Annotated in this window: 96 protein-coding genes, 40 tRNA genes, 4 rRNA genes, 1 riboswitch and 1 other annotated feature (2 of these 142 only partly in view); of the genes, 35 read left to right on the top strand and 105 right to left on the bottom strand. The window is 38.8% G+C overall.

What is annotated here, in order from left to right; genetic code table 11:
- Positions 1-540, top strand: the end of a protein-coding gene (locus MKY76_RS17280; RefSeq protein ID WP_048393507.1) for an acetoin utilization protein AcuC. The gene continues 621 nt to the left of window position 1, outside the view; only the last 540 of its 1,161 coding nucleotides appear in the window; its start codon lies beyond the left edge, outside the window; it ends in the stop codon at positions 538-540.
- Between the two features lie 178 nt (positions 541-718).
- Here the strand turns inward: MKY76_RS17280 and ccpA are convergent, their stop codons facing one another.
- Complete coding sequence (gene ccpA / locus MKY76_RS17285) at positions 719-1,723, bottom strand: catabolite control protein A (RefSeq protein WP_048393506.1); 1,005 nt, start codon at positions 1,721-1,723, stop codon at positions 719-721.
- Between the two features lie 174 nt (positions 1,724-1,897).
- Entirely contained in the window at positions 1,898-2,983 is a 1,086-nt protein-coding gene (locus tag MKY76_RS17290; protein ID WP_004226108.1) for a bifunctional 3-deoxy-7-phosphoheptulonate synthase/chorismate mutase, read from the bottom strand.
- Between the two features lie 173 nt (positions 2,984-3,156).
- Here MKY76_RS17290 and pilM point away from each other — a divergent pair, with 173 nt between their 5' ends.
- Entirely contained in the window at positions 3,157-5,310 is a 2,154-nt protein-coding gene (gene pilM / locus MKY76_RS17295) for a pilus assembly protein PilM (RefSeq protein ID WP_328024172.1), read from the top strand.
- Positions 5,311-5,363: 53 nt separating this feature from the next.
- On the opposite strand, the gene MKY76_RS17300 is transcribed toward pilM, so the two are convergent.
- From MKY76_RS17300 to MKY76_RS17340, 9 genes are all read right to left on the bottom strand, one after another.
- On the bottom strand, positions 5,364-5,864 hold the full coding sequence (locus MKY76_RS17300) for a YtxH domain-containing protein (RefSeq protein ID WP_004226105.1): 501 nt from the start codon (positions 5,862-5,864) through the stop codon (positions 5,364-5,366).
- Positions 5,865-5,999: 135 nt separating this feature from the next.
- Entirely contained in the window at positions 6,000-6,503 is a 504-nt protein-coding gene (locus tag MKY76_RS17305; RefSeq protein ID WP_115674508.1) for a DUF948 domain-containing protein, read from the bottom strand.
- Positions 6,504-6,612: 109 nt separating this feature from the next.
- Positions 6,613-7,926, bottom strand: a complete 1,314-nt coding sequence (gene murC, locus MKY76_RS17310) for a UDP-N-acetylmuramate--L-alanine ligase (RefSeq protein ID WP_004226102.1) — start codon at positions 7,924-7,926, stop codon at positions 6,613-6,615.
- Between the two features lie 229 nt (positions 7,927-8,155).
- Positions 8,156-11,299, bottom strand: a complete 3,144-nt coding sequence (locus tag MKY76_RS17315) for a DNA translocase FtsK (RefSeq protein ID WP_342556898.1) — start codon at positions 11,297-11,299, stop codon at positions 8,156-8,158.
- A gap of 262 nt (positions 11,300-11,561) precedes the next feature.
- Positions 11,562-12,176, bottom strand: coding sequence for a YtpR family tRNA-binding protein (ytpR, locus tag MKY76_RS17320; RefSeq protein WP_048393499.1), 615 nt, complete (start codon positions 12,174-12,176; stop codon positions 11,562-11,564).
- Between the two features lie 2 nt (positions 12,177-12,178).
- Complete coding sequence (locus MKY76_RS17325; protein ID WP_081011002.1) at positions 12,179-12,997, bottom strand: DUF1444 domain-containing protein; 819 nt, start codon at positions 12,995-12,997, stop codon at positions 12,179-12,181.
- Positions 12,998-13,067: 70 nt separating this feature from the next.
- Positions 13,068-13,586 (bottom strand): hypothetical protein, encoded by a 519-nt coding sequence (locus MKY76_RS17330; RefSeq protein ID WP_342556899.1) that lies wholly within the window; start codon positions 13,584-13,586, stop codon positions 13,068-13,070.
- Positions 13,587-13,680: 94 nt separating this feature from the next.
- Positions 13,681-14,202 (bottom strand): DUF84 family protein, encoded by a 522-nt coding sequence (locus MKY76_RS17335; RefSeq protein ID WP_342556900.1) that lies wholly within the window; start codon positions 14,200-14,202, stop codon positions 13,681-13,683.
- Between the two features lie 59 nt (positions 14,203-14,261).
- Positions 14,262-15,338: a M42 family metallopeptidase gene (locus tag MKY76_RS17340; RefSeq protein WP_054549933.1), complete on the bottom strand. Its 1,077-nt coding sequence runs from the start codon at positions 15,336-15,338 to the stop codon at positions 14,262-14,264.
- 165 nt (positions 15,339-15,503) lie between these two features.
- On the opposite strand from MKY76_RS17340, the gene MKY76_RS17345 reads away from it, so the two are divergent.
- The gene (locus MKY76_RS17345; RefSeq protein WP_004226089.1) at positions 15,504-15,818 is read left to right on the top strand and encodes a hypothetical protein; all 315 of its coding nucleotides are present in this window, start codon (positions 15,504-15,506) and stop codon (positions 15,816-15,818) included.
- A gap of 216 nt (positions 15,819-16,034) precedes the next feature.
- Here MKY76_RS17345 and MKY76_RS17350 read toward each other — a convergent pair whose 3' ends face one another.
- The 7 genes from MKY76_RS17350 to pepV form a co-directional block, all read right to left on the bottom strand.
- Positions 16,035-17,261, bottom strand: a complete 1,227-nt coding sequence (locus MKY76_RS17350) for an ATP-grasp domain-containing protein (RefSeq protein WP_066037570.1) — start codon at positions 17,259-17,261, stop codon at positions 16,035-16,037.
- Positions 17,262-17,388: 127 nt separating this feature from the next.
- On the bottom strand, positions 17,389-18,252 hold the full coding sequence (locus MKY76_RS17355; protein ID WP_048393489.1) for an MBL fold metallo-hydrolase: 864 nt from the start codon (positions 18,250-18,252) through the stop codon (positions 17,389-17,391).
- Between the two features lie 11 nt (positions 18,253-18,263).
- Entirely contained in the window at positions 18,264-18,914 is a 651-nt protein-coding gene (gene trmB, locus MKY76_RS17360) for a tRNA (guanosine(46)-N7)-methyltransferase TrmB (protein WP_016991781.1), read from the bottom strand.
- A gap of 96 nt (positions 18,915-19,010) precedes the next feature.
- Positions 19,011-19,940 (bottom strand): diacylglycerol kinase family protein, encoded by a 930-nt coding sequence (locus MKY76_RS17365; RefSeq protein ID WP_257960547.1) that lies wholly within the window; start codon positions 19,938-19,940, stop codon positions 19,011-19,013.
- 3 nt (positions 19,941-19,943) lie between these two features.
- Entirely contained in the window at positions 19,944-20,948 is a 1,005-nt protein-coding gene (locus MKY76_RS17370) for a nuclease-related domain-containing protein (protein ID WP_054549930.1), read from the bottom strand.
- A 223-nt stretch (positions 20,949-21,171) separates the two neighbouring features.
- Positions 21,172-22,026 carry a D-amino-acid transaminase gene (gene dat / locus MKY76_RS17375; RefSeq protein ID WP_048393484.1) on the bottom strand — a complete coding sequence of 285 codons (855 nt, stop codon included), beginning with the start codon at positions 22,024-22,026 and terminating at the stop codon, positions 21,172-21,174.
- A 27-nt stretch (positions 22,027-22,053) separates the two neighbouring features.
- Positions 22,054-23,460, bottom strand: coding sequence for a dipeptidase PepV (pepV, locus tag MKY76_RS17380; protein WP_342556901.1), 1,407 nt, complete (start codon positions 23,458-23,460; stop codon positions 22,054-22,056).
- 357 nt (positions 23,461-23,817) lie between these two features.
- On the opposite strand from pepV, the gene MKY76_RS17385 reads away from it, so the two are divergent.
- Positions 23,818-24,039: a DeoR family transcriptional regulator gene (locus tag MKY76_RS17385; RefSeq protein WP_004226074.1), complete on the top strand. Its 222-nt coding sequence runs from the start codon at positions 23,818-23,820 to the stop codon at positions 24,037-24,039.
- A 354-nt stretch (positions 24,040-24,393) separates the two neighbouring features.
- Positions 24,394-25,563, top strand: a complete 1,170-nt coding sequence (locus tag MKY76_RS17390) for an MFS transporter (RefSeq protein WP_004226066.1) — start codon at positions 24,394-24,396, stop codon at positions 25,561-25,563.
- A 58-nt stretch (positions 25,564-25,621) separates the two neighbouring features.
- Here MKY76_RS17390 and MKY76_RS17395 read toward each other — a convergent pair whose 3' ends face one another.
- The 4 genes from MKY76_RS17395 to asnB form a co-directional block, all read right to left on the bottom strand.
- Positions 25,622-27,139 carry a GGDEF domain-containing protein gene (locus tag MKY76_RS17395; protein WP_342556902.1) on the bottom strand — a complete coding sequence of 506 codons (1,518 nt, stop codon included), beginning with the start codon at positions 27,137-27,139 and terminating at the stop codon, positions 25,622-25,624.
- 167 nt (positions 27,140-27,306) lie between these two features.
- Complete coding sequence (locus tag MKY76_RS17400) at positions 27,307-28,020, bottom strand: pseudouridine synthase (protein ID WP_048393477.1); 714 nt, start codon at positions 28,018-28,020, stop codon at positions 27,307-27,309.
- A 10-nt stretch (positions 28,021-28,030) separates the two neighbouring features.
- Positions 28,031-29,644, bottom strand: coding sequence for a polysaccharide biosynthesis protein (locus tag MKY76_RS17405; protein ID WP_081011001.1), 1,614 nt, complete (start codon positions 29,642-29,644; stop codon positions 28,031-28,033).
- 262 nt (positions 29,645-29,906) lie between these two features.
- Positions 29,907-31,757, bottom strand: a complete 1,851-nt coding sequence (gene asnB / locus MKY76_RS17410) for an asparagine synthase (glutamine-hydrolyzing) (protein WP_048393475.1) — start codon at positions 31,755-31,757, stop codon at positions 29,907-29,909.
- A 287-nt stretch (positions 31,758-32,044) separates the two neighbouring features.
- Here asnB and MKY76_RS17415 point away from each other — a divergent pair, with 287 nt between their 5' ends.
- A complete protein-coding gene (locus MKY76_RS17415) occupies positions 32,045-33,295 on the top strand; it encodes an NAD(P)/FAD-dependent oxidoreductase (protein ID WP_342556903.1) in 1,251 nt (416 codons plus the stop codon).
- Between the two features lie 41 nt (positions 33,296-33,336).
- Here MKY76_RS17415 and MKY76_RS17420 read toward each other — a convergent pair whose 3' ends face one another.
- The 6 genes from MKY76_RS17420 to MKY76_RS17445 all read right to left on the bottom strand — a co-directional run bounded on the left by MKY76_RS17420 (position 33,337) and on the right by MKY76_RS17445 (position 41,461).
- Positions 33,337-34,029, bottom strand: coding sequence for an AIM24 family protein (locus tag MKY76_RS17420; RefSeq protein ID WP_054549925.1), 693 nt, complete (start codon positions 34,027-34,029; stop codon positions 33,337-33,339).
- Between the two features lie 270 nt (positions 34,030-34,299).
- Complete coding sequence (locus tag MKY76_RS17425; RefSeq protein ID WP_004226054.1) at positions 34,300-35,568, bottom strand: OFA family MFS transporter; 1,269 nt, start codon at positions 35,566-35,568, stop codon at positions 34,300-34,302.
- 767 nt (positions 35,569-36,335) lie between these two features.
- Positions 36,336-37,241, bottom strand: coding sequence for a DMT family transporter (locus tag MKY76_RS17430; protein ID WP_313870347.1), 906 nt, complete (start codon positions 37,239-37,241; stop codon positions 36,336-36,338).
- Positions 37,242-37,398: 157 nt separating this feature from the next.
- Positions 37,399-38,610 (bottom strand): amidohydrolase, encoded by a 1,212-nt coding sequence (locus tag MKY76_RS17435; protein ID WP_048391128.1) that lies wholly within the window; start codon positions 38,608-38,610, stop codon positions 37,399-37,401.
- Positions 38,607-39,857 (bottom strand): amidohydrolase family protein, encoded by a 1,251-nt coding sequence (locus tag MKY76_RS17440; protein ID WP_066038087.1) that lies wholly within the window; start codon positions 39,855-39,857, stop codon positions 38,607-38,609. The genes MKY76_RS17435 and MKY76_RS17440 overlap by 4 nt, the downstream gene beginning before the upstream one ends.
- A 44-nt stretch (positions 39,858-39,901) precedes the next feature.
- Positions 39,902-41,461, bottom strand: coding sequence for a glutathione ABC transporter substrate-binding protein (locus tag MKY76_RS17445; RefSeq protein ID WP_048391124.1), 1,560 nt, complete (start codon positions 41,459-41,461; stop codon positions 39,902-39,904).
- A gap of 182 nt (positions 41,462-41,643) precedes the next feature.
- Here MKY76_RS17445 and MKY76_RS17450 point away from each other — a divergent pair, with 182 nt between their 5' ends.
- From MKY76_RS17450 to MKY76_RS17480, 7 genes are read left to right on the top strand one after another with little or no spacing between them, the layout of a single operon-like run.
- Positions 41,644-42,546 carry an ABC transporter permease gene (locus tag MKY76_RS17450; RefSeq protein WP_048391122.1) on the top strand — a complete coding sequence of 301 codons (903 nt, stop codon included), beginning with the start codon at positions 41,644-41,646 and terminating at the stop codon, positions 42,544-42,546.
- Positions 42,547-42,560: 14 nt separating this feature from the next.
- Positions 42,561-43,481, top strand: a complete 921-nt coding sequence (gene nikB / locus MKY76_RS17455) for a nickel ABC transporter permease (protein ID WP_048391119.1) — start codon at positions 42,561-42,563, stop codon at positions 43,479-43,481.
- 15 nt (positions 43,482-43,496) lie between these two features.
- Entirely contained in the window at positions 43,497-44,510 is a 1,014-nt protein-coding gene (locus tag MKY76_RS17460) for an ABC transporter ATP-binding protein (protein ID WP_342556904.1), read from the top strand.
- Positions 44,507-45,499, top strand: a complete 993-nt coding sequence (locus MKY76_RS17465) for a dipeptide ABC transporter ATP-binding protein (RefSeq protein WP_342556905.1) — start codon at positions 44,507-44,509, stop codon at positions 45,497-45,499. The genes MKY76_RS17460 and MKY76_RS17465 overlap by 4 nt, the downstream gene beginning before the upstream one ends.
- Positions 45,500-45,536: 37 nt before the next feature.
- A complete protein-coding gene (locus tag MKY76_RS17470) occupies positions 45,537-46,289 on the top strand; it encodes a histidine kinase (RefSeq protein WP_048391114.1) in 753 nt (250 codons plus the stop codon).
- Positions 46,290-46,327: 38 nt separating this feature from the next.
- Positions 46,328-47,026 carry a response regulator gene (locus tag MKY76_RS17475; protein ID WP_004226027.1) on the top strand — a complete coding sequence of 233 codons (699 nt, stop codon included), beginning with the start codon at positions 46,328-46,330 and terminating at the stop codon, positions 47,024-47,026.
- Between the two features lie 22 nt (positions 47,027-47,048).
- A complete protein-coding gene (locus MKY76_RS17480) occupies positions 47,049-48,287 on the top strand; it encodes a permease (protein ID WP_259948538.1) in 1,239 nt (412 codons plus the stop codon).
- Positions 48,288-48,322: 35 nt separating this feature from the next.
- Here MKY76_RS17480 and MKY76_RS17485 read toward each other — a convergent pair whose 3' ends face one another.
- Together MKY76_RS17485 and MKY76_RS17490 are read right to left on the bottom strand one after the other, a co-directional pair.
- The gene (locus MKY76_RS17485; RefSeq protein ID WP_342556906.1) at positions 48,323-49,258 is read right to left on the bottom strand and encodes a hypothetical protein; all 936 of its coding nucleotides are present in this window, start codon (positions 49,256-49,258) and stop codon (positions 48,323-48,325) included.
- On the bottom strand, positions 49,245-49,766 hold the full coding sequence (locus tag MKY76_RS17490) for a sigma-70 family RNA polymerase sigma factor (RefSeq protein WP_342556907.1): 522 nt from the start codon (positions 49,764-49,766) through the stop codon (positions 49,245-49,247). The genes MKY76_RS17485 and MKY76_RS17490 overlap by 14 nt, the downstream gene beginning before the upstream one ends.
- Before the next feature lie 350 nt (positions 49,767-50,116).
- Between MKY76_RS17490 and MKY76_RS17495 the strand changes: the two genes are divergently transcribed.
- The gene (locus MKY76_RS17495) at positions 50,117-51,298 is read left to right on the top strand and encodes a nucleoside transporter C-terminal domain-containing protein (protein WP_048391105.1); all 1,182 of its coding nucleotides are present in this window, start codon (positions 50,117-50,119) and stop codon (positions 51,296-51,298) included.
- A gap of 135 nt (positions 51,299-51,433) precedes the next feature.
- Here the strand turns inward: MKY76_RS17495 and leuS are convergent, their stop codons facing one another.
- From leuS to MKY76_RS17515, 4 genes are all read right to left on the bottom strand, one after another.
- Complete coding sequence (gene leuS, locus MKY76_RS17500; protein ID WP_342556908.1) at positions 51,434-53,851, bottom strand: leucine--tRNA ligase; 2,418 nt, start codon at positions 53,849-53,851, stop codon at positions 51,434-51,436.
- An 86-nt stretch (positions 53,852-53,937) separates the two neighbouring features.
- Positions 53,938-54,148: a binding site (T-box leader), on the bottom strand.
- 65 nt (positions 54,149-54,213) lie between these two features.
- Positions 54,214-55,956, bottom strand: coding sequence for a sulfate permease (gene sulP / locus MKY76_RS17505; RefSeq protein WP_115674331.1), 1,743 nt, complete (start codon positions 55,954-55,956; stop codon positions 54,214-54,216).
- A gap of 56 nt (positions 55,957-56,012) precedes the next feature.
- On the bottom strand, positions 56,013-56,360 hold the full coding sequence (locus MKY76_RS17510) for a metalloregulator ArsR/SmtB family transcription factor (RefSeq protein ID WP_048391099.1): 348 nt from the start codon (positions 56,358-56,360) through the stop codon (positions 56,013-56,015).
- A gap of 147 nt (positions 56,361-56,507) precedes the next feature.
- The gene (locus MKY76_RS17515) at positions 56,508-57,686 is read right to left on the bottom strand and encodes an MFS transporter (protein ID WP_048391096.1); all 1,179 of its coding nucleotides are present in this window, start codon (positions 57,684-57,686) and stop codon (positions 56,508-56,510) included.
- 225 nt (positions 57,687-57,911) lie between these two features.
- On the opposite strand from MKY76_RS17515, the gene MKY76_RS17520 reads away from it, so the two are divergent.
- Positions 57,912-58,868 carry a TIGR01212 family radical SAM protein gene (locus tag MKY76_RS17520; protein WP_048391094.1) on the top strand — a complete coding sequence of 319 codons (957 nt, stop codon included), beginning with the start codon at positions 57,912-57,914 and terminating at the stop codon, positions 58,866-58,868.
- The gene (locus MKY76_RS17525) at positions 58,865-59,443 is read left to right on the top strand and encodes a class I SAM-dependent methyltransferase (protein WP_131521270.1); all 579 of its coding nucleotides are present in this window, start codon (positions 58,865-58,867) and stop codon (positions 59,441-59,443) included. Before MKY76_RS17520 ends, MKY76_RS17525 begins: the two co-directional genes overlap by 4 nt.
- Before the next feature lie 60 nt (positions 59,444-59,503).
- Here MKY76_RS17525 and MKY76_RS17530 read toward each other — a convergent pair whose 3' ends face one another.
- Both MKY76_RS17530 and MKY76_RS17535 read right to left on the bottom strand, forming a co-directional pair.
- Positions 59,504-61,012, bottom strand: coding sequence for an alanine/glycine:cation symporter family protein (locus MKY76_RS17530; RefSeq protein ID WP_048391090.1), 1,509 nt, complete (start codon positions 61,010-61,012; stop codon positions 59,504-59,506).
- Positions 61,013-61,138: 126 nt separating this feature from the next.
- Positions 61,139-61,945, bottom strand: coding sequence for an alpha/beta hydrolase (locus tag MKY76_RS17535; RefSeq protein WP_054549914.1), 807 nt, complete (start codon positions 61,943-61,945; stop codon positions 61,139-61,141).
- A gap of 133 nt (positions 61,946-62,078) precedes the next feature.
- On the opposite strand from MKY76_RS17535, the gene MKY76_RS17540 reads away from it, so the two are divergent.
- Positions 62,079-62,591 (top strand): gamma carbonic anhydrase family protein, encoded by a 513-nt coding sequence (locus MKY76_RS17540; RefSeq protein WP_066038095.1) that lies wholly within the window; start codon positions 62,079-62,081, stop codon positions 62,589-62,591.
- Positions 62,592-62,770: 179 nt separating this feature from the next.
- On the opposite strand, the gene metK is transcribed toward MKY76_RS17540, so the two are convergent.
- Positions 62,771-63,967 carry a methionine adenosyltransferase gene (metK, locus tag MKY76_RS17545; protein ID WP_004225981.1) on the bottom strand — a complete coding sequence of 399 codons (1,197 nt, stop codon included), beginning with the start codon at positions 63,965-63,967 and terminating at the stop codon, positions 62,771-62,773.
- 258 nt (positions 63,968-64,225) lie between these two features.
- Positions 64,226-64,344, bottom strand: a riboswitch (SAM riboswitch).
- Positions 64,345-64,733: 389 nt separating this feature from the next.
- Here metK and pckA point away from each other — a divergent pair.
- Entirely contained in the window at positions 64,734-66,320 is a 1,587-nt protein-coding gene (gene pckA, locus MKY76_RS17550; protein ID WP_066038097.1) for a phosphoenolpyruvate carboxykinase (ATP), read from the top strand.
- Between the two features lie 65 nt (positions 66,321-66,385).
- Here the strand turns inward: pckA and MKY76_RS17555 are convergent, their stop codons facing one another.
- The 10 genes from MKY76_RS17555 to MKY76_RS17600 form a co-directional block, all read right to left on the bottom strand.
- The gene (locus MKY76_RS17555; RefSeq protein ID WP_048391082.1) at positions 66,386-67,162 is read right to left on the bottom strand and encodes a prolyl oligopeptidase family serine peptidase; all 777 of its coding nucleotides are present in this window, start codon (positions 67,160-67,162) and stop codon (positions 66,386-66,388) included.
- Positions 67,146-67,613 carry an NUDIX domain-containing protein gene (locus MKY76_RS17560; RefSeq protein ID WP_054549912.1) on the bottom strand — a complete coding sequence of 156 codons (468 nt, stop codon included), beginning with the start codon at positions 67,611-67,613 and terminating at the stop codon, positions 67,146-67,148. The genes MKY76_RS17555 and MKY76_RS17560 overlap by 17 nt, the downstream gene beginning before the upstream one ends.
- A gap of 202 nt (positions 67,614-67,815) precedes the next feature.
- Positions 67,816-68,739 carry an aminopeptidase gene (locus tag MKY76_RS17565; RefSeq protein ID WP_048391078.1) on the bottom strand — a complete coding sequence of 308 codons (924 nt, stop codon included), beginning with the start codon at positions 68,737-68,739 and terminating at the stop codon, positions 67,816-67,818.
- 11 nt (positions 68,740-68,750) lie between these two features.
- Positions 68,751-69,512, bottom strand: a complete 762-nt coding sequence (locus MKY76_RS17570) for an IclR family transcriptional regulator (RefSeq protein ID WP_004225962.1) — start codon at positions 69,510-69,512, stop codon at positions 68,751-68,753.
- A 134-nt stretch (positions 69,513-69,646) separates the two neighbouring features.
- The gene (locus tag MKY76_RS17575) at positions 69,647-70,915 is read right to left on the bottom strand and encodes an ArgE/DapE family deacylase (protein WP_048391075.1); all 1,269 of its coding nucleotides are present in this window, start codon (positions 70,913-70,915) and stop codon (positions 69,647-69,649) included.
- Positions 70,908-71,861 (bottom strand): DUF1177 domain-containing protein, encoded by a 954-nt coding sequence (locus MKY76_RS17580; protein WP_103118683.1) that lies wholly within the window; start codon positions 71,859-71,861, stop codon positions 70,908-70,910. Before MKY76_RS17580 ends, MKY76_RS17575 begins: the two co-directional genes overlap by 8 nt.
- 44 nt (positions 71,862-71,905) lie before the next feature.
- The gene (locus tag MKY76_RS17585; protein WP_237898511.1) at positions 71,906-72,913 is read right to left on the bottom strand and encodes a dipeptide ABC transporter ATP-binding protein; all 1,008 of its coding nucleotides are present in this window, start codon (positions 72,911-72,913) and stop codon (positions 71,906-71,908) included.
- Positions 72,897-73,919, bottom strand: coding sequence for an ABC transporter ATP-binding protein (locus MKY76_RS17590; protein WP_313870366.1), 1,023 nt, complete (start codon positions 73,917-73,919; stop codon positions 72,897-72,899). The genes MKY76_RS17585 and MKY76_RS17590 overlap by 17 nt, the downstream gene beginning before the upstream one ends.
- A gap of 17 nt (positions 73,920-73,936) precedes the next feature.
- Complete coding sequence (locus MKY76_RS17595) at positions 73,937-74,803, bottom strand: ABC transporter permease (protein WP_004225950.1); 867 nt, start codon at positions 74,801-74,803, stop codon at positions 73,937-73,939.
- A 2-nt stretch (positions 74,804-74,805) separates the two neighbouring features.
- Positions 74,806-75,768 carry an ABC transporter permease gene (locus tag MKY76_RS17600; RefSeq protein ID WP_004225947.1) on the bottom strand — a complete coding sequence of 321 codons (963 nt, stop codon included), beginning with the start codon at positions 75,766-75,768 and terminating at the stop codon, positions 74,806-74,808.
- A gap of 219 nt (positions 75,769-75,987) precedes the next feature.
- Between MKY76_RS17600 and MKY76_RS17605 the strand changes: the two genes are divergently transcribed.
- The 4 genes from MKY76_RS17605 (at position 75,988) to MKY76_RS17620 (ending at position 80,539) form a co-directional block, all read left to right on the top strand.
- Positions 75,988-77,589 carry an ABC transporter substrate-binding protein gene (locus MKY76_RS17605; RefSeq protein ID WP_313870367.1) on the top strand — a complete coding sequence of 534 codons (1,602 nt, stop codon included), beginning with the start codon at positions 75,988-75,990 and terminating at the stop codon, positions 77,587-77,589.
- 63 nt (positions 77,590-77,652) lie between these two features.
- Positions 77,653-78,723 carry an amidohydrolase family protein gene (locus MKY76_RS17610; RefSeq protein WP_313870368.1) on the top strand — a complete coding sequence of 357 codons (1,071 nt, stop codon included), beginning with the start codon at positions 77,653-77,655 and terminating at the stop codon, positions 78,721-78,723.
- Complete coding sequence (locus MKY76_RS17615) at positions 78,720-79,862, top strand: amidohydrolase (protein ID WP_257960534.1); 1,143 nt, start codon at positions 78,720-78,722, stop codon at positions 79,860-79,862. The genes MKY76_RS17610 and MKY76_RS17615 overlap by 4 nt, the downstream gene beginning before the upstream one ends.
- Before the next feature lie 5 nt (positions 79,863-79,867).
- Positions 79,868-80,539 carry an AroM family protein gene (locus MKY76_RS17620; protein ID WP_112116405.1) on the top strand — a complete coding sequence of 224 codons (672 nt, stop codon included), beginning with the start codon at positions 79,868-79,870 and terminating at the stop codon, positions 80,537-80,539.
- Between the two features lie 46 nt (positions 80,540-80,585).
- On the opposite strand, the gene MKY76_RS17625 is transcribed toward MKY76_RS17620, so the two are convergent.
- Entirely contained in the window at positions 80,586-80,903 is a 318-nt protein-coding gene (locus tag MKY76_RS17625; RefSeq protein WP_009371464.1) for a hypothetical protein, read from the bottom strand.
- Positions 80,904-81,040: 137 nt separating this feature from the next.
- Between MKY76_RS17625 and ytzI the strand changes: the two genes are divergently transcribed.
- The 4 genes from ytzI to MKY76_RS17645 all read left to right on the top strand — a co-directional run bounded on the left by ytzI (position 81,041) and on the right by MKY76_RS17645 (position 82,758).
- A complete protein-coding gene (gene ytzI / locus MKY76_RS17630; protein ID WP_004225932.1) occupies positions 81,041-81,187 on the top strand; it encodes a YtzI protein in 147 nt (48 codons plus the stop codon).
- Between the two features lie 29 nt (positions 81,188-81,216).
- A complete protein-coding gene (locus MKY76_RS17635) occupies positions 81,217-81,378 on the top strand; it encodes a hypothetical protein (protein ID WP_004225927.1) in 162 nt (53 codons plus the stop codon).
- Positions 81,375-81,608, top strand: coding sequence for a membrane protein insertion efficiency factor YidD (gene yidD / locus MKY76_RS17640; protein WP_016992521.1), 234 nt, complete (start codon positions 81,375-81,377; stop codon positions 81,606-81,608). Before MKY76_RS17635 ends, yidD begins: the two co-directional genes overlap by 4 nt.
- 109 nt (positions 81,609-81,717) lie before the next feature.
- Positions 81,718-82,758: a zinc ABC transporter substrate-binding protein gene (locus MKY76_RS17645; RefSeq protein WP_342556909.1), complete on the top strand. Its 1,041-nt coding sequence runs from the start codon at positions 81,718-81,720 to the stop codon at positions 82,756-82,758.
- Between the two features lie 21 nt (positions 82,759-82,779).
- On the opposite strand, the gene MKY76_RS17650 is transcribed toward MKY76_RS17645, so the two are convergent.
- The 6 genes from MKY76_RS17650 to MKY76_RS17675 form a co-directional block, all read right to left on the bottom strand.
- On the bottom strand, positions 82,780-83,931 hold the full coding sequence (locus MKY76_RS17650; protein ID WP_342556910.1) for a transglutaminase domain-containing protein: 1,152 nt from the start codon (positions 83,929-83,931) through the stop codon (positions 82,780-82,782).
- A 131-nt stretch (positions 83,932-84,062) separates the two neighbouring features.
- Positions 84,063-85,487, bottom strand: coding sequence for an o-succinylbenzoate--CoA ligase (locus MKY76_RS17655; RefSeq protein ID WP_259948583.1), 1,425 nt, complete (start codon positions 85,485-85,487; stop codon positions 84,063-84,065).
- Between the two features lie 237 nt (positions 85,488-85,724).
- Positions 85,725-86,543 (bottom strand): 1,4-dihydroxy-2-naphthoyl-CoA synthase, encoded by an 819-nt coding sequence (gene menB / locus MKY76_RS17660; RefSeq protein WP_004225917.1) that lies wholly within the window; start codon positions 86,541-86,543, stop codon positions 85,725-85,727.
- A gap of 63 nt (positions 86,544-86,606) precedes the next feature.
- Positions 86,607-87,416 carry a 2-succinyl-6-hydroxy-2,4-cyclohexadiene-1-carboxylate synthase gene (gene menH, locus MKY76_RS17665; RefSeq protein ID WP_342556911.1) on the bottom strand — a complete coding sequence of 270 codons (810 nt, stop codon included), beginning with the start codon at positions 87,414-87,416 and terminating at the stop codon, positions 86,607-86,609.
- A complete protein-coding gene (gene menD / locus MKY76_RS17670; RefSeq protein WP_342556912.1) occupies positions 87,413-89,128 on the bottom strand; it encodes a 2-succinyl-5-enolpyruvyl-6-hydroxy-3-cyclohexene-1-carboxylic-acid synthase in 1,716 nt (571 codons plus the stop codon). The genes menH and menD overlap by 4 nt, the downstream gene beginning before the upstream one ends.
- Complete coding sequence (locus MKY76_RS17675; protein WP_066038112.1) at positions 89,121-90,506, bottom strand: isochorismate synthase; 1,386 nt, start codon at positions 90,504-90,506, stop codon at positions 89,121-89,123. The genes menD and MKY76_RS17675 overlap by 8 nt, the downstream gene beginning before the upstream one ends.
- Positions 90,507-90,753: 247 nt before the next feature.
- On the opposite strand from MKY76_RS17675, the gene MKY76_RS17680 reads away from it, so the two are divergent.
- Positions 90,754-91,674, top strand: a complete 921-nt coding sequence (locus tag MKY76_RS17680) for a 1,4-dihydroxy-2-naphthoate polyprenyltransferase (protein ID WP_054549900.1) — start codon at positions 90,754-90,756, stop codon at positions 91,672-91,674.
- Between the two features lie 12 nt (positions 91,675-91,686).
- Here MKY76_RS17680 and MKY76_RS17685 read toward each other — a convergent pair whose 3' ends face one another.
- The 5 genes from MKY76_RS17685 to MKY76_RS17705 form a co-directional block, all read right to left on the bottom strand.
- A complete protein-coding gene (locus tag MKY76_RS17685; RefSeq protein ID WP_066038114.1) occupies positions 91,687-92,613 on the bottom strand; it encodes a dipeptidase in 927 nt (308 codons plus the stop codon).
- A 47-nt stretch (positions 92,614-92,660) separates the two neighbouring features.
- The gene (locus MKY76_RS17690; RefSeq protein ID WP_054549898.1) at positions 92,661-93,110 is read right to left on the bottom strand and encodes a TraR/DksA C4-type zinc finger protein; all 450 of its coding nucleotides are present in this window, start codon (positions 93,108-93,110) and stop codon (positions 92,661-92,663) included.
- A 75-nt stretch (positions 93,111-93,185) separates the two neighbouring features.
- Positions 93,186-93,947, bottom strand: a complete 762-nt coding sequence (locus tag MKY76_RS17695; protein WP_342556913.1) for a MerR family transcriptional regulator — start codon at positions 93,945-93,947, stop codon at positions 93,186-93,188.
- Positions 93,948-94,089: 142 nt separating this feature from the next.
- Positions 94,090-95,304 (bottom strand): diaminopropionate ammonia-lyase, encoded by a 1,215-nt coding sequence (locus MKY76_RS17700; RefSeq protein WP_342556914.1) that lies wholly within the window; start codon positions 95,302-95,304, stop codon positions 94,090-94,092.
- A 135-nt stretch (positions 95,305-95,439) separates the two neighbouring features.
- On the bottom strand, positions 95,440-96,435 hold the full coding sequence (locus tag MKY76_RS17705; protein ID WP_048391036.1) for an iron-siderophore ABC transporter substrate-binding protein: 996 nt from the start codon (positions 96,433-96,435) through the stop codon (positions 95,440-95,442).
- Positions 96,436-96,579: 144 nt separating this feature from the next.
- Between MKY76_RS17705 and MKY76_RS17710 the strand changes: the two genes are divergently transcribed.
- Genes MKY76_RS17710 through MKY76_RS17720 form a run of 3 tightly spaced genes read left to right on the top strand, consistent with a single transcriptional unit; the run spans position 96,580 to position 99,446 of the window.
- Complete coding sequence (locus tag MKY76_RS17710) at positions 96,580-97,581, top strand: iron ABC transporter permease (RefSeq protein WP_048391034.1); 1,002 nt, start codon at positions 96,580-96,582, stop codon at positions 97,579-97,581.
- Positions 97,581-98,636, top strand: a complete 1,056-nt coding sequence (locus tag MKY76_RS17715) for an iron ABC transporter permease (RefSeq protein ID WP_342556915.1) — start codon at positions 97,581-97,583, stop codon at positions 98,634-98,636. Before MKY76_RS17710 ends, MKY76_RS17715 begins: the two co-directional genes overlap by 1 nt.
- Before the next feature lie 15 nt (positions 98,637-98,651).
- Positions 98,652-99,446: an ABC transporter ATP-binding protein gene (locus MKY76_RS17720; protein ID WP_054549894.1), complete on the top strand. Its 795-nt coding sequence runs from the start codon at positions 98,652-98,654 to the stop codon at positions 99,444-99,446.
- Between the two features lie 143 nt (positions 99,447-99,589).
- Here MKY76_RS17720 and MKY76_RS17725 read toward each other — a convergent pair.
- The 22 genes from MKY76_RS17725 to MKY76_RS17830 all read right to left on the bottom strand — a co-directional run bounded on the left by MKY76_RS17725 (position 99,590) and on the right by MKY76_RS17830 (position 102,920).
- Positions 99,590-99,661: transfer RNA gene (locus tag MKY76_RS17725), tRNA-Glu, on the bottom strand.
- Between the two features lie 2 nt (positions 99,662-99,663).
- A tRNA-Ser gene (locus MKY76_RS17730) sits at positions 99,664-99,754 on the bottom strand.
- A gap of 10 nt (positions 99,755-99,764) precedes the next feature.
- Positions 99,765-99,841, bottom strand: a tRNA-Asn gene (locus MKY76_RS17735).
- Positions 99,842-99,845: 4 nt separating this feature from the next.
- Positions 99,846-99,922 (bottom strand) — tRNA-Ile (locus MKY76_RS17740).
- Between the two features lies 1 nt (position 99,923).
- Positions 99,924-99,997, bottom strand: a tRNA-Gly gene (locus tag MKY76_RS17745).
- A 5-nt stretch (positions 99,998-100,002) separates the two neighbouring features.
- Positions 100,003-100,078 (bottom strand) — tRNA-Phe (locus tag MKY76_RS17750).
- A gap of 58 nt (positions 100,079-100,136) precedes the next feature.
- Positions 100,137-100,212: transfer RNA gene (locus tag MKY76_RS17755), tRNA-Asp, on the bottom strand.
- Positions 100,213-100,215: 3 nt separating this feature from the next.
- A tRNA-Met gene (locus tag MKY76_RS17760) sits at positions 100,216-100,290 on the bottom strand.
- 53 nt (positions 100,291-100,343) lie between these two features.
- Positions 100,344-100,436, bottom strand: a tRNA-Ser gene (locus tag MKY76_RS17765).
- Between the two features lie 15 nt (positions 100,437-100,451).
- Positions 100,452-100,528 (bottom strand) — tRNA-Ile (locus tag MKY76_RS17770).
- A gap of 7 nt (positions 100,529-100,535) precedes the next feature.
- A tRNA-Met gene (locus MKY76_RS17775) sits at positions 100,536-100,609 on the bottom strand.
- A 28-nt stretch (positions 100,610-100,637) separates the two neighbouring features.
- A tRNA-Ala gene (locus MKY76_RS17780) sits at positions 100,638-100,713 on the bottom strand.
- 16 nt (positions 100,714-100,729) lie between these two features.
- Positions 100,730-100,806, bottom strand: a tRNA-Pro gene (locus tag MKY76_RS17785).
- A 9-nt stretch (positions 100,807-100,815) separates the two neighbouring features.
- A tRNA-Arg gene (locus MKY76_RS17790) sits at positions 100,816-100,892 on the bottom strand.
- An 8-nt stretch (positions 100,893-100,900) separates the two neighbouring features.
- Positions 100,901-100,989, bottom strand: a tRNA-Leu gene (locus MKY76_RS17795).
- Between the two features lie 5 nt (positions 100,990-100,994).
- Positions 100,995-101,069: transfer RNA gene (locus MKY76_RS17800), tRNA-Gly, on the bottom strand.
- A 36-nt stretch (positions 101,070-101,105) separates the two neighbouring features.
- Positions 101,106-101,190, bottom strand: a tRNA-Leu gene (locus tag MKY76_RS17805).
- Positions 101,191-101,207: 17 nt separating this feature from the next.
- Positions 101,208-101,283 (bottom strand) — tRNA-Lys (locus MKY76_RS17810).
- A 7-nt stretch (positions 101,284-101,290) separates the two neighbouring features.
- Positions 101,291-101,366: transfer RNA gene (locus MKY76_RS17815), tRNA-Thr, on the bottom strand.
- A 3-nt stretch (positions 101,367-101,369) separates the two neighbouring features.
- Positions 101,370-101,445: transfer RNA gene (locus tag MKY76_RS17820), tRNA-Val, on the bottom strand.
- Between the two features lie 10 nt (positions 101,446-101,455).
- Positions 101,456-101,571, bottom strand: a 5S ribosomal RNA gene (gene rrf, locus MKY76_RS17825).
- Positions 101,572-101,849: 278 nt separating this feature from the next.
- Positions 101,850-102,920, bottom strand: a complete 1,071-nt coding sequence (locus MKY76_RS17830; protein WP_342557918.1) for a cysteine desulfurase family protein — start codon at positions 102,918-102,920, stop codon at positions 101,850-101,852.
- Positions 102,921-103,020: 100 nt separating this feature from the next.
- Here MKY76_RS17830 and nadB point away from each other — a divergent pair, with 100 nt between their 5' ends.
- The 4 genes from nadB to MKY76_RS17850 all read left to right on the top strand — a co-directional run bounded on the left by nadB (position 103,021) and on the right by MKY76_RS17850 (position 107,096).
- Positions 103,021-104,583: an L-aspartate oxidase gene (gene nadB, locus MKY76_RS17835; protein ID WP_048395908.1), complete on the top strand. Its 1,563-nt coding sequence runs from the start codon at positions 103,021-103,023 to the stop codon at positions 104,581-104,583.
- On the top strand, positions 104,564-105,424 hold the full coding sequence (gene nadC / locus MKY76_RS17840; RefSeq protein WP_048395910.1) for a carboxylating nicotinate-nucleotide diphosphorylase: 861 nt from the start codon (positions 104,564-104,566) through the stop codon (positions 105,422-105,424). The genes nadB and nadC overlap by 20 nt, the downstream gene beginning before the upstream one ends.
- The gene (gene nadA / locus MKY76_RS17845; RefSeq protein ID WP_259951314.1) at positions 105,411-106,514 is read left to right on the top strand and encodes a quinolinate synthase NadA; all 1,104 of its coding nucleotides are present in this window, start codon (positions 105,411-105,413) and stop codon (positions 106,512-106,514) included. The genes nadC and nadA overlap by 14 nt, the downstream gene beginning before the upstream one ends.
- 165 nt (positions 106,515-106,679) lie before the next feature.
- Complete coding sequence (locus MKY76_RS17850) at positions 106,680-107,096, top strand: VOC family protein (RefSeq protein WP_048395913.1); 417 nt, start codon at positions 106,680-106,682, stop codon at positions 107,094-107,096.
- Between the two features lie 59 nt (positions 107,097-107,155).
- Here the strand turns inward: MKY76_RS17850 and MKY76_RS17855 are convergent.
- From MKY76_RS17855 to MKY76_RS17970, 24 genes are all read right to left on the bottom strand, one after another.
- Positions 107,156-107,227, bottom strand: a tRNA-Glu gene (locus tag MKY76_RS17855).
- Positions 107,228-107,229: 2 nt separating this feature from the next.
- Positions 107,230-107,320 (bottom strand) — tRNA-Ser (locus MKY76_RS17860).
- Positions 107,321-107,330: 10 nt separating this feature from the next.
- Positions 107,331-107,407: transfer RNA gene (locus tag MKY76_RS17865), tRNA-Asn, on the bottom strand.
- A gap of 4 nt (positions 107,408-107,411) precedes the next feature.
- Positions 107,412-107,488, bottom strand: a tRNA-Ile gene (locus tag MKY76_RS17870).
- Position 107,489: 1 nt separating this feature from the next.
- Positions 107,490-107,563 (bottom strand) — tRNA-Gly (locus MKY76_RS17875).
- 5 nt (positions 107,564-107,568) lie between these two features.
- Positions 107,569-107,644 (bottom strand) — tRNA-Phe (locus tag MKY76_RS17880).
- 58 nt (positions 107,645-107,702) lie between these two features.
- Positions 107,703-107,778: transfer RNA gene (locus tag MKY76_RS17885), tRNA-Asp, on the bottom strand.
- 3 nt (positions 107,779-107,781) lie between these two features.
- Positions 107,782-107,856 (bottom strand) — tRNA-Met (locus MKY76_RS17890).
- A gap of 53 nt (positions 107,857-107,909) precedes the next feature.
- Positions 107,910-108,002, bottom strand: a tRNA-Ser gene (locus MKY76_RS17895).
- A gap of 15 nt (positions 108,003-108,017) precedes the next feature.
- A tRNA-Ile gene (locus MKY76_RS17900) sits at positions 108,018-108,094 on the bottom strand.
- Between the two features lie 7 nt (positions 108,095-108,101).
- Positions 108,102-108,175: transfer RNA gene (locus MKY76_RS17905), tRNA-Met, on the bottom strand.
- A 28-nt stretch (positions 108,176-108,203) separates the two neighbouring features.
- Positions 108,204-108,279: transfer RNA gene (locus MKY76_RS17910), tRNA-Ala, on the bottom strand.
- 16 nt (positions 108,280-108,295) lie between these two features.
- Positions 108,296-108,372 (bottom strand) — tRNA-Pro (locus MKY76_RS17915).
- Between the two features lie 9 nt (positions 108,373-108,381).
- Positions 108,382-108,458: transfer RNA gene (locus MKY76_RS17920), tRNA-Arg, on the bottom strand.
- A gap of 8 nt (positions 108,459-108,466) precedes the next feature.
- Positions 108,467-108,555, bottom strand: a tRNA-Leu gene (locus MKY76_RS17925).
- 5 nt (positions 108,556-108,560) lie between these two features.
- Positions 108,561-108,635, bottom strand: a tRNA-Gly gene (locus MKY76_RS17930).
- Positions 108,636-108,671: 36 nt separating this feature from the next.
- Positions 108,672-108,756: transfer RNA gene (locus MKY76_RS17935), tRNA-Leu, on the bottom strand.
- A 17-nt stretch (positions 108,757-108,773) separates the two neighbouring features.
- Positions 108,774-108,849, bottom strand: a tRNA-Lys gene (locus tag MKY76_RS17940).
- Between the two features lie 7 nt (positions 108,850-108,856).
- A tRNA-Thr gene (locus tag MKY76_RS17945) sits at positions 108,857-108,932 on the bottom strand.
- A gap of 3 nt (positions 108,933-108,935) precedes the next feature.
- Positions 108,936-109,011, bottom strand: a tRNA-Val gene (locus MKY76_RS17950).
- 10 nt (positions 109,012-109,021) lie between these two features.
- Positions 109,022-109,137 (bottom strand): 5S ribosomal RNA (gene rrf, locus MKY76_RS17955).
- Positions 109,138-109,300: 163 nt separating this feature from the next.
- Positions 109,301-112,228: ribosomal RNA gene (locus MKY76_RS17960) — 23S ribosomal RNA — on the bottom strand.
- A 181-nt stretch (positions 112,229-112,409) separates the two neighbouring features.
- Positions 112,410-113,961, bottom strand: a 16S ribosomal RNA gene (locus MKY76_RS17965).
- Together the 16S, 23S and 5S rRNA genes with 20 tRNA genes alongside form the textbook arrangement of a ribosomal RNA operon.
- A gap of 269 nt (positions 113,962-114,230) precedes the next feature.
- On the bottom strand, positions 114,231-115,130 hold the full coding sequence (locus MKY76_RS17970; protein ID WP_131522567.1) for a DMT family transporter: 900 nt from the start codon (positions 115,128-115,130) through the stop codon (positions 114,231-114,233).
- 132 nt (positions 115,131-115,262) lie between these two features.
- On the opposite strand from MKY76_RS17970, the gene MKY76_RS17975 reads away from it, so the two are divergent.
- On the top strand, positions 115,263-115,343 hold the start of the coding sequence (locus tag MKY76_RS17975) for an MgtC/SapB family protein (protein WP_004233792.1). Its footprint extends 642 nt past the window's final position; only the first 81 of its 723 coding nucleotides appear in the window; its start codon is at positions 115,263-115,265; its stop codon lies off the right edge, out of view.

The following is a 115,343-nucleotide window of genomic DNA, read 5'->3' on the forward strand; positions in this document are numbered from 1 at the left end:
CGCGGCAATGGGCAAGGCTATGGAACCTCCTTTAATTTTCCAATGGATGCGTTTACTGAGGATGAAAGTTTCCTAGAGATCTATGAACAGTCAATGCGAGAGATTTTTGAATTTTTCAAGCCAGATGTTGTATTAACACAAAATGGTGCAGATGCACATTATTTTGATCCATTAACACATTTACATGGAACAATGAATATTTATCGCGAAATTCCTAAGCTAGCTCATCAATTAGCACATGAGTATTGTGATGGTCGATGGATTGCAGTGGGGGGCGGTGGCTACGATATTTGGCGAGTGGTGCCCCGTGCCTGGTCCATGTTATGGTTGGAAATGACTGACCAAGCGTTACCAATGGGGCCACTCCCTCAAGCATGGCTGGATCGCTGGCAACCAGAAGCACCTGTTCCTTTTATTCCAACATGGGAGGATCCGATTCCTTTATATGAGCCAATTCCTCGTAAAGCGGAAATAGAGGAAAAGAATGCTCAAATGTTAGCCAAATCGCTACATATTATTCGGAATGAAAGACGGGATTAATTTCTTGGCCTCACGATATTCGTGGGGCTTTTTAAATTAGATGAATGCTTTTGGTGGTATATCCATCAATTCTTTTGTTCTATCCCTCACATTTGAAACGCTATCCTCTATTTTTGACGTTCCATCCAGCAAATAAAAACACGCAAATCCTTCATAAGCGATTTACGTGTTAGTATCATTATTTACTTTTGACAGATTGTCGATGCTCAATACGGTGTGGTAAAATAACCGCTTCGTCCTCGACAGTTTCCTTGCTCATTAATTTTGTCAGCAGGCGCATTGCAACAGCTCCAATATCGTAAAGCGGTAGCGCTACACTTGTTAACTGTGGGCGAACCATTCGTGCTAACTTTGAGTTCTCAAAGCTGATAACTTCAATATCTTCTGGAACATTTTTGCCCGCATCTTGTGCGCCATGAATTAAACCGATGGCCAATTCATCACTTCCTGCAAAATAAGCTGTTGGTGGCTGTTCAAGAGCAGATAAAATCTCCCAAGCCTCTAAGCCCATATCATAGCTGGACTCTTCTGCAGCAATTAATGCTTCATCTATTGGTAAACCAGCATCCTGCAATGCTTTCTTATAGGCTGCTAGCTTGAATTTTCCGTTAATTGTATACGAAAGTGGGCCAGTTACAAAACCAATCCGTGTATGGCCATTTTGAATAAGTAATGAAATAGCTTCATAAGCCGCCTGGAAATAATCGATATTCACAGTTGCAATTGTTTGGGATTCATCCACAGAGCCTGCAAGCACAATTGGTACTGGCGAATGATCCATCGTTTGCTGCATCTTTTCTGTAACCTCATCACTCATCATGACAATACCATCAACCTGTTTTCCAAGCATTGTATCCAGTAGCTGTAACTCTTTATCTTCATGTTGATCTGAGTTGGCTAAAATAATATTGTAACGATACATTGTGGCAATATCCTCTACACCACGAGCCAGCTCCGCATAAACATTGTTTGCAATATCTGGGATAATCACGCCAACTGTTGTTGTTTTCTTACTTGCTAAACCTCGCGCTACTGCGTTTGGACGGTATTCTAATCGTTCAATTACTTCTAGTACTTTTTTTCGTGTTGCTGGTTTTACGTTTTGATTACCATTGACTACACGAGAGACCGTTGCCATGGAAACATTTGCTTCTCTTGCAACATCATAAATTGTAACAGTCATCGTACGTGCCTCCCTTTTTTCCTATTATAGCCTTATCATACGATAATTTTCATATTATTTTCAAGAAGAACTACGTAAAAACCAAGTACTAATAGTCCTATTCTAGACATTATTTTGTCACGATATAATAAACACCGCCTGCCGAAGTAAGCAAGCGGTGTTCGCTGTTAACAATTAAGCATGAATTTCATGGTTTTTCATGAATTTTTGTAGCGTTTCATAGAATGCGTCAAATGTTGGGATGTCCATTTGTTGTTGTGAGTCAGACAATGCCACAGATGGATCTGGATGCACCTCTGCCATGACGCCATCAGCACCAATTGCAATAGCTGCTTTTGCACAAGGTAATAATAAATCACGACGCCCTGTTGAATGTGTAACATCTACGAATACTGGCAAATGCGTTTCTTGTTTTAAAACTGGTACGGCTGAAATATCTAATGTATTACGAGTTGCTTTTTCATAAGTACGAATACCACGTTCACAAAGGATAATGTTTTCATTTCCTTTAGACATAATGTATTCTGCAGCATGAATGAATTCATCAATTGTTGCAGCTAAACCTCGTTTTAATAAGACAGGTTTATTTGTTGCACCTGCTGCTTTTAATAATTCAAAGTTCTGCATATTACGTGCACCAATTTGGATGACATCAATATAATCCAATGCTTCCTCTAAATGACCTGGTGTCACGATTTCTGTAATAACACCTAAACCATATTCCTCGGACACACGTTTTAAGATTTTCAGACCTTCTAATCCAAGACCTTGGAAGTCATAAGGAGAAGTACGTGGCTTATAAGCACCACCACGAATTAACTTTTCGCCTTTTGCTTTAATAGAAGCAGCAACTGCTGCTACTTGCTCATAAGACTCAACCGCACAAGGACCGAATACGAAAGATGGTTTTCCTTGCCCAATTAATTCACCATTGATATTAATAATTGTATCTTCTGACTTCTTCTTACGAGATACAAGCAACTCTTTCTTTTTATCAGCTTCAAGTTGTTTTAAAGCTGTTTTAAAGATTTGCTTAAATATATAATCAACCGTCATTTGGTTTAATGGACCTTGATTGTGTTCTTTAATAAGATCAAGCATGTGTCTTTCACGCAGCGGATCATAGCGATTCACACCTTGTTTTTCTTTAATTTTACCGATTTCATCAACTACAGCTGCACGTTCATTAATTAGACGAAGAATTTCTAAGTTTAAACCGTCTATTTGACTACGTAAGCTTTCTAAATCTTTTTGGCTCATGCTTTCTTGCTCCTCTCCTCATGACAGACACTTTCAGAACTCTGAAATGTATGTTACATTTTTAGATAATAGCATTATTATAATCAATGTTGTTCAGAATGTCACGCATTTTTAATTTAGCGCTTCAACTCGCTAAATTATTTTCAAGTATGACGCGAAAGGAAGCGATTACATTGAGTTCTAAACTATTCGCACTTGATATTGGCACTCGCTCAGTGGTCGGGATTATTCTCCAAGAAGAAAATGATCATTTTCATGTGGAAGATATTTTAGTAAAAGAGCATAAAGAACGTGCCATGGTAGATGGACAAATACATAATGTCATGTATGTGGCAGAATTAATTAATGAAATAAAACGTGAACTTGAAGAGAAACATGGGCCTCTCACAAAGGTAAGTGTCGCAGCAGCAGGTCGATCTTTGAAAACTGAACAAGCTAGTGTGACCATCAATATTCGTAATCGACCAATTTTTACTGAAGAAGATATTAGTCGCTTGGAACTTCAGGCTGTTCAACAAGCACAGCAGCAACTCTTGCAACAAAAAGAGGATGCAAAAATTAGCCACTATTATTGTGTAGGTTACTCAGTCCTGTATTATCGCTTGGATGGCGAGGAGATCGGAAGCCTGTTGGATCAACAAGGGGATGAAGCCCAAATCGAAGTGATAGCAACGTTTCTACCTCGGGTAGTTGTGGAATCATTGATTGCCGCTCTTAAACGAGCTGATTTAGAGATGGAAGCATTGACGTTAGAACCGATTGCTGCCATTAATGTGCTGATTCCTCCAACGATGCGTCGCCTAAATGTGGCACTTGTTGATATAGGGGCAGGTACATCAGATATTGCCATTACGGATAAAAGTACAGTTGTAGCTTATGGCATGGTCCCTACAGCTGGCGATGAAATAACAGAAGCTTTAAGCGACCACTATTTGCTAGACTTCCCTGTAGCTGAAGAGGCTAAACGTCAGCTACAAACCTCTGAAGAGATATTGATTCAAGATATTCTAGGCTTTGATCAGTTCTATCCAAAGGAAGAGGTTTTTTTAGCAATTGAGCCTGCAGTGAAACAGTTGGCGAAGTCTATCGGAGAAGAAATTCTACGACTCAATAATCGAGTAGCACCCAAAGCCGTTATGCTGGTTGGTGGCGGTAGTTTAACACCCAACCTTACTACAGAACTAGGTCAAGTTCTAGATTTACCAGCTAATCGTATTGCTGTTCGAGGCATTGATGCTATTCAAAACTTAACAAAAGAAGATCATATAAAAGCCTCACCTGAATTAGTCACACCTATTGGTATTGCCATTGCTGCTAAAAAAATGCCGATTCAATATATGAGTTTAACAGTCAATAACCAAGTGGTACGCCTTTTTGAACTAAAAGAAATGACTGTTGCAGATGCCTTTCTAGCTGCAAATATTCGCGCAAAGCAATTATATGGAAAACCAGGACATGGACTATCTATCAGTGTCAACGGACAGGACATATTTATACCAGGTGGACATGGTCAGCCTGCTGAAATATTGGTAAACGGGCAACAGGCATCAACAAAAAGCCTGATTAAAACTGGAGATGCCATTCAGTTAATAGAAGGCCAAGATGGGCAACAGGCGACGGCTACAGTAAGAGATCTTATAGATGATGCAGCAATAAAGACTGTGACAATCCAAAACACCAAATATGTGATTGAGCCCAAAATTTCTGTCAATAACTCTTCTGCATCACTCGATACCGTTTTAAATGATCGTGATATCGTCGTTTTTGATATTGCCGAAACAATTGAGGATGTATTCAAAATCACTAATAATTGGCATTTATTAAAGCAATTTGAGTCCTATACGATTCAAGTAGATGGACAACCTTTATATTTACCAGAGTTCTCCTCTCAGCTAATGATTAATGGAAAAGTAGCCAAATTGAGCTATGCTGTACAAAATGGAGATGTGATAAGCTTCCAACAACCATCTCTACCAACAGTACAACATATTGCAGACCAAATGAATCTTTTGCTAGAGGATAAAATCATTATTCATTTCCAACAGGAAGTTTTGGAACTAAAGAAGACTGCAAATGAAGCGATTGTTAATAAAATGGTTGTGTCACCACAATCCACTGTACACAATGGAGCGACTTTAGTATTTAAAGAAAAGGATCGCAGTCGTTGGATTTATCAAGATGTTTTCCGATTCTCTAATTGGCAGCTACCAAGTGCCTTTAAGGGGAATTTTACGATTTTAAGAAATGGTCAGCCAGCAAGCTTTGATACAGAGATATTTGGTGGTGATCAATTAGAAATAATATTAGAAGCTACACCTATCATTTAAAAAAAGGGATACGTTACAACTTTATCTTGTAACGTATCCCTTTATATTATGCATTATGCACGAACTTCTTCATTTGTTTCTTCTTTTTGATCTGCTTTTTCTGTCGTTTCTTCGGCTTTTGGTTCCTCACTTGGAATGTAATCCTCTAATGGTTCTTCCCCTTCAAAGGAAACCGTACCATCATCAAAAACAGTTGGTGCTTTTGCCGTTTTTAGTGTTTTTACTTTCTCTACTAATTGTGTAGATTGCTCTTGAATTTGTTTAGAAAGTTGAACTGTTTTATCTTTTGCAGTTGTCGAGAAGTCTGCACTCTTATCTTTTAGCTGAACAGCTTGTACAGCCACATCACTGCGTAAATCTTTTCCTGATTTTGGAGCTAACAGTAGACCTGCAGCAGCCCCTACGATTCCACCAACTAATGCGCCAATCACAAAATCTTTCATGTTTACACGCTCCTCTTCATAAATCGAGTCTTGCGGATGATAAAGCTGAGGCAAAGAACTTTCAAGCTGCTGTTCCTTTACTTCGTTAAAATTTGGCTTTTGAGTTGTCATGCAACAATTCCTCCCCATCTAATTATCAAATTTGTCTAGACTGGTTGTCCATCTATTTTCACAGATGCATCTTCAACTTATATGTCTAAGACTTTATTTTTATTCAGCCAGCATAGAATACTCACTGAATAATTATCATTTTTTACGACCCCATTTTCTTTTTGGTGTTTCTTCTACTTGCACAGTTTCAAATGCATAGGCATCAGGTGATACCGTTTCCTGCTCGATGATTTTTCGCTTTTTCCATTTATCAGCAATACCCATCGCAACATTACTCCATTGTACAACTTGTGCAATTTTTTCTTCATTTTGTTCTACGCTTTTAGAAACAGAAGAAGTAATCTGCTGAACAGAATTATTTAAACCATTAACGGAGTCACCAATACCTTTAACAGCTTGAACAACTGAATTTAATTGTTCAGATTTATGTTGAATATCCTCTGCTAAGCTATTTGTTTTTGATAATAAAGAAGTTGTTTCGCGTGTAATGCCTTCCATTTGGCCTTCAATCCCAGATAATGTCCCTGCTAAGCTGTTTAGGATGGATTTAAGCGAGAATAATGTCATGCCCACGCTCACACATAAAATTAAAAAACCGATTGCAGCAATAATGGCTGCAATATACAAAATCACTTCCATAAGTTGACCTCCTGCTAGTAAATTGTCTTTACTATTACTTTCCCTATCTTCGACAAAAAAAACGGAATTCCTGCTTAAATTTGAGAAAAAACAGCTTAACCCCTACGGACTAAGCTGTTTCATTGTTTTTAAGCACGTCTTCAAAAGCATCTTGGAACTTGTGAACATCACCAGCGCCCATAAATAAAAATACTGCGCCATTATGTTTTGTTAATATATCAATTCCTTCAGTGGTAATCACTGCACTGCCTTCAATAAGTGACGCTAAATCATGAATAGAAAGCGCGCCTTGCGTTTCTCTCGCAGAGCCAAATATATCACATAAATAGGCTGTATCTGCAAGGCTCAAACTATCCGCAAAATCTTGTAAAAAAGCTTGTGTACGTGTAAATGTATGTGGTTGGAAAATCGCAACTAGCTCACGTTCAGGAAATTTTTGTCGTGCTGATTGAATTGTTGCGCGAATTTCCGTTGGATGGTGTGCATAGTCATCTATTAAAACATTATCCCCTATATCCGTCTCAGTAAAACGTCTTTTTACACCTTTATACGTGTGTAAACGCTCCTGAATAATATCTGGAGAAATGCCTTCATATTCACATAGCGTAATAACGGCCAATGTATTTAAAACAGCATGATCCCCAAATAATGGGATAAAGAAAGTGCTATAAAATTCATTACGTACAAAAACATCAAATTTTGTACCCTCAGTTGTTTTTTCAACATTACGAGCTTCAAAGTCATTTTCAGCACCAAATCCATAATACACAACTGGTACTTTTGCTTGAATACGTTGAAGCTGTTCATCATCACCACATGCTATAATTGCTTTTTTCACTTGTAATGCTAATGATTGAAATGCAGAATATACGTCCTCTATATTAGCGAAGTAATCTGGATGATCAAAATCGATGTTCGTCATCACAGCATAATCAGGATTATATGCTAAAAAGTGACGGCGGTATTCACACGCCTCCATTACAAAGAAATCAGCATTTTCATGACCTGCCCCAGTACCATCACCAATTAAATAAGATGTCGGTTTATATCCACCTACCACATGTGCCATTAAACCAGTCGTAGATGTTTTACCATGTGCACCTGTGATGGCAATAGATGTATAGTTGCCAATATATTCACCTAAAAATTTATGGTAACGAATGACTTCTACACCTATTTCTCGAGCACGTACTAATTCAGGGTGATCATCGGAAAATGCATTACCTGCGATCACTGTCATACCTTCTTTAATATTATCTGCATTAAATGTAAAAATTGGAATATTACGTTCACGTAACGGTTGCTCCGTGAAGAAATATTTATCGACATCTGAGCCCTGTACTTGTTCACCAGCATCAAATAAGATTTGTGCAAGCGAACTCATGCCAGAACCTTTAATGCCTGTGAAATGAAAAACTGTCATTAATTAAACCCCCCGGGAATTTCAATATCCCATCTATCATCTATTAGGTGTATCGTATTATTTCACGAATGGTTAGGTATTAATACCTTCACAAGTGTTAAAAAATACGTACTATTCAACACATCTTGTCTATTATAGCACTTTTTATGCATAAGGATAGATGTGTAACTTTTCTAAAAAAACTAAATTCGACGTAAATTAGATAATCTAGACGAAAACAATGCAATTCTTATTCAAACATAGTAATTAAATCTTCTTCTGTAATGTAACTTTCACGTGGCTTACTTCCTCTTGCTTCCGAAACAAAACCATGTGATTCTAACATGTCAATTAAACGAGCAGCACGATTATAGCCAATATGATACTTTCGTTGAATCAATGAGGTAGAAGCGCCACCTTGCTCATAGACAAATCGACAAACATCTTCAAATAAATCGTCCTGTTCTGCGGACACCTCTGTTTTCTTTAATAATTCCTCTTGATCGAAAATATAATCAGGCTCACCCTGTTCACGAACATGCTCAATAATCGATTCAATTTCATCATCTGTAACAAAAGTTCCCTGTAAACGCACGGGCGCTGACATACCATTACCTAAATATAGCATATCCCCTCGACCAAGTAACCTTTCAGCTCCCTGCCCATCTAAAATGGTACGAGAATCAATTTGAGAGGAAACTGCAAAGGCAATACGTGTAGGGATATTTGATTTGATTAACCCTGTAATAACATCCACTGAAGGTCTTTGCGTTGCAACAATTAAATGAATACCACATGCACGTGCCTTTTGAGCAATACGGCAAATGGCCTCCTCTACATCTGCTGGAGACATCATCATTAAATCTGCTAACTCATCAATGACAATTAAAATGTAAGGCAACTTCAGGCTATGTTCATTATTTTTATCAGCTATGGCATTAAAACGTGTAATATCACGTGCACCTGCATGAGCGAATAGTTGATAGCGACGCTCCATTTCCTCAACTGCCCATTTTAGTGCAGCCGTTGCCGCCTTTACATCTGTAATGACAGGACTAACTAAATGCGGAATATGGTTAAATGGCGCCAGCTCTACCATTTTAGGGTCGATCAGCATGAGTTTTAGCTCGTGTGGTGCAGCTTTATATAATAAACTAACCAAAATAGAATTAATACAAACGGATTTACCCGAACCCGTTGCACCAGCGATTAAGCCATGTGGCATTTTACGCAGATCTAACGTAACAGGTTTTCCAGTCAAATCAAGTCCTAATGCTGCCTCTAATGGTGAATCTGACTCAACGAAGGAGGCACTATTTGTTACCTCAGATAAGCGAACAGCTCGTGATACTCTATTTGGGATCTCAATACCGATCGAACTTTTCCCAGGAATTGGTGCTTGAATACGAATATCTTTTGCTGCTAGGGCAAGTTTTAAATCATCTGCTAAGTTTCGAATTTTACTCACCTTTGTACCATGGCTCACCGTTATTTCAAATTGAGTAACAGCAGGACCTTGCATAATCGATTCAATTTGCGCAGAAACTTGGAAATAAGATAGTGCTTCGACTAATGTCTCGCCCTGTTGCTCCATCCAATCCGTATCCTGTGTTTTTTCCTCTGGTGGCTCTAGATATTCATCCGTTGGCTTTTGATAGACGTGTACAGGCTTTGCTGGTATCTCAGCTTCTACTTCTTGTGGTGCTACTTGATTCTCAACAGATTCTACCGGAGCATAATCTACAATTTCTGAAACTACTTCAGGTTCGATAGCTAGTTCTGGTTCTGACACTTGGTCCCGTTCTGAAGATAGTTCAAGTTCTGGTTCTAATTCAAGCTCTGGCTCAATAGTTGCAGAAATTTCATCAGCAGCTGCTTTTTCAATTTCTATTCTTTCATTTATTGAGATACTTGACATTGATGTAACAGGAGCCATTGTAATTACAGCAATAGGCTCTTCAGCACTACTTGTTGTAGGGACACTTTCTACTTCATCTTTTACCTCAAGTTGCACTGGACCATCTACTTGCAATTGAACAGTCTCTGACATATGGAAATCGTTGTCATCTTCTGGTGGTGAAACGGACATTTCGCTTGTTGTCATGCTGTCTAAGGACGATGATTTTTCTGGCATCACATCCACTAGTTTGTTTTTCTCTGTTTCTGGCATGCTCTCTACACGTATAGGCTGCTGAGCCATCTTCAATTGCTGTTGGATTCTCCATTTTTCTTTATCTGTTTTTAACATTAGTACATTAAATGGAATTCGACTTTTTTCTTCCCTCGATGCAGTATCAGGAGATTGGTCATCCATTGACGGTTGAACGACAGTAACTTCTCCAATATGGATCGTAGAATTTTCTATTTGTACTTGTTCCACAATCATTTCTTTGACATGGATTTCCGATTGATCTGCTGAAAGTTGTTGAACTGTTTGATCTTGAACAACAGCTTCCTTCTCTTGCCCTTCAAAATCCATAGCAAAAGAAGTAGTTTGAGGCACAGCTACATTTGATGACAAATTTTCCTTATCATCGTTCTCTTCAACCAACAGTTCTTCCTCAAAAATAATTGGTTCACTTACTGTCGAAAGTTCTTTCGATTGAATAATCTCATGGTGTTCCGTTAAAACCGTTTGGTTTGTGCTAGCCGGCTCTTTTTCTTCTAGTATATTTTCATTGACCTCATTTGTTGTCGCTTCTTTTAAAGGCTTTGCAACAGTAACCCTTTCAACTGCCTGTACATCGGTTTCTTGCTTCTCATATTCCTCTTTTCTTTTATCTAATAAATCTTTAATGGGACTTGGTTTTGCAAAACCATAGACAGGTGAAGGCACATCTGTTGGAACAAATCGTTTGCGATTCTCAGGCATAATATTTTCAACTTTTTGTTCTTTTCGCTGACTCTTTTCTTTTGGTGCAGGTGCAGTCATAGGACTTATAGTAGCTGTTTCATTTTGTGCATCTCGAAAGACTAAGCTTGCTCTTGAACGAAATTCTTGTTCTGAAGGCTGACTTTTCATCATTGTTTTTCTACCTGTACGTTTAGAGCGATTTGCTAGTAAATCTCGAATTCCTGAAACCTCAACATCATAAACACTAGAATCGACAATATGATGATTTAAATGTTTTGGTAACGATAAATCCCCAATTTGTCCATAATCATCATCTTCCATTTGATCAAACATTTCTTTTGAGGGCGTATAGGATGCTTCACCTTCATCATCGTCAATCAAAGGGAAACGGAAAGTCTTTTGCTTAGCGATTGGTGGTTCTTTTTGTGTATGTAATTGCTCCGACTGAACTTCTCCATAATCCTCATAATATTCTTCATACTCATAGTCTTCATCTTCTTTATTAATAAATTTACTAATTTGTTTTTTAAACCAGTTCACTTCGTTTCACTCATTTCTCTTACACTTCATTTATAGCATTGTCTAGTTTTATATTTATCAATAGCTCAATGTCTACATCAAAAAGCATACCATAAAAACGGTCTTGAAACTTGCATTTAGAGGCTCATTCTAAACAAAAAAATCGTTATGCTACTAGCATATTAGTAACATAACGATTTAGGGCATTTCACCTTGACACAAGGAATAATATCATGATAAAACATTTAAATTTTAATAATTTCTTTTTTAAATAGGGGAATTTTTATTTAGTTGGTGATTCAAAAGCACTACCAACTATAGCATCCTCTGGTAATACTAAAATTCCTTTTTCAGATGGTGCATTAGGAATCGCTAATTCACGCGCTGAACAAAGCATGCCGTAAGACTCAACACCACGTAAATTTCCTTCTTTAATAAGCATTCCCGAAGGCATTACGGCACCAATTTTCGCAACAACTACCTTCTGACCTGCTTCTACATTAGGAGCTCCACATACAATTTGTAGTATCTCATCTCCTACATTGACTGAACAGATACTCAATTTGTCAGCATTTGGATGCTTGTCCTTTGTTTCTACATAACCAACCACAAATTTTGGTGAAAAATCAACATCAAGATTAATATTAGCTCCATTTTTTTCGATTGCCACTGCTAGCTGTGCTACTAATTCTGGTGTCACTTCTACTAAGCCTTTAGCATCTGTTTGGATGTAACTGCTCGCATTAAATAAATTGAAGGCTTTAATTTCTCCCGTTTGAGCTTCCCTTAAAATAGCAATATCACCAGCACGTTCTACTTCTGTTTTCACAATAGCCTCCGTTGCTAGTTGAACTAGTAAGACATCTCCTACATGCTCTTTGTTGTAAAATACGTTCATTGTTATTCTTGCTCCTTTTTCACTCTGTTTTTTGCTAAGATAAAGATTGGTTCTAGTTCTCCATCTTCATAAATAAAAGATAATGACGTAATCGGTACAGTACCGACTGCAAAGAAATGCATCGTCATCTGTGCTAATACATCATACCCTGTTTCATTACGAATATCACCTATAATTAATACATCTTGATGAGGCACGGATAATGTCATATCGCCCTCCACTTGTGCCTGCATTTCTTTTAAAAAGCTCTCATTTAAAATACGGCTAGCATCATAGCCATCATTCACATTGACAAAATAAAAAATATTACCTGCTACCTCATCTTTTTTATAGGCGGTTGGTAGTTGTTTCACCGAAAAGCGTGCCATTTCTCGAATTTGTTCTACCGTTAATTGTAAGGCTTCTAGCATGGATTCATCAATAAAGCGATAGGTTTTACCTAAATCGAGTGCATAAAAAACGCGCGTTTCAGCTGTATGCTCAGTTGTAATAAAGGCATGCCCTTCTTTCGATGCCTGTGGATAAGAAGTGGCACGAATCACGGGATAAATCTGTGTAGTCGTTTGGAAACCCTGTTCTTTTTCTTGTACCATTGCATTAAAGGTTTGCTCAATTGTATATATAACTTCTTCAATCGCTGACTCTTGCTTGTCATTATATTTTGCTAAGATCCCAGGTAAGGAGAGCTCCATCCCTTTTTCAATTGTCTTATGATTCAAGCGTAATTTATCGTACTTTTTATCAAAATGAAATTCATATTTCTCTTCAGTTAATTGCTTTTTTAATAGCTCGACTAGTTGTTCAGACTTCATTCGCTTCATCTTTTTCACATCCTAACTTCAAAATGAAACGGCTCACATGTTTGTGAACCGTTCTGTTCATTCCTTCTATTTACTTCATCTTAACCGAATGAACGATTTTCGTCATCTCACGCAAATTATTTTCAATTTGTTTTGCTTTTGAAATGGTTGTCATCTTCACACCACCACTACTAACAATGAGCTCCATTTCATTTTCTTCGTCCGTTTTTAGAACCGCTGTGAAGCCATAACGACCATCCTTATCAAAAGTCGATTCCTCGATAATTTTGTCCGCTTCATTTTCTTTTAAAAGATTATAATAAAGTTTACTGTCTTGTGCTTCACGATCATTGATAAAAAGAATGTAGCTTTCTTTGCCTTTTGAAATCACAATATTATAAGCATCTGAACTGTCTTCAATTTTAAAGTTTGAAGGTAAGTATATTTTGTTATCCCCAATTTCTACTGTATGTTCTTCTGGCTCTTCAGCAAAAACCTTCTCCGTTAATTGGAGCCCATTAGCAATTTGATCATCAATAGATTGATTGCAGCCAGAAAGGACAAGAAGTATAAGCATTAGGCCAATTGCTCTTAGCCATGAAAATAACATGTCTCTCTTCCTTTCACTACTAACTTTTTTCTATTTTAAAAAAATTAATCATAAGATGCAACCTAACTATCCTCTCACCACTAATTCTTTTTAACTAATTTTGTGAAAATGTGAACAAATATTGACCAACTAAAAGCGAGACAATATGCTCAAACATCATCTGTCTACTAACTAAATCTTGCGTAAAAATACCTACAGCACCTGCGCCTTGACGAATATCTCGACGCTTTGTATATTGCTCCATAATCGGTCCAAGTTCTCCACCAGTTCTTATTTCCTGGGCAATTTCTTTTGGCAGAATAATTTGTGCGCCAGCAGCTGTAAACATTGTTCCGTCTGACACAGTTAATGCACCCCAGTTACAAACATACATGTCATCATCGATTTCAGTTACGCCACCTTCTAAGCCAAATGATAATTCTGCATCCGTTAAAATCAAGGCGTTTTTAGCACGATTCATTGCCCCTAATCTAGTTTCTTCATTACTTATCGGTTGATCTGATACTTCAGAAGCAGCTTTGACATGAGTAAAGAGAGAATCCTCAAAGTATTTGCGAACAATTACTTCAACTGCTTCTGTTTTGGCCTTATTGGTTGTGCCAATTGCTATTTTCATTTAATCCCCACTTTCTTTCCATAGAAAAAGATGCCTCTAAAAGGCATCTTCCTAGCTTCTTATACATTAGCGTGAATTGACTCTAATGTCGAACGATCTGCTTTTTTCACTAATTCAACAATTAAAGCTTTGGCAGCTGCATAATCATCAATGTGAATAATTGACGCTGATGTATGAATATAACGTGAGCATACACCAATAACTGCACTTGGAACGCCATCGTTTGCCGTATGCACTCGACCAGCATCTGTTCCACCTTGGGAGACAAAGTATTGATAAGGGATATGATTGGATTCAGCCGTATCTAAAATGAATTCACGCATACCACGATGTGTTACCATTGTACGATCTAAAATACGAAGTAAAGTACCTTTGCCGAGCTGTCCAAATTGACTTTTTTCACCTGACATATCATTGGCAGGAGAAGCATCTAGTGCAAAGAATAAATCTGGTTTAATCATGTTTGCTGATACTTGTGCACCGCGCAAGCCAACCTCTTCCATTACATTTGCACCTGAGTATAAATGTGAACCTAATTTTTCGTGCTGTACTTCTTTCATTAGTTCAATCGCTAGACCACAGCCATAGCGGTTATCCCAAGCTTTAGCCATAATTTTCTTCGGATTAGCCATTGGTGTGAATGGACAAATTGGTATGATGGATTGTCCAGGACGAACACCCATAGACATAGCATCTTCTTTATTATCAGCACCAACATCGATAAGCATATTTTTTATATCCATTGGCTTCGCTCGTTCTGCATCTGTTAATAAATGGGGTGGGATGGATGAAACTACACCAGGAATTGCCCCATTTTTCGTATATACTTCTACACGCTGTGCAAGCATAACTTGGTTCCACCAGCCGCCCAATGTTTGAAAACGGATCATTCCATTATCTGTGATAGAAGTAACCATAAATGCTACCTCATCCATATGACCAGCAACTAATATTTTCGGTGCATCCGTAACATCACTGTGCTTAACACCAAAAATACCCCCCAAATTATCTTGAACGATTTCATCCGAGTACTTTTCTAACTCAGAACGCATGAACGCGCGTACTGCGTGTTCATTACCCGGAGCGCCTGGTAATTCTGTTAAAGTTTTAAATAATTGTAATGTTTCCTCATTCATGATGACTCTCTCCCCACGAAGTAGAATATTCTTCCTTGCCTATTGTAACACAATTATTTCCGAATTCGAAATATTGATACATTTCCTCAATCCGCTTAATTGTGAACGTGCATTCACTCTATAGGCTATGCTAAAATAAAGGTATAGAAAAAGGAGGAAAAAAGTATGAAATTACGTGATTTTTTAATTGGTGTCGCAACTGGCTTAGCTGCCGCAGTCATTATTAAAGAAGCTAGTGAAAAAGTTTCTCCGTTCGTACCTGCAGGACAAGTACTTGAAAACATAAAAAGAGAATTTAAAAAGGATTCACCGATTGATGGTTCTTGGATTTTTATGAAAACTGAAGATTTTACAAACGGTATTATTACCATCCCAGTATATCGTGGGGGGATCTCGCGTATGCATGAAGGTGAGATGCAGACATTCGAATTTGCTGCCGATGCACGCTCTGGTGTTGTCGTGGAACTAACAGAAGTTTAATTATGTATATACAATAGAAGCCATCTCATAAATTGAAGATGGCTTCTTATAATGTTAAAAAACAAAACATTTTTGTGAAAGGTGAAAAGAGATTTCCAATGCGCTGGCGGAACGGAAATCTCTTTTCACCTTGCTAAAGGGCCTTTTCTGCTACTCATAATATCTAATTCAACAACATAAGAAGCCATCTCATAAAATGAAGATGGCTTCTCTATGTTATTCGGATAAACCTTTATTATTAAAGTACTTTTTATACTTACGGTAATAATTTAAATTATTGAGTGTTAGTTTCACCCAACGCTTCGCATTCATATCCTCGTTAAAGTAAAGAGAATTTGTGTATTTACCCTCACTAATTAATTTTTTTGCTTCTAGTTTGAGCTTTTCATTCGATGCATATTTGAATAATACACCTTTAGGAATAATCATCCATAAATGCTTGTCCTGCACATATGTGACTTCTTGCTCGATATTTAACATATGGTCATCCGCAACATACTTCATTAAATTATGCCCACTTGCTGTTACATAATAGCTAGAACGCCCATTACGTAAATTGATTTCAAAAAGTTTATATTGCTTGTCTCGAATATCATATTTCATATCAAAATTCGCAAAACCTGTATAGCCAATGTCCTCTAGGAAGAAACGTACTTGATCCATTAATTCTTTATCATAGGTTGTCACGATGGCTGCATAACTTCCGATTCCTTCAGGAGAGTGTTCTTCTAGAATAGGGTTACCTAGACACATCAGCTTCACTTTTCCATCCTTTCCTACATAGGCATTTAACACACGCATATAGGAATCGTCCCCAGGAATAAATTCTTGAATAATCATTGTATCCTGATAAGTAGAGCTATAAATAGCTTTTAATATAGCCGTTTTTTCCGCTTCATCATGTGCAACAAATACTTTTTTCTTCCCAGGGAATTTACAAGCCCAATATTCTACAGAGTTGGAAGCCTTTAAAATGATAGGGTAAGCAAATGGTGGTGTAAAGTTTTCATAGTTGTCAGCTGTCACCGTTGTTGTACCTGGATATTTAAAATTATATTGATCACACATTTTATAGAAATTTTCTTTCAATAAAATTTCATCCATCAACGATTCGTCGATATAAGGTACGGTAAAATGCTCTTGTAATGCTGGCTTATTTTTGATGATCAGCTTGGCATAATCGTCCCCACATGCTAAAAGTAATAGTTTTTTATCAGCATATTTTTTTGCAACTTCTGCAAGGGCAGGTGCAAAAACATCTTGTTCATTTAAACGGTCTATTTCTTGAAATTGTAGGATATGGCTATCTTGTGTTGCTGTTAAATGAGAACGTCCTAAAACAAGTGGTTTAATACCATATGCTTCATAAAACGCACGTGCCATACCATATGCATTCATATCTGATCCAAGTAAAACGGGTAAAAATGGTTGTTCAGTTGCCATGTTTATTTCAACTCTCTTTTGTATTTTAGTATCGTGTTAAGTGTATCATATTTTCTATCCTGTTCACGAACAAAAACGCGAGGTATTGACATTTTATATGCCAAATACCTCGCCTTTGCTTGCTCGATTAAAATGTAATAACAGCTTGTCTACTACGCTCTAGTTTATCCACAATCTCTTTGCCTGACTCATCCCATCGAATCATACGGTAATAAGCATCGTGATAGAAAATAAAGCCATAGTTATTTGCAAGGGCTTCTTTCATCAGTCGCTCTTTTGCAAATACACTTGTCATTGGATAATCGTCATAGGCTAATACCCATAATGGATTTTGATGAGCATGAGTCGGCATAATATCTGCCATATGCAATAACACTTCATCATTTTGCGTTAGCTTGATGACAGCATGTCCCTCACTATGACCACCAGTATGAAGCATTTCGATTCCAGGTACTACTTCCAATGACTCTTCGTAGGTTTCAACTAAATGCTGAACTGGCTCCCAATTTTCTTTCCAATAAGTATTTTTAGAACGGATATTGGGGTTACGCATTTCATCCCATTCAATTTTCGTTACAAAAATCTTGGCATTTGGGAAAGTTGGTACAAGTACATCCCCTTCCCACTGCGTTAACCCCCCAGCGTGATCAAAATGTAAATGCGTCATTAACACTGCATCAATATCTGCTGTCGTTAATCCTAACTCTTGTAAGCTATCAGCTAACGAAGATTCTTCTGTTACACCAAAGTTTCGTAGCTGCTTTTCATTTAATTTGTTAAAGCCAACACCCGTATCAATAAGGTAGTTTTTGCCCCCAAATTGAATAAGGATAGGTTCTGTTGGTAATTCAATTTGGTTTTTTTCATTGACTGGATATTTGCGGGACCAAAGAGGCTTTGGTACAACACCAAACATCGCACCACCATCTAGGCACGTAACACCCCCGTTTAGCCATGATAATGACATATTGTGAAACTGTAACTGATCCATCCATATTCCCCCTACAATTTAGTGATAAATTGCGATTCTAAGCGATAAATCGGCTGCCCCTTGGCAGAAAACTTCTCTTCATATTCTGTCATCACATTATCCTCTGGCATATTTGCATGCAGGTCGAGAGATACATACTTTAATAACATCCCATATTCAGACATACTGATTAAAGAATACTCGAAAAGACCTCGGTTATCCGTTTTAAAATGGACTTCCCCATTATCCACTAAAATCGACTCATATAATTTCAAAAAATCCCCGTGCGTTAAACGTCTTTTTGCATGTCGTGTTTTTGGCCAAGGATCTGAGAAATTCAGGTATACACGTGATACATCGTTTTTGTCAAAGAATTTATATAAATCTGCGCCATTTACTTTTAGTAAACGTAAATTCGCTGGAGATTTTGCCTCTAGCACTTTTTCTAGTGCACAAACAATCACACTATCGTAAAGTTCAATGCCAATATAATTGATTGTTGGATTTTGCAAAGCCATACCGGTCACAAATTGTCCTTTTCCAGACCCTACTTCAATATGAATAGGGTTGTCATTGCCGAAAACAGCCTGCCAATTTCCTTTAAAGTCTTCAGGATTTGGAATAATCACCTCTGGGTGATCTGTAATCATTTCCTCTGCCCAAGGCTTATTTCTTAATCTCAATGTTGTTCCTCATTTCTTTCTTGTGAAATTATTGATTTTTTTATAGTATAACGTATTCCCTTATAATTCGCATGAAATTATTGCACAATGATATTTTTATGAATCCTTAACAATAACCTGCCAAGCATTTTGTTGTATTGTACAGTGGATATTGGTCTCTTGATTGACAATGCCAATATAATTACCATCCGTATGGCAGTCAACCTTATCTGCTACGATAAGATCAAAGACCTGCCCCTGTAAAAAAGTAACTTCCTTAAATTTTGTATGTTTTTCAAAAAACACAGTGACAAATACCAGTAATAATTTGATACGAGAAATACCATGTACAATTGTGATATCCACTTGCCCATCATCTGCTTTTGCGGCAGGTGATATTTTCATGCCGCCTCCAAAATAAGGTTGATTACTCATCGCCACAAACCACGTCTGCTGAAATTGCCATTCCTGTCCCTCTGAACGTATCGTTATGTCAAAGCGTTCAAAGCGAAATAACCCTCTAATTACAGCGACAGCATACGAAAGTTTCCCTAATCCAATCTTATTGAGATAAAACTTAAGACGAGAAGTGTTAATTGATTTTGTCACAAAGGCATCGAAGCCTATGCCAGCATTATTAACAAATATTTCTTTTCGTTGATTATCAATCTGAACGATCCCTGCATCCATTCTTACATTAGCCAAGGTAGTCTTTACATAATCCTCGATTTGCTGGGCATTGGAAAAGGTATGAAAATAACGTGCAAAGTCATTACCAGAGCCAGCACGAACTACACCAATTATGATGTATTTATTATGTATAACACCACTAACTACTTCATGAATGGTGCCATCACCACCAACAACGACAAGCAATTTCTTCTCTTGTTGCTGGTGTGCCCATTGTTGAGCGATTTCCTGTCCATGTCCTGCATATTCAGTAAAAGCCACTTGATAGGAAATCGTTAGTTGCTCTTGAAGTTGGAGCCAAACTTTTTTTCCTTTTCCATTCCCAGCGGCCTCATTGACAATAAATAGAACGTTCATACATCATTCCTCTGTTGGCTGAGATGCTTGCTGCCATATATCTCGGTTAAAGGAGGTGGTTTGGACCGTATTTAAAATTGTCTGTGCAGCTCGGATTTGCATATGCTTCATAGGAGAGGAAACTTTTCTTAAATGCTCTATCCATTCATGGTAATTTCGACGATCAACAAAGCGTACCCCAAATGGTGAACCAGGATAATCAAAATACCCATTACGAGATAGCACAACCTTACGGATGGGCATATCAATATCCTCTTGTTTAAATAATTGCGACAGGACCGATTCCATCCGCCCTAAATTAATCGTTGGATTCAAAACTTTAGAATCCTTCGTCCCTACTTTTTTAATCCAGAAGCGATCACTGCCACCTACATATACAGCTTGATTTTCAGCCTCTAAGACCGTAATACAAATACACTCTGTCGGCGACATTAACACTACATCTAGCTCTATAGGTGCTTTTCTAATTTGTAGTATTGGATAATAAAACAATAGATAATTATCTGGCAATGTTTGCAATAGCATACGGAGCAATGAGTCACGCATGAAGCGAGGATCTACATATGATTTTTCCCGTAATGTTGAACTGGCCCATTTCATTTGAAAATGAAAGAACTGATCAATAAACATTCGTTTCAACTCATGGATGGATTGTGGTGCATACACAATTTTAGGTTCAAATGTGAGCGTCGTTTCTTCTTCAGGAATTATATCCTCATCACTGACAAGCTCATTTGATATTTCTACTTCTTCAACATCCTCTGTTGTTTCCTTTTGCCGTCCAGCAAACCATTTTTTTATGAAGGTAAAACGTTCTTTTTCCTCGTAAGCCTCCGCTTCCACCTCATTGTCGACATGTTGCCACTCGCTAATATCTTCTCCCAATTCCCACTGTCGCTTAATGCGCTCCCATTGGTTTTTCTTCAAGCGCACAAATTGTGTTGGGTATCTCGCTAAATCAATTTGATAGCGTGAAATATAATCTTGTAATTTCACCAATTGTGCCATGTAAAGGTCACTCCATTCTTACTCACCATATCTATAGTTCTCTTTTTATCTAGATTGCTTTGGTAGAAAAGAGGCATTGTATTCAATACATCGACAATTATTCTACAAATTTCAATCTGTAAAATTATTCATTACTATCCTTTTTATTTTACATGACGATACCAAACATTACATCCATAAAAAAGAGAACTACCCTTATCGATAGTTCTCTTAAACGGTTCTTTTATTTTGTATTCAAAGAAAGTGGTAATTTCGCCTCAAAAGCTTGTTGCAATTTACGCGTCCATTCACCTGGCACTCCAGTACCGATTTGGTTGCCATCCACATCAATAACAGGAGTAACTTCTGAAGATACAGAGGATACAATAATTTCATCCATTGTTAATAAATCAGCTTTTGTCATTGGTTCTTCAACTACAGGTAAACTAATCTCTTCTGCACATTTTAAAATGACCTGACGAGTAATACCGTTTAAAATGAAGTTATTTGCTGGGTGTGTATAAAGCTTACCGTCTTTAATCCCATAAACATTTGCTGATGAACATTCTGTTACGATATCCCCGCGATGTAAAATTGCTTCGTAGCAGCCCTTTTCAGCTGCCTCTTGTTTTGCTAATACTGCACCAAGTAAGTTTAAAGATTTGATATCACAGCGCAACCAACGAATATCCTCTACAAACGTAGCCTTAACCCCTTTTTCAAAGTTTTCATATGCACGTTCACCAGCTTTCACATTACCCGTTAATACAGCTGGAACACTTGCATCTGGGAAAACGTGATTACGTGAATTGGCACCACGTGTAATTTGGAAATAAACATGCCCTGTATCAAGATTATTTTTTTCAATCAGCTCATGTAATAATTTGTGTAAAACGTCTTTTGTATAAGGAATAACAAGACGAATTTTTTCGGCGCTTGCATAGAAACGATCAATATGCTCTTGTGCTGTAAACATATTTCCGTTATAAACTTTGATTACTTCATAAATACCGTCACCAAATTGATAGCCTCTATCTTCTGGTGATACTGCAATGGATCCTTCTTCAACAATTTGATCATTCCATAATGAATATGCCATGTTTTGTTCATCCTTTTCGTCTTTGAGTTATTTTTTTCCTGCAAGTTCAACAATTGCTTCAGCATAAATTGCCGCTGCTTTTACAAGGTTTTCAACGACAACAAACTCATCCACTCGATGCGCTACATCTGGCTCCCCTGGGAAGAGCATGCCAAATGCCACGCCTTTTTTCATCACACGTGCATACGTCCCACCACCAGTTGATAATAAAGGTGTTTCTGTATCTCCCGTTTGACGTCTATAGATAGCTGCTAATGTCTGGATGAATGGATCATCTTCGCTGACATAATGTGGCTTGGAGTCGTCTTGTATGTCTAGTGAAAACCCTTTTTCTACCGTTAAGCGTTGTGCTGCTGTTATTTTTTCATCGAATGGATAGGAAACTGAATAGCGCATACTAATTACTAAACTGCCGCCTTTATGGACATCATAGCTTACGATCCCTGGATTTAATGTTGTTTGTCCTGACATTGTATCCTCAAACTGCAGATCGAGCTGACTACCATAATGATCCTGATAAAAAACATCTGCAATAAAGTCGACAAATTGTTTACTTGCTTCTGTCGTCAACTCTTGTTGTAAAAATGCTGCAAGATAAACAGCTGCATTGATACCTTTATCTGGTTCCATTGCATGGGCTGCTTTACCTTTGATAGTTATTATATAGCGAGACTCCTCCATTAATAAAGAGCCTTCTAGCTGATTTTTACTTAAAAATGTTTGAAAATTCTGTTCGAATGATGCTGTTACGTGCTGAATTATTGCTTTTGCAAAATCAGGTACCATATTTGGGCGCTTTCCTGCATTAAATAGTAGTAGTTGTTCTTTCGTTGCATCACCCACTTTATTTTGAGAGAACACAAGCTCTGTAATGCCTTTTTCTGCATTGATGAGCGGGAAATCCGCATCTGGTGCAAAACCAATTGTCGGCATTTCCTCCTGTTTAAAATAGTGGTCGACACAGCGGAATCCTGTTTCTTCGTCTGTACCAATAATCATTCGTACTCTTTTTTCTAACGGAATACCTGCATCTTTCACAAGTTTCATGGCCATCCATGCCGCAATCGTAGGCCCTTTATCGTCAATCGCACCACGTGCAAATAATTTACCATCAGCTACTGTGCCGCTGAAAGGAGGGTAAGTCCAATCTGCTTCTTCTCCAATTGGGACAACATCAACATGACATAAAATACCAAGTAAATCTTCACCAGTTCCCATTTCAATATGTCCAGCATAATTATTAACATTTTTCGTGAGCAGGCCTTCACTTTGACCTTTTGCTAGTAACCATTCAAGCGCTTGAAGTGGACCATCTCCAAAAGGTACTTCAGTAGTTATTGTATCCTCATCGAGCACACTATTTATTTGCACAAGCTCCTGTAACTCTTGTATTAATTCGTCTTGCCTTTCTTTTGCAGCTTGTAACCAATCCATACCATGTACCTCCTTCAAAGTATTAACATTATTCTACACCTTACAACATATATGACAATCAGCTTTCTGACAACTATTTTCAGTAACTTCTACTGTCACTACCATATATAGCACGTTTTTCACGTATTCCCACAAAATACAGTATAAATTTTATATATTAATTGTAAATTTCTCTTGCATTCACTAGAAAATTAAGTAGTTTTTCTATATAATAAAGTTATCAGAATAATTGTTCTGACTATAAAATTAGAAAAGGGGATGTCTAAGGCAGCTACTTATTAGCCTAAGTGCACTCCGCACATATTGTCGTCCGCTAGTCTTTGCCAAGAGAATTAAGATGAAGGAGTGGTTCATTTAATGAAACCAACTACTGATCGAATGCTTAATCGTATTAAAGACGTGTACATGTTTATTTTAGACAAAGGAACCGTGTCTACACAGGATTTAGTCGAAGAGTTTAGTATCACTCCTCGCACCGTTCAAAGAGATTTGAACGTGTTAGCCTTTAACGATTTGGTGACGAGTCCAAGTCGAGGCAGATGGACAACGACGAAGAAAAAAGTAAAATTAACGTCTTAGTTTTACGTTTTGTACGTAAAGCATTGTGTATGGAAAAAGAATGACCTTTCGTCGGGGTCATTCTTTTTTGTCGTTAGAAGATTTTTAGATTTTTTCCCACTTTGCTTACTGACTGACTTCTCCAGCTTGCTTTATGCAAAGCAATAATTTTTATCTTACTTCCATTCATCTATATAAAACGATTATTTACATTGCTCCTTTACCCTTCAATCTGAGCCTCACATCTTAGCATTGCAACATAAATTTGCGCGCCATTATCTGCTCTGTGCTCTTTCAAGATTATTTTAACTATTTACAGTTGCTTAACAATCCGTTAAACTCGAAACATTCTAAATGTTGAGAGGAGGATTTTATATGACTTTGTCAAAGTTGTTTCATCCATTAGTTTGGATTATTTTAGGTGGAACAATTTTTACACGTATTGCAAGCTTTATGGCAATGCCTTTTTTAGCTATTTATTTACATAATGAAATTCAAGCCTCTCCCTTACAAATTGGATTGACAATTGGTATCGCGCCGCTCATTTCCACAGTAGGTGGATTTTTCGGGGGTTATTTAACAGATCGCTTTGGTAGAAAAAGCGTTATTCTATTAACAATTATCGTTTGGAGTCTTGTGTTCTTTGGCTTCGCAACAGTTCATGCTGTTTGGCTTTTTATTCTATTCAATGCTTTGAATGGACTTTGTCGATCATTTTTTGAACCTTCCACACAGGCATTGATGATTGATTTTACACCTGCCGATAAACGAAAAAGACTATTTTCCTTACGTTATACAGCCATTAATATTGCAGCAGTTATTGGTCCAATTATTGGCGTGTATATCTCACAGCTATCCAGTCCAAGTATCCCTTTTATGCTGACAGGGATGATGTATATTATTTACGCAGTCTTTTTATTTTTTGTGTTAAATCGCTATCAAATGCAGCAACCCAAAGCGGTTACACAAACAAAAATACTCAGTACATTCACGATTCTTTTGACAAATCGTGTGCTGCTTAGCTTCATTTTGGGTGCCATTTTAATCAATATTGGTTACTCGCAATTTGACTCAACGCTACCACAAATTATCGAATTAAAAATTGATGAAGGTGCGAAACTTTATTCGTTATTAATCTCTCTCAATGCAGCAGTTGTGTTATTACTACAATTACCTATTAGTATAGTATCAGAGCGCTTTTCATCTACAGCAACATTATTAGTAGGTGTACTGTTCTTTGCTATTGGATTATGTATGTTTGGATTCTCCAATAATTATACACTCTATATCATTGCCATGATTATTTTTACCATAGGTGAAATCTTTGCCTTCCCTACAATGAATGTCATGATTGATGAAATTGCGCCAGATACTCAAAAGGCAACCTATTTAGGTGCTGCACAATTTAAAAATTTAGGTGGCTTTATTGGCCCAATAATAGGCGGTTGGCTCTTGACTCATTATATGAACGCTATGTTTCCAGTCATCGCTGTTCTTGTTTTATGTAGTTGTATCTTTTATAGAACAAAAATAGCTGCTCATTAATAAACGCCCCATTGCTATCAAAATAGCTAATTATGCTATCGATAGAATGGGGCGTTTTTTAACTAATATAATCCTCGTCAGCAGCGACCTCTGCAAAACTAGAATATTGATCCTTACCAGCATTTTTGGATTGATAAAGCGCTTTATCGGCACGTTCAAATAAGCTCATTTCTGTATCCTCAGCATGATTATAAATGGCTCCGCCCATGCTCACAGACAACACAGACCATTTCTCGCTAGCTTGGCCATCATATCTAACTGACCTTATTTGAGTCAAAATGTCCTCTGCTATGTGCTGCATCTGTTCCGCTGTTGTATCGTATAAAACAATGGCAAATTCATCCCCACCGAAGCGTACAACAAAGCCACTTTGTTTCACAACATGCTTTAAAATTTTCGCTGTTTCAATGAGGATATGATCTCCTTCTACATGACCAAATTGATCGTTTACTTGTTTAAAGTTATCTAAATCAATTAACAATAAACCTGGCACATTCAATTTTCTTTTTCTTAATAAATTATCAATTTTCCTAATATATGTAGCACGGTTAAAGACACCAGTTAACGGATCGAAGGTAGCTAGGTGTATTGTTTTAGATAAAATTTTATTAATAACTAACAGCATAATAAAGGATGTTAGTAGGGCAATAGACAGTAGAATCCAAAATTGTTTCGTATTTTTTTGGAGAGCTTCCATTTTAGTGAAATTGATAAATTTCACATAGACAATTCTTTTGGATGACTCCCCTCTCACTGTCTCTGCTTCATAGGGCAGAAAACGATGTGTTTCTATATAACCATTGTCTAAAGCCTTTTCATACTCAACTGGCTCCATTGTTTTCTTTGCTAGCTCGAAGTATTCTTGAAATTTCTTAGATTGCTCCTGTACAGTGATTCTCTTCGATCTCGAATCATTAAAGAAAACGCCACCTGCATTAATAGCTTGCACATCCACTAAATCAATATACTTACCTATTAAGTACTGTGCAGTTTTCTCAAAATTAAAGGTTTGGAAGACAGGATCATTTAGTAGGTCTATACCTAACTCGAGCAAATATTTCTTATCATGTGTTGCCAGATAGCCAAATTTCCGATATTCACCTGTTGATGTTGAAATATCGAGTCCATCTGTAAAAAATTCGCCACTAGCGCGCCGTTCATCTAATAAAGCAGAAAAACGTTGACAGCAAAGCGAGAAATCCAAGCCAATATCTTTGACAAAAGTTGTGTAAACTACTGTATTTGATTGATCCACTATGTAAATATCCATACCATGTTTCTTTTTCATTTGCTGCAAATCCCAAGTAGCTACATTAGGGTTTTCATGGTAATAGTTTTTTAGCTGTCTAAGCTCCTGTTCCATTTTGTCTGAAATATTATTATCAAAATAAAAATGGGCATCATCGACAGTTTGCATATCTGTCAAAATATGATTTTCAATTAATATTTTATTCATGCTCACTTGCTTTTCTATCTCTGTTACCAGTATTTGTCGGTTCACATATGAAATAACAGCAACAAGTATGACTGCAAATGCTATTAGAGATAGTAATAATTTAATACGCAGGTTCTTCATTTAATTGTCCTCTACTTATTTTATACCATCGTCTTTTGGGGAATATTTCAAAATATGATACATTCTATGACTATATCACAATAACTCATTTCATATTATACAGTTACAGTCATATTACTGTATATAAAAATCCCCGATGCTATGTGAGGCATCGAGGAATAATATGTTTAATGATTGTTTTGTAGACCGTTTAGCTCTTCAGCAGTGAGCTCACGATATTCACCTAACGCTAGATTTTCATCTAATTTCAGGCTTCCCATGGAAATACGCTTTAAATATGTTACACGTTTTCCTACAGCCTCAAACATTCGCTTTACCTGATGAAACTTGCCTTCTTGAATCGTTAGCTCTATTTCAGATTGCTGTGCAGACTTTAAGATCACAAGCTTTCCAGGCTTTGTAACATAGCCATCATCTAGCTCAACACCATTTGCAAATTTCTCGGCATCTTCTTCTGTCACAACGCCTTCAATCTGTGCGTAATAAACTTTTGGCACATGCTTTTTGGGAGACAATAAATTATGAGCTAATTGACCATCGTTTGTTAATAAGAGCAATCCTTCTGTGTCTTTATCTAATCGACCAACAGGAAACGGTTGAAAATGCTGGTGTAATGGCTCTAATAAATCAATGACTGTTTCATCTCTTAAATCTTCAGTGGCAGAAATAACACCAGGCGGTTTATTCATTATAAAATAAACAAATTCTGTATAAACAACGCGCTCTCCAAACACTGATACAATTTGCTTTTCTGGGTCTACGTGTAAAGCTGCATCCTTGACATAATCACCGTCTACTGTGACTGCTTTTTGCTTTAATAGCTGCTTTACTTCCTTACGAGAGCCGTACCCCATATTTGCTAGTAATTTATCTAAACGCATCGTTCCACTCCTATTTCAATCCCAGTTTACTCATAATACGGGTTAATCGTTCACCTAATAGCTTTTGGGCTAAACCTAGGCGTAATGATAAAAAGCCATAAACAGCCGCACCAACACCCGCACAAATAATTGAGAATAGTAATGCTGAGAATTTACTATCAACTGGTCCCATTAGTAATTCCAATAATTTATGCACAATCAGCACGCTAATGGCCATCGCCATTGTCAATAAAGCAATTAGCATGACACGACGCACAACCATTTCTGATCGATAATTCAACGTTTTTCGTAACACAAGCATATTAATGATAATCGAAACACTGTAGCCAATAGCTGTAGCTACTATAGCACCATCAGCCTCTAACCAGCGAATTAAAGGAATATTTAATGCTAGCTTTACGAAAATTCCAGATAATAAGCTAAAAACAATCCACTTTTGAAAATCAATTCCTTGAAGTAAGGCTGCTGTGACTTGGAATAACGCAAATAAAATCGCAACAGGTGCATAATGCGCTAAAATGGTTGCTCCCATTTCGCTTTCTGAATAAAGCATAAAATAAATTTCATTGGCTAATAGAGAAATACCAACCACAGCTGGCAATGTAATAAAGATTAAAATTTGATAGGTTTTATCCATTGCATGGCGGAGCGCTAAATACTCCCCCTGTGTAAAATATTTTGTAATTGTTGGTACAAGCGCCATCGAAAATCCAGTCGCTAGCATAACAGGGATAATAACAACTTTATGTGTCATAAAGTTAATCATCGATAAATAAGTATCTGTTACTTCTGCTAAACCAATGGACGTCATTGCTCCATTAAACGTAAGCATGTCGACTAATTGGAACAACGGATTCGCCACCCCTACAAACACCATTGGGATGGAATAGGTAATCACTTCTTTATAAATATTGGACATTGGTAGCTGTGTGGAAGTCACACTTTGGCTACGTAATAAGTTAAATTCAGGCTGATATTTTTTCCAGTAATAATAAAGAACACCTAATCCACCGATTGCCCCGATAAATGCAGCAAACACAGCAAAGGAGATGGCTGTCTCTGGTTTTCCTTTAAACACAATCACCACTAGGAACGACCCACCAAGTAACACAACAATCCGCACAATTTGTTCCACCAATTGTGAAACGGCAGTTGGCTCCATTTTGTCGTAGCCTTGGAAGAAGCCCCGCCATAGACTCATAAATGGCACTACGATTAAGGCAAAACTAACCCATCGTATTACTGAAGCAATTTGTTCAACTGTAAAGACCTGTTCCTCACTCTTAATAACTAGCCCTGCAATTGGCGTAGCAAGTAGAAAGAGGGCAATAAATGCTGCAAAGCCAGTCATCATCATAATAAGAATGCCAGATTTCATCAGCTTGCGCCCCGATTGATAATCTCCCATTGCATTATATTTGGATACAAATTTAGAGACGGCTATTGGCGCACCTGAAATGGCGATTGCCAGCATAATTGAATAGGGAATATATGCATATTGGTAAAGCGCAATGTTCTTCTCGCCAACAATTGCATAAAACGGAAAAATATAAATTAATCCGAGTACCTTCGATAAAAACATCCCCATTGTTAATATCGCAGTACCTTTCATTAAATTGGACATCATACCCATCCATTCATTGTAAAATCAATATTATTATCGTAACACTTCAAAGGATACTTATAAAACTTTTTCGTTTTAAAACAAACGATATGCAAGCGCTGTCACTCTAAGAGCAATAAAGTAAACCAACTGTAATCTTAACATATTTATAGGAAATGAGACGCATAAAAACACCAAAAAGTTCATTCATAAAGAAACTTGATGAAAAAAGGCCTTAAAATAATCGGTGAGGAATTGAACATCCCCACCGATTAGGTATTTCTTATACCATGTCCACAAAGAACTTTTTATACCATACTAGGAATACATAAACTGTCCAAATATAACGACCGCGATTTGCTTTCCCTTCGTAGTGCTCATCTAGATAGCCAACTAATTGTTTTGTATCAAAAAATTCATTTGCAAAGTCAGTTGTAAACATTTCTTTTACCATACTGTAATACTTTTCTTCACGTAACCAGTGGCGAATTGGCACTGGGAATCCGAGTTTCGGACGCTTTGCCCATTCTTCTGGCAATTCCTGATGCGCAGCTTGACGTAGAACATATTTTGTATCGATATCATTCACACGGTATCTTGAAGGAATATTTTTCGCTAACTCCATTACTTCTTTATCTAAAAATGGTACACGTAATTCAATTGAGTGTGCCATACTCATTTTATCTGCCTTTAATAAAATATCACCAGGCATCCAAAGATTTAGATCTAAATACTGCATTTTTGTCACATCATCATCGCCAGGTACTTCATCATAAATACGTTTTGTAATCGATTTTACAGATGGCGCATTTTTATAAGCTGGCTTTAAAACATTAATAGCATCCACTTCATCCCAAACTACCGCTTCCCCAATAAAACGCTCTTCTACTGTTTGAGCACCTTTAATAAGGAAATTCGTGTATTGATTTTTCGGTAGGGCTTCTGCCATTCCACGTAATGTTTTACGAAGACCTAATGGTAATTTTTCGTATTTTTGCATTCTTCCTGAGTTTTGATACCAAGCATACCCACCAAAAATTTCATCAGCACCTTCACCTGATAAGACAACCGTTACATCTTTTGAAGCAAGCTCCGAAAGGAAGTAAAGTGGCACTGAAGATGGATTGGATTGTGGTTCATCCATATGCCATTGAATTTTAGGTAGCGCTTCAAAGCACTCATCTGCGGTAATGTATCTACGTTCATTTTGAATATTCAACGTATCTGATAAATCTTTTGCAAGATTTGTCTCATTGAACATATCTTCATAGTCCGCAAACCCGACTGAGAAGGATTTATCTGGGCGTAATAAAGACGTAATATAACTAGAGTCAATACCACCCGATAAGAATGAACCAACTTTTACATCACTGATTTGATGAGCCTCTACAGATTCTTTAACAGTTGAACGAATTTCTTCAATATATTTTTCGATTGGTGCTTCTTTTGCATGGAATTTTTTATCCCAATATTGAACGATTTGCTTTTGTCCATTTTGAATCAGCATATAGTGTGCTGGTGGTAATTTAAAGACACCTTTAAAGAATGTTTCATCCATAGATGAATACTGGAATGTTAAATAGGGGCGAAGTGCCTGTTTATTTAACTCTTTAATAAATGATGGGTGTGGTAAAAACGATTTAATCTCAGAGCCAAAAATAAACGTACCGTCTGTTGTATGCTCAGAGTAATACAATGGTTTGATTCCAAAGCCATCGCGCGCAATGAACTGTAAATCATTCTTTTTATCCCAAATACAGAAGGCAAACATCCCACGTAATTTTTTCACAAAATCTACGCCATATTCTACATAGCCATAAATAATGACTTCACTATCTGATTGTGTTTTAAACGTATGACCTTTTTCAATTAAATCTGCACGCAGCTCTTGGAAGTTAAAAATCTCTCCATTAAATACAAGCACGATATTGCCGTCTTCACTATATAATGGTTGATTCGCTACGTCTGATAAGTCAATAATACTTAATCGACGGAAACCTAACGTCACTTTATCGTCACTATGAATACCACCGCTATCAGGTCCACGGTGAATAATTGTATTCATCATATTTTCTATCGTCTGATGATGATCAATCACATTTGTTCCATTAATATAACCTATAAATCCGCACATTCTATTTTTCACCTCATAATTTAGTGCATAACCTTTACCATAATAGCACGAAAAGACATTCATTTCATGTTGACAATGCTAATAAAGGAAAACTTTCATTCATCCAATTGTATAACAAAGAATATTGTGTTTCATTCTACTGTATAAGCTCTTCATCCCAAAAGAAGAGATAAAGAATTATAAAACACTTTTCTATTATTTTCAATGTCAAAGAAAGTCCCTCTCTATATAGACTTCATGTATAATAGGAAAGATTCCTAATTTGAACAGAAAGTGAGTTTCTAACTATGTATGATGTAATCGTGATTGGTGGTGGCCCATCTGGTTTAATGGCGGCGATTGCTGCTGGAGAGCGCAAAAAGAAGGTGTTATTGTTAGAAAAAGGCACAAAACTAGGCAAGAAATTGGCCATTTCTGGCGGAGGACGCTGTAATGTTACAAATCGTTTGCCTATTGAAGAAATTGTGAAACATATACCCGGTAATGGCCGTTTTCTCTATAGTCCATTTACCGTTTATAATAATGAAGATATAATTGCATTTTTTGAAGGGCTTGGTGTCGCCCTAAAGGAAGAGGACCACGGTAGAATGTTCCCTGTATCCAATCGCGCACAAGATGTCGTTGATGCGCTGATTAGACAGCTACAACGTCTTCATATTGAAGTTCGTTTACACACAGCTGTCAGTAAGCTTCTAATGGATGAAGATAAAATTTTGGGTGTACGTCTTGCTGACGGCACCGAAGTCCGTAGTCAAGCAGTCGTTGTAGCCGTTGGGGGCAAGGCGGTTCCACAAACAGGCTCAACAGGTGATGGCTATCCTTGGGCTGAACGTGCGGGTCATACAATCACAACCTTATTCCCAACAGAAGTCCCTGTTATTTCAAAAGAAGATTTTATTCAAGAACGTGAGCTACAAGGACTAGCATTGCGTGATGTTGCTGTCTCCGTGCTCAATAAAAAAGGCAAGACACTCGTCACCCATCAAATGGATATGCTCTTTACCCATTTTGGTTTAAGTGGTCCTGCTATTTTGCGTTGTAGTCAATTCGTTGTGAAAGAATTAATGAAAACAGGCTATGAGCCCGTAACAATGCGTATTCAAACACTGGTACATTATAATGAAGAAACATGTCTACAATATTTAAATAAATTAATAAAAGAAGATCCGAAAAAGGCTGTGAAAAATGTTTGGAAAGGCATAGCACCTGAAAGATGGCTCTTGTTCTTATGTGAGCGAGCACATATTGATGTTCAATTGACGGGCGCTGAATTATCCCAAGAGAAAATTCGTCAGCTAGCACGTTTACTAGTAAACTTCACGTTAACAGTGAGTGGCACACAGTCACTTGATAAGGCATTTGTAACAGGTGGCGGTGTCTCTGTAAAAGAAATCGAGCCAAAAACAATGGCCTCAAAGAAAAAAGAGGGACTGTTCTTTTGTGGAGAAATTCTTGATATTCATGGCTATACAGGCGGCTATAACATCACTTCAGCCCTAGTAACGGGACGTATTGCAGGAATGCATGCGGCATTATAATAGGAGAAAAAGCGTGTCCGTGGAACAACGGACACGCTTTTTTAGCTTTCACTAGACATATAAACTTCTTCAAATGGTTGGATAATAACAAAGCCCTCACCAGAAAACGCCATCTGGATGGATTCTCCACTGCCTCGGCCGATAAATGTACGGAAGCTAATATCTGTTTTAAATTCAGGTGTTAAGTTGCCTGACCATGCGACAGTAGCATGCGGATCAGTATATACTGTTTCACCTGGTTTCACTAATAATGTCAGTGGTTCAAAATGAGTTGTAATCGCAACCTTCCCTGTTCCTTGAAGGGTTACATTAAATAAACCACCTGACATGATGCCAGCCATTTTACGCATCAAACGTATATCCCATTCGATGCTAGGCTCAAAGGCAAGTAAATCATTGCCATTGACACAAATACTGTCGTTTTTCAAATCAAAAACAGTTACTTTCTTTCCTTGGTCCGCTAAATAGAGTCTGCCCTTTCCGCTAGCTTTCATCAATTGCGTACCTTCACCCGTTAAAGCCTTTTTAAACATTTTTCCAAAACCATGCTCCAAGACGCGCTCACGTTCAAATTTAATATCACCTGTATAGGAAATCATTGCGCCCATTTTTGACCACACTTCACCGTTTAGATTAACCTCTAATACACGTTCAGTTTCCAATTCAAAATAATCATTCTCATTATCGTCCTGCTGTGTTTTATGAACAAATTCATCTAAAGAAAATTTCCCCATGATTGATCCCTCCCTAATTACTTTATATACGTTGTTCTTTGAGAAAAGATTCAATTTTTAATAGTTTGTTCCTCATCATGAATTTCGTTACAAAATTTCTCTTTTAATTACGAAATCACTTTATTTCCAGTAATGTTATTGACATCAGACATGTGCTGTTATACATTAAACAAAGAAATTACAATTGTTATATAACAAACACTTCAAAAAAAATAACTATATAAGTGCCATCCACGAAATGACACCTATATAGTAAATTGAAAGTTCATATTATTGTGTAGCAGATACATCTCCAACATTTTGCGCTGCTTTTAAAGCTGTTTGCTTACGTACATCTGCACGTAACGTTAAGGAAATAATCAACGAAGCTGCGATTAAACCTGCGAATACATAGAATACAGGAATATAGCTTCCATACGCATTTTTGATTGCACTTACTAACAATGGTCCAAAAACTCCACCCAATGACCACGTTGTTAATAAATAACCATGAATCACACCAAGTTGCTTTGTGCCAAATAAATCACTTGCAAATGCAGGTAGATTTGAGAACCCACCACCATAGCAACTAACAACTAAGAAGATAAGTGCTTGGAAAATAATTACGTTAGTTGTATGTGGTAAAACGATAAATGTGATTAGCTGTGCAGTAAAGAAAATAACGAAAACGTTAGAACGACCGATATAATCAGACACAGCGGCCCAGATTAAACGACCACCACCATTAAATAACCCCATAATTCCTACCATTGCGGCAGCACCTGCTACTGATAGACCGACAATTTCCTGTGCCATTGGTGAAGCAACAGAAATCATCATAATCCCTGCTGTTACATTAACTAAATGCATGGACCAAAGCATCCAGAAGTGCTTTGTTTTAACAGCTTCTCGTGCTGACATAACAGCTAAATCTTTCTTAACTACGTCCTTACCATTATTGGCAGCTGCTTTCATATTAGCAGGCATATAACCTGGCTTAGGTGGTGCTATATATGAAGCCCCTAAAATCATTAACGTGAAGTAACTTGCCCCTAGAATAAAGTATGTTGTAGAAATGCCAACTGCCTCCATTAAGTTGGCTGCGACTGGTGCTGTAATAAGTGCACCCGATCCAAAACCAAGTACGGCCATACCTGTTGCTAGACCACGACGGTCTGGGAACCATTTTACAAGTGTTGATACAGGTGCAATATAGCCAATCCCCATTCCTAATCCACTAAGAACACCATATGTTAACCAATACATAACAACAGAATCCATTGAAATGGCTACACCAGCACCAGCTTGTCCTGCTCCAAATAAGACAGCTGCTACCATCGCCGATTTACGTGGTCCCATTTTTTCTACTAAACTACCAAATAATGCAGCTGAGAAACCAGCTAACCCCATCATAATGGTAAAGGCAATCGTTACCTTTGTTTCACTCCATCCCATTTCTGTGACAATCGGTAGCTTGTATACACTGTATGCATAGGCTCCACCGATTGAAAGGTGAATAGCGATTGCAGATAATGCAATTAACCATCTATTTTTATTCATAAATTCTCATTTCTCCCCTCTTTTGCTACCTGTGAAAATTCTATGAACGTCCATGTAAAACAATTTACCACTTAGAATTATTCAAATGCAAGATGTTTTTCTAAAAAATATTATTTCTCCAAAAAGTTTTTCTCTTTTCCATTAATATATTCTGTCTCAAAAACCTTACAGTCTCTAAGTATAACTACGTATTTCTTACAAAAAACATAACACCATTTAGCTAATATTACTTTTCTACTCTATTCTTTAAACACCAATTAATTATATTAATATAATTAAAATTGTGCATATTTTCACATTCGCTAAATGTATACGTCTTATTTTACCAGCAGAATCATTATGAGTATCTCTCATAAAAAGAAGCACACCAAATCAATAGTATGTAGAAATTTATAGAACAAAAGAGCATTTTATAAATGTAATAGACAAAATTTTTATATTTATAAATACCTAGCATTTTTTATAAACTGATTTATGTTTACTTAAATTAATAAAAAAATAATTTTTTTACAATACAGTGAATGCATATTTTATAAAATGCTTTCAATACCTAAAGATTTTTATTATCCAAATATATATTTTCTCTACAAAGAATAAGAGATAAAATTCTATTAACTCAGTATCAATTGCTTCTACATGATGGAAATATTCTAAAAGGAGATTTTTTTGAAGTAATATTATTTTTGCACAAAAACAATACATACAATCTACAAAAAAACAGCATGCCAGAAATCATTTCTAACATACTGTACAGAAAAGTGCTTTTTTTAATTTATTTTTCTTTTTAGCAAGAGCAAAATTTTAATTTCTTTATAATAAATACACAACAAAATTCCTACTAAAATTAATAAAGAGCCATATATTTGAACACTTGTAGGGAATTGTTTTAAAAATACAGCACTCAATAGCATGGCTATAGCTGGCTCAAAGTTTAACAACAACGACGCATTTGTTGAGCCGACCTCTTTCATTTTTTGATTCCATATTAAATTGCTTACCCCATGAATAATAATCGCTGATAAAATGAGCAAAAACCAGTAGGGTATTGCAACTTGCCAATTCGTCTGCGGCAAAATAGTAAATGAAAACGGCACAAGCACCAGTAAACCTATTAAATTTGTATAGAACGTAATCGACTGGGCTGACATTTTCAGACTAAGATGATTGACAATAATGAGGAACAAAGCAAAGCTTAGCATTGTAATTAAGCTCAGCACCTCACCCTTACCGATTGAAATGGTGATAAGTGCCCCTTTTGTAATGATGAGGCCAACACCAACAAATGAAAGTATTGCACCTAGCCAAAATATGCCGTTACGTGATTCATGATAGATCATTTTATTCAGCAGAGATGTGACAATCGGTGCACAGGCTAATATTAAAGCCGCAGTGATAGGAGAAGTGTGCTGGAGACTAGCATAAAAGCTATAGTGATTAATGGAAACGCCCAGTATTCCTGCAAGGATCAATAACAATAAATCATTTCTTGTAAATGTTGTTCGGTAGATTGCTTTCCAACTAATCCCCCCTAAAAAGAGAACAATGACAATCAATCTAAAAATGGCAACTGTTAAAGGATCCCAATGTTCAATTAAAATAGAGCCAATAATGAAGTTACTGGCCCAAAAAAATACACAGCTAAATAAAATCATATAGATTGTTAGTTGTTTCATATTTTATCGCACCCGCAAATAAAGAGATTTCTACATAAGTAATGGCAAATCTACTTCCCTTTCCTTTATTCATCTTTTCTATTAAAACATAAGTATAGCAAACTAGAAAATTTCTAGTTTGCTATGTTATCTAAATAAGGGGGATTTAGATTTATGCTTAATTGATAAACTTTCCTTTAGACATAACCACTCGGTTGGATGGTTTACGTGCAATAACTTCCGCGCTTGATACTGCGTCAAAGAATACAAAACTTGCTTCGTCCTTCACATTCGGCCAAACCTTCTGACCATTTGCATCTAATGGCGTGACACCACTTGTAATATATTTTAATGTTTGTCGAATAGAGCGTTCGTCAAGTTTACGAGAAATATCTGCAAAAGTAGTCGCTTTTTCTAAAATATCTCCTGAGCCATTAGGACTCCAAGAATCATAAAAGCCGTCACAACCAAAATGGACATCCACGCCGTGCTCTGTTAGCAATTCAATCGGTGGAATTAATCGTCGCAAATCAAATGGCACCGTTGACATTATTTTTACTTGTTGTTGTGCTAAACGATCTGCAATTTTATGTTGCTCCATGATTGATACATCACCAAGTGAAAAGGCATGACTTATTGCCGTTCTCCCCTGATATTTGGCATCCTCCACGATGTCTATCCATTTATCGATTGTATAATACCCAACATGTCCACCATCATGTAAATGAATATCGACATCAACATTAAATTCCTGTGCAATATCCATCACTTCATAAAGAGAAGGCTCGATCGAGTTATCGATGCCAGCTGGATCTAGGCCGCCAATCATCGTCGCTCCATTGCGTAAAGCTTCACGCAATAATTTAGGGACATCATCTCTTAGTAGACCATGCTGTGGAAAGGCAATGACTTCGGATGTCACGACATCTTTATAATCGTCCAATGCCGCTAGTACACCTTCTAAATTTTTTAATCCAATGTATGGATCGATATTGACATGTGTACGAATATGATTCGCACCATTCTTAAGGATTTTTTCAATCATTGCAGCCGCACGTTGTTTACCTGTTGTAGCAAGTACGGATAACTCTTGTGCTTCACGATCAAGTCGTTCCTTTAAATTCTTTACGGGCACACAAGCCTTCCACGGTAAAGATAAGTATGTTTTATCTAAATGATTATGCATTTCCTTAAAGGCAGGTAATAGCAGCTTCCCTTTCATATCTGTGACTTCGTTTTGAGAATCGATTGCGTCTGTTGCGGGTACAATTTGCGAAATGAAGCCATCTGTAATTTCAAGGTGAAAAAGCTCCACTTTCGTTCCAACTGTATCATTTTCCTTTAGATATTCTCCTGTTTCAAGTAGAACATTTGTAAGCCAGTGCTTCATCTGAATTCTCCTTTCAACTCTCCTACATCCTGTTGGTGAATCATTTTGCCTTGTGAAATGACCGTAGTAATTGGGCATCTTCTTGCTATCACATGTGCAGTGCTCACGCCATCCACTAACAGCATATTCGCTTTATCACCAACTTGTGGCCAAACACGTTCTCCTACATCATTCAATGGTGTGATACCGCCAGAGGCGTATTTCCAAGCTCGACTTAATGAATATTCATCAATAAAACGGAATCTCTCCGCCATGACATTTAATTTCATAATCGTATTACCAGTACCATATGGTGACCAATGATCTGTTAAGCTATCATGTCCCACAGATACCTTTACACCATTGTTATAAAGATAAGGAATTGGTATTGTCGAACGGTTCAAATCGATTGGTACAGTTGTTGTTACATCCATTTGTACCTCAGCCATGGCTTGAACTAAATTTTCTAAACGTGACTGTTCTAAATCAGCAAGTGCCATCGCATGGCTAATTGTGACTTGACCTTCTTTTTTCGCCTGTTTCGTTAACTCAATCAGTTTATAAAATTCAAATTCGCCTAGCGTGTTCGCTGTGTGAATATGAATATCGATCCCTGCATTATAGTCTTGTGCAATACCCATCGTTGTTTGCAATGACTTTTCGATATTGCGATCTACAATGGATGGGTCAACGCCTCCAACAAGCGTTGCTCCCATCGCCATTGCCTCACGGATTAGTCCCTCTACATTGGAGCGTAATAAGCCATGCTGTGGAAAGGCTACAATATCATAGGTGATTTGATCTTGATAGTTTGCTAAAACTTGTTTTGTAATTTCAATATGCTTTGTCCCAATTTGTGGGTCAACATTACAATGTGAACGAATATGTGTGTGTCCTTGGGAAATGAGCCACTTCACCATTTCCTCAGCTCGATAAGCAGCTGTCGGCAATTGTTTAGGTAGTAGTGTTCTTTCTTCTTCAATGCGTGTTAAAATCCCTTTAGTAATGGGTCTTGGTGCCTGCCATTCTCCGCCGAAATACGTTTTATCAATATGAATATGCATTTCACGGAATGAAGGGACTAATAGTTGCTGTTGTGCATCTATTACTTCTACATCTTCATCAGCCACTATATCCTTATCTACTTGTTGAACATGTCCATCTTCGATTAGAACATCATAAATACCTGTACGAGTAGCAACAATGTGTTCATTTTCGCGCTCATATGCTTCTTCTAATCTCACATTTTTCAGCAATAGTTTACTCATAGTTTCCTCCCAATTGGTATTTTTTCGTCTATCACCAAATTTAATTACTCTACAATTTCAACGCCACTGATCATCGTGTAGTTAGATGCATCTAACCAGAAACCTTTTACAGCATTGCTGTAAACTGCTAAATGCTCATAGTTACGCACTGGAATATACACAGCTTCGTCTAACTCGATTTGCATTGCTTTTTTGTAGATTTCATTACGTGCCTCTTGGTTTGCTTCAGAACGCCCTTGCTCAATTAGCTTGTCTACTTCTGGATTTGAATAGTAGAAATGGTTTCCTGGAGGCCCCATAGATGCAGTGTGGAATAGATTGTATTGGTTATAATCAGCATCACCCGTTGCATTACCCCAACCACTAATAAAGATTTGATGCTGTTCTTTCGTAATTTCAGAAATAAATGCACCATACTCCATTACTTGAATATCAACATCTAATCCGATTCCTTTTAATTGAGATTGAATAACCTCCGCCATGTTGATACGCTCTTTACGGTCACTTGTCAGTAATTTAACTTTTGTTCCCTCTTGAACGCCAGCTTCTTTTAACAATTCTTTAGCCTTCACTACATCATAATCATAAGGTTTCGTTTCACTAGAATATCCAATAATTTTTGGACTCATTGCAGAATTTGCAAGTGTTCCTACATTATCATAAATACCGCTAATAATTGCTTCACGGTCAACAGCATAGCTAATAGCTTGACGTACTTTTACATCAGATAATAACGTATCTTTCACGTTGAATCCGATAAATTCTACTGCTAGTCCTTCTGCACGGAATAAATTCATCGTTGAAGAATTTTCAATACGATCAATCTCTGTTACAGGTACTTGTTCAGCAATATGTGCTTCTCCACTTTCAATCATTGCTAGACGAGTAGAATCCTCTGGTACAACTTTAAATGTTACTTTATCTACTTTCGGTACAGTCCCCCAATAATCTTTATTCGAAATTAAAGTAATTTCTTGACCAGATTTCCAAGTTTCAAATACAAATGGGCCTGTTCCTACTGGATGAGTTGCTAATTCGTCCGCTGCTTCAGCAATCGCTTTCGGGCTCATCATGCTACCCTCTTGACTGGCTAAAATAGATAGAAGCGGAGCATATGGTTCTTTTAATTTCAACGTTACAACATATTCATCATCTACCACTACTTCACTAATCATAGATAATTTATCACGCTGTGGTGATCCAGTTGCAGGATCTAGAATTCGGTCAAATGTCGCTTTTACAGCCTCTGCATTAAAATCTGCTCCATCATGGAATTTAATGCCTTCATTTAATGTAAATGTCCAAGTGACTTCATCTTTTTGCTCCCACTCTTTTGCAAGTAATGGAACAATTTTACGATCTCTATCAAAAGCGACAAGTGTTTCATATACCTTGCCATGAATAATATTTGCTGATGGAATATCTGTAATAAAGTGAGGATCAAGACTTGTTGCATCTGCTGCTCTTAGAACAACTAATTCTCCTCCTACGCTTTTTGATCCCTCTTTGGAACCTTCTGTACTATTATTGCTAGCAGTAGAGCAGGCTTGCAGAATAAGTACAGTTATTAGTGCCATGAATAAAAACAACTTCATTTTCTTCATCAACATTTCCTCCTTGTGTGATTTGTTCCTTACATTTCGAATTATAAAGAAATAAAATTCACTTGTTTTTTAAAATTTTTACGTGTTTTTTAAATTTTCTGACTAATAAGCCATAAAATATTTACATTCTTTACGCTTTTCACTAAATTGAAATCAAATCAAATAGAAAAGGAGTATTCGATATGAATAAAGTAACAACTACAATTGATCATTCTGTTTTAGTGAATGCACGCAAGGCATCTAGAAAAAAGAATCTTGTTTCTTTCCTAAACAAAATCAAAAAGAATAAAGCAGCTGTCGTAGGAGGCATCATCATTCTTCTATATATATTGATGTTTCTTATCGGGCCCATTTTAGCCCCTTACGATCCCTACGACGTACAATTAGATCAAAAATTACAAGGACCAAGCGTTGAACATCTAATGGGAACGGATGACAAAGGGCGAGATATTTTAAGTCGAATTTTATATGGATCACGTTTATCAATTGGTGTTGGTATTTCAGCTGTTTTATTCGGTGGTACAATCGGCACTTTCTTAGGTCTTATTGCTGGCTATTATGGCAGATGGGTTGATTCTATTATTAGTAGAATTTTAGATATCATGCTTGCGTTCCCAGGTATTTTGCTAGCTTTAGCGATTGTTAGTGCATTGGGGCCGAGCCTTATCAATGTCACAATTGCTGTTGGTTTTTTCTCTATTCCTATGTTTGCTCGTATTGTACGTGGCTCAACAATGGAGGTTAAAAAATTAGAATATATCGATGCTGTCAAAACACTTGGAGCAAATGATATGACGATTTTAATTAAGCATATTTTTCCAAATATTTTATCACCTATTATTGTACAAGCATCTATGCGCTTAGCAACCGCTATTCTATCTGCAGCAGGACTATCATTCTTAGGTTTAGGTGCTCAGCCACCATCTCCTGAATGGGGTGCCATGCTTTCTAACGGACGAGATTTCCTATTTACTGCTCCTTATATGGCGCTATTCCCAGGTATTATGATTTCTATACTTGTATTAGGCTTTAACTTATTTGGTGACGGTTTACGCGATGCGCTAGACCCAAGAATGAAAAATTAAAGGAGAGAAGACACATGACATTATTTATCTTAAAACGACTAGCTCAAATTATTCCTGTAACACTTGGTGTAACGCTTGTTGTTTTTCTAATTATGCAGATGATTCCAGGAGACCCAGCGATTATTTTAGCAGGAGAAGGAGCTTCTCAAGAAACGGTTGCAGAATTACGTGAAAATTTAGGGCTCAATAAACCATTAGCAGTTCAATATACAGACTATATTAAAAATCTTCTACAAGGAGATATGGGTAACTCTTTAAAAAATAATCAACCAGTATTCGAGGAAATTACCTCCCGATTACCGATTACCATAGAGCTAGCCTTTTATAGTATTTTAATCACCATTGTTCTGGGGCTTATTGCGGGTATTATCTCCGCTATCCGTCCTTATTCTTTGATGGATGTAGGATTAATGGTTGTCGCTTTATTAGGGATTTCCCTTCCAAGCTTCTGGTTAGGAATTTTATTAATGTATGTATTCTCTGTACAGTTACACTGGCTTCCTGTAGCAGGCTGGGATAGTGCCAAACATATTATTCTACCAGCTGTCACACTTGGTGCTGGTGGAGCTGCCATCGTCGCTCGTATGACTCGCTCTAGTATGTTAGAGGTTGTAAACCAAGACTATATACGAACAGCGAAAGCAAAAGGCTTAAAAGGATACATCATCATTTTAAAGCACGCATTACGCAATGCCTTGATTCCAGTTATTACAGTAGTAGGCTTACAGTTTGGTAGTTTACTTGGCGGAACAGTTTTAGTTGAATCGGTTTTCGCTGTAAACGGATTAGGACGAATGATTGTAGATGCCATTCGAACACGTGATATACCAGTCGTACAAGGTGGCGTTCTTGTTGCCTCATTAATATTTGTTTTCATTAATCTTTTTGTAGACATATTGTACCGATTCTTTAATAAACGAATGGATTTAAACTAGGGAGGGGAAAAACGGATGAAACAAGAAACCGTGTTGGAAGTAAAAAATTTACAAACCTATTTTTATTCGAGTGAAGGGGTTGCCAAAGCTGTCGATGGGGTATCCTTTACTCTTCAAAAAGGAGAAACACTGGGCATTGTTGGTGAATCTGGTTGTGGAAAATCCATGACTTCCCTGTCATTACTTCGTTTAGTACCATCGCCTCCTGGTAAAATCATCAATGGCGAAATTTTATTAAATAATACAGACATTTTGAAGCTCTCAGATGAAGAGCTACGTAAAATTCGGGGCAATAAAATCTCGATGATTTTCCAAGAGCCTATGACAAGCTTAAATCCTGTATTATCCGTTGGAGAGCAAATTGCTGAATCCATTCGATTGCACCAAGGCTTATCACGAAAAGAAGCATGGCAAAAGGCTGTCGATATGATTCGCCTAGTTGGGATTCCTGCACCCGAAAAAAGAGCGAAGCAGGAGCCTTATCAGTTAAGTGGTGGGATGCGACAGCGCATTATGATTGCCATGGCACTAGCGTGTACACCAGATGTGTTAATTGCTGACGAACCGACAACTGCCCTTGATGTAACTATTCAAGCTCAAATTATTGATATTATTCAAAACCTGCAAAAACAACTAGGCATGAGCATTATCTTCATTACCCATGACCTTGGTGTTGTAGCAGAAATCTGCGATAAGATTGCTGTTATGTATGCGGGACAGGTTGTAGAAGAAGGCACAACAGAAAGTCTTTTTGAAAAACCGCTACACCCTTATACAAATGGATTAATTCAATCATTACCAAAGCTATATGAAGACCAAGAAGAATTATCTACTATTCACGGAACTGTCCCAAGTCCCTATAATTATCCAATTGGCTGCCGTTATGCAGAACGTTGCCCATTTGCTACAGATTTATGTCGTGAACAACAGCCTGAGCTTTTGACTGTTGAGCAAGGAAAAAAGGTAAGATGCTGGATGTACAGTAATGAATGGCAAGAAGAAACACTTATGAAGGAGCTGACAGTATGACAACAGCGCAACATACACAACCACTATTACAAGTAAATGATTTAAAGCAGCATTTTTTCTTAAAAAAAGAAAAGCTCTTCGGTCCACAGCAGGTTGTAAAAGCTGTGGATGGGGTGTCTTTCGACATCATGCCTGGTGAGACGCTCAGTATTGTAGGAGAATCTGGCTGCGGAAAATCAACAACTGGTCGTTCTATTTTAAGATTAGATGAGCCTACTGCTGGAGAGGTATTATTATTCGGTAAAAATTTAGTGAATATGAACAAAAAAGAGCTTCGTGCTGCACGCAAGGACATTCAAATTATTTTCCAAGATCCCTATGCGTCCCTTAACCCACGAAGAACCATTCGTAAAATGTTAACAGAGGCCATGTCTATTCAAAAAATTGTACCATCTGAGCATCAAGAAGCACGCATGATTGAATTAATGTCTCTTGTCGGGTTACCTCCTGAATACTTAGAGCGTTATCCACATGAATTTTCGGGTGGTCAGCGTCAGCGGATTGGTATTGCCAGAGCCCTTGCTGTTAATCCTAAAATTATTATTTGTGATGAGTCTGTTTCTGCCCTAGATGTTTCCATTCAAGCTCAAATACTAAATTTACTAAAACAACTACAAAGAGATTTAGATTTAACCTTTTTATTTATCTCACACGATTTAAGTGTTGTTCGACATATTTCAGACCGTATTATGGTGATGTATCTTGGAAAGGTCGTAGAAATTGCTGATAAGCATTCCCTTTTTACTCAGCCACATCATCCTTATACAAAAGCACTGTTTTCTTCTATACCTGTTATTGATAAGCAGCATCGTAAAGAGCGTATTATTTTAAAAGGTGACTTACCATCACCTCTTAGTCCCCCTACTGGCTGTAGCTTTCACACACGTTGCCCATTCGCAACGGATAAATGTAAAGCAGAAGTGCCAGCACTACGAGAGATCACTGCAACACATAAGGTAGCTTGCCATTTCGCAGAAAATTTAGTTTAATGTATCTTACACTTACAAAATAAACGGAGAGGTCATTATGTTACAACCAGAAACCTTCAACATATATATTCTCCTATGTGTAATTGCTCCAATTATTGGAGCTTTTCTGCTTACTTTTATATTTATTTTCGAAAAGCAAATCGATAGCCTTGAGGAGGAAAAAAGAAATTTAGAGCTTGAGCAGGATTTACAAAGAGCAAATATTCTCCAGTTGAATCAGCAAATACAGCCACATTTCTTTTTTAATGCATTAAATTCATTATTAAGCCTAGCTCGCATCAATCGGAAGGAAGATTTGGTTGCGGGCATTGAGGCTTTGGCAACATTTTTTAAATTTAAATACAATAATCATGAGGTGTTAATTGCGTTAAAGAACGAGATACAATTTGTCGATAGTTATTTAAATATTCAACAATTGCGATTTGGCCATCGTTTGACTGTAAATAAATATGTTGATGATGAAGCACTATCCGTCCAAATACCACCTTTTATTCTGCAGACTATTATTGAAAATGCCTATAAACATAGCTTTGAAAAACATATAGGACCTGCTGAGCTATCCATTACAATCAAAAAAATGGATAATAGCTTATTAATTGAAATTAAAAATACACAGCCTTTAGAAAAAATAGAAATGACTACTGAACAGGTAGTAGACGAACTGCAGCAAGGTTATGGGCTCGAAAATATTAGAAAACGGCTTGAGCTCATTTATGGGCTCGAAAATATTTTATTCTCGATTCAAAACAATGAACAGCATTACACTGTTACCATCCATGTTCCCGCTTAGGCATTCTATCAACTGGAAGGAGAAAGGAGTATCTCGCCATGAATATTTTAATCGCAGATGATGAGCCATTAGAGCTTGAGCAAATGATTTATTTATTAAAGCCACATTTTCCGAATTGGACCTTCCATACTGCCCAAGATGCCTCACAAGCTCTGCAATTAGCTAAGAAGCACCGTATGACTATCGCCTTTTTGGATATTCAAATGCCTGGGAAAGATGGAATCACGTTGAGCAAGGAATTAAAAGCGCTTTATGAGGTAGACATCATCATGGTAACAGCTTATCAAACCTTTGAATATGCCCAACAAGCATTGCGTATCGGGGTAAAGGATTATCTTACAAAACCAGTCATTGCAAGTGAATTAGATGCTATTGTGGAGAAATATAAGGTGTGGAGTTCTAACCATGATGCGATTCAAAGCGCACTTTCCTATATTCATGAAAACTATTATGAAAAACTGAGTCTCAATATTATTGCTGAAAAAATTCATTTGAATCCAAGCTATTTAAGTCGTAAATTTTTGGAGGAGCAGTCTATTGGCATTAATGAATATATTAATAATTATCGCCTAGAAATGGCTGTAAAAAAAATCAATGAAAATCTAGACACAAGTATGTCTGCAATTGCTGAGAGCTGTGGTTTTAATAGTCAGCACTATTTTAGTGTTGCGTTTAAGAAAAAATATAATCAATCACCACGTCAATATAAATCCTCTAAAATGAGTAAAGGTCTTTAATAGTATGCTAAGGAAGTTTTCATTGCTTGTTCCATTTGCAAGTTTAAGCACAGCAGCAGGAGTCATTATTCTTTTAGCGAGATGGATTAATGGTAATTTATTATTGTCCTCTCCTTCAGCCCTTATTTCTTTTGGTTTTATGGCGGGCATTTGTTATACATTAGCAACAGCTATTTCATTTATCATACTTGGTTCATTGCTGAATAAGAGCGATTACACACAAAATCAGCATACACAAAGCTTTTTGCTCTTTACCATACAGCGTAAATTATCTGGAATGAATTTAAAGGTTATACGTCTATTTTACTTGTTAACAGGTATTGAACTTTGGCTTATTCAATTAATAAGCATTAGTGTATTGTCTGAAATTATGTTAAATATTCCAGTCCCTATTACACTTTTTTTCTTTTTAATCGGCATCTTACTTCTTGACCGCATCATGTCAGTGAAAAGTATACTATGGTTGGAAATTTTATTTATTATTGCTCTTTTTTCATTACTTATTTTTATCCCTATTTATTACTTTGTACTAAATGGGGCAAGCACCGTATATGAGGGTATTCGCTTATATCACCCTTATTTATTTTATTTTAAAAATAGCGAAATTCTGCTGTTCTATGTCATTATTCAACTAGCCGTTTTAGGACAAGTATTTTTTGATAAATCAACATGGTATTTAATTGCCTTTATAAAACCTAAAAAAGTACGTAGCAGTCTGTTTTCCTCAGGTGTAATTTTAGCGTTATTAACGCTATCATTTACGGCAATTTTAATGATTGCCCTATACAGCGGATCATTTGGCCAATTCCAAGTACTGATTTTTACATTTTTATATGAAGTACAACCAGGCTTTCTGACATTTGCTTTTCTCGTCATTGTCCTATTAGCCATTGTCACAACCTTGCTTGTAGACATGCGGGCAACGAAACGTTTTTTTGTGACGAAAAGACCCTATTATTTCTATTTGATTGGCCTGATGATTATTTTATTCACCTGTTTCTTATCTATCGATTTAACGATTTTAGGTGTTATTTATTCTTTTGCCTTTCTGCACATTACCATGCTACCGTTTTTGTTAATCCTTTTATTTACGAATCGCCAAATTCATAAGCACAGCTGGCTTGTCATCCTGCTATCCATCATCATTGGAATTGGTGTTGGTTTAAGCTTTAATACGCTTTACGGATTAGCTACCAGCTTTATGATCTCGAGTATTTATCAATTAATGCTTCAGACTGAAACAATGGAAAAAAATACCTGAACTCGAGATTATTCGGGTTCAGGTTTATAAGTTATTTAACTGATATAAAATAAAAATAGGATTAGTGATAGCAAGCCAACAATGGCCGAACTAATGGAAAGATAATGTCTTTTTTCCTCTCGACCATAGTAATAGTCAATGAAAATAGAGCTGAAAAGGCTGACAACTAAATATCCTCCAATGATAACAGTAAATAAAATCCACCCTTTAATTATGATCACCATGAGCATCATGGTATTCAAAATTTTAATAGCCCAAACAGCACGTCTATGATGACTATTGACATACTCCTTTGGTATAGTAAACATTTTCCTCATTAGTTTATCGCCAAGCATTTGGATTGCTAGAAAAATAACTAGCATAGCGATTAAACCTGACATTCCAAATTTAGCATCATCATTGAGAATAAGATCTAAATAAGCCTTGGCCAAATCTTTATTTTCTACTTTATAAAATGAATTGTTGTCATAATCAACAATTCCGATATCCTCGTCGTTTATGAACATTTTCAGCTTCATAACCTGACCTTTTTCAAATTCTACCCAGACATCACGTTGTAATCTAAAAAAAGTACGCTCATTCATTTGAGTCACTGTAGCTTGCTGTAATAGTTGTTGTAATAACACTTTTTCTGAACTTTGCTCCATTACTCGTTGTCCAATGACCCACCCAGGTCTTCCAGCCTTAAAGATCTCCTCATCCGAATTGTAAATCATTGTATATTTTTTTATTGATTGCTGCTGTGCTAATTGAACAATTGAAGCATGTTGCGTTTGCTCTATCTGCCCTAATGGACCGATTTCTATTATCAATAGAAACATAACTATCGCGCCTATGATAATCAAAGGATATGACCAGCGTCTTGTCTTTTTTGTTTGCCGCACTTGCCGTAAAATATCCTCCTGTAAGGATTTCGTAAATCGTGGTGTTTCGCCAAGTTCTTGATCCAATTTCTCTTTAAAAGTTGTCATTCATTAACACCTCCCACTTACTATTCGCTAATTTTTCCTGTAACATTTTTCTTGCTCGATGCAATCTGGTTTTAACTGTATTTTCTGCACATGTAAGAATATCTGCAATTTCTCTAACCTTTAATTCCTGATAATAATAAAGGATGACGACTTCTCTATAAGTAATAGGTAACTCAAATAAAGCATTTGTTAATGTTGTCCGTTCATCCTGTGCTAATAGCATCGTTTCTGGTGTTCGTTTACTTGTTCCAATATGCAATTTTTCCAACAGTTGATGGCGTTTATTTTTCCAGCTTCGCAAATAATCATGACTTTTATGTACAGTTATTTTAACTAAATAGGTCTTTAGAGATGCTCTTTGTTCAAAGCGATCCTGCTGCAGATAATAAGAAAAAAAGACATCCTGGACTATTTCTTCTGCCATCGCCCAATCCTTTACATAAAGATAAGCCACTCGTAAGCAATATTCTCCGTGTTCTTCCATAATGGCCACTAAATGCTCACTCATCCAAACACCTCCTATAAACATTCACCCTATAGTCGTAATCCGAACTTAGTTGGTTTCAAAAAAAATCGAAAAGTTTCGTTAACATGAAGGTCATAAAAAGAAAAAATCCTCACACAATAAGAGGGTATTTTTTATGAATAGTAACTCCTAATGAAATAACCTACATTTTTAAGAATGAATTTATTTGTATGCCATGTTGCATACTTTTTTTCTTTTATCTATTGAATAACTAGCAAAAAAACTGTTATAGTGAGATTGTTTGTCTGACGTCTGACTAATTAAGATCTTTAGCTGTTCTTCTGAAATTGGAACATCAGGACAAAATATCACAGATACTTATGGAGGAACTTATGAGATACTTAATATCCTTTTGTGGATTGTTACTTGTTTTTGCCTTAGCTTTATTAATGAGTAAAAACAAAAAAGAAATAAAATATAAATATATAGTGATTATGTTGATCATCCAATTTTTATTGGCAGCTTTACTACTTAATACAACGGTCGGCTATGTGCTAATCAAAGGAATCACCAAAGTATTTGATCACTTATTGTCCTATGCAAATGCAGGTATATCATTTGTTTTTGGTGGCTTAGCAAATGAAGGCGAATCACCCTTCTTTTTAACAGTTTTATTACCGATCGTCTTTATATCTGTTCTGATTGGGATCTTGCAGCATTTTAAAATTCTTCCTTTTCTGATGAAATGGGTAGGTTTATTTTTAAGTAAAGTAAGTGGCATGGGGAAATTGGAATCCTATAATGCTGTTGCTTCTGCTATGGTAGGCCAATCCGAAGTGTTCATAACTGTTAAAAAGCAATTAGATAAGATTGCACCACAACGTATGTATACATTATGCGCTTCTGCTATGTCGACTGTTTCGATGTCAGTAGTTGGAGCTTATATGACGATGATTGAGCCAAAGTATGTTGTTACGGCCATTGTATTAAACCTGTTTGGTGGATTTATTATTGTTTCCATCATTAATCCATATACTGTGGATGAAAAAGAAGATATCTTAACAATTGAAGATGAACAGAAGCAAGCGTTCTTTCAAATGATTGGCGAATATATTATGGATGGCTTTAAAGTAGCCATCATTGTTGGGGCGATGCTTATTGGTTTCGTAGCATTAATGGATTTAATCAATTCATTATTCGATATGATTATCGGTATATCTTTCCAAGAAATATTAGGCTATATCTTTGCGCCAATCGCTTTCCTAATGGGTATCCCATGGGCAGATGCTGTGGCTGCTGGCGGTATTATGGCAACCAAATTAGTAACAAACGAATTTGTTGCTATGATTAACCTTGGCGATGTTGCCGAGTCCATGAGTGAACGTACATTAGGTATTATTTCTGTATTCCTCGTATCTTTTGCCAACTTTTCATCAATCGGGATTATTTCGGGAGCTGTAAAAGGTTTGAATGAAAGGCAAGGGAATGTCGTTGCTCGATTTGGACTAAAGTTGTTGTACGGTGCTACACTCGTAAGTATCCTAACAGCTATTATTGTGGGATTGATTATTTAATTGTATCAGGAGCTATTTATTGAACTGCACTCAGTTAGATGGGTGCAGTCCTTATTTTATTGCTTAAGCTCTAAATTAAAAAATGTACATTACTAAAATTGAATTTAGTAATGTACATTTTTACTTTATATCTCTTTATTTTACGACAATATTGACAAGTTTGCCTGGAATAACGATGATTTTCACTAAGCTCTTTCCTGCCATGTATTCTTGAACCTTTTCATCGGCAAGTGCTACTTTTTCAATATCCTCTTTTGAAGCATCTTTTGCTACGACAATCTTAGCACGAACTTTACCAGCAACTTGTACAGCAATTTCTACTTCATCATCCACAAGCTTTGCTTCATCATATGTTGGCCATTGCTCATATGAAAGAGTTGAATCGTGTCCTAATAGTTGCCATAGTTCTTCTGCAATATGCGGAGCGATTGGAGCTAGCATTTTCACAAAGCCTTCAGCATAAGTCGTTGGAATCACATCAGCTTTATAGCAATCATTAATAAAGACCATCATTTGTGAAATAGCTGTGTTAAAGCGGATGCCTTCATAATCCTCTGTCACTTTTTTCACTGTTTGGTGGTATGATTTTTCAAGTGATTGATCGTTAGACACTTGAATTTTTGTTGAAATTGCGCCATCTTCTTCACTGACAAATAGACGCCAGATACGGTCTAAGAAGCGACGTGCTCCATCTAAACCATTTGTAGACCATGCAACAGAAGCCTCTAGTGGGCCCATGAACATTTCATATAAACGTAATGTATCGGCACCATGTGACGTAATGATTTCATCTGGGTTGACAACATTGCCCTTAGATTTAGACATTTTCTCGTTACCTTCACCTAGAATCATTCCCTGGTTAAATAATTTTTGGAATGGCTCTTTTGTATGAACAACGCCTAAATCATAGAGAACTTTATGCCAGAAGCGAGCGTATAGTAAATGTAATACAGCATGCTCCGCACCACCAATATAAATATCAACTGGTAACCAACGTTTTAGTAACTCTGGGTCTGCAATCGCCTCAGTATTTGTAGGGTCAATATAGCGTAGGAAGTACCAGCTCGAACCTGCCCACTGCGGCATTGTATTTGTTTCACGACGCCCTTTTTTACCTGTCTCTGGATCGACAACATTTACCCATTCTTCAATATTTGCTAATGGTGATTCACCAGTACCTGATGGACGGATATTATCTGTTTTTGGTAGCATTAAAGGTAATTCTGATTCTGGAACTGGCGTAATCGTGCCATCTTCCCAATGAATCATTGGAATTGGTTCACCCCAATAACGCTGACGGGAGAATAACCAGTCACGTAGACGATAAGAAATTTTCTTCTCCCCTACACCTTTTTCCGCTAACCATTCAATGGCTTTCGCAATGCCATCTGCTTTATTTAAGCCATTCAGGAATTCAGAGTTAATATGTTGACCATCACCTGTAAATGCTTCTTTGCTAATGTCTCCACCTTCAAGTACAGGAACGATGTCTAAGCCAAATTCAGTTGCGAATTCATAGTCACGTTCATCATGTGCTGGCACCGCCATAATAGCACCTGTACCATAAGACACTAACACATAGTCAGCAATCCAAATCGGCACTTTTTTACCGTTTATCGGATTCACTGCATAAGCACCTGTAAATACACCTGTTTTTTCTTTCGCTAAATCTGTACGCTCTAGGTCAGATTTCATTTTAACTTTCTCTAAATAAGCCTCAACAGCTTGGCGTTGGTCAGCTGTTGTAATTTGTTCCACTAATTTATGCTCTGGTGCAAGCACACAGTATGTAGCACCAAACAATGTATCAGGACGTGTTGTGAAAACTGTGAAGTTTTGATCAGAACCGTCAATGGCAAATGTCACTTCTGCCCCTTCTGAACGGCCAATCCAATTGCGTTGCATATCTTTAATTGATTCAGGCCAATCAACTTCTTCTAAGTCATCGATTAAACGATCAGCATAGGCTGTAATTTTAAGCATCCACTGCTTCATTGGTCTGCGTTCTACTGGATGACCACCACGCTCTGATTTCCCATCAATTACTTCTTCGTTAGCTAATACCGTGCCAAGTGCTGGACACCAGTTAACAGCTACTTCATCTACATAAGCTAAACCTTTCTTATAAAGCTGGATAAAAATCCATTGTGTCCATTTATAATACTCTGGATCAGTTGTGTTAATTTCGCGATCCCAATCATAGCTGAAGCCTAGCTCTTGAATTTGACGTTTAAATGTCGCAATATTTTTAGCTGTAAATTCAGCTGGATCATTCCCTGTATCAAGTGCATATTGCTCAGCTGGTAAACCAAAAGCATCCCAGCCCATTGGATGAAGTACATTATAGCCTTGCATACGTTTAAAGCGTGATAGAATATCAGTTGCCGTATACCCCTCTGGATGGCCTACATGTAGTCCTGCGCCAGATGGATAAGGGAACATATCTAAAGCAAAGAATTTAGGCTTCGCTGTTTCATTTTCAGTTTTAAATGTTTTGTTATCAGCCCAATATTGCTGCCACTTTTTTTCAATTTGTTCATGATTAAAACTCATTTTTTTTCCTCCTTCGATTGATCGTGCTGCTCTCCATCATAATTGACAAAATATTTAAAAAATAAAAAAACTCGCCCCTTTCTTATAGAAGGGACGAGAGAATTTGTACTCCCGCGGTACCACCCAAATTAGTGATTACACTCGGCTCAAGCTTCCTTAACGCGGAAGAAACGACACACGCTGTTTCACGCGGGTAGACTCAGAAGGCGAGTTCAACTTGCATTCTTACTAGCTCCCACCAACCGCTAGCTCTCTAAAAAGAACCACAAATCTACTATTCCTCATCACAGTCTTTACATGATATTGCATTTATTCTAATGGAAAGTATTGAAAAGCACAAGCCTTTGTTTACAGCTTACCCATTACTGAACAATTAAATCCTTTTCTTCCTTAGACTTTGATAAATCCTGACATTCATGAAAAGCAAAGTGCTGACAACCAATACATTGATTGACGTTTAAATAATGGAAAGCTTTTGTAATCGCTTCTCCAGTATGCTGAAAAAAATGCTGCGCGCCTATTTTATCGTAAAGTCCATTGTGCTGAAGAGCATCCTTTAAATCTCCTTGCACACCCGTTACCAAAATAGTACCGCCCTGTGCTGTATAATTTTCAATGATATTGCTAAAATATGCTTCTCCAGTAGAATCCATAAAGGGCACTTTCCCCATCCGTAATATCAAAACTCTTGGTTGCTGATGCAAAGTACTTTCAATCGTTTGTTCAAACATTTGTGCAGCACCAAAAAACAACGGCCCTTCAATTGTGTACATACTAATTTGCGGGCAATCATGCTGCTGATGCACTACATGTGGCTGTACCTTTTCACTTTTATTTGAATGATCTGGAAGTACTTTTGTAACAACAAGCTTTTCACTCATGCGTTTCGCAAATAATAGCACAGCCAGCACAAGCCCTACCTCAACTGCTAATGTAAGACTAGTGAATACCGTTAATAAAAAGGTAATCAATAATACCAGTGAGTCGCCTGATTTTAATTTTGCGATATGTGAAAAATGATGTCGTTCACTCATATTCCAAGCTACGACCATCAATACCGGAGCCATGCTTGCTAACGGAATATGAGATGCATATGGAGCTAATAACAATAATGTGATTAAAACAAACACACCATGAATGATACCCGACATAGGAGATACTGCGCCTGTTTTGATATTGGTCGCTGTGCGTGCAATGGCGCCTGTTGCTGGAATACCACCGAATAAAGGCGTCACAATATTAGCAATCCCCTGACCAATTAACTCACGATTACTGTTATGCTTACTATTTGTCATCCCATCCGCCACAACTGCCGATAATAGAGACTCAATACCACCTAGCATTGCAATGACAAACGCTGGGCCAATAAGTTGTTGTAATCGTTCGAGCGTGATGTTTGGTAAGGCGAAATGAGGTAATGTATTAGGAATTTGCCCATAAGCCGTTGCAATGGTAGCAACTTGTCCTGAAAAGAAGAAAGTTGCCATAAGTGTAGAGACAACGATACCCGCTAATGCTCCTGGAACCTTTGGAAAAAACTTTGGAGTTATCATTATTGTTGCCAAGCATACGACAGCAGTAAGAATACTATACGTATTTGTCGTACCAAGCTGCTTAATGATTTCCTGTATGTTGGCGATAAAATATTCATGCCTTTTAACATTTGTGAGCCCTAGAAAGTTAGCGATTTGACCTGTAAAAATAATCACTGCTATCCCTGCTGTAAAACCAACTGTTACAGGACGTGGAATAAACTTAATTAGAGTCCCTAACTTAAAAAAGCCCATGACACAAAGCAATACCCCTGCCATTAAACCCGCAAGTAATAAATCTTCATAGCCATAGGTAAGAACAATCCCCAATAGAATTGGCACAAACGCCCCCGTAGGCCCACCTATTTGATATTTAGAACCTCCAAAGAGAGAAATAAGAATACCTGCAATGCAAGCCGTATAAATCCCATATTCAGGTTTCACACCCGATGCTATGGCAAAGGACATGGCAAGTGGAATAGCAACGATTCCCACAATAACCCCTGACAATAAATCCTTCTTTACATGTTGAACTGAATATCCTTCAAAGCGTCCTGTAAACAGTGACTTCATAGATAAATCTTCCCTTCGAAATAATAAGCAAAGCCCAATTTTTCATCATCATTGATTTACTTATTCTCTTCGTCACCTTCATTACTTGTCATTTCCTCTAATCTCGAAATGGTATTAACCAAATGGTTATTAAAAATATCCTTTGCCACCCCAAGTAATGCACCAATCATTGGGTCACTTAAAGAATAATAAACTTTTTTTCCTTCCTTCACGCCATAAACAATATTTTTAGCACGCAATACACTTAATTGCTGAGAAACGGCAGAACCCTCTTTCTCTAAGCAATCTTGAATCTCATTGACACTTTTCTGTCCATCTACAAGGAGTTCAAGTATTCTGATGCGTAACGGATGTGCTAATGCTTTGAAAAAATCCGCTTTAAACTGTTGTAAGCCCTCGTCCATAAAAAACCCCTCCATATAACTACATATTCAAATATTTGAATATGTATGATTGTAATCCTGTCACAACATTTTTTCAATATCTACTATTAAAAAAAGAACAAAAACAAGTGCTTAACACTCGTTTTTGCTCTTTTCAGTGCGACATTATTAATCTGCTACTATTTTGTTCTTCTTTAAAGGATAATCGTATGTTAAACATGGAATAATCGCCAATAGTACGATGACCACCAATGTTAAAACGAGAGGAATCATGCCAAATTGATCTACCATAATACCACCAAATAGTGGACCAATCATCCGTCCTCCAGTAGCAGCACTATTGATAATCCCTTGATAGAATCCTTGTCGACCTTTTGGTGCCAGTTGATTAGCAATTGTTGGTAATGCTGGCGTATAAAACATTTCGCCAAATGTTAAGACAAGCATCGCTGCTCCAAACATTTTAAAATCGTTTGCAAAGGCAATAATACCAAAGGAAAGTGCAATCAGCGTTACACCAAATACTAACTGACGCTTTAAATTGTGTTCCCACCGCTTTACGAGCGGTGCAATGAGTGGTTGCCCAATGACAATTAGAAGACCGTTGATTGTCCAAAGTAGGCTATATTGCTTTAATCCCAATCCTAAATCTTGTGTATAAGATGAAATGGTTGCACTCCATTGAGAATATGCTAGCCAGCATAAAACGGAGGATGCACTAATTATTAACAAAGCATAGAAAGGTGCCTTGTTTACAATTCGTTTACTTTCGCTCAAGACATTTTTAGGTGCAATACTGCCCGCCTCCAAACGCTTAAATGTAAATAAGGCAATGAAAAAGAATAAAATATACATACCTAAATTCACTTTAAACACATAGTCAAATTGATAATCTGCCACTATACCGGCAAGGGCGGGACCTACGGCAACACCGACATTTTGTGCTAAATAGATAGTATTAAAAGCCTTACGTCCACCTTCTGGCCAGGCAGCCCCAGCTAAGGCAAACATACCTGGGAAAACAATGCCCCCACTAAAGCCTAGTATCGTTAAAAACCACACATAATGTGGCCAACCGTGCCAAATTGTTAAGCCAATTAATGAAGCAATCGTTAACAGGATACCAAGCATAATAGCTTTATAGCCACCAATTCTATCAAATAAGTAACCACCTAATAGATTACCTAATACTCCAGCAGCAGAATTCAGCATTAAGACAAAACCAGCCATAGCTAAAGATTTGCCTAAATAATCATGCATATAAATGGCATTCAAAGGCCATAAAAAAGAGTTGCCTGTTGTGTTCACAAGCATTCCGATAATTAAAAACCAAACACGTTTTGGCATAGGATGACCTCCATTATTTCGCTTCTCTAAATAGTTAGTGTATGCTGAAATACTTAAAAGTACAAGGAAAATAATTTTACCTTTTTTACAAGACTTCTATCCTATTTTCAATCGTATTTAGTTTTGTTCCTTTCCATTTTTCTTTATCCAAATCATGATATTACCCTTACCCCATGACGGAACGAAATGCACATGATAGAATAGAGCGTTAGAGGAGTGAAATAAATGACAGAGACGAATTTTCCTTTTCCTTCAGAGGGGAAAAGATACTATACATGGAATCGCTATTTACGTGACCAATTTGGTCATAAAGTATTTAAAGTGGCATTAGATGCAGGATTTGATTGCCCTAACCGTGACGGCACAGTTGCTTTCGGTGGCTGTACATTTTGCAGTGCTGCAGGTTCTGGTGATTTTGCTGGTAATAAGGTAGATCCAATTGATGTTCAATTTGCTGAAATCCGAGACAAAATGCACCAGAAATGGAAGGATGGCAAATACATGGCCTATTTCCAAGCCTACACAAATACACATGCCCCTTTACCAGTTTTAAAAGAAAAATTTGAAGCCGCTTTAGCGCAAGAAGGTGTAGTAGGTCTTTCTATTGCTACTCGTCCTGACTGTTTACCCGATGATGTTGTCGAATATTTAGCAGAGCTAAATGAGCGGACGTATTTATGGATTGAGCTCGGTCTACAAACGGTGCATGAGAAAACGGCTAATCTTATTAATCGTGCCCATGATTATGCAACGTATGTGGAAGGCGTTGAAAAATTGCGTAAGCATGGCATTCGTGTTTGCTCACATATCATTAACGGATTGCCTCTCGAAGACTATGACATGATGATGGAAACGGCACGAGCAGTTGCACAATTAGATGTCCAAGGCATTAAAATCCACTTACTTCATCTATTAAAAGGAACGCCTATGGTGAAGCAATATGAAAAAGGTATGCTAGAGTTTTTAGATCAAGATGTGTATACAAAACTAGTAGCAGACCAATTAGAAATTTTACCACCAGAGATGGTCATTCATCGTATTACAGGTGATGGACCGATTGATTTAATGATTGGACCCATGTGGAGTGTTAATAAATGGGAAGTACTGAATGGCATTGATGCTGAGCTTGAACGTCGTGGTAGTTGGCAAGGGAAGTTGTATAAGGCAGAGGTTATGAAATGATACTACAACGCGTTTTACAATATGCCCAGCAGTTATTAAAAGATAATATAAAAGAGGGAGATACAGTTGTTGATGCAACTGCTGGAAACGGCCATGACACATTGTTTCTGGCACAGCTTGTTGGGGATGAAGGGCAAGTTTATGCCTTTGATGTCCAAAAAGAGGCGGTTGACGCGACACTCCTCCGACTTTTAGATCATGGTTTAGAACATCGAGCACTCGTTTTAAATAAAGGGCATGAAGAAGTTACACAGTTTGTACACAAGCCAGTAACTGCGGCAATCTTCAATCTCGGCTATTTACCTGGTAGCAACCATGATATTATTACAAGACCTAATACAACAATCCAAGCCATTGAGAATATATTAAAGCTCTTAAAAGTGGGCGGTTTGATTGTTCTTGTTATTTATCATGGTCATCCAGGTGGAAAAGAAGAGCGTGATAAGGTCATTGATTATGTAAGCCAACTGCCACAAAAATATGTTCATGTCTTAAAATACGCATTTCTGAATCAACAAAATGATCCACCCTTCGTCATTGCATTAGAGAAAATGAAAGAATATCCTATTCAATGATTACATGCTAAAAGGCGATCAGTAGTTTCTATCAAACTAGCTGATCGCCTTGCTCTTTATCTACTTGTTATTGCGTTTTTCATTATAGTCAACCCAGAAATCTGCACCTTTAATTCCTAGTTTACGAGGATCAAAGACTGGGTCTTTTCCTTCTTTTTTCTGTTTCTCGTAATCTTTTAATGCGACAATAGCTGGTTTCATGATAATTAAAATAGCTATAACGTTAATCCAAACCATCAAACCAAGACCTACATCTCCCATTGCCCATGCTAGACCAGACGTACGGATTGTACCATAAAAGGCTGCAACTAAAATGGCAATTTTCGCAATCCAAATGAATACCTTTTCTGTGCTACCTCTAAATAAGTAAGCGACATTTGTCTCTGCAATATAGTAGTAAGCCATGATTGTTGTAAAGGCAAAGAAGAATAACGCAATGGCTACAAATGGAGCACCAAAGCCAGGTAATGATGAGTCAACTGCATATTGTGTATACGCAGCTCCTGCTTCAATACTTTTCGCAAAAGTCATTTGCTCATCGCCTGCTAATCCACCACTATTAAATTCTCCAATATGGATAAATGGATCTGCTCCCTCAGCTGCCTTTTCATCTTGTACATTGTACATACCTGTAAATAAAATCATAAATGCCGTAGCAGAACAAATTAATAATGTATCAATATAAACAGACGCCGCTTGTACAATTCCTTGCTTAGCAGGATGTGATACTTCCGCAGCTGCCGCAGGGTGAGCACCAGTTCCTTGACCAGCCTCATTAGAGTAAATTCCACGTTTAACACCCCATGCAATCGCTGAACCAATAATGCCTCCAAAAATTTCTTGAGCCCCAAATGCACTAGAAAAAATTAATCCGATAACCGTTGGTACTTGTGAAATATTCATAAAAATAATGATAATGGCCATAATGATATAGGCTAATGCCATAAACGGTACAATAATCTGGGCAGCATTTGCGATTGATTTAACACCCCCGATGATAATAGCACCTAATAAAACAACAATAATAAGTCCTGTGATCCATGTTTCCAAACCGAAAGCGTTTTCAACAGCACCTGCGATGGCATTCGACTGCACACCAGGCATCAAAATTAACATTGCTATTAAAGCCGCCACAGCAAAAATAACTGCAAACCATTTTTGGCCCATTCCTTTTTCTATGTAAAAGGCTGGTCCACCACGATATTCTGTATCTTTCTCTTCTTTATAGATTTGAGCTAATGTTGACTCTACATACGCGGTAGCCGCACCTATGAAAGCGATTGCCCACATCCAAAAGACAGCACCAGGTCCTCCCATTCCAATCGCTGTCGCAGTACCAGCAATATTACCTGTACCTACACGTCCTGATAATGCGATAGACATTGCTTGGAATGAAGATATTCCCTTTTCTGACTTCTCCCCTTTAAACATTAAAACAAACATATCTTTAATGTGCCTTACTTGTAGGAACCTTGTAATAATTGAGAAAAATAACCCAATTAATAAGATGCCATAAATAAACCATGGTCCCCATAAAATACCATTCAACTTCTCTACAATTACATCCATTTTACCCCTCCAATTTGAATTACCTTACTTTAAGTCATTATAGTATTACACTTTTCTGAAAATTACAATATTATTTTTAAGTAACAATATTTAAGTAAGTAACCTAGTAAATGGAAGGGTATAAACCTATTTAATTATATAACCAATTCTTCGAAGAGCATTATTAATAAAATCTCGTATATACATAAAAATCTCTTCGCGCTCTCCCTCATGAAATAAATTATGATAACAATTTGCCCATTCTTTAAACTGAAATTCCGTGAATTCCTGTTGATGAAGCCAATTTCGAGTTTGGCGAGTGTCCGTAATTTTATCCTTCTCAGCTGTCATAATTAGCATAGGCATATTAGGCATTTCACCTTTAGGCAGCATCACTAAATTTTTCATCATCTGCTGAAGTTCTCGATACCATTTCACAGAAACAACAGACATGAGGGGTACATCATCTTTCATTTCTTCTCTGCCTTCAACACTACGCGTTAATTTCTCTAATGTAATATCATGTGTCAACTTAACATTGGCTGTTAACGCACTTAGACTTGTTAAAGCATTTGTTAATTTACCTGGTAATAGCTTTAGTTGCAACCAAGGTGATGTTAAAATAATGCCTGCACATTCATATTGTCTCTTTTGCAGTGTATGGAGGATTAATGTTGCACCTAGTCCATGCCCTATTACAAAGGTTGGTAAATTATATGAAAAAGCATTTTCAATCAGGTTTCTTGTATACTTATTGTACAATTTGAAGTCTTCATCATGGACTCGAGCAAACCTTGCATTACCTCCATGATTCGGTAAATCTCCCATGACTATGTGGAAGCCTTCTAATCTTAATTTCTCTATCAGCCATGCATACCAACGGTGATTTTCATAAGCACCATGAAGAATAGCAATCACAGCTTTTGCTTGTCCATCAGCTTCCCATTTCCACATTACATAGTCCTCCTAAAAAATGATTACACTTTGATTATATCGAAATAAATAGCACATTTTAATTTTATATTTCCATAAAGTTGCGTATTTGATACGATAATACTACATTATAGAAAGAAAAGAGGCGATTTTCATGATTTATCCATTTAAAGATAAAACGCCAAAGATCGATCCGTCTGTTTTCATTGCTGATTACGCAACTGTTACGGGCGACGTAATAATTGGCGCCGAAACAACTATTTGGTTTAATACGGTTATTCGTGGTGATGTTTCCCCAACGATTATTGGTAAACGTGTCAGTATCCAGGATCTTTGCTGCTTACACCAAAGCCCAAAATATCCGCTCATTATTGAAGATGAGGTAACAGTTGGACACCAAGTCACTTTACATAGTTGTACAATTCGCAAAAATGCCTTAATTGGTATGGGATCCATTATTTTAGACGGAGCTGAGATTGGAGAAGGTGCATTTATTGGAGCTGGAAGCCTAGTACCTCCTGGTAAAGTCATTCCTCCAAATAGTTTAGCATTAGGTCGTCCAGCAAAAGTTGTCCGAGAATTAAATGCTGAAGATAAAGAGGATATGGAACGCATCGTACGAGAATACGCAGAAAAAGGTCAATATTATAAATCACTTCAGAAATAAATAACCTACACAAAAAATCAATACTAACGAAAAAATCCCTCGCGTTTTCGTGTACCGAATATGTTCACGAATCCTAGCGAGGTATTTTTGTAAAAAAAACAAAAGGAGCAATGTTGCCCCTTTGCTTATTAATACATCAGAATAATTTTCTAATGACTTCATTACTTTAGTTCAATAGTTTATAAACGTGCTTTTTCTCGTAGCGCGTCTGCTTTATCAATTTGCTCCCATGGTACATTTAAATCTGTACGACCAAAATGTCCATACGCAGCAGTTTGTTTATAAATTGGACGACGAAGATCAAGCATTTTAATGATACCTGCTGGGCGTAAATCGAATAGCTCGCGTACCCATTCAACGATCTCGCTTTCTTTCACTCTACCTGTGCCAAATGTATCGACAGCAATGGAAACAGGCTGAGCAACGCCAATCGCATAGGCAAGTTGCACTTCAGCACGCTCTGCTAAGCCAGCTGCTACGATGTTTTTCGCTACATAACGTGCTGCATATGCCGCCGAACGGTCTACCTTGGTAGCATCCTTACCTGAGAAGGCACCACCACCGTGACGTGCATAACCACCGTATGTATCAACAATGATTTTACGTCCTGTTAATCCAGCATCACCTTTTGGCCCACCAATTACAAAACGGCCAGTTGGATTGATGAAGTATTTCGTATTAGCATCTAATAATTCACTCGGTACAACTGGTGCAATAACAAATTCTTTTAAATCTGCTTGAATTTGTTCAAGTGTTGCTTCTTCATCATGCTGTGTTGAAATAACAATTGTATCCACGCGAACCGGTACATTATTGTCATCATATTCAATCGTTACTTGCGTTTTACCATCAGGACGTAAATAGGCAAGTTCACCTGATTTACGTACTTCTGTTAAACGGCGTGCTAATTTGTGAGCCAAGCTAATTGGTAATGGCATTAGCTCTGGTGTTTCATTACATGCATAGCCAAACATTAAGCCTTGGTCACCAGCACCAATTGCTTCTATATCAGCATCTGTCATAGAGCCTTCACGTGCCTCTAATGCCTGATCAACACCTTGAGCAATATCAGGTGATTGTTCACCAATTGCCACAAGCACCGCTAAGTTCTCAGCATCAAAGCCATATTTACCTCGTGTATAGCCAATTTCAGCTACAGTGTCACGAACAATACCTTTAATATCCACATAAGTAGAAGTAGTAATTTCTCCTGCTACTAATACTAATCCTGTTGTTACAGTTGTTTCACACGCTACACGTGCATTTGGATCTTCTGCTAAAATAGCATCTAAAATGGCATCCGAGATTTGGTCACAAATCTTATCTGGATGTCCTTCTGTTACACTCTCTGATGTAAACAGTCGACGGTTTGTCATTTGGTTTTCCTCCTAAATACTCTTACAATAAGTAGTTGTGTATGAATACGGTACTCATTACCCATGTCAAGTCCGCTCCTAAGGATTGAACTCTCAAGCCGTTACTGCTGCTTTTAACACGAGGATTTCGAAAGATCCGTCATTATAATAAGGAAAGAACTACATATACTTACCTTTATATTGATTTTTAACAATAAAAAAATCCTTTTCTCACGTTACTTTACATGAGGAAAGGAATAATGACTGCGTAACCTTTCACTCTTATCGTTCAAGGGATGTTCCCTTGCATCAGGTTGGCACCAACGCATGTCGTGAAATAGTTCATGCAGGTTGCCGGGTTTCACAGGGCCTGACCCTCCACCAGCTCGGGATAAGAGTATCCGTTCAATCTCATGTTACTGAAAAGGTCGAACATTGTCAAATATTTTCTTATGTATTACTGTATAGAAAGGAAAGAACTTATTACACAAAAACTTTTCATACTTGGATGATGATGTAAATAGAAGCAAATTAATCCCTACAACATACCTAGCTACTTGTGGTAACATATGTGTGGCTCAATTTTCGTGCCTAATTACAGTAGGATTGATGGTATTCTACTCGAAAAACATTATTTTTTGTCAGTTTATTGAAAAGTGGTAAAAACTCTAAAATAATTTCTTAATTAGTATAGATTATTTAAGCAATTGTGTTATACTATTTTTGAAATTAAGAAAAAATCCCTCTAAATCAAGGGAATACTATAAAAAAGGATGGTATTTAATCGATGAATTCAGTAGAAATTGCAAACGAACTGAAGGAATTATTAAACGGCGGTAACATTAATGTTCAACTTTCAGTACCACAATTAGCAGAAAAAGCTACATCTCGTGGTGAAGCAATGTTAACAGTAGATGGCGCAGTTCGTGCAGAAACTGGCAAATACACTGGTCGTTCACCTAAAGATAAATATACGGTAGAAGAAGAAAGCACAAAAGATCAAATTGACTGGGGTAAAGTCAACCAACCGATTTCTTCTGAAGTGTTCGATAACCTATATGTAAAAGTAATAAAATATTTAAAAGAACGTGACGAGTTATTCGTATTCAAAGGCTTTGCAGGTGCTGACAAAGACTCACAATTAAGCATTCAAGTTATCAATGAATACGCATGGCACAATCTTTTTGCTCATCAATTATTTATCCGTCCAACAGCAGATGAATTAGCTTCTCATGTTGCCGACTTCACTGTCATCTCAGCTCCTAACTTTAAAGCAGATCCTGCGGTTGATGGTACTGCTTCTGAAACATTCATCATCGTATCACTTGAAAAGAAAATTATTTTAATTGGTGGTACAGAATATGCTGGTGAAATGAAAAAATCTATCTTTGGTATCATGAACTACTTATTACCACAACAAGGTATTCTTTCAATGCACTGCTCAGCAAACGTTGGTGAAGCTGGCGATGTAGCGTTATTCTTCGGTCTATCTGGTACTGGTAAAACGACGTTATCAGCTGATCCTGATCGTAAGCTAATCGGTGACGATGAACACGGTTGGTCTGATAATGGTGTATTCAACATTGAGGGTGGTTGCTATGCAAAAACAATCAACCTTTCTGCTGAAAAAGAACCAGAAATCTACAATGCAATCCGCTTCGGCTCTGTATTAGAAAACGTAGCTGTTGATCCAGAAACTCGTATTTGTGACTATGATGATGGTTCACTAACAGAAAATACACGTGTAGCTTATCCAATCCAATACATTGAAAATATCGTTGATCCTTCTGTTGCAGGTCATCCAAAAACAATCATCTTCCTAACAGCTGATGCATTTGGCGTGTTACCTCCAATCAGTAAATTAACAAAAGAACAAGCGATGTATCACTTCCTAAGCGGGTTTACTTCTAAACTTGCTGGAACTGAACGTGGTGTGACTGAGCCAGAACCAGTATTCTCTACTTGCTTCGGGTCTCCATTCCTTCCACTTCCTGCAACAGTATACGCAGAAATGTTAGGACAAAAAATTGACGAGCACGGTGCACAGGTATACTTAGTAAACACTGGTTGGACTGGTGGCGAATATGGCACAGGTAGCCGTATGAAACTTTCTTACACACGTACAATGGTTCGTGCAGCAATCGATGGTAAATTAGCAGATGTTGAAACGACACAAGATGCTGTGTTTGGTTTACACATTCCAACAGCGGTTGAAGGTGTACCTTCAGAAGTATTAAACCCTCGTGAAGCATGGGCAGATAAAGCTGCATACGATGCAAAAGCTGCTGAGCTTGCAGGCTTATTCAACGAAAACTTCAAGAAATTCTCAAACGTTTCTGAAGCCATCACTACACTTGGTGGTCCATTAAAATAACGTCTATATAAAAGACAAAGGGAACAATTTATTCGTTCCCTTTGTCTTTTTGTTTTCTCTATGCTTTATTGTTGTTTCATCCACTTGCAAAGAGCACGGACAGTTTCACGATTTTTTGCTGGTGGATATTGATGTGCATAGTTAAGATCATACCAAGTTTCGAATGATTTATTTGCTTCCTCTAAAAAAAATGCCAATTGTCTGGCATGTTCAATATCCACATTTTCATCACGATAGCCATGAATGATAAGAACGGGAGCTGTTATACGCTCTATCTCAAAAAGAGGTGTTCTTGCATCATACGCTTCTGGCACACGATTAGGTGTTCCTCCAATAACGCGCTTCATCATTCTGCGCATATCTGTACGTTCCCAATAAGTGGCCGTTGCATCAGAAACACCTGCCCATGTTACAACAGAAGTAATATCCCTTCTTAAAATAGCTGTCCACAGAGCCATAATACCACCTCGTGAAAAACCAAAAACATGGATATTGTCATTGCAGAATTGTTTGAGTACATCTACGGCATAGACCGCATCGTAACGGTCTGCCCCTGCAAACTCGTCACGTCCCTCTCCCCCACGATTCCCACGATAATATGGGGCAAATACGATAAAGCCCTGCGCCGCAAATTGTGCAATACGAGAGGGTCTTACCATCCCTATGCTTTGCATGCCGCCTCTTAAATATAAAAAGCCATCATATGTACCTTCAGTCTTTGGCTCTGCTAATAGTCCTTTTATACGTAAGCCCTGTGAAAGATAGGTTATTTCCGTTAAACGGATAGCTGGATTTGGTGAAGGATAGGGGCGTTTTTCGATAATATCACCATTGTGTGTCACGATGTTTCAGCTCCTCCAGCATTTTCTTCATCCCCTCATCCTTCATGTGAAAACTCAAGTTAGGATGCTGAGCAAATTCTTCATCCGTTAACCAAAGCATGCCTGACGTTTCTAAATCAAATTCTATATCCTCTTGCGCCAAAAATTGTGCAGTGAAAACGGATTTACAAAAAACGATTTCATCATACACTGCATACTCTGCAAACCATTGAAGATTTTTCACATGAACACCCGTCTCTTCAAAAACTTCTCGAATCGCCGCCTCCTCTAAGGTTTCCCCTTCTTCTAATTTCCCTCCTGGCACTTCTACACCACGTCGTTTATGGACAGTACATAACCATTTATTTTCATGCTTTAAAAGGACAAGGACGTGTTTAGGTTCTACTTTAAATTCGCCTCTTGTAAAACTCAAATCTACTTGTAGGCCATGTAAATCTGTAAATGTTAACATCTCTTCAACCTCACGTTCTTTCTTGTTGCAAAACAAAAGTTACTTTCTTTATCATTACTTCTATTTTATGGACGGAATTTAATCATCATTCCTATTCCTATCTATATTAACTATATTGTAAACCTACAATGACAAGCAACCCTAAGCTACAGTCTTGTAAAGCATGAAAAAAAGCGTGCTTCATAGGAAGACACGCTTTTCTTTAGATTACTTGCTGACCGTCAAAATAGACGATAGGACTTTTCACAACACAATCAATATGAACATCTGATGCATTGGCTCCACCAAATGGCGCATTACTGCCAAAAGCGATATGGATGGTCCCATACACCTTCTCATCCTCTAATACATTGCCACATAGGATAGCACTTTTATTGGCTCCGATGCCAAACTCTGCAATGACTCTACCATTGCCTTCACCAAGTAATGCCAGTAGTCGTGGACCATCAGGACCGATTGCTTCTTCTAAGCGACCATTCTTTATTTTTAATAATAATGGCTCCTTTAAGACACCAATATTAGCAATAGAGCCATCTACTAATATCTCTCCATTCGCAGATGTTTCTATTGGTGCAATATACGATTCTCCTGAAGGAATATTCCCGTACTCACCAGGTTGACGAATAACCCCTGTGGACCGAATTCCGAAACGGCCGTCTACACTAAACGTCAGCTCATGACCATCCTTGACAATACGAATATCTTTTGTCGTATTAAGTAAAAGGACATATTTTTCTACCGTAGCTTCGATCTCCTGTGCATCTGCATGAAGGGCACCTTGCTCCAGCATCTCCAATGTTACCCCTGGCATTGTTGCTACACGTCCACCCTTTTCACAGGCATGTTTACGAGCCAGTGTATGTGTTAGGGAGTGGGAGGTAATACACAGTGTAACATCGGCATTTGCCATAAGCTCAGAAACTGCATGGATTGGTTCCTGCCCAGATTTCTCTAACAGGGGCATCACCATGAACATTGTATTTGCAGTAATTGACAGTCCAGCTTCATAAAAAATTTTCGCGATGTCTTGTTTGTGGCTATCTGTCAAAATTAATAGTGACTCAGAAGATTGAACATTTAAATTGCCTTTTAAAACATTTAGTGCAATATCATGTAAATGATGCATAATAGGGCTCCTTAATTAAAATTCAAATGATATCTACGAATAATTCCTTCTATTTCATTTCTAGCTTCCGTTAAAGGTCCCAAAAAATCAGGAACACGTTGCTCTGTAAAACGATAAATTGGTCCAGAAACGGTAATAGACGCTACGACCTGTTCCTCACTATTAAATATAGGCATAGCTAGCGCCAATACATCGACCGAATACTCACTGTTACTAAGTGCATAGCCACATGTTCTAATTTTTTCTAGCTCTGCCCTTATTTCTGTGGCATCTGTCATCGTATTATTTGTATAAGCTGTTAATGGTTCATCTATGACCTTTGCAATTTGCTCTTCATTTAAAAAAGCAAGCATTGAACGGTAAGATGCTCCTACATACAGTGGCGATCTACTTCCTCTTGAAACTGTAAACTTCACCTTATTTACAGGCTCTGCTTTCAGTAATGTTAACGCTTCCAGTCCATTCAGTACGGTAAAAATAGCTGTTTCACCAGTGACATCCTTTAATTTCTCAAGAACTGGCATACATAGCTGATCTATGTTTAATGAATCATACATATTCATACCTATTTCCCATAATGCAATACCAAGAGAATATTTTTTTGTTATAGGATCTTTTGTTATAAACCCATTATTTTCGAAGGTTTCAAGAATGCGATATAAATTTGTATGATTCATGTTCATCGCCAGTGCTAACTCTCGACCACCCCATGTGGGCTTTTCCTTTGTAAACATTTTTAAAACCGCAATTGATAAATTTAATGTCTTTAGCATATCTCTCATCCTTCTGAACTATTTATCTGTACAAACGGCTGCAAATCTCTCTCTTAAGGGGGAAATAATCGACAGATTTAGCAGCCGTCAGCACCTGATATCACTTTATCAAAAGTAAGAGAGTAGCTAATCTCTTACTTTTGATATAGGAAATCAACAGCAGCAGTTATATAAACTTTTGCACAGCGTACGATATCCTCAACACGCACTTTTTCATTATAACCATGAATACTTGGTAAATAAGCTGGGCCGTATTGCAATACAGGAATATCATATTGTCTGAAATGACGAGCGTCACTGCTTGCCCATTGCATGACACCATATGCCTCTTGCCCTGTAACATATGATATATTTTCCACTATCGATTGGCATACAGGATTTTCAGCAGGCGTATAATTGGCTACGCTTTTAAAGCCAAAACGTTGGATTGAATAATCGATAGCCAAGCCATCTAGTTTAGTTGTCAAGATTTCTGTTACTTCTTCTTGTGTAATACCAAATGGTAAACGACAATCGACCTGAACCTTACAGTAATCTGGGATTACGTTTGACTTCGTACCTCCCTCAATTGTACCAATATTTACAGTAATTTTCTCTAAAACTTCTTGATATTTCAAGCGATCTTTCTCCACTTCACGCATGTATTTTTTTGATACCTCGATAAGTGGCTGTACCTCTTCAGGAATTGTGATTTCTACATCCCATAGTGTACGAATCTCTTGTATAGCTCGGATTGCATCAACAATGGCATTTCGTCCAGCCAATGGTGATAGGCTTCCATGACCAGGTTCCCCACGCACCTCTAATTCAAACCAGTAAGATCCTTTTTGTCCAATAGTTGGGTTTAGAGGTGAAGAGGGCTCAGCGATTAAACAACCATCTCCCTGCACATAGCCTCGCTCTAACAGCCAAGGAACACCAAATTCACCGCCAGTTTCTTCATCTGGTACGATCGCCAAAGTTAATTTCCCTGGTAGTTCAATGTTCAGTTTCTTTAATAACTTTGTTGCAAAAATAATACCTGCTAAACCGGCTTTCATATCACTCGCCCCACGTCCAAGCATCCAGCCATCCTTCACTTCTCCTGAAAATGGATCAAAATCCCATTTTGATAGATCACCGACAGGAACAACATCGGTATGGCCACAATAAACGAGTTCTTTTCCTTCCCCATTTCCAATAGAAGCTACTAAATTAAACATTTTATCAGCAGCTTCATATTTTTGATAAGTAATGCCTACATCATTTAAATAGTTTTCGATAAAAGCTGTTATTTCAGTCGTATCCCCTGGAGGATTGACACTTGGGATTTGAATGAGCTTTGAACAAAACGCTATCAATTCATCTTGATGATTTTCAACTGCCTCTACTAATTGAGCTTTAAGTGCTTGTAAATCATTCATGTGTGTGTACCTCGTTTCCTTTCGTTTGTAAATGACTCATGCTACCATATAAGCCTTTCATATGTGTAAATTGTGTTTCATCAAAGAAAGAGCATTTATTAGCACCGTAAGTTTTTGCTACCTCTAACACAAATCGCACAACATTTTCTACATCTGTGACATGGGTTGCACCTGTTGCACAGCCTGCCACAACAGATTCAGTTGTAATCGCTACACCTACAACAGGGCTAGATGTTGCAACTGCTGGTTGTAAAATACTATTGATATGGAATAAACCATTACCATATGGTGTAATGTCTTGCATCGTGATTGGCAGGACAACTGGAGAAATGCCAGCAGATTGTGTATATACGTGCAATAAATCATCACTAATTTTTAATATGTAACCTTCTTTGACAGTTGGCGTTATCGCAAATCCTTTATGGTTACATACTTGATTGCCTTTTGTTGTATCAATTGATAGAATAGCATCCATTATATCTTCTACTTCATTTTCGTTCATGACACTAATATCCACTGGCGAGTTCATAAATGGCACTGGCTCATGTGGTAAGGTTGGAGCTGTTGGACAAATATGTGTGGAGAAAATAACGTCACCCTCTAATTGATCACCCTTTAAGGCCATATCAATAGCTTTTGCTGCTCCTGCCAGACATGCCAGTGCGCCGTCTCCATCTGATACAAAGCCTGTCATTTCAGGGCGTGCTCCGATACCACCTAATCGTCCAATAATTCCTAATGTAGGTGCATTTCCGCCAGAGGATTTGCCATTCTTTCCTTTCACGAGGACGCGAACAAAATCTGTTGAGCCGCTTTCGCCTTGAATAGTTTTTACCTTGACATCTGCTGTGGAATCAATATTGTGTAAATACTTCTTAATCGTGTCTCCGTTTACATAAATACTATCCATTACCTCGTATAATTCAATAACATGCTTCAATGACATAATCAGTCCGCTCCTTTTTCTGCTTCAATAAATTTTATCTTTCGTTAAATTGATGATACTTCTTGCTGTATCGACTTAAATAAATGACACGATACTTGATGTGTAGCTGATACTGTATCAAGTGTCGGTTGGACCTCTGCACATTTTTCTGTAGCAAAACGACAACGCTTATGGAATGCACAGCCACTAGGGGGATTAACCGGGCTTGGAACATCGCCAGATAAAATAATACGGTCCTTTTTATCAAAAGGATTTTCCTTAGGTATGGCCGATAACAAGGCTTGGGTATAAGGATGCTGAGGGTTCTCATAAATTTCCTTGTATGTGCCAATTTCCACTATTTTTCCTAAATACATGACAGCAATACGATCACACATGTAGTTCACCACATTCAAATCATGTGAAATAAAAATATAGGTTAAGCCGAATTCTTTCTGTAAATCTTTTAATAGATTGATAACTTGAGCCTGTACAGAGACATCTAATGCGGAAACAGGTTCATCACACACCACAATATCTGGATTCAGTGCAAGAGCCCGAGCAATATTTATACGTTGTCTTTGTCCACCAGAAAATTCATGTGGATGGCGCTTTGCATGGTATGCACTTAATCCGACTGTTTCAAGTAATTCAACCACTCGCTTTTTACGGGATGCCTCATCACCAATCCCATGGATCACTAATGGCTCAGCAATAAGATATTCAATCGTTTTACGAGGATCGAGTGATGCATAAGGATTTTGGAAAACCATTTGGATGGATTTTCGAGCAGAGCGGATATCTTTTGAATTTAAGCTTGCTAAATCCGTTCCCTTAAATTCAACTATTCCCTCTGTTGGTGAAATTAGCTGGTTGATTAAACGGGCAACCGTTGATTTACCACACCCCGACTCTCCCACAATCCCCAGTGTCTCACCTTTATATAACTCAAAACTTACACCATCTACCGCCTTCACAAATTGTGTTGGTTTTTTAAAAGGAATTGAACTTTTAATGGGAAAATGCTTTTTTAAATTACTTACCTTTAAGACAAGTTCATTGTACTGTTGCATTAAAAATTCCCTCCTTCCTAGGGACAATTTGATCTTTTGCTTGTAAATGGCAGGCTACAAAATGGTTGTCCTGTACTTCCACTAAATCAGGCACAGTACTACGACAAATATCTGTCGCTAAAGGACATCGTGCTGAGAAGTGACAGCCACTATGTGGCATTGATAAATCTGGTGGACTACCAGGAATAGCCGGCAGCCTTTGTTGCTCTTGTGTCCCCATTGTAATTTGAGACTCTAATAATCCCCACGTATAGGGATGTAAAGGTTTTTCATAGAGCTGTTTTGTTGTAGTAGACTCTACTGTACGACCTGCATACATAACATTTACTTTGTCACATAGCTCCCAAACTACACCTAAATCGTGCGTAATCATAATGATGGCTGTATCATGTTCTTGTTGTAATTTTTTCATTAAATCAAGAATTTGAGCTTGTACAGTTACATCTAGTGCAGTTGTTGGCTCATCAGCAATGAGTAGTTTCGGGTTACAAGCTAGGGCAATAGCAATCATGACACGCTGACGCATTCCACCTGAAAATTCGTGAGGATACATTTTTAATCGTTTCTCTGGCTCAGGAATCCCAACCATTTTTAACATATCGACGGCTTTGATAGCGGCATCTTTCTTCGATATTGTTTCATGTGCTTGGATGACTTCAATAATTTGATTGCCCACTGTTAAGACAGGATTCAAACTTGTAATTGGATCTTGGAAAATCATTGAGATGTCATTGCCTCGCACATTGCGCATTTCCCTTTCAGAAATTTCGATTAAATCGCGGCCATTAAATAGAATTTTTCCATTCGTTATTTTTCCTGGCGGAGATGGAATTAAACGCATGAGAGCAGTGGCTGTAACACTTTTTCCTGATCCTGACTCTCCCACAATACCTAGTGTTTCCTTCTTATTTAATTGTAAATTTACTCCATTAACAGCTTTCATTGTAGAGCCGCCACTTTTAAATTCTACTGTTAAGTTTTCTACATCTAGTAAACGTTCAGTCATGACTCCACCCCCTTCCATTAAACTTTCATTTTCGGATCTAATGCATCGCGTAATCCATCCCCTAATAGGTTAATTCCAAGAACTGTTAATAAAATACAAATGCCTGAAAATGTCGCCATTTGGGGATTTAATACTAAAAAGTCTTTGCCATCTTTTAAAATACTGCCCCATGAAGCTGTCGGTGGTTGAACGCCTAATCCTAAAAAGCTAAGGGCAGCTTCTGAAATAATAGCGCCAGCTGTACTCATCGTTCCATAGACAATTAAAGGGGCTAAACAGTTCGGTAATATATGGCTAAAAATGATCCTCGTATGTGTAGCACCTAAAGAATGCGTTACTTCAACGAATTCTTCCTCTTTTACACTTAACACCTGTCCTCGAACAAGTCGTGCGAAACCTGGAATATTAGCAATACCAATCGCAACAATAACATTGACAAGTCCTTGCCCTAATACCGTCATTAATGTAATAGCTAGTAATATAAATGGGAATGCGAAAAGACCATCCATTGTGCGCATAATAATGGAATCAATGCGTCCACCAAAATATCCTGCCACTAAGCCTAGCAGTGTGCCAAACACAGCACCAAATAGCACCGCCGCAATCCCAACAATCATTGAGATTCGTGTACCGTAAACTAAGCGACTAAACAGATCACGACCATAGTTATCTGTTCCTAATAAATGTCCTTCTGTATTCATCGGTAAAAACGATTTACCGACAATCATTTCATTCGGTGGATGGGTAGCAATCAATGGGGCAAAAATAGCAACAATACCCATTAAAGTGACAATGATTAATCCAATTGTCGCTAATTTATTTTTTAGCAACTTGCGCAATAACGTATTTCTTTTTTTCGTTTCTTGGACGATTGCTTGAGTCATTGTTATTTTTTCCCCCCATCCGATTCTAAATTGACCTTAGGATTGACCACTTTATAAAGTACATCGACTACTAAGTTAACAAGCACAAAGATAAACGCAATGAAAATAACAGTACCTTGGACGACTACAAAGTCACGTTTATCAATGGCATCTACAATTAATCGACCCATCCCAGGCCAACTAAAAATTGTTTCTGTTAAAACCGCTCCGCCCAGTAAATTAGAAATTTGCATTCCTAACACGGTTAAAATCGGTGTTAGCGCATTCTTAAATGCATGTTTACCAATTACTAAATATTCTTTAATACCTTTAGAACGAGCTGTTTTAATATAATCTTGCGAAATAACCTCTAACATACTTGAACGGGTAATCCGTGCAAATGTCGCCATTGGAATCGTTGCTAAAGCAAATGCTGGCAAAATTAAATGCTTCAAATAGGTCCATAGGCCATCGCTGATATTCCCCATCCCAGTTGCTGGGAACCAACCAAGGTTAACACTAAAGAATAAGACAAGCATGATGCCCAACCAGAAAATTGGCATAGATACACCAACTAATGACACAAGCATTACAACATAATCAATGATGGTATTTTGCTTTCTCGCTGCAAATATTCCTGCTGGGATGCCAATCACGACTGCTATTAACAGCGCTGCCAATGCCAATATCACTGTATTAGGGAACCTTTCGAGAATAAGTCCGATGACAGACTCACTATAAGAATAGGAATATCCTAAATTTAACTGTGCTAGATCTCCTACATATGAAATAAATTGCGAAGGCATGGATTTATTTAATCCTAGCTCTTCTCTTAAATTCTCTACATCTTCTACACTCGCTTGTGGTCCAAGCATGACTGAAGCCGGGTCACCAGGAATCATTCGCGTAATAATAAAGACGATAATTCCTACTACTAGCAGTGTCGGGATGAGGTTAACTAATCTTTTTAAAATAAATGAGCCCATCTTAGCAAGACCTCCTTTTCATTATTAGAATCAGTGGTTCATATTGTGAATAATCACATAGTACACCACTCATTAATTGTTTGTAAATATATTTTTTTCTGAATCTTTGTAATTTTATATTTACTTTCTATTTACAAGTGTGCTAATTTTAATCTCGAACCTACCATTTTTGAATCAACGGTTCATATTGTGAAACAAAAACTAAGGAGGCTAGTGCATATGAAGAAATTAAACGTAAGAAAGTCTTTACTACTACTCTTTTTAACTTTACTAATTGGTGTTTTAGCTGCTTGTGGTGGAAACACTGAGAAAAGTACTTCAACGGATGAAAAAGAGGGAGAAGCTACTTCTGGAGGCACATTAAATATTGGTCTGTCAGCCAATGCAAAAACATTTGATCCTATCAAATATACAGGGGTTTATGAATCACAGGTGATGCGCCAAATGGGTGATACGTTAGTTGTTTATAACAAAGATCTATCTGATATCATCCCTTCGTTAGCAACTGAATGGAATGTATCAGAGGATATGTTAGTCTACACATTCAAATTACGCGAAGGTGTTAAATTCCAAAAAGGTCAGTATCAGGATGGCCGTGAAATGACAGCTGAAGATGTGAAATACTCTTTAGAACGCTCTGCTAAAGAATCTGCTATGAATCGTTTAAGTGGTGTAACAGAAGTGAAAGTGTTATCGGATTATGAAGTAGAGATTCACTTAGCTACACCAAATGCTGCCCTACTTGCAATGCTAACGGATGCAGGGAATATTATTATTCCAAAAGAAGAAGTTGAAGGATGGGGCGATAATTTTTCTGAACACTTTGTTGGTACAGGTCCATTCCAACTAACAGAATGGAAAAAAGACCAAGAAGTAAAATTAGTTCGTCACGATAATTACTGGGGCGATAAGCCAAATGTCGATAATTTAACAATGAAGTTTATCTCCGATCAAAATATGATGACAAATGCATTACGTTCTGGTGATATTGATATTGCCATGGACGTTAAAGGTCAAAACCGAGAAATCATCAACCAAGATAGTAACCTTGAGCTTTTAACAAATCCAGGTCTATCGATTGTTTATCTTGATCTTAATAACAAAGTAGGTCCAACTGCTGACAAACGCGTTCGTGAAGCGATTTATATGGCAACAAATGTAGAGGAAATTATTTCTGGCGTTAACCAATGGGGTGGCGGCGATGTTTCTTATTTACCATTACCACCTGGTTCATGGGGATATGATAAATCGTTAGTTGATATGGTACCAAAATATAATCCAGAAGAAGCAAAAAAATTACTAGCAGAGGCTGGTTACGCTGATGGCTTCAAGACAGAGATTTTCGTATCAGAAGCACGTGTTCCTTACGCAACGATTTTCCAAAGTCAGTTAAAGAAGAACTTAAATATTGATGTGGAAATAAAAGTGCTTGAATGGGGTACTTACAGTGATACTGTGGCAAAGGGTAATGCTCCAATGAATATTGGTGGCTGGACTTGGTACCCAGATCCTTATTTCTTCCTTTATCAATTATTCCACACAAATCAAATTGGTGCGTTAGGAAATGGTAAAGGCTACAGCAATCCAGAAGTAGATAAATTATTAGAACGCGCCGTATCAGAAACAGTAGTGCAAGAAGAACGTGCAAAATTATACCAAGAGGCATTAAAGCTGATTTTAGCGGATGTTCCACGTATTGAATTAGAGGCAACACAAACGGTTGCAGGTGTAAACAAAAAAGTACAGGGCTTTGAGGTTTCTGCTGATAACTCCGTACAAATTGTGCATCCAAATGGTACAAACGTATCCATTACTAAATAATTAAACTTGAAAAGTGGAGATAGCAGTCTCCGCTTTTCTCTTCATAAGGAGAGATTTGACCCGATGACACGCTATATAAATGGACTTGTTTTTAATTCTGAGACTCGTAGCTTTAATAAGCAATCTTTTCAAGTGCAAGGGCAATACTTTGAACCCACTACTCATTCACCTGAAACAGAGTTGGATTTAGATGGCTACTATATTACACCAGGTTTTATCGATAGCTGCTCACAAATCGGTCTAGCTGAAATAGGGATTCGTTGGGAAGGTGATGATAGCTATGAATTTGACTCACATTTGCAATACTCTGTAGTTGATGGCATATACCCATTTGATACTGCTTTTCAAAAAGCTGTTTCTCATGGGGTGACTGCATCTCATATTGTTCCCTCTCCTAAAAGCTTGATAGGTGCAAAAACGGCTATTATTCACCATACACATACAACGGTTGATGAAATGGTTATTTCAAAAGATGTGGCTTATTCCTTCTCTATTGGACATCAGGCAAAAAGTACATTTTTCGCAGAAAAGAAAAAACCACTCACTCGTATGGGCATCGCCAAAATTTTAAGAGAAACATTACAACAAATTCAGCAACAGGAGCCGTCCATTACGAAAATCGTTATTCGAGCGCACAAAGCCGTTGATCTTGAATTCATTAGCCGCCTTCAACAAGAATTTGGGTCAATTTTTGATTTTCATATTATCCATGGCACTGAAATTACATTCCTTCATGAAACATCCTTTAATACGGTTATAGCTGGTCCTACATTTCGATATATTGAGCACAATGAGATGATGGCACTATCACCCAAACTGTATCATCAATTGTATAAGCATAGTATTCCATTCGTTTTTTGTACGGATCATCCTGTTAGCAGCACCTCGCATCTAACATTAGAAGGATGCTTAGCTGTAAGAGAAGGTATGGCACGCCAGGACGTGCTATATGCTCTGACAACGGGGGCTGCAAATTTTCTAGGGATTGCCCATCTAACAGGTGCTATTCGTGATGGTCTTCTTGCTGATTTTGTTATTTGGGATAAGCATCCATTAAATTTAGATGCCCAGGTTGTCGCAACCTATATTAAAGGAACAAAAGTTTATGCACGGGAAGAAGGGTTTACACAATGATTATTTATCATCATGCAAAGTTTCTTACAGTCAATGAGCAGAACGATACTTGTGAACAGTTATGGATCGAAGATGGGCGTATTGTCTATATTGGACCAGCCAAAGAATTTCCCCCACAAGCAGAGCTAGTTGATCTACAGGGAGCTTATGTTACACCAGGGTTAATTGATATTCATGCACATGTCGGAACATGGGCTGAAGTCACTGAAGACATTAATGATGCCAATGAATATAGCGAACCCTTTACACCTCTTATGCACGCTTTAGATAGTGTAGATATCCGACACTTTTCCTTTCAACATGCGTTAGAAGGGGGCGTAACCACTGTGCAAACTGGGCCAGGTAGTGCCAATGTCATTGGTGGTATTTGGAGCATTCTTAAAACAGCAGGACCTACCCTTTCCTCTCGTGTTTTAGTAGAGCGGAGCGGTTTAAAGGGGGCCCTAGGGGAAAATCCGAAAAACGTCTTTGGCAATCAGTATAAGCGCAAGCCGATGACTCGTATGGCCATTGCACAGCTTTTACGAGATGGTTTCCAACGTGCAAGTCAACTCAATGAACAACAACAAACTGAGCAAATTAAAGAAAATGCTGAGTTACGCCCGTTTATTGAGGTACTTCGAGGCGACATGCCACTTCGCCTTCACTGCCATAGAGCAGATGACATTATGACAGCAATTAGAATTGCCAAAGAATTTAATGTGAAGCTTCATTTAGAGCACTGCACAGAAGGCTATCTCATTGTGGATGCCGTTAAAGAAAGTGGATTCCATGCAACGCTTGGGCCCTATATGTTAACGCCATCTAAATACGAAACGCGTCATTCTACACCAGCAATTGCTGCCGTTTTTAAAGAACATAATATTCCATTTGCTATCATGACAGATCATCCATTTGTACCAATTCAATACTTAAAGTATTGTGCCACAGAAGCGATTCGTTATGGTTTAGATGAAGACACAGCCCTCAAAAGTATTACGATCAATGCAGCTAAGCTTGTACAGCTTGATCACCGCATTGGGAGCCTTGAGGAAGGCAAAGATGCTGATTTTGTTGTTTGGTCGCACCCTATTTTTGAAACAGAAGCAAAGGTTTTACAAACTTATGTAAATGGACAAAAATATTACGAAGCGGAGTGAGCGCAATGCAACATTCGAAAATTGCCGTTGTAACAATTGGTCAGGCACCTCGTAAAGATATGGCAGAGGATATACAGCAATTAAGAGAAGCAGGTTTAGATGTTCATGAATTCGGTGTACTTGATTTACTATCCTCAGAGGAAATTGCTACACTTTCGCCTTCTCTTGAGGACTCAGATGTTTTAGTGACACTTCTTACCAATGGTCGACAAGTAAAGCTCAGTAAACAAAAGCTCATGCCTTATATTCAAAGTTGCATTGATGATCTACATGAATTCACTTGGATACTACTTATGTGTACAGGAGATTTTACGAATAAATTATCCTATAAAAATCTTTTACTACCTGATCGTATGATGACTAATTTAGTGAAGGGCTTACATACAGAATTAGCCATTGGTTTAATAGGCCCCGAACCCGAACAACATCGAACGGTTGCAGAGAAATGGCAAAAAGCACAGTTCGATGTAACTTTTTCAGCAAGCTCCCCATACCACTTTGATAACCAACATTTATTGTCAAAAGCACAACAATTAGAAGAGCAAGGAGCCGATTTGCTTATTCTTGATTGTATGGGCTATTCCACAACAATGAAAAACATGATTAAAGATCAACTCACTATCCCCATCATCGTCCCTCGAGAAGCGGTTTTTACAATTTTAAAAGCCATTTGTTAATAGAAGAAAAGGTCACTTCTGATTCAGTGACCTTTTCCCCTATTCGCTAGACACGTTTGTTGAAATAAGGAAGCTGCTCAACGAATGCCTTCGTATCATCATCTCCATATTCATGAACAAGTGCATAGATTTTCATTAATCTTTTATCTATTTCATCATTTTCTCTGTCTTGGTGATACTGTATATACGGTAACTGTGCACGCCATGCATTCGAAATTTCTAACAGTTGCATTTGCTGAAAGATTCTCTCAAATACATCTAATGCTTGTCGATCTACATTGAGTTCGAAATTCCAAGGCCCTGCATATGGGTTGGTATAATACGTTCTATTGGCAAGTGAAAAATATACGCGCTGACGATCCATCTTTACGATTCACTCCTTTTTCCATAGTATGGAGTGATAGGTGGGGTTTTATTCGCTTTTATGTCAAACTTCCTTCACAATTAATAGGACCAGATAATTTATAATAGGTATGATGAATAAAGAACGGAGTGAATACTATGAGTTTAACTACGCTCTTAATAGTCGCAGTTATCATCGTTATTTTAATCACCATTGCGACAATTATCAGTGTCAACCGTGCCTATGCCTTTAAACATACCGTTGATGAAAAACCGAAGCAAAACTATCATCAAGAGGAAAATTAAATACCATTACTGAATTTGGAGTGAAAGAAATGGGCGTACCTTTACCAATTATCATTATGATTGCGATGATGATGCTAATGTTTGGTGTTTCTGTCATTATCATTATGAAGAAAAAAAATAATATTTTTACACAAACAATTGATCCAAAGCCTGAACAACATACGTCTCAGCAAAAGGAAGAGCAACGATGAAATACCCCTTTATTTGGCTCATCCAGTTTTATAGAAAGTTTATTTCACCTATGACGCCACCTACTTGTCGTTTTCATCCTACCTGTTCTTCTTATGGGCTCGAAGCTTTTCAAAAGCACGGTGCATTCAAAGGCTTCCTCTTAACCATTACACGTATATCCAAATGCCATCCATTTCATCCTGGTGGCTTTGATCCTGTGCCTGAAAAATGGCCTTCGAAAAAGAATTAATTTCGGAGGGCATTTTTTTCTTGTACTTTTTTAAGTTGTGCGTTATCATAATAACTGTTCTAAAAAACAAATCGTAATGATTACTATTTAAGAGAGGTATCTTACTTATATGAAAAAACTATCTGTATTATTGTTAGTCGCAGTTCTTGCTTTATTTACTGCCGCTTGTGGAGACAAATCGTCCACATCCCAAAAGACTGAGGAAAAAGATAAATTAAGTATTTATACAACGGTTTATCCATTAAGCTATTTTGCACAGCGCATTGGTGGAGATTATGTTGAAGTAGCTTCAATTTACCCAGCTGGTGCGAATGAACACACCTTCGAGCCAACTCAAAAAGATATGATGAAATTAGCAGATGCTGATATCTTTTTCTATATTGGCTTAGGACTTGAAGGCTTTGTAGAAAACGCTAAAAAAACTCTAGCGAACGAAGATGTCACAATGGTGGCAACTGCTGATGACGTTTCAGATGATAAATTAGCTGTAAGCACAGGACATGTTCATGCAGAAGAGGAAGAACATGAAGCAGACGCTCATGATGAGCATGAGCACGGTACAACCGAGGAAGAGCATGAACATGAAGGTGAAGAACATGGACATGAGGAGCATGAGCATGGCGATATCGATCCGCATGTTTGGTTATCTCCTACAATTAGTCAAGACTTAGCACTGGCTATCAAAAACACACTAGTTGAAAAAATGCCAGCTCAGGAGGCAACTTTTAACACAAATTATGATGCCTTAGTAAAAGAATTACAGGATTTAGATCAAGATTTCGAAGCAATGACTGACAAAGCACAAAATAAAACATTCTTTGTATCCCATGCTGCATTTGGCTATATTGCTGGTCAATACGGCTTAACTCAAGTGCCGATTGCTGGCTTGAATTCACAAAATGAGCCATCTCAAAAGGAATTAACAAAGATTGTAGACAAAGCAAATGAATTGCACATTCACTATATTTTATTTGAGCAAAATGTCTCTTCCAAATTAGCAGAGATTATTCAAAAAGAAGTTGGTGCAGAATCTCTTGTCTTGCATAATTTAAGCGTATTAACAGCTGATGATGAAAAAAATAAAGAAACCTATTTCACATTGATGCAAAAAAATATTCAAACATTAGAAAAAGCTTTAAGCGTTCAATAATATGAGCAAGGAGGTGCCCCTCTATTGGGACACCTCCTTTATTATGACGTATTTTTCTTGTGGCATCCGTTTTTCCGTTCGATAAAAAGACCCTAGCCACTTCATTGTATTTTGCTTAGTCACTTGCTTAGCTTTTGGCTGAAGGACAACAAAAGCCATTATACTACTTTCTACTAGCATCGGTGGCCACTCAGTAAAGTTAAACTGAACTAAATTGTCTTGTTTATTTGTTTTTTGAGTAACAAGCTTCATCGGCTGCTCCACTAATTGTTGTACGGCTAACCGATTTTCTCCGATGATTGATAACCCCATAATTTCATTCAATTGATGTTGTATAGGTGACGCTAAACTTTGTCTTTTTGTTTCTTCCTGTAAATCTATATATTTTTCGCTTGTTGCAGCAGGGAAACTTGCATAATCCCATGTATGATCTTGTGCTAATTGGCGATCCGACACTAAAAAATATTGATAGCGAACTTCTCCTTTACGATCAGGCAAAGGGTCATCCCATGTCACATCAATATGATACCAAGCATGATCAAGTTTCACTAATACCCAGGCATGTAGCTGTTCTCCTACTTTTCCTGGTACATATTGTACCTCAAAACCCAGCATTTCTAACATTCGATATAGCACTAAAGCATATGCCTGACAGACGCCCTTATTCTCCGTTAATAATGTATATGGAGAATATTGACTTCCTTCTGTTTCCTTAGAGTATTCCGCGGACAATACAATAAAATCATGTGCAGCCTGTAGTTTTTCTATGTCACTTAATCCATGCATAGGTGCAATAATATTTTCCAAAGTTTGCTCGACAAATAACGCCTCTGTTTGTGATAGATGGTACGTAAATGCAAAGGCAATGACAATATTATTGCTATAACCTTCGTACTTCCATTGGAAACTTGAAATATTAGTATAAATATAAGAGTTTTCAATTGCATTTTTAGTAATTTCTGTTAGTTCATCTTTTATCTCGGCTAAGTCACCAGTATAACGAATCGAGAATTCGGATGATAGATGCATAACTTCTTTATTAATGAGAGATTGTAGTGTTTCAATTGAATGAGCTGTTGCTACATCTTCTTTTTCATAGTTTGCAAATACTTGCACATGACTCATTTGTAGAACAAATAATATAATGACAACATTATATATATATTTCCTCATATGAGTCATTCTCCTTTACTAAATAGTTTATGCCTCTCTTTTTTTATTATGTTAATAAATGATTAATTTCATGCTAAAAGTTCAAATAAAAAAGAAGCCTTCCTTTTTAGAAGACTTCTTTCACGAAGTTTTTATTGTAATAATTTCCGTCTCAACAACTTATCCGCACCATTGCGCGGAAGACTTTCTGTAATAATCATTTCTTTAGGCACTTTATATTTAGCAAGTTTCTGTAAACAAAAGGCCTTTAGTTGCTCAACAGATACCTGCTCATTTAACACGATAAATGCAATGGGTACCTGACCCCATTGTTCATCAGGCATACCGCATACACCCGCCTCTTTGACAGCTGGGTGTGTGAGTAGTACATTTTCTATTTCTGCAGGATAAATATTTTCTCCCCCTGAAATGATTAAATCTGCCCTTCGATCAATGACGAATAAATAACCCTCTTCATCCACATAACCAATATCACCTGTATGAAGCCAGCCAGCCTTCGTTGCATTTTTTTGTGCAAAACGTCCAATATAGCCAGGTGTGACATGAGGACCTCGTATGCAAATTTCCCCTTCACCTTTAGCATTTGGCTCAGCAATCATTATTTGATTAAAAAATAAAGGCTTTCCAGCAGAACCAATTTTCCTCATAGCATCTTCACTTGCCAATGTGGCTGTTTGTGAGGAGGTTTCTGTCATCCCATACGTTTGTGCGACAGCTAAATTTAACGCATGTGCTCTCGCTAAATAATCAACGGGAACAGGTCCACCTCCAGCTAACATTAACTTAAAATAAGATGACGCTTTCGCATTGCGTTGCTCTAGCGTATGTAGAATTCGTTCCAAGGTCACCGCTACAACAGACATATGGGTGACATCCCCATCCATAATATTTTGTGCGATAGATTCCACATCAAATTGCTCATATAAAAAGATTTGATTTCCATATAGCAGTGAACGCACTAAAATGGAGAACCCACTAATATGGAATAAAGGGACCGCGCATAGCCAAACGTCCTGAGCCTGTAGCCCAATATTTAAAACGGAGGCAGTGGCACTAGCCTGATGATTTCCAACTGTTTGGCGAACCCCTTTTGGGAAGCCGGTTGTACCAGACGTATACATAATAGTTGTTGTTTGATGAAGAGGCCATTCCTTGACAATATCTACTGCACCCTCTGCACCCTTTTCAATTGCTGAAAATAAATGATAGGTTGTTTCAGATGGTAGCTTTTCTACATCCTCATCGGCAACTAATACCGATACAGCCTCTGAATCCTCTAGCTGATAAGCCAGCTCATCCTGTGATAGTCTACGATTAAGCATCACCATTTCACATTGCAGATGCATGCAGGCATACATCATGATTACAAGCTCAGGCTTACTTGGCCCCATAATAGCAATTCGATCACCCTGTTGAATACCGAGTGTCACTAATTGTCGAGCACGTTTTATTGATTCATCATTCAATTCTTGAAAAGTCCAGCTTTGCTTTTTAAAAGTAAGTGCCTTACGGAAAGGTGTTAAATAAGCTCTTTGTAAAATCCAGTTAGGATACATCTTTGTCACTCCAATCACCCTACATCTTAACGCTTTCCCATCTAGTTTGTCTATTATCCATGTAGTATCTAGCTTTTTAGTGAATACCTCTATCCTTCACCTCTTGAGTTCTATCCGCTACTTTGAGAGTTTTATCCACCTATTAGCCACTTCTATCCCCTATTTTTATCTTCAATCTGTTCAAGACATATAAAAAGCTCGTATCTCAAAAGATACGAGCTTTAAACCCCATACTAATCAAGGGAATCTTGGGAATTGACCGAAATCTGGTTGACGTTTTTCTTTGAATGCATCGCGGCCTTCTTTTGCTTCATCAGTTGTATAGTAAAGAAGTGTAGCGTCTCCAGCCATTTGTTGAAGACCTGCTAAACCATCTGTATCTGCATTCATCGCTGCTTTTAAGAAGCGTAGTGCAGTTGGTGACATTTGAAGCATTTCTTCACACCATTGAACTGTCTCATCTTCCAATTGCGCATAAGGCACAACTGTATTGACTAAGCCCATATCAAGTGCTTGTTGTGCATCGTACTGACGGCATAGGTACCAAATTTCGCGTGCCTTTTTATGACCAATAATACGAGCAAGATAGCCTGAGCCATAACCAGCATCGAATGAACCTACTTTTGGTCCAGTTTGTCCAAAGCGAGCATTGTCAGCTGCAATTGTTAAGTCACAGACAACATGTAAAACGTGACCTCCACCAATTGCGTAGCCAGCTACCATTGCTACTACAGGTTTTGGAATTACACGGATTAAACGTTGTAAATCAAGAACGTTTAGACGTGGAATTTCATCTTCTCCTACGTAGCCACCGTGACCGCGAACTTTTTGGTCTCCGCCTGAGCAGAAAGCATGTTCACCTTCACCAGTTAGAATAATAACACCGATATTTTTATCATCGCGTGCACGTGAGAATGCGTCAATCATTTCCATTACCGTTTTTGGGCGGAATGCATTACGCACTTCTGGACGGTTAATCGTAATTTTTGCGATACCGTTATAGAACTCATACTTAATATCTTCATAAGTATGTAATGTTGTCCATTGACGTGTCATTGAATTGCCTCCTATATCATTAAATTCGTCTCGTTTCTAGCGAGGCGCTAACGTAATCGTATATTACGTTAAATACTCCTCTACTATTGTAGCAAACTCAGCGGGATTTTCCACATGAATTGCATGTCCAGCGTCATTTACTGTTAAATGCTTAACAGTATTTAATAGCGCTTTCATTTCTAGTGCAATTTTACAATATTTCTCATCCAATGAACCTGTAATTAACAGGACAGGTATTTCTAGTTGCGACAATCTATCCCAATTTGAAGGTTGAACGCCTGTCCCGATACCTCTCAAGCTACCAGCAAGTCCCTCTTCTTTCTGTGATAGTCGCTCTTCTCGAATAGTTTCTCTTACAGTTTTAGGTAGACGTTGCTGTGAAGCAAAAAGCGGTATGCTTTCCCAAGCATTGACAAAGGACAGTACACCATTCGTCATTATTTTTTGCGCTAGTGCTTCATCTCGCTTACAACGTTCATTTTGCTCTTCCATTGTTCGCAAGCCAGGAGATGCACTTTCTAAAATGAGCTGATGTATACGAGCTGGATACGAAATGGCATAGGATAAAGCGATTCTTCCACCCATTGAATAGCCCAACAGCGTAAATTTCTCTAAATGAAGCTGGCAAAATAGTTCTTCTAAATCCTGTAATTGCTCCTCCATAGAAAAACGCTTTACGTGCTGTGGAATAGCTGTTTGACCATGTCCGATTAAATCAACGGCAATAACACGCACATGAGGTAGAGCTTGTGCTAGATTATGCCATGTTGCTGAGCTACCAGTAAATCCATGTAAGGCAACGACTGTATCTTCACCGTTTTCATTCCATATATCGACATGGGTTTCAAGACCACGAATCATCCACTTTGTCATGCTTTTAACTCCGCATTAATTCGATTCCATAGACCTCGATGTGCATTCACATTCTCGGTTCTATCTGTAAATATTTCAACTAATCGTAAAGAATGGTTTTTACATGTTGAAAATTTCTCAGAAAGCTCCGATATTGTTTCGACACGTACATAGTCCATATCATACATATGTGCAATGTCACGGAATTCAAGGGCTGTTGGTGTGCCAAATAAATCCTCATAGTGATCTTCAACAGTTGACTGTGGTAAATAGGAAAAAATACCACCACCATCATTATTCATCACAATAATCGTTAAGTTACATTCCTGATATCTGGAAGCAATGAGTCCATTCACATCATGTAAAAAGGCTAAATCACCAATCAGTAAATAACTTTCTCGATTATTTCCCTGACTGAAACCGATTGCTGTTGATACGACACCATCAATCCCGTTCGTTCCTCGATTGGCAAAAACACGTAGATCTTTCGGTGTAGCCAATAAAAATGTATCAATATCTCGTACTGGCATACTACTGCTAACGAAAATATCACTACCGTCAGGAATCATTTTGAGTAAACGACTGACTATAGCCCCTTCATCTTTTTCTACCTCTGCGTATTGTTCAATTAACATAGAAGCAAGCTGATTTGCTTTTTGCCATTCGACTAAGTATGTTTCCTCGATAGCCGTTTCAGTGATAGCTAATTCTGTTAGCCACTGATCGACATTCGCATGAATAAAATGCGTAGATACGCCTGTAGCATCTCTAAACATAGGGTCTTCATCGATAATCACATACGCATTTGGGCGTGACTTTGTAATAAATTGCATTATAAACTTCGAAACTGGTTGTGCCCCTATTCGGATTACTGTATCTGGTTGTACCAGTGCTTTGAAGTCATCACTCTTCATAATGGCATCATAGGTTGTCACGATAAATGGTAAACAATCCTCTGGTACGGATGTACGCATATTCGATAAACTTTCAACAATGACAGGCCACTTCAGCTGACGTACAAATTCCCAAACTATGGATAATTCTGTACCAAGAGCTAACTCACCAATGATCATAAAACCTCTTTTAGTTGATTGTATAATAGAGGATAGTTCCTGTTGATCCCCGCGTGTTGGGGTTAATTGTCCCATACTGCTGTGCTTAAACGTCACTGCTGGTAGCTCCTGCTGTAAATCAATTAATAGTGGTTCACGGAAAGGTACATTAATATGGACTGGTCCAAAAGGTGCGCTCATGGCAATGGCTACCGCACGAGCAAGATGACGCTCAATAAAAGGCAATGTTGGTTCAGCACCATCTGCTAACGGAAAATCAACACTCCACTTTACATGTGAACCATATAAATTGGGTTGGTTGATAGCCTGTGGGGCGCCTACCTCACGTAATTCATGTGGGCGATCAGCTGTTATAATGATTAATGGTACACGTGCATAGCTTGCCTCCACAATCGCAGGAAAATAGTTAGCTGCTGCTGTACCAGATGTACATAAAAGAACCACAGGCCTAGTAGTTGCCTTAGCAAGCCCTAGCGCAAAGAATGCTGCTGAGCGCTCGTCTACCTGCCGATACATTTTTACTTGTTTAGTAGAAGCAACCGCATAAGCAAGCGGTGTTGAACGTGAGCCTGGACTAACGACAACATTCTCTACACCAGCTTGCACTAGCGATGCGACCATTTTATAAACATAATCTGTTAGTATTTTTCGTTCACTCATGTAATTGTCCCCCTAGCGCACGAAGCATTGGACGGAATTTTACTAATGTTTCTTCATATTCAGATTGCGGCTCTGAATCTGCGACGATTCCACCGCCTGCATATAAATAAGCTTTATCATTTAGTAAGGCTGCTGAACGTATGGCAACTGCAAACTCACCGTTACCCTCTGCATCTAGCCAGCCTATTGGCGCAGCATACAGTCCCCGATTCATCGGCTCATATTTACGGATGGCTGCCAATGCTTCTTTGCGTGGTACACCACCTAAAGCGGGTGTTGGATGTAATGATTTAGTCAATTGTAAGATTGTTGCATCCTGATTTAACTGACCTTCAACAGGCGTATACAGATGTTGAATATCTCGTATTTTTAACAAGCGTGGTCTATCTGGCACCGTCATGTCCACACAATTTTTACGGAATGTTTCCGCAATCATATCCACAACATACTGATGTTCTCCGCCATTTTTAGGGTCATTTAATAAACTTTGTCCAAAAGCCTCATCTTCCTCTGCAGTCTTACCTCGTTTAATTGAGCCAGCAACACAAGAAGAAAATGCTCGACCATCTTCTACTTTCACAAGTCGTTCAGGTGATGCTCCGAAAAATAATAAATGTCTATGCTCTAAACCAAATAAATAGCTTTCTGGTTGTTCATGAATAATTTGAGAAAGTACTTGTGGTGCGGATACATACTCTTTAAATTGCAAAGCAAGTGATCGTGCAATGACCACTTTATCTGCCTTTTTCTGTTTAATTAATGCTGTCACTTGATCGATTGAGGCTAAATAAGGCTCTTTATATGGTTCAAAATAACTTATGATTTCAGGTTTTGTATACGTTTTCACTTCTTTAACCTGAGCTGCATGGATTAAATGATCGCGCTCTTTTCTTAGCGCTTCGAACTGATCCTCAGCCTGTTGGTCTTGTGTCAAAAGGTGAATACTTACGTATGCTTTATCATCGCGTATCACCAGTTGAAACGTTGCTAATGCAAAATAAGCCTCTGGGAAATCCGTCCATTCCCCGTCTACATTATTTTGAGGATCAAATGTAAAACCGCCAAACAAAATTGGTTGTAACGCTTGTTGACCTTTTGGACAGTTTTTCGTTATGTTTTTCCATTCCGCTTCAACTGCATCAAAGCGGTTTTCTTTAGCGTTGTTTTGAATAGTATGAGCATGTCCTAGCCCAACTAATGTCATTGTTTTTTCTCTATTTTGCCAATAAAATCGTTCACCTTTATAACATTCCTCGCCAGCTGCATAGAACGCCAGTGCAGATAGACGACTTACTTCAATTGTTTCCATATAAAAATGAAGGCTTTGGCCCAAAGAGTCCACTTCTACTTCTGTGGCTTGGTACCACTTCTGTTGCATGAAAATTACCTCCGTTGTTGCAATGTACATAATGAATGATGGTTAAATAACACATCATATTTTAGTTGGCAACACGTTATTCGTACTGTTGCTAATTGTTCTTTTTTATTTTCAGTTCATAAATGCATGTTCTATTGTATCACTTTTTTTCATTAAACAGTATGTAATAAGCTGTGAACCTACCCATTTTCTCAATCTTCGTTTAAAATAAGAAGAGTCGACAACATTTGAAGGAGAGAAAGACCTTATGACCAAAGTCATTGAAGCTGATAGGGGTTTTAAAGTGTGGTGGCATTTAACACGTCCACATACTTTAACCGCTTCATTTGTTCCTGTATTCCTAGGAACAGCAATTGCCTTAGCAATTGAAAAAGAAACAATTGATTTTGGACTATTTTTTGCTATGCTCATTGCAAGTATGCTTATACAAGCAGCAACGAATATGTTCAATGAATATTATGATTACAAATTAGGATTAGATAACGAGCATTCCGTCGGGATTGGCGGAACGATTGTCCGTCATGGTGTACAGCCAAAAACAATTATGATGATTGCATTAAGCTTTTATGCTATTGCCATGCTTCTTGGCATTTACATATGTGCCTCAACATCTTGGTGGTTAGCTGTTGTCGGACTTGTTTGTATGCTTATTGGCTTTTTATATACAGGTGGACCATACCCAATCGCCTATTCGCCATTTGGTGAAATTGTTTCTGGCGCAGTAATGGGGATGGGCATTGTATTAATTGCCTTCTATATTCAAGCGCTTACAGTAACACTAGATGCTGTCTTGCTCTCTGTACCAAGCATGATTTTAGTCGGTGCCATTATGCTATCGAACAATATACGTGATATTGTTGGCGATACAGAAGGCGGACGAAAAACTTTAGCTATTTTGGTAGGACGTGATAATGCAATTTCCGTGTTATCAGGCTTTTTTATCGTCTCTTATTTATGGGTGATTGCTCTTGTAGCAGTTGATGGTATTACTTTTTGGGCATTAATCATCTTCCTAAGTGTTCCAAAACCATTACGTGCCATTCAAATTTTCCGAGACAAAAAAGAAGCCAAAGAGGTAATGCCTGCGATGAAATATACAGCGCAAACAAATACATTCTTCGGCTTCCTATTAGGAATCGGTTTATTAATTCATTATTTCTTTTATTAAGATGCGGCAGCCTTAACGGGTTGCTGCTTTTTTTACATAGCGTCGGAAATTTTGGCTTGCAATACCATACACTTCTTCATCTGAAAAGCGTGTACGTAATGCCTCTAGTAAATTTTGTGCCTCTCCTGCATGGGCTAAGCCACTGACAGTCCTATCAATCCCATCAAAATCGGAGCCTAATCCAATATGCTCCACACCTACCAGTTTAGCTAAATGCTCCACATGCCCCACTAAATGGTCTAGTGTTGCACCTTTGCCTATAAAGAGTGGGAAATAAACTACATGGATATGTCCTCCCGCCTCAACAAGTGCCTTTGCCTGGGCATCAGTTAAGTTACGCGGGTGATCACATAGTGCACGTGCATTACTATGGCTTGCAATAATATGCTTTGCAAGCGGCAAGACATCCCAAAAGCTTTGCTCATTTAGATGGGACACATCAATAATAATATCGCGTTCATTTAATAATTGTATAACTTCTTTACCAAATGGCTTTAAACCAAGAGTTGCATCCTGTTCAGCACCATGGGCCACTGCATTTTCTTCATTCCATGTTAAACCTACCAACTTCACCCCTGCATCCAGTACAGCTGTCAGTTTTGTTAAATCTTCGCCAATGGCACTACAGCCCTCTAAGCTTAAAATGGCTCCTATTTCGTGTGGAGCTAATTGATCTAACTGTGCCCAATCTGTAATATGCACCATGCCCTCTGTTTGTAATACGTGAGTATGGAATGCTTCGATTTGGCGCATGACCTCAAGAAATTGCAAATTTTGTGGGATTTTTGGGTCAATAAAGATAGCGAACACTTGCGCCTCTACTTGCCCTAATTGCAATCTTTTTTGATTAGCATGTATTCGTACATCCTCAGCAAAATTAGCCGTTTCAAGAGTAGTTAACTTTAAAAGCGCATCACAATGTAAATCAATAATCTTCATATCCTCACCTCTACAGTTATTATACTGCTTCTGCGAGGAAAAACTTACTAAATTTTATCCTGTGGTGTATCAGAAGAGCCGAATTCCTCCAGCTCAATAAAATCATCTGATTTTGGTGTCGAAGAAAGAACATCTTCTTCCACTGGTCGTAAATTGTCTTCTTTCTTTTCTGCATGTTCCACACATGTCAGAGCTTGCGGCATTGCCTCTAAGCGACCAATTGGAATTTCTTTACCACAGACGGTACAATTGCCATATGTACCGTCTGCCATTGCTTGAAGAGCTTCTTTTATTTCTTCAGCATTATCACCACGATGCTCATCAATAGCCATTTCTGTAAGCTGATCCGTTAAATCACTTGCATTATCAGCTGGATGATTATCATAATTCGATAATTCTGTCGCTTGAGGTCGCTCTGATTCTTCTATTCGTTGTTCTATTTCTTGTAATTCTTGCTCTAGTTGTCTTTTTAATTGTTGCATTATTTGTTGATCCACAATAATCTCCTCCTCATGCTTTCATTTTTTCCTATTTTACGATTTCTAAAACATGTCAGCATAAGGAAGACCTATTTACTTACTTGTATAAGCTATAATGGCGTCATGCAAAAATTGCGCTGCTCCTGTTTCACCACGCTCATCATAATAAGCTGTAAAGCGTTCATCGGCAATATACATTTGTGCCAGCCCTGCATGTGCCTCTTTGGAATACTCTTTCCACGTAAAGTTGAGCCAGCGTTTATGCAACTCTGCAACTTCCATTGCAATGTCACTTGTTGTATCTCCAAGTTTCATTGCCTCTGCTAAACGTTCAAACATTTGCTGTTCTAGCTGTTGCATCGCTTGATATTGTTGCTCCGTCATGTTCATAAGCTTAGCATTGGATGCATCCACTATTTCATTCCCATATTTCTCACGGATTTCTTTGCCGTACTGCTTTTCGTTATTCTCAATTAACTTTTCTTTAAAGCCTTTAAATTTTTCTTCATTAGACAATGGTTGTTCCTCCTCAATGGATTGTATTGTTTTTTCTACTGTCTGTAAGATCGTTTCCAACTGCTCTTTGCGTTGAAGCAAAGCAGCTCTATGTGTTTTGAGCGCCTCAGCATGCTGAAAATTTGGTGCTTGAATAATAGCCTGAATTGTCGCTAATTTCATATCCAAAGCACGATAAAATAAAATCTGCTGCAACATATCGACCTCCCATTGGCCATAAAATCGATAACCTACCTCATTGGTTCTTGCTGGTTTCAGCAATCCAATTTCATCATAATAACGCAATGTTCTTGTACTAACGCCCGATAGTTGAGCAAGCTCCTGAATGGTATATTCCATCTCATCACCTCCACTAATGCTACTGTAAGCTTTGACGCAACGTTAAGGTCAAGAGTTAAAATAAAAAAATTTAATTAAACTTAATTATACTTTCAAATCCTTTTACAAAAGGAAAATAGCAAACTAGTAAATCACTAGTTTGCTATTGATTCGCATATTTCCCATGCCATACTATTTCTCGATAACTCTCTTTATCTGTATCACCCTCTGTATTAATAAACAGCACCCTTGCCTGTTCATTTAGGTGCAAGGCATGTTTTAATTCCTTATATTGTTCATTAGTCATTATTTCATAAAAGCAACCAAATGGCGCCGCTCCTGATTCACCAGCTATAATGCGAGTGTCTGTAGCTAAAGGATTTCCTAGAACGCGCATACCTGTTGCTGCTATTTCTTCCTCACAGGAGATACTTATTTTTGTGTAGGCTTTTAAGATTTGCCAAGCCTGTGGATTCGGTTCACCACAAGCAAGACCTGCCATTATAGTTTGCATCTCCCCACCAACAGTGACAAATTGATCTGTATTTTTCTTAAAGCTTTCATAATAGCAATTAGCGACATGTGGCTCAACCAAGACAAATGTAATATCCTGCTCATAGTATTGCTGTAAAAATGCTACTACTGCTCCGGCAAAGGACCCCACACCAGCTTGCAAAAATACATGTGTTGGGGCTTGCTGAATCTGTTCATCAATCTCCTGTACAAGGGTTGTATACCCCTGCATAATCCATAATGGAATTTCATCATAGCCTTGCCACATTGTATCCTGAATCAAAACCCAACCATTTTCTAGTGCAAGCTGTGAGGTATAACGAACAGTATCGTCATAATTCATTGTCGTAATTTCAGCAAAAGCCCCTTCACTTTTAATATGCAGTAACCGCTCAGCGGCGCTACCAGCTGGCATATATATTCTTGCTTGAAAACCCAGTTCTCTTGCAGCCCATGCCACACCACGACCATGATTTCCATCAGTCGTTGAAATAAATGTTAAATTGCCTACTTGCGCTCTTACTTCTGGAGTTTTTAACTGTTCAAACGATAGCTCCTCTATATTCCTTCCAAGCTTATTGGCAACATATTGCGCAATTGCATAAATACCTCCTAAAACTTTAAAGGCATTTAAACCAAATCGATAAGATTCATCTTTAATCATAATTTTTTCTACATCTATATATGAAGATAGTGCCTCAAGATGATGGAGTGGTGTCTTCTCAAATTGCTCATATGTACGCTGAAATTGACCAACTTTCCTCACTTGATCTAGTGAAAAATATGGAAGTATTGCTGTTGCTTGTTTTATATGATCTTGCTCTAAATAATGCTGATTATAAACCCACCTTAATTTTTCCTTCATCGCCATCCCCCTCAATTTACGGTCAATATCTACATCATAGTCTATCTAACTTACAAGTACCAGGAGAGTATATATTAGGAAGTAAAAAAACTATACATTTATCGAACATCGATAAATGTATAGTTTATAAGTAAATTATTTAACAAAGATTTCTTTCACTTGATCTAGCATAATATTCGCAGCTAAAATGCCTCCAGCCGTATTCCAAATGACATCATCCACCTTATGTGCATTGCCTTTTTGGACTGCTGTTAAGTTTTTCCAAAGCGGGTCTTGTGTCCACTCTTGTTCAGTTGCTAGTGCTGAATCATCGCCTGTTGGCATGTACGTGAAGTAGAAAATAACATCCCCATCCATTTGAGGGATCGCTTCTTTCCCTACTTCAATCGCTAAGTTTCCTAGTTTAGCATTATCTTTAAATAAATCTGCTTGCGCTGCAACACGTTTAAATCCTAAAGCATCAAAAATCACACCTGAGAATGAATCTGTGTAATAGATACGAGATTTATCGGCCATAAAGCGTACAAACGAAACTTCTTGGTTGGTTTGTTCTCCAAGTTCTTCTTTCAGAGCTTGTAACTTATCTTCGTAAGCTTTTAGAACTTCTTCACCTTTTGTTTCTTGATTTACTGCTTTAGCGTATAATTTAAAATTCTCTTTCCAGTCACCACGTAATGTATCAGAAAACACAGTTGGAGCAATTTTGCTAAGTTTAGCATAATCTTTTTCTTGTCGTAATTTATTGCCAATGATTAAATCTGGCTTTAAAGAAGCAATTTTTTCGATATTTATTTCATGTTCAATACCGACAACCTCTACACCTTCCATTTGATCCTTGATGTGATCATACCATGGATCGCCTGTCCAAGATTGAACAGCACCTACTGGTTTAATACCTAGAGCTAATAATGCCTCTGTTCCTTCATTAGTTAAAACAACGATACGTTTTGGTGTGTCTTTTACTTCAGTTGTTCCCATTGCATGGTCAACACTGTAAGCATTGCTTTCTTTTGTACTTTCTTCTTTGGCATTATCTTTAGAAGTACCGCATGCTGCCAGAACAAAAATAGCAACCACAGCTAGTAAAACTAATAGTTTTTGAAAAGCTTTTTGCACCTTTTCTTCCTCCATTGTATATGATAAAATATTTAAGCATATTTGACGAGAATGAAAATCACTTTCATCTGTCTAAGAACGATATTAATCGTATTGTATGTAACTATCAATGTCAATAACTAATTTAATAATTTTCCAAGAAAAGAGTACACGTTAAATATGATATTAAAAAATAATTATTCTAAAATGATTGCTTTACTAGTAGGAGTCATACTATTACTTCTTTCTATGGGGATCAGTATTGTGTATGGTTATGCAAATACTTCTATTCAAACTACGTATGAATCTTTTAGACAATTTAACAATTCAAATGAGCATCTTATTATTCAAAATGTTCGAATTCCAAGAGCTCTTATTGCCAGTTGCGTTGGTGCTTCATTAGCTATTACAGGCGTGCTTATGCAGACCTTAACGAAAAATCCATTAGCCTCTCCTGGAATTTTGGGCATTAATGCAGGAGCAGGCTTTGCTGTTGTCTTTGCCATGATTTTTTTCCACATTTCAAGCTTGCAATCTTTTGCGTGGATTGCATTTCTTGGTGCAGCAATCGCTGCTTTATCCGTTTATGGAATTAGTTTCTCAGGTAGAGATGCTGTTACTCCAGTGAAAATAACTTTAGCTGGTGCTGCCATCAGTGCCCTATTTGCATCATTTACGCAAGGTTTACTCGCTACAAATGAAGCAGAGCTTGATCAAGTTTTGTTTTGGTTAGCAGGTTCTGTACAAGGTAGAAAACTTGAAATTCTACTATCTGTTCTACCGTATCTAGTAATTGGGTGGATTGCTGCCCTCATCATTTCCCCCAAAATGAATATTCTCGCTCTTGGCGATGATGTAGCAAGAGGTCTTGGTTTACGTTTAGGACTTATGAAGATATTGGTCGGTCTTATTGTTATTTTTTTAGCAGGGGGAGCAGTTGCAATTGCTGGCCCCATTGGTTTTATAGGGATTGTCGTTCCCCATTTTGCGCGCAAGTTTGTCGGCACTGATCATCGATGGCTTATTCCTATGGCTGCTTTACTTGGGGGGATACTTTTATTGCTGGCTGATGTTGCGGCTCGTTATATTATCATGCCACAAGAAGTTCCAGTAGGCGTCATGACTGCTATGATTGGCACACCATTCTTTATTTACCTTGCGCGAAAAGGTGGAAAAAAATAATGAAACATGTAAAAACAATTCGTTTACTTCAACAAAAAATTTCATTTTTAATAGATGTACAAGCTATAAAAAAATTAACAGTGATTTGCATACTAACTCTTGCCGTGTTCTTTCTTAGTGCATCATTTGGTGATTCATTCATCAATCCATTTAAAGTTTTACAAGCTTTTTTTGGTTACGGCTCAGATTTTGATCAACTGATTATTATTGATTTTCGAATGCCTCGAATTTTCATGGCCTTGTTTGCTGGAATGGCGTTAGCCGTCGCAGGTGCAGTTTTACAAGGAATCATTAAAAATCCACTTGCCTCACCTGATATAATCGGCATATCTGCTGGTGGTGGGGCAGCGGTTGTTGGTTTCTTAGCCATTTTCAGTGATTCTAATCACTCTTTAACAGTTAGTATAGAGTGGTTGCCATTAGCAGGATTCATAGGTGCTACTATCGTCGGATGTATAGTCTACCTATTTGCTTGGAAAGATGGTGTCACACCAAATCGTCTTGTCTTAATCGGTATTAGCGTGTCGGCATTCATGCAAGCAGTTACTACAATGTTAATGATTATCGGCCCAATTTATCAAGCAAGTGAAGCGAATAAATGGATTACGGGTAGTGTCAAAAGTTCGGATTGGGATCAAGTACAAATCGTTGTTCCATTGATTTTTGTACTTCTACTTATCACCTTTTTTATTACTCGGCAGTTAAATGTTCAAGAATTAGGTGATGATACAGCATCAAGCCTAGGGCAGCCTGTTCAAAAAACACGCCTTTACTTAATTCTATTATGCTCCAGTTTAGTAGCGAGTGCCATAGCATTTGCTGGTGCTATTGGGTTTGTAGGATTAATGGCTCCTCATATTGCACGACGCATTGTTGGTTCATCGTTCGGTGTACTTATTCCGGCATCCGCAGCAATTGGTGCATTGCTTGTAATGGTTGCAGATATTATAGGTCGTACAGCATTTAGCCCATTAGAAGTACCCGCAGGCGTCTTTACTGCTGCTATCGGTGCTCCTTACTTTATCTATTTATTATTTAGAAACCCTAAAAAATAAAGGAGTCTATACTACATGACTGAATCTTTATTAACCAAATCTCTAACATTAAGTTATGGTGATTTCAATATTATCGAAGATCTCAATTTATCTATTCCTTTGAATGAAATTACTGTATTAATCGGAGCGAATGGCTGTGGTAAATCCACACTCTTACGCTCCATTGCTCGATTATTAAAACCTAAAAAAGGCTCCGTTTTATTAGACGGTGAGGATATTTTTAAATTATCTACAAAACAAGTGGCTAAAAACCTCTCTATTCTTCCTCAATCTCCTGTTGCACCAGAAGGCTTAACTGTCCTACAACTTGTGAAACAAGGTCGCTATCCTTACCAAAGTTGGCGACAACAGTGGACTGAAAAGGATGAAGAAATCGTTTTAAGCGCTTTAAAAGCTACAGGTACAGAGCATTTACAAGATAGACCAGTAGATGAGCTATCAGGAGGACAACGTCAACGTGCTTGGATAGCTATGACGCTTGCTCAAGATACAGATATCATTCTTTTAGACGAGCCTACGACATACTTAGATTTAACTCATCAAATAGACGTTTTAGATTTACTATTCGAATTGAACCAACAGCAAAAGCGAACTATTATTATGGTACTACATGATATTAATCTTGCTTGTCGCTATGCCGATCATATTATTACAGTGCGTGACCGTGGTGTCTATCGTCAAGGGAAACCAGAAGAAATTATGACCACTGATTTAGTTAATCATGTGTTTGACCTTGATTGCCAAATGACGACAGATCCAATCTTTGGTACACCTCTTTGCATCCCATATGGAAAAGGACGAAAAATTTAATCACTAATTTAAAAAACAACAAACAAGCCTACACAGTTTAATCATTCTGTGTAGGCTTTCATTTATTATAGCTATGTTATAAATCTAAATATCAAGTAAATTAAAAAGTGCAGTAGATGTAAATTCATCTACTGCACTTAGTATGACCCGTACGGGATTCGAACCCGTGTTACCGCCGTGAAAGGGCGGTGTCTTAACCACTTGACCAACGGGCCCATGGCGGAGAAGGAGGGATTTGAACCCTCGCGCCGGTTACCCGACCTACACCCTTAGCAGGGGCGCCTCTTCAGCCTCTTGAGTACTTCCCCAAAATAAAAATGGCTCCGAAGGCAGGACTCGAACCTGCGACAACCTGATTAACAGTCAGGTGCTACTACCAACTGAGCTACTTCGGAATAATGGTGGGCCTAAATGGACTCGAACCATCGACCTCACGCTTATCAGGCGTGCGCTCTAACCAGCTGAGCTATAGGCCCTTGGAGCGGGTGATGGGAATCGAACCCACGACATCAGCTTGGAAGGCTGAGGTTTTACCATTAAACTACACCCGCATAAATGGTGGGTCAGGACGGAATCGAACCGCCGACACTTAGAGCTTCAATCTAATGCTCTACCAACTGAGCTACTGACCCATTTCGTCCATGCTAAGCTTGCTCACTTTTTTGCTTCTCATGACTTTTATTTTAAAAATGGCGGTCCCGACCGGGATCGAACCGGCGATCTCCTGCGTGACAGGCAGGCATGTTAACCGCTACACCACGGGACCTTTTGGTTGCGGGGGCCGGATTTGAACCAACGACCTTCGGGTTATGAGCCCGACGAGCTACCACTGCTCCACCCCGCGATAATTTTATGTTGTTTCGAGTTTTTAAAGCACCATTTATAAAAATTTAAAACTGGAGGAGGTAGAGGGATTCGAACCCCCGCGCGGTGTTACCCGCCTGTCGGTTTTCAAGACCGATCCCTTCAGCCAGACTTGGGTATACCTCCGTTACAATATATAAATGGTGGACCTTGCAGGACTCGAACCTGCGACCGGACGGTTATGAGCCGTCTGCTCTAACCAACTGAGCTAAAGGTCCTTTAAGATGGCGGCAGAGGGGATCGAACCCCCGACCTTACGGGTATGAACCGTACGCTCTAGCCAGCTGAGCTACGCCGCCAGGATCTTTATACTGGTTAATTTACTTATGGTGGAGCCTAGCGGGATCGAACCGCTGACCTCCTGCGTGCAAGGCAGGCGCTCTCCCAGCTGAGCTAAGGCCCCATAATCTTTTTGGAAATGGTCGGGAAGACAGGATTCGAACCTGCGACCCCTTGGTCCCAAACCAAGTGCTCTACCAAGCTGAGCTACTTCCCGTTGTTCTTTTGGCGCGCCCGACAGGAGTCGAACCCATAACCTTCTGATCCGTAGTCAGACGCTCTATCCAATTGAGCTACGGGCGCATTTAAAATGGTGCCGAGGACCGGAATCGAACCGGTACGGTAGTCACCTACCGCAGGATTTTAAGTCCTGTGCGTCTGCCAGTTCCGCCACCCCGGCACATTTGGAGCGGAAGACGAGGTTCGAACTCGCGACCCCCACCTTGGCAAGGTGGTGTTCTACCACTGAACTACTTCCGCATGTGCATAAGCTTTTTTATCTGGCAATGAAAATAATGGTGCGGGTGAAGGGAGTCGAACCCCCACGCCTTGCGGCGCTAGATCCTAAGTCTAGTGCGTCTGCCAATTCCGCCACACCCGCTTATTATTATTTATAAATGGTGAGCCATGAAGGACTCGAACCTTCGACCCTCTGATTAAAAGTCAGATGCTCTACCAACTGAGCTAATGGCTCGAAAAAATGGTGCCGGCTATAGGAATCGAACCCACGACCTACTGATTACAAGTCAGTTGCTCTACCTGCTGAGCTAAACCGGCATATGGTGGAGGATGACGGGCTCGAACCGCCGACCCTCTGCTTGTAAGGCAGATGCTCTCCCAGCTGAGCTAATCCTCCTGGGTATTATGCCTAGCGACGTCCTACTCTCACAGGGGGAAGCCCCCAACTACCATCGGCGCTAAAGAGCTTAACTTCCGTGTTCGGTATGGGAACGGGTGTGACCTCTTTGCCATCATCACTAGACTTTGTTATGTATCTTGTTTTGAAGTTGTTTACCTGTCCTTCAAGACAAGAATTATTGTATAACGTTTTCTAACATTGTGCAATACTTTTTTATAAAAAAAAGAAATTATTACTTTTTAAAGATATTTTTGTTAAGTAAGAGAAAATATTGCCCTGCAAAATATTATAGCAATTGTTGGTTCAAAAGAAAACAATTATTTTATTTGGCCGATATTATTAACTTATAATCTATTTCACTACAAGTGAAGAATATAGATAATCCTTCACTCGTCTTTTCGTTAAATATTTGAAAGCTCTATTTTTAATTTTACAATATCCTCAAGTGTAGTGGAAGGACCAAAAGATATTCTAAAAAATTGGCGTGCCGCTTCCAAAGAGAACCCCATTGATAGAATAGCCTTTGTTCCCGATTCACTATGAATATCACATGCACTTCCTGTAGAGATACAGATTCCCGCCTCATTTAACTTTAAAAGAACATATTGCCCCTCTACTTTTTCCATCATTACCCCACAAATATTAGGTAGTTGCTGTTTACACTCAACGAGCTGACATTTTTCAGGTAAATTATTTTCAAAATAATTTCTTAGCGTTTCATAATGTTGCAATTCATATTGATAGTTTTCAATTGCCGCGGCAAAGGCCACGATTGCAGGAGTATCTAATGTCCCCCCTCTAAGACCCCTCTCATGTGTCAAACCTGGTGTTAATGCAGGTACTCTGATTGCAGGGTTCAGATATATAGCACCACAGCCCTTTGGTCCGCCTATTTTATGAGCCGAGATGGTAATCGCATCTACCCCTTTTGGTATAGCTAGTTTGCCAAATGATTGTACACAATCAACATGACAGAATATATTTGATTTTCTTGCCATCTTTACGATTTTCTCTACAGGCTGGATTGAACCAATTTCAGAATTGACATGTTGAATGGTAATCAAAGCAGTCTCTTCCCGGATTGCTTGTTGCAATTGCCCCAGATCAACACAACCATCCTTCTGCAAAGGTAATTTTGTTACAGTAAAGCCCTTTTTCTCAAGTGTATTCAAAGCCGCATGCACTGACGTATGCTCAGCTTGAGATGAAATAATGTGTTTTCCTTTTTTTGAGGCTAGCGCTAACGACAAGATGGCTATGAGATTTCCTTCTGTTCCACTACCCGTAAAAATTACGCCATCACTAGTTACACCTAGGGCTTGGGCTACAACCTCCCTTGATTGCTGGACAAAATAAAAAGCTTGTCCGCCTAAATCATGCAAACTCGCACTATTTCCATAATACCGTTGTGCCACCTCTACATATGCCTCAAGAGATTCCCTCATCATAGGTGATGTTGCAGCATAATCCATATAAATCATCGTCTTCTTCCTCTCTTGTTCATCAGGTCTTGTTTTCTTTTATATTTTATGTAAAGATAAGTGTCAAGACAACTGTAAAGAAGGTATAACGATGGATGTAAAGACAGACGTCCTTATAATTGGTAGTGGTATTGCTGCACTTCAGGCTGCTTTAGTGCTTGAAAAACATTTTCAAATACAAATTGTTACAAAATCATCTATATATATGAGTAGTTCTTATCGTGCACAAGGTGGGATTGCTGCTGTTACCAGTGAGGAGGATCATATTCAACATCATATTGCTGATACATTGAAAGCTGGAGAGTATCATCATGAGAAAAGGCATGTTAAAACACTTATAAAAAATGGCACTGAGATTATGCAAAACTATCTAAAGGATGGCCTCCCTGTTGATCGGCAGGTCGATGGAAAACCTGCTCTAGGACTTGAAGGAGCACATAGTCATCATCGTATTCTACATGCAGGTGGTGATCGTACTGGTCAGATTTTCATAGATTACTTGCTTCATAAACTTTCGCCCAAAACAAAGATCAATTGCTATGAAATGGCTTATGAGCTTTTACGGAATACAGATGGTGACTGTGTAGGAGTACTAACTAAAGGAGAAAAAGGTACAAAACGTTATTTGGCTCATCATGTTATTTTAGCGACAGGTGGCGCAGGTGCCCTTTATTCAAGTACATCTAATTTTCCAACTAATACAGGGGATGGGATCGCATTAGCATTTCGAGCAGGCGCTGCCATTAGTGATATGGAATTTATGCAATTTCACCCGAGTCTTCTGTGGTGTAAAAATGAAGCAAAGGGATTAGTTTCTGAAGCTGTCAGAGGGGCTGGTGGTATTTTTGTTAATGCCCAGCATCAGCCCATTATGACAGGTTTACATGCTCAACTTGACCTAGCACCAAGACATATTACTGCACTTGCCCTATTTACAAAACGTGCAGCGGGTGAAGAAACGTTTATTGATATCACTAACATTCAAGACTTTGAAGCAAAGTTTCCAACAATTGCTCAGCTGTGCCATGTTCATCACGTTCATTTACAAGATGGTCTAATCCCCGTGGCTCCAGGAAGTCATTTCTTGATGGGTGGTGTTATTGCTGATGACAAAGGAAGAACTACTATACCGAACTTATATGCAGTCGGTGAGGTTGCCTGTACAGGCGTACATGGTGCGAATCGTTTAGCAAGTAACTCCCTATTGGAAGGTATTACATTTGGTCAAAAAATGGCGCAGTTCATTATTCAAAAAGGGTGTCATCAAAAAAACTTTTTACTGGAAAAGCATCAATGTCCTGATAAAATGCCACCTTTATTTAGCAAACCCCAATTACAGCAACACATGATGCGGTTCCTAGGTATTGTTAGAAATATTGATGACTTGCAACATTTTGTAAAGCAACTACCCTCCTTGCAATCACTTATTCAAGTTAATTTAAAGGGTCTAGAACTAGCTGAGTTGGAATTATTTATGATGCATGTAGTCGCCACATTAATGGCACATGCAGCAATTACGCGAACGGAAACAAGAGGAGCTCATATTCGGAAGGATAAATCCGAAATGAAATCACAATGGGCAAGTCGATGGATTATTTTTTCGCAAGGACAAATGAAAGTGAGGAACTCATTGTATGAATATCATCAAACTTGAGGAAATGCTCAAGCAATTTTTTAATGAGGATTTAGGAGATGGAGATTTATCGAGTGAATTTATCTTTTCAGCCGAACAACAGGGAGCTTTTTCTTTTTACGCGAAAGAAAGCGGAATTTTTTGTGGGGCTAACATTATTGAGCATGGCTTTCTCTTACTCGATCGATCAATCGAAGTCAACCTTCATACAAAAGATGGAGAGATGGTGAAGTCAGGTGATGTACTCGCTGTGATTAAAGGTCCCTTACAAAAATTATTAATCGGTGAGCGTGTCATTTTAAATCTTATTCAACGTATGTCTGCTATTGCAACGGCTGCCCATCTTGCCGTTCAAGAAACAGTAGGTACTCACGCAAAAATATGTGATACGCGTAAAACACTACCAGGACTGCGTATGCTAGATAAATATGCTGTTAGAATTGGTGGTGCTTTTAATCATCGAAATGGCCTGTATGACGCAATTATGCTAAAGGACAATCATATTGCCTTTGCTGGTAGCATTACAAAGGCAGTTCAGACCGCTAGAGCGAAAGTCGGTCATACCGTAAAAATTGAAGTTGAAATTGAAACAAAAGAACAATTAGAAGAAGCTATCAACGCAGGAGCAGATATTATTATGTTTGATAACCGTAGCCCAGAAGAAATCCGTGCATGGCTTCCCATTGTTCCTCCCACTATTGCGACTGAAGCATCTGGGGGCATCACACTTGAAAATTTAAAGGCTTATGCCCAAACGGGTATTCAATGGATTTCACTTGGCTCCTTAACACATTCAGTTAAAGCTTTTGATATTAGTGCACTCGTTCAAATGAAAGGAGATCATTCCCTTGTCCATCACTAGTTTATTACAACAGACGACATTACTCCCAGAGCATTATCGGGCACTATCTGTAAAGGAAATGGAATCTCGTATTTTATCAATAAAGAAAAAATTAGGTCCTAAATTATTTATTCCTGGCCACCATTATCAAAAAGATGAAGTCATTCAATTTGCAGATGCAACTGGGGATTCTTTACAGTTAGCTCAATTATCCGCAGCAAATAAGGAAGCTGAACACATCGTATTTTGCGGTGTACATTTTATGGCAGAGACTGCTGATATGCTGACAACGAAACAGCAACATGTCTATTTACCAGATATGCGCGCTGGATGTTCAATGGCTGATATGGCTGATATTTATCAAACTGAACAAGCATGGCCAATTCTTCAAGAACTCTTTGGTGATACGATTATTCCTCTAACCTATGTTAACTCAACTGCGGCTATTAAAGCCTTTACTGGAAGACATGGTGGTGCTTGTGTCACTTCATCGAATGCAAAGGAACTTGTTCAATGGGCTTTTACCCAAAAACAGCGTATCTTCTTTTTACCTGACCAACATTTAGGAAGAAATACTGCCTATGATTTAGGTATACCTCTTGAAAATATGGCTGTTTGGAATCCGCATAAGAACTTGCTCGAAACAAAAGAGCCACTTGAAAATATCCAGGTTATTCTTTGGAAGGGTCACTGCTCTGTGCACGAAGGTTTTACTGTTCAACATACAGAGGTTATTCGCAAAGAACACCCGACTATGAGGATAATTGTTCACCCTGAGTGCAGCCGTGAAGTGGTTGCAGCGGCTGATGATGCAGGCTCCACAAAATACATTATTGATACAATCAATCGAGCTCCAAGCGGATCTGCATGGGCAATTGGAACAGAAATGAACCTTGTCAATCGCATTATTAAGCAGCATCCTGATAAACATATTGTCTCCTTAAACGAAAACTTTTGTCCTTGTTTAACAATGAATCGAATTGACCTTCCACATTTGTTATGGAGCTTAGAAAGTATTGAGCAAGGTCAACCTCATAACCGTATACAAGTAGATGAATATACTACCTCTGAAGCACTTAGTTCACTTGAAAGAATGCTAGCCAGAGGATAAATAGTTAAAACTTTTTAAACAGAAAGGTTGAAGATATAACCTTTCTGTTTTTGTTGACATAACACCTACTTCTAATAGTGCTAATGGCTTCCATTTGCGCCCCGCATTGCTATAATTGACACGACTTTATGCTCCATGATACTGTCAATTTGGAGGTGATACTAAATGGCTTTTCAATCGAAAAATATCTTTATCAATTTACCAGTAAAAGATCTAAACAAATCTATCAGTTTTTTTAAGGAATTAGGTTTTGAGTTCAATCAACAATTCAGTGATGAAACAACAGCCTCAATGATTATTAGCGAAAATATCTTCGTATTAATAATGGTTGAAGAACGATTTAAAGGATTTAGTAAGAAAGAAGTTACAGATACTACTACTTCTGCAGAAGCAATCTTATGTCTCTCTGCTGAAAACCGAGAACAAGTAGATCAATTAGTGAATAAGGCACTTGCCTCTGGTGGTAAACCTTATAGTGAACCACAAGATCACGGATTTATGTATGGTTGGGGTTTTCAAGATGTAGATGGGCATATCTGGGAAGTAGTTTATATGGATGAAAATGCATTGAATCAAGAGTAAATTTTGTATCTATGAATATCAAAAAACAGTAGATGCAATTGCATCTACTGTTTCTAGTATGACCCGTACGGGATTCGAACCCGTGTTACCGCCGTGAAAGGGCGGTGTCTTAACCACTTGACCAACGGGCCCATGGCGGAGAAGGAGGGATTTGAACCCTCGCGCCGGTTACCCGACCTACACCCTTAGCAGGGGCGCCTCTTCAGCCTCTTGAGTACTTCCCCAAAATAAAAATGGCTCCGAAGGCAGGACTCGAACCTGCGACAACCTGATTAACAGTCAGGTGCTACTACCAACTGAGCTACTTCGGAATAATGGTGGGCCTAAATGGACTCGAACCATCGACCTCACGCTTATCAGGCGTGCGCTCTAACCAGCTGAGCTATAGGCCCTTGGAGCGGGTGATGGGAATCGAACCCACGACATCAGCTTGGAAGGCTGAGGTTTTACCATTAAACTACACCCGCATAAATGGTGGGTCAGGACGGAATCGAACCGCCGACACTTAGAGCTTCAATCTAATGCTCTACCAACTGAGCTACTGACCCATTTCGTCCATGCTAAGCTTGCTCACTTTTTTGCTTCTCATGACTTTTATTTTAAAAATGGCGGTCCCGACCGGGATCGAACCGGCGATCTCCTGCGTGACAGGCAGGCATGTTAACCGCTACACCACGGGACCTTTTGGTTGCGGGGGCCGGATTTGAACCAACGACCTTCGGGTTATGAGCCCGACGAGCTACCACTGCTCCACCCCGCGATAATTTTATGTTGTTTCGAGTTTTTAAAGCACCATTTATAAAAATTTAAAACTGGAGGAGGTAGAGGGATTCGAACCCCCGCGCGGTGTTACCCGCCTGTCGGTTTTCAAGACCGATCCCTTCAGCCAGACTTGGGTATACCTCCGTTACAATATATAAATGGTGGACCTTGCAGGACTCGAACCTGCGACCGGACGGTTATGAGCCGTCTGCTCTAACCAACTGAGCTAAAGGTCCTTTAAGATGGCGGCAGAGGGGATCGAACCCCCGACCTTACGGGTATGAACCGTACGCTCTAGCCAGCTGAGCTACGCCGCCAGGATCTTTATACTGGTTAATTTACTTATGGTGGAGCCTAGCGGGATCGAACCGCTGACCTCCTGCGTGCAAGGCAGGCGCTCTCCCAGCTGAGCTAAGGCCCCATAATCTTTTTGGAAATGGTCGGGAAGACAGGATTCGAACCTGCGACCCCTTGGTCCCAAACCAAGTGCTCTACCAAGCTGAGCTACTTCCCGTTGTTCTTTTGGCGCGCCCGACAGGAGTCGAACCCATAACCTTCTGATCCGTAGTCAGACGCTCTATCCAATTGAGCTACGGGCGCATTTAAAATGGTGCCGAGGACCGGAATCGAACCGGTACGGTAGTCACCTACCGCAGGATTTTAAGTCCTGTGCGTCTGCCAGTTCCGCCACCCCGGCACATTTGGAGCGGAAGACGAGGTTCGAACTCGCGACCCCCACCTTGGCAAGGTGGTGTTCTACCACTGAACTACTTCCGCATGTGCATAAGCTTTTTTATCTGGCAATGAAAATAATGGTGCGGGTGAAGGGAGTCGAACCCCCACGCCTTGCGGCGCTAGATCCTAAGTCTAGTGCGTCTGCCAATTCCGCCACACCCGCTTATTATTATTTATAAATGGTGAGCCATGAAGGACTCGAACCTTCGACCCTCTGATTAAAAGTCAGATGCTCTACCAACTGAGCTAATGGCTCGAAAAAATGGTGCCGGCTATAGGAATCGAACCCACGACCTACTGATTACAAGTCAGTTGCTCTACCTGCTGAGCTAAACCGGCATATGGTGGAGGATGACGGGCTCGAACCGCCGACCCTCTGCTTGTAAGGCAGATGCTCTCCCAGCTGAGCTAATCCTCCTGGGTATTATGCCTAGCGACGTCCTACTCTCACAGGGGGAAGCCCCCAACTACCATCGGCGCTAAAGAGCTTAACTTCCGTGTTCGGTATGGGAACGGGTGTGACCTCTTTGCCATCATCACTAGACTTGCACATGGATGTGCTGGCTTCTGCATTACAATAAGGACATTGCATTCTTAGCAGAAGTTCCTATATGTTAAGCTTCAACATTCACTATGTATAAAAGCTCTCATGAAAGAGTTGTTCTTTCAAAACTGGATAAACGGCGCATTGAATGTTTCAAACTTTTTTGGTTAAGTCCTCGATCGATTAGTATTCGTCAGCTCCATGTGTCACCACACTTCCACCTCGAACCTATCTACCTCATCGTCTTTGAGGGATCTTACTTACTTGCGTAATGGGAAATCTCATCTTGAGGGGGGCTTCATGCTTAGATGCTTTCAGCACTTATCCCGTCCACACATAGCTACCCAGCGATGCCTTTGGCAAGACAACTGGTACACCAGCGGTGTGTCCATCCCGGTCCTCTCGTACTAAGGACAGCTCCTCTCAAATTTCCTACGCCCACGACGGATAGGGACCGAACTGTCTCACGACGTTCTGAACCCAGCTCGCGTACCGCTTTAATGGGCGAACAGCCCAACCCTTGGGACCGACTACAGCCCCAGGATGCGATGAGCCGACATCGAGGTGCCAAACCTCCCCGTCGATGTGGACTCTTGGGGGAGATAAGCCTGTTATCCCCGGGGTAGCTTTTATCCGTTGAGCGATGGCCCTTCCATGCGGAACCACCGGATCACTAAGCCCGTCTTTCGACCCTGCTCGACTTGTAGGTCTCGCAGTCAAGCTCCCTTGTGCCTTTACACTCTACGAATGATTTCCAACCATTCTGAGGGAACCTTTGGGCGCCTCCGTTACCTTTTAGGAGGCGACCGCCCCAGTCAAACTGTCCGCCTGACACTGTCTCCTGCCCCGCTAAGGGGCATGGGTTAGAATTTCAATACAACCAGGGTAGTATCCCACCGACGCCTCCTTCGAAGCTGGCGCTCCGAGATCTCTGGCTCCTACCTATCCTGTACAAGTTGTACCAAAATTCAATATCAGGCTACAGTAAAGCTCCACGGGGTCTTTCCGTCCTGTCGCGGGTAACCTGCATCTTCACAGGTACTATAATTTCACCGAGTCTCTCGTTGAGACAGTGCCCAGATCGTTACGCCTTTCGTGCGGGTCGGAACTTACCCGACAAGGAATTTCGCTACCTTAGGACCGTTATAGTTACGGCCGCCGTTTACTGGGGCTTCAATTCGCAGCTTCGCTTGCGCTAACCACTCCTCTTAACCTTCCAGCACCGGGCAGGCGTCAGCCCCTATACGTCACCTTACGGTTTTGCAGAGACCTGTGTTTTTGCTAAACAGTCGCCTGGGCCTATTCACTGCGGCTCTCATGCGCTTGCACGCTCAAGAGCACCCCTTCTCCCGAAGTTACGGGGTCATTTTGCCGAGTTCCTTAACGAGAGTTCTCTCGCACACCTTAGGATTCTCTCCTCGACTACCTGTGTCGGTTTGCGGTACGGGCACCTCTCACCTCGATAGAGGCTTTTCTTGGCAGTGTGAAATCAGGAACTTCGTCCATACGGACTCGCCATCACAGCTCAACGTTACAGTGTGCGGATTTGCCTACACACACGCCTTACTGCTTGGACGCGCACAACCAACGGCGCGCTTACCCTATCCTACTGCGTCCCCCCATTTCTCAAACGGTGAGGAGGTGGTACAGGAATATCAACCTGTTGTCCATCGCCTACGCCTATCGGCCTCGGCTTAGGTCCCGACTAACCCTGAGCGGACGAGCCTTCCTCAGGAAACCTTAGTCATACGGTGGACGGGATTCTCACCCGTCTTTCGCTACTCATACCGGCATTCTCACTTCTAAGCGCTCCACCAGTCCTTCCGATCTGACTTCAACGCACTTAGAACGCTCTCCTACCACTGACATCGTAGATGTCAATCCACAGCTTCGGTGAATCGTTTAGCCCCGATACATTTTCGGCGCAGCGTCACTCGACCAGTGAGCTATTACGCACTCTTTAAATGATGGCTGCTTCTAAGCCAACATCCTGGTTGTCTGTGCAACGCCACATCCTTTTCCACTTAACGATTACTTTGGGACCTTAGCTGGTGGTCTGGGCTGTTTCCCTTTTGACTACGGATCTTATCACTCGCAGTCTGACTCCCGTGTATAAATATCTGGCATTCGGAGTTTGTCTGAATTCGGTAAACCGGGATGGCCCCCTAGTCCAAACAGTGCTCTACCTCCAGTATTCTCATCACGAGGCTAGCCCTAAAGCTATTTCGGAGAGAACCAGCTATCTCCAAGTTCGATTGGAATTTCTCCGCTACCCACACCTCATCCCCGCACTTTTCAACGTGCGTGGGTTCGGGCCTCCAGTAAGTGTTACCTCACCTTCACCCTGGACATGGGTAGATCACCTGGTTTCGGGTCTACGACCACGTACTATTTCGCCCTATTCAGACTCGCTTTCGCTGCGGCTCCGCCTTCTAAAGCTTAACCTCGCACGTAATCGTAACTCGCCGGTTCATTCTACAAAAGGCACGCTATCACCCATTAACGGGCTCTAACTACTTGTAGGCACACGGTTTCAGGATCTCTTTCACTCCCCTTCCGGGGTGCTTTTCACCTTTCCCTCACGGTACTGGTTCACTATCGGTCACTAGGTAGTATTTAGCCTTGGGAGATGGTCCTCCCGGATTCCGACGGAATTTCACGTGTTCCGCCGTACTCAGGATCCACTCAGGAGAGAACGAACTTTCGACTACAGGGCTTTTACCTGCTCTGGCGGACCTTTCCAAGTCGCTTCATCTAACTCGCTCTTTTGTAACTCCGTATAGAGTGTCCTACAACCCCAAGAGGCAAGCCTCTTGGTTTGGGCTCTTCCCGTTTCGCTCGCCGCTACTCAGGGAATCGATTTTTCTTTCTCTTCCTCCAGGTACTTAGATGTTTCAGTTCCCTGGGTCTGCCTTCAAGACGCTATGTATTCACGTCAAGATACTACGCGATTAAACGTAGTGGGTTCCCCCATTCGGAAATCTCCGGATCAAAGCTCACTTACAGCTCCCCGAAGCATATCGGTGTTAGTGCCGTCCTTCTTCGGCTCCTAGTGCCAAGGCATTCGCCGTGCGCCCTTAATAACTTAACCAAGTTATTAAGCCTATAAAAAACTTAAAAAATAAATGTGTTTGTTACAATTTCAATGTCGTTTTATCCAGTTTTCAAAGAACAAGTTTTGAAGTGTTTCATTCAGATAGAATGAACCTTCAAAACTGAACGCAAAACGTAATCTTACAAACCCAAGGTTTGTATTCCGAAATAATCCTTAGAAAGGAGGTGATCCAGCCGCACCTTCCGATACGGCTACCTTGTTACGACTTCACCCCAATCATCTATCCCACCTTCGGCGGCTGGCTCCAAAAGGTTACCTCACCGACTTCGGGTGTTACAAACTCTCGTGGTGTGACGGGCGGTGTGTACAAGGCCCGGGAACGTATTCACCGCGGCATGCTGATCCGCGATTACTAGCGATTCCGGCTTCATGTAGGCGAGTTGCAGCCTACAATCCGAACTGAGAACGACTTTATCGGATTAGCTCCCTCTCGCGAGTTGGCAACCGTTTGTATCGTCCATTGTAGCACGTGTGTAGCCCAGGTCATAAGGGGCATGATGATTTGACGTCATCCCCACCTTCCTCCGGTTTGTCACCGGCAGTCACCTTAGAGTGCCCAACTAAATGATGGCAACTAAGATCAAGGGTTGCGCTCGTTGCGGGACTTAACCCAACATCTCACGACACGAGCTGACGACAACCATGCACCACCTGTCACCGTTGCCCCCGAAGGGGAAACTATATCTCTACAGTGGTCAACGGGATGTCAAGACCTGGTAAGGTTCTTCGCGTTGCTTCGAATTAAACCACATGCTCCACCGCTTGTGCGGGCCCCCGTCAATTCCTTTGAGTTTCAGTCTTGCGACCGTACTCCCCAGGCGGAGTGCTTAATGCGTTAGCTGCAGCACTAAGGGGCGGAAACCCCCTAACACTTAGCACTCATCGTTTACGGCGTGGACTACCAGGGTATCTAATCCTGTTTGCTCCCCACGCTTTCGCGCCTCAGCGTCAGTTACAGACCAGAAAGTCGCCTTCGCCACTGGTGTTCCTCCAAATCTCTACGCATTTCACCGCTACACTTGGAATTCCACTTTCCTCTTCTGCACTCAAGTCCCCCAGTTTCCAATGACCCTCCACGGTTGAGCCGTGGGCTTTCACATCAGACTTAAAGGACCGCCTGCGCGCGCTTTACGCCCAATAATTCCGGACAACGCTTGCCACCTACGTATTACCGCGGCTGCTGGCACGTAGTTAGCCGTGGCTTTCTAATAAGGTACCGTCAAGGTACAGCCAGTTACTACTGTACTTGTTCTTCCCTTACAACAGAGTTTTACGATCCGAAAACCTTCTTCACTCACGCGGCGTTGCTCCATCAGGCTTTCGCCCATTGTGGAAGATTCCCTACTGCTGCCTCCCGTAGGAGTCTGGGCCGTGTCTCAGTCCCAGTGTGGCCGATCACCCTCTCAGGTCGGCTACGCATCGTCGCCTTGGTGAGCCGTTACCTCACCAACTAGCTAATGCGCCGCGGGCCCATCCTATAGCGACAGCCGAAACCGTCTTTCAGTCTTTCACCATGAAGCAAAAGAGATTATTCGGTATTAGCCCCGGTTTCCCGGAGTTATCCCAAACTATAGGGTAGGTTGCCCACGTGTTACTCACCCGTCCGCCGCTAACGTCAAAGGAGCAAGCTCCTTTTCTGTTCGCTCGACTTGCATGTATTAGGCACGCCGCCAGCGTTCGTCCTGAGCCAGGATCAAACTCTCCATAAAAGAAATTTGATTAGCTCAAATTGTTTTGCTGGCATCATGTTTGATGTCCAAAATTGTGTTTCGTTCACTAGCAAAACTAGCTACTTAAAACTTTATTGATTACGTTTTGCTTGTTCAGTTTTCAAGGTTCATTTTATTTAAGTCGTTTTCAGCGACTTTATTATCTTATCTCATTCCCAACTAAAAGTCAACAACTTTTCAAAACTTTATTTCCAAGCGTTCCTTCTTGTTAAGGACAAGTAATAATATATAATATAGCATTTTAAAAATCAAGCATTTTTCTTAAAAAAATTAAAAATCTTTTTAATATCTATTACAAACAATAGAATTCCTGCTAATACAATCAATCCACCGATGATTTGTGTCATGATTAAATACTCTTTAAATATCACCAAAGCTAAAAGAGCAGCTCCTACAGGCTCAAATAATATAGCAATTGAAACAACATTCGTGCTGACGTATTTAATTGACCAATTAAACAAAGTATGACCAAGTAAATTTGGTATTAACGCTAATAAGATAAACCATAACCACTCCATAGAAGAATATGGACCAAAAGATTCCCCTTTAACCATTACATATATAAATAAAGTGATGGTACTTACAACATATACAACCATTGTATAGGTTACAAGTGATAATCTCTTACGTACATCCTGTCCTAATAGAAAATAAGCTGTCGCTAGTGCACAAGCAACGAGCGCCAGTACATCTCCATATAAGGCTGTTCCACTTACTTTAAAATCGCCCCAACTAATTAAAACACTTCCTATTATTGCAATTGATCCTGCTACGATTGTTTTCATCGTAATTTTCTCTTTAAAGAAAAAGTAAGTGCCCACAAACGCAAACAAAGGTTGTAGTGTTACTAAAACTGTTGAACTTGCTACTGAAGTATAGTTGAGTGATTCAAACCATAATATAAAATGAAAAGCTAAAAAAATCCCTGCAACTGAAGAAAATAGCCAATCACGTCTTTTTAAAGTCGTTAACTCCTTTGTATATCCCCTTAAAAACCATGGCGCCATGATTAAAACGGAAAATAGCATGCGATAAAATGCTATAATCCCCGCTTCCGCCGATGCTAATTTCACAAAAATAGCTGACATCGATACTGAAATTACACCAATCACAATCGGGATGTATGGATGGATTTTTGGCTGCTCCAAAAAACCCCACCTTCCTAAAAAAATACTTATATGTCCTTACTTCATGTTGTACAATACAAAAAAGTGATGCACATATAATAATGACATTTTGCATATCTCTTAGCAATACGAAATATCAATGGAGGGTTGTGTATGGAAACATTATTCGAAAATATGATTACATATGAAGTTGGCATAAAATTAGTTATTGCAGCCACATTAAGTTTAGTAATC

The organism is Lysinibacillus sp. FSL P4-0201 (assembly GCF_038593425.1).
GTDB lineage: Bacteria > Bacillota > Bacilli > Bacillales_A > Planococcaceae > Lysinibacillus > Lysinibacillus capsici.

Bases quoted from the DNA above. Each gene is read 5' to 3' on its own strand.
- ccpA (WP_048393506.1), bottom strand. From the start codon at position 1,723: ATGACTGTTACAATTTATGATGTTGCAAGAGAAGCAAATGTTTCCATG.
- MKY76_RS17290 (WP_004226108.1), bottom strand. From the start codon at position 2,983: ATGAGCCAAAAAGATTTAGAAAGCTTACGTAGTCAAATAGACGGTTTA.
- MKY76_RS17300 (WP_004226105.1), bottom strand. From the start codon at position 5,864: ATGACAACTCAAAAGCCAAATTTTAACGAAGTAAAGGAACAGCAGCTT.
- MKY76_RS17305 (WP_115674508.1), bottom strand. From the start codon at position 6,503: ATGGAAGTGATTTTGTATATTGCAGCCATTATTGCTGCAATCGGTTTT.
- murC (WP_004226102.1), bottom strand. From the start codon at position 7,926: ATGACAGTTTTTCATTTCACAGGCATTAAAGGTTCTGGCATGAGTTCG.
- ytpR (WP_048393499.1), bottom strand. From the start codon at position 12,176: ATGAACGTATTTTACAACAAAGAGCATGTAGGAGATGTCTTACTAGTT.
- MKY76_RS17325 (WP_081011002.1), bottom strand. From the start codon at position 12,997: ATGAAGCGAATGAAGTCTGAACAACTAGTCGAGCTATTAAAAAAGCAA.
- MKY76_RS17330 (WP_342556899.1), bottom strand. From the start codon at position 13,586: ATGTTATTTTCATGGCTAAGAGCAATTGGCCTAATGCTTATACTTCTT.
- MKY76_RS17335 (WP_342556900.1), bottom strand. From the start codon at position 14,202: ATGAAAATAGCAATTGGCACAACCAATAAGGCCAAAACAGAAGCAGTT.
- MKY76_RS17340 (WP_054549933.1), bottom strand. From the start codon at position 15,338: ATGAATGAGGAAACATTACAATTATTTAAAACTTTAACAGAATTACCA.
- MKY76_RS17345 (WP_004226089.1), top strand. From the start codon at position 15,504: ATGAAATTACGTGATTTTTTAATTGGTGTCGCAACTGGCTTAGCTGCC.
- MKY76_RS17350 (WP_066037570.1), bottom strand. From the start codon at position 17,261: ATGGCAACTGAACAACCATTTTTACCCGTTTTACTTGGATCAGATATG.
- MKY76_RS17355 (WP_048393489.1), bottom strand. From the start codon at position 18,252: ATGGATCAGTTACAGTTTCACAATATGTCATTATCATGGCTAAACGGG.
- MKY76_RS17365 (WP_257960547.1), bottom strand. From the start codon at position 19,940: ATGAACGTTCTATTTATTGTCAATGAGGCCGCTGGGAATGGAAAAGGA.
- MKY76_RS17370 (WP_054549930.1), bottom strand. From the start codon at position 20,948: ATGGCACAATTGGTGAAATTACAAGATTATATTTCACGCTATCAAATT.
- dat (WP_048393484.1), bottom strand. From the start codon at position 22,026: ATGGCATATTCATTATGGAATGATCAAATTGTTGAAGAAGGATCCATT.
- pepV (WP_342556901.1), bottom strand. From the start codon at position 23,460: ATGGATTGGTTACAAGCTGCAAAAGAAAGGCAAGACGAATTAATACAA.
- MKY76_RS17385 (WP_004226074.1), top strand. From the start codon at position 23,818: ATGAAACCAACTACTGATCGAATGCTTAATCGTATTAAAGACGTGTAC.
- MKY76_RS17390 (WP_004226066.1), top strand. From the start codon at position 24,394: ATGACTTTGTCAAAGTTGTTTCATCCATTAGTTTGGATTATTTTAGGT.
- MKY76_RS17395 (WP_342556902.1), bottom strand. From the start codon at position 27,139: ATGAAGAACCTGCGTATTAAATTATTACTATCTCTAATAGCATTTGCA.
- MKY76_RS17400 (WP_048393477.1), bottom strand. From the start codon at position 28,020: ATGCGTTTAGATAAATTACTAGCAAATATGGGGTACGGCTCTCGTAAG.
- MKY76_RS17405 (WP_081011001.1), bottom strand. From the start codon at position 29,644: ATGTCCAATTTAATGAAAGGTACTGCGATATTAACAATGGGGATGTTT.
- asnB (WP_048393475.1), bottom strand. From the start codon at position 31,757: ATGTGCGGATTTATAGGTTATATTAATGGAACAAATGTGATTGATCAT.
- MKY76_RS17415 (WP_342556903.1), top strand. From the start codon at position 32,045: ATGTATGATGTAATCGTGATTGGTGGTGGCCCATCTGGTTTAATGGCG.
- MKY76_RS17420 (WP_054549925.1), bottom strand. From the start codon at position 34,029: ATGGGGAAATTTTCTTTAGATGAATTTGTTCATAAAACACAGCAGGAC.
- MKY76_RS17425 (WP_004226054.1), bottom strand. From the start codon at position 35,568: ATGAATAAAAATAGATGGTTAATTGCATTATCTGCAATCGCTATTCAC.
- MKY76_RS17430 (WP_313870347.1), bottom strand. From the start codon at position 37,241: ATGAAACAACTAACAATCTATATGATTTTATTTAGCTGTGTATTTTTT.
- MKY76_RS17435 (WP_048391128.1), bottom strand. From the start codon at position 38,610: ATGAAGCACTGGCTTACAAATGTTCTACTTGAAACAGGAGAATATCTA.
- MKY76_RS17440 (WP_066038087.1), bottom strand. From the start codon at position 39,857: ATGAGTAAACTATTGCTGAAAAATGTGAGATTAGAAGAAGCATATGAG.
- MKY76_RS17445 (WP_048391124.1), bottom strand. From the start codon at position 41,461: ATGAAGAAAATGAAGTTGTTTTTATTCATGGCACTAATAACTGTACTT.
- MKY76_RS17450 (WP_048391122.1), top strand. From the start codon at position 41,644: ATGAATAAAGTAACAACTACAATTGATCATTCTGTTTTAGTGAATGCA.
- nikB (WP_048391119.1), top strand. From the start codon at position 42,561: ATGACATTATTTATCTTAAAACGACTAGCTCAAATTATTCCTGTAACA.
- MKY76_RS17460 (WP_342556904.1), top strand. From the start codon at position 43,497: ATGAAACAAGAAACCGTGTTGGAAGTAAAAAATTTACAAACCTATTTT.
- MKY76_RS17465 (WP_342556905.1), top strand. From the start codon at position 44,507: ATGACAACAGCGCAACATACACAACCACTATTACAAGTAAATGATTTA.
- MKY76_RS17470 (WP_048391114.1), top strand. From the start codon at position 45,537: ATGTTACAACCAGAAACCTTCAACATATATATTCTCCTATGTGTAATT.
- MKY76_RS17475 (WP_004226027.1), top strand. From the start codon at position 46,328: ATGAATATTTTAATCGCAGATGATGAGCCATTAGAGCTTGAGCAAATG.
- MKY76_RS17485 (WP_342556906.1), bottom strand. From the start codon at position 49,258: ATGACAACTTTTAAAGAGAAATTGGATCAAGAACTTGGCGAAACACCA.
- MKY76_RS17490 (WP_342556907.1), bottom strand. From the start codon at position 49,766: ATGAGTGAGCATTTAGTGGCCATTATGGAAGAACACGGAGAATATTGC.
- MKY76_RS17495 (WP_048391105.1), top strand. From the start codon at position 50,117: ATGAGATACTTAATATCCTTTTGTGGATTGTTACTTGTTTTTGCCTTA.
- leuS (WP_342556908.1), bottom strand. From the start codon at position 53,851: ATGAGTTTTAATCATGAACAAATTGAAAAAAAGTGGCAGCAATATTGG.
- sulP (WP_115674331.1), bottom strand. From the start codon at position 55,956: ATGAAGTCACTGTTTACAGGACGCTTTGAAGGATATTCAGTTCAACAT.
- MKY76_RS17510 (WP_048391099.1), bottom strand. From the start codon at position 56,360: ATGGACGAGGGCTTACAACAGTTTAAAGCGGATTTTTTCAAAGCATTA.
- MKY76_RS17515 (WP_048391096.1), bottom strand. From the start codon at position 57,686: ATGCCAAAACGTGTTTGGTTTTTAATTATCGGAATGCTTGTGAACACA.
- MKY76_RS17520 (WP_048391094.1), top strand. From the start codon at position 57,912: ATGACAGAGACGAATTTTCCTTTTCCTTCAGAGGGGAAAAGATACTAT.
- MKY76_RS17525 (WP_131521270.1), top strand. From the start codon at position 58,865: ATGATACTACAACGCGTTTTACAATATGCCCAGCAGTTATTAAAAGAT.
- MKY76_RS17530 (WP_048391090.1), bottom strand. From the start codon at position 61,012: ATGGATGTAATTGTAGAGAAGTTGAATGGTATTTTATGGGGACCATGG.
- MKY76_RS17535 (WP_054549914.1), bottom strand. From the start codon at position 61,945: ATGTGGAAATGGGAAGCTGATGGACAAGCAAAAGCTGTGATTGCTATT.
- MKY76_RS17540 (WP_066038095.1), top strand. From the start codon at position 62,079: ATGATTTATCCATTTAAAGATAAAACGCCAAAGATCGATCCGTCTGTT.
- metK (WP_004225981.1), bottom strand. From the start codon at position 63,967: ATGACAAACCGTCGACTGTTTACATCAGAGAGTGTAACAGAAGGACAT.
- pckA (WP_066038097.1), top strand. From the start codon at position 64,734: ATGAATTCAGTAGAAATTGCAAACGAACTGAAGGAATTATTAAACGGC.
- MKY76_RS17560 (WP_054549912.1), bottom strand. From the start codon at position 67,613: ATGTTAACATTTACAGATTTACATGGCCTACAAGTAGATTTGAGTTTT.
- MKY76_RS17565 (WP_048391078.1), bottom strand. From the start codon at position 68,739: ATGCATCATTTACATGATATTGCACTAAATGTTTTAAAAGGCAATTTA.
- MKY76_RS17570 (WP_004225962.1), bottom strand. From the start codon at position 69,512: ATGCTAAAGACATTAAATTTATCAATTGCGGTTTTAAAAATGTTTACA.
- MKY76_RS17575 (WP_048391075.1), bottom strand. From the start codon at position 70,915: ATGAATGATTTACAAGCACTTAAAGCTCAATTAGTAGAGGCAGTTGAA.
- MKY76_RS17580 (WP_103118683.1), bottom strand. From the start codon at position 71,861: ATGTCATTGAAGCATGTTATTGAATTATACGAGGTAATGGATAGTATT.
- MKY76_RS17585 (WP_237898511.1), bottom strand. From the start codon at position 72,913: ATGCAACAGTACAATGAACTTGTCTTAAAGGTAAGTAATTTAAAAAAG.
- MKY76_RS17590 (WP_313870366.1), bottom strand. From the start codon at position 73,919: ATGACTGAACGTTTACTAGATGTAGAAAACTTAACAGTAGAATTTAAA.
- MKY76_RS17595 (WP_004225950.1), bottom strand. From the start codon at position 74,803: ATGACTCAAGCAATCGTCCAAGAAACGAAAAAAAGAAATACGTTATTG.
- MKY76_RS17600 (WP_004225947.1), bottom strand. From the start codon at position 75,768: ATGGGCTCATTTATTTTAAAAAGATTAGTTAACCTCATCCCGACACTG.
- MKY76_RS17605 (WP_313870367.1), top strand. From the start codon at position 75,988: ATGAAGAAATTAAACGTAAGAAAGTCTTTACTACTACTCTTTTTAACT.
- MKY76_RS17610 (WP_313870368.1), top strand. From the start codon at position 77,653: ATGACACGCTATATAAATGGACTTGTTTTTAATTCTGAGACTCGTAGC.
- MKY76_RS17615 (WP_257960534.1), top strand. From the start codon at position 78,720: ATGATTATTTATCATCATGCAAAGTTTCTTACAGTCAATGAGCAGAAC.
- MKY76_RS17620 (WP_112116405.1), top strand. From the start codon at position 79,868: ATGCAACATTCGAAAATTGCCGTTGTAACAATTGGTCAGGCACCTCGT.
- MKY76_RS17625 (WP_009371464.1), bottom strand. From the start codon at position 80,903: ATGGATCGTCAGCGCGTATATTTTTCACTTGCCAATAGAACGTATTAT.
- ytzI (WP_004225932.1), top strand. From the start codon at position 81,041: ATGAGTTTAACTACGCTCTTAATAGTCGCAGTTATCATCGTTATTTTA.
- MKY76_RS17635 (WP_004225927.1), top strand. From the start codon at position 81,217: ATGGGCGTACCTTTACCAATTATCATTATGATTGCGATGATGATGCTA.
- yidD (WP_016992521.1), top strand. From the start codon at position 81,375: ATGAAATACCCCTTTATTTGGCTCATCCAGTTTTATAGAAAGTTTATT.
- MKY76_RS17645 (WP_342556909.1), top strand. From the start codon at position 81,718: ATGAAAAAACTATCTGTATTATTGTTAGTCGCAGTTCTTGCTTTATTT.
- MKY76_RS17650 (WP_342556910.1), bottom strand. From the start codon at position 83,931: ATGAGGAAATATATATATAATGTTGTCATTATATTATTTGTTCTACAA.
- MKY76_RS17655 (WP_259948583.1), bottom strand. From the start codon at position 85,487: ATGTATCCTAACTGGATTTTACAAAGAGCTTATTTAACACCTTTCCGT.
- menB (WP_004225917.1), bottom strand. From the start codon at position 86,543: ATGACACGTCAATGGACAACATTACATACTTATGAAGATATTAAGTAT.
- menH (WP_342556911.1), bottom strand. From the start codon at position 87,416: ATGACAAAGTGGATGATTCGTGGTCTTGAAACCCATGTCGATATATGG.
- menD (WP_342556912.1), bottom strand. From the start codon at position 89,128: ATGAGTGAACGAAAAATACTAACAGATTATGTTTATAAAATGGTCGCA.
- MKY76_RS17675 (WP_066038112.1), bottom strand. From the start codon at position 90,506: ATGCAACAGAAGTGGTACCAAGCCACAGAAGTAGAAGTGGACTCTTTG.
- MKY76_RS17680 (WP_054549900.1), top strand. From the start codon at position 90,754: ATGACCAAAGTCATTGAAGCTGATAGGGGTTTTAAAGTGTGGTGGCAT.
- MKY76_RS17685 (WP_066038114.1), bottom strand. From the start codon at position 92,613: ATGAAGATTATTGATTTACATTGTGATGCGCTTTTAAAGTTAACTACT.
- MKY76_RS17695 (WP_342556913.1), bottom strand. From the start codon at position 93,947: ATGGAATATACCATTCAGGAGCTTGCTCAACTATCGGGCGTTAGTACA.
- MKY76_RS17700 (WP_342556914.1), bottom strand. From the start codon at position 95,304: ATGAAGGAAAAATTAAGGTGGGTTTATAATCAGCATTATTTAGAGCAA.
- MKY76_RS17705 (WP_048391036.1), bottom strand. From the start codon at position 96,435: ATGGAGGAAGAAAAGGTGCAAAAAGCTTTTCAAAAACTATTAGTTTTA.
- MKY76_RS17710 (WP_048391034.1), top strand. From the start codon at position 96,580: ATGATATTAAAAAATAATTATTCTAAAATGATTGCTTTACTAGTAGGA.
- MKY76_RS17715 (WP_342556915.1), top strand. From the start codon at position 97,581: ATGAAACATGTAAAAACAATTCGTTTACTTCAACAAAAAATTTCATTT.
- MKY76_RS17720 (WP_054549894.1), top strand. From the start codon at position 98,652: ATGACTGAATCTTTATTAACCAAATCTCTAACATTAAGTTATGGTGAT.
- MKY76_RS17830 (WP_342557918.1), bottom strand. From the start codon at position 102,920: ATGGATTATGCTGCAACATCACCTATGATGAGGGAATCTCTTGAGGCA.
- nadB (WP_048395908.1), top strand. From the start codon at position 103,021: ATGGATGTAAAGACAGACGTCCTTATAATTGGTAGTGGTATTGCTGCA.
- nadC (WP_048395910.1), top strand. From the start codon at position 104,564: ATGAATATCATCAAACTTGAGGAAATGCTCAAGCAATTTTTTAATGAG.
- MKY76_RS17850 (WP_048395913.1), top strand. From the start codon at position 106,680: ATGGCTTTTCAATCGAAAAATATCTTTATCAATTTACCAGTAAAAGAT.